The sequence below is a fragment of the Nonomuraea sp. NPDC047897 genome, from assembly GCF_043204415.1.
Classification (GTDB): Bacteria; Actinomycetota; Actinomycetes; order Streptosporangiales; family Streptosporangiaceae; genus Nonomuraea.
In genome coordinates this window covers 1-112,858 of the sequence record NZ_JBIDCC010000007.1, presented here as the reverse complement: position 1 = coordinate 112,858, position 112,858 = coordinate 1, and the positions used below count along the sequence as shown (strand labels likewise).

Annotated in this window: 105 protein-coding genes and 2 tRNA genes; 55 read left to right on the top strand and 52 right to left on the bottom strand. The window is 72.7% G+C overall.

What is annotated here, in order from left to right; all coding sequences use genetic code 11:
- Positions 1 to 41 precede the first annotated feature (41 nt).
- Both ACGF0J_RS17405 and ACGF0J_RS17400 read left to right on the top strand, forming a co-directional pair.
- Positions 42 to 455 carry a hypothetical protein gene (locus ACGF0J_RS17405; RefSeq protein ID WP_393146800.1) on the top strand — a complete coding sequence of 138 codons (414 nt, stop codon included), beginning with the start codon at positions 42 to 44 and terminating at the stop codon, positions 453 to 455.
- 47 nt (positions 456 to 502) lie between these two features.
- Complete coding sequence (locus ACGF0J_RS17400) at positions 503 to 1,555, top strand: MBL fold metallo-hydrolase (protein WP_393146798.1); 1,053 nt, start codon at positions 503 to 505, stop codon at positions 1,553 to 1,555.
- Here ACGF0J_RS17400 and ACGF0J_RS17395 read toward each other — a convergent pair.
- From ACGF0J_RS17395 to ACGF0J_RS17360, 8 genes are all read right to left on the bottom strand, one after another.
- The gene (locus ACGF0J_RS17395; RefSeq protein ID WP_393147323.1) at positions 1,447 to 4,065 is read right to left on the bottom strand and encodes a penicillin acylase family protein; all 2,619 of its coding nucleotides are present in this window, start codon (positions 4,063 to 4,065) and stop codon (positions 1,447 to 1,449) included. The two genes, ACGF0J_RS17400 and ACGF0J_RS17395, sit on opposite strands and share 109 nt — an antisense overlap.
- 156 nt (positions 4,066 to 4,221) lie before the next feature.
- Complete coding sequence (locus ACGF0J_RS17390) at positions 4,222 to 5,298, bottom strand: cysteine--tRNA ligase (protein ID WP_393146796.1); 1,077 nt, start codon at positions 5,296 to 5,298, stop codon at positions 4,222 to 4,224.
- 36 nt (positions 5,299 to 5,334) lie between these two features.
- Entirely contained in the window at positions 5,335 to 7,179 is a 1,845-nt protein-coding gene (locus tag ACGF0J_RS17385; RefSeq protein WP_393146794.1) for a sigma factor-like helix-turn-helix DNA-binding protein, read from the bottom strand.
- Between the two features lie 49 nt (positions 7,180 to 7,228).
- A complete protein-coding gene (locus tag ACGF0J_RS17380; protein WP_393146792.1) occupies positions 7,229 to 9,049 on the bottom strand; it encodes a UvrD-helicase domain-containing protein in 1,821 nt (606 codons plus the stop codon).
- Between the two features lie 3 nt (positions 9,050 to 9,052).
- Positions 9,053 to 11,179, bottom strand: coding sequence for a hypothetical protein (locus tag ACGF0J_RS17375; RefSeq protein WP_393146790.1), 2,127 nt, complete (start codon positions 11,177 to 11,179; stop codon positions 9,053 to 9,055).
- 143 nt (positions 11,180 to 11,322) lie between these two features.
- Complete coding sequence (locus ACGF0J_RS17370) at positions 11,323 to 12,099, bottom strand: class I SAM-dependent methyltransferase (RefSeq protein WP_393146788.1); 777 nt, start codon at positions 12,097 to 12,099, stop codon at positions 11,323 to 11,325.
- A gap of 104 nt (positions 12,100 to 12,203) precedes the next feature.
- On the bottom strand, positions 12,204 to 13,256 hold the full coding sequence (locus ACGF0J_RS17365; RefSeq protein ID WP_393146786.1) for an ABC transporter substrate-binding protein: 1,053 nt from the start codon (positions 13,254 to 13,256) through the stop codon (positions 12,204 to 12,206).
- A gap of 17 nt (positions 13,257 to 13,273) precedes the next feature.
- The gene (locus ACGF0J_RS17360; protein ID WP_393146785.1) at positions 13,274 to 13,504 is read right to left on the bottom strand and encodes a hypothetical protein; all 231 of its coding nucleotides are present in this window, start codon (positions 13,502 to 13,504) and stop codon (positions 13,274 to 13,276) included.
- Positions 13,505 to 13,608: 104 nt separating this feature from the next.
- Here ACGF0J_RS17360 and fdxA point away from each other — a divergent pair, with 104 nt between their 5' ends.
- The 3 genes from fdxA (at position 13,609) to ACGF0J_RS17345 (ending at position 15,863) form a co-directional block, all read left to right on the top strand.
- Positions 13,609 to 13,935, top strand: a complete 327-nt coding sequence (gene fdxA, locus ACGF0J_RS17355) for a ferredoxin (RefSeq protein WP_310713081.1) — start codon at positions 13,609 to 13,611, stop codon at positions 13,933 to 13,935.
- Between the two features lie 91 nt (positions 13,936 to 14,026).
- On the top strand, positions 14,027 to 15,097 hold the full coding sequence (gene dapC / locus ACGF0J_RS17350) for a succinyldiaminopimelate transaminase (protein ID WP_393146783.1): 1,071 nt from the start codon (positions 14,027 to 14,029) through the stop codon (positions 15,095 to 15,097).
- A gap of 97 nt (positions 15,098 to 15,194) precedes the next feature.
- Positions 15,195 to 15,863: a DUF4178 domain-containing protein gene (locus ACGF0J_RS17345; protein ID WP_393146781.1), complete on the top strand. Its 669-nt coding sequence runs from the start codon at positions 15,195 to 15,197 to the stop codon at positions 15,861 to 15,863.
- 22 nt (positions 15,864 to 15,885) lie between these two features.
- On the opposite strand, the gene ACGF0J_RS17340 is transcribed toward ACGF0J_RS17345, so the two are convergent.
- Positions 15,886 to 16,761, bottom strand: a complete 876-nt coding sequence (locus ACGF0J_RS17340; protein ID WP_393146779.1) for a hypothetical protein — start codon at positions 16,759 to 16,761, stop codon at positions 15,886 to 15,888.
- Here ACGF0J_RS17340 and ACGF0J_RS17335 point away from each other — a divergent pair.
- The 6 genes from ACGF0J_RS17335 to ACGF0J_RS17310 all read left to right on the top strand — a co-directional run bounded on the left by ACGF0J_RS17335 (position 16,760) and on the right by ACGF0J_RS17310 (position 21,651).
- A complete protein-coding gene (locus ACGF0J_RS17335; protein WP_393146777.1) occupies positions 16,760 to 17,593 on the top strand; it encodes a 2,3,4,5-tetrahydropyridine-2,6-dicarboxylate N-succinyltransferase in 834 nt (277 codons plus the stop codon). The two genes, ACGF0J_RS17340 and ACGF0J_RS17335, sit on opposite strands and share 2 nt — an antisense overlap.
- The gene (gene dapE / locus ACGF0J_RS17330) at positions 17,593 to 18,648 is read left to right on the top strand and encodes a succinyl-diaminopimelate desuccinylase (RefSeq protein ID WP_393146775.1); all 1,056 of its coding nucleotides are present in this window, start codon (positions 17,593 to 17,595) and stop codon (positions 18,646 to 18,648) included. The genes ACGF0J_RS17335 and dapE overlap by 1 nt, the downstream gene beginning before the upstream one ends.
- 271 nt (positions 18,649 to 18,919) lie before the next feature.
- The gene (locus tag ACGF0J_RS17325; protein WP_393146773.1) at positions 18,920 to 19,717 is read left to right on the top strand and encodes a TIGR00730 family Rossman fold protein; all 798 of its coding nucleotides are present in this window, start codon (positions 18,920 to 18,922) and stop codon (positions 19,715 to 19,717) included.
- Positions 19,718 to 19,728: 11 nt separating this feature from the next.
- On the top strand, positions 19,729 to 20,313 hold the full coding sequence (locus ACGF0J_RS17320; protein ID WP_393146771.1) for a TIGR00730 family Rossman fold protein: 585 nt from the start codon (positions 19,729 to 19,731) through the stop codon (positions 20,311 to 20,313).
- Positions 20,314 to 20,395: 82 nt separating this feature from the next.
- Complete coding sequence (locus tag ACGF0J_RS17315) at positions 20,396 to 21,097, top strand: hypothetical protein (protein WP_393146769.1); 702 nt, start codon at positions 20,396 to 20,398, stop codon at positions 21,095 to 21,097.
- On the top strand, positions 21,094 to 21,651 hold the full coding sequence (locus ACGF0J_RS17310) for a DNA-3-methyladenine glycosylase I (protein WP_393146767.1): 558 nt from the start codon (positions 21,094 to 21,096) through the stop codon (positions 21,649 to 21,651). Before ACGF0J_RS17315 ends, ACGF0J_RS17310 begins: the two co-directional genes overlap by 4 nt.
- Before the next feature lie 55 nt (positions 21,652 to 21,706).
- Here the strand turns inward: ACGF0J_RS17310 and ACGF0J_RS17305 are convergent, their stop codons facing one another.
- A complete protein-coding gene (locus ACGF0J_RS17305; RefSeq protein WP_393146765.1) occupies positions 21,707 to 22,483 on the bottom strand; it encodes an enoyl-CoA hydratase-related protein in 777 nt (258 codons plus the stop codon).
- 490 nt (positions 22,484 to 22,973) lie between these two features.
- Between ACGF0J_RS17305 and ACGF0J_RS17300 the strand changes: the two genes are divergently transcribed.
- Together ACGF0J_RS17300 and ACGF0J_RS17295 are read left to right on the top strand one after the other, a co-directional pair.
- On the top strand, positions 22,974 to 23,141 hold the full coding sequence (locus ACGF0J_RS17300; protein WP_020545024.1) for a DUF3117 domain-containing protein: 168 nt from the start codon (positions 22,974 to 22,976) through the stop codon (positions 23,139 to 23,141).
- Between the two features lie 77 nt (positions 23,142 to 23,218).
- A complete protein-coding gene (locus tag ACGF0J_RS17295) occupies positions 23,219 to 24,628 on the top strand; it encodes a leucyl aminopeptidase (protein ID WP_393146763.1) in 1,410 nt (469 codons plus the stop codon).
- 91 nt (positions 24,629 to 24,719) lie between these two features.
- On the opposite strand, the gene ACGF0J_RS17290 is transcribed toward ACGF0J_RS17295, so the two are convergent.
- On the bottom strand, positions 24,720 to 25,358 hold the full coding sequence (locus ACGF0J_RS17290; RefSeq protein WP_393146761.1) for an O-methyltransferase: 639 nt from the start codon (positions 25,356 to 25,358) through the stop codon (positions 24,720 to 24,722).
- Between the two features lie 161 nt (positions 25,359 to 25,519).
- Here ACGF0J_RS17290 and sigE point away from each other — a divergent pair, with 161 nt between their 5' ends.
- The 4 genes from sigE to ACGF0J_RS17270 all read left to right on the top strand — a co-directional run bounded on the left by sigE (position 25,520) and on the right by ACGF0J_RS17270 (position 29,210).
- Positions 25,520 to 26,161: an RNA polymerase sigma factor SigE gene (gene sigE, locus ACGF0J_RS17285; RefSeq protein ID WP_101788280.1), complete on the top strand. Its 642-nt coding sequence runs from the start codon at positions 25,520 to 25,522 to the stop codon at positions 26,159 to 26,161.
- Between the two features lie 22 nt (positions 26,162 to 26,183).
- Positions 26,184 to 26,678 (top strand): anti-sigma factor family protein, encoded by a 495-nt coding sequence (locus ACGF0J_RS17280; RefSeq protein ID WP_393146759.1) that lies wholly within the window; start codon positions 26,184 to 26,186, stop codon positions 26,676 to 26,678.
- Between the two features lie 514 nt (positions 26,679 to 27,192).
- The gene (locus tag ACGF0J_RS17275) at positions 27,193 to 28,668 is read left to right on the top strand and encodes a S1C family serine protease (protein WP_393146757.1); all 1,476 of its coding nucleotides are present in this window, start codon (positions 27,193 to 27,195) and stop codon (positions 28,666 to 28,668) included.
- A gap of 182 nt (positions 28,669 to 28,850) precedes the next feature.
- The gene (locus ACGF0J_RS17270) at positions 28,851 to 29,210 is read left to right on the top strand and encodes a sec-independent translocase (protein ID WP_393146755.1); all 360 of its coding nucleotides are present in this window, start codon (positions 28,851 to 28,853) and stop codon (positions 29,208 to 29,210) included.
- Positions 29,211 to 29,398: 188 nt separating this feature from the next.
- Here the strand turns inward: ACGF0J_RS17270 and ACGF0J_RS17265 are convergent, their stop codons facing one another.
- The 3 genes from ACGF0J_RS17265 to ACGF0J_RS17255 all read right to left on the bottom strand — a co-directional run bounded on the left by ACGF0J_RS17265 (position 29,399) and on the right by ACGF0J_RS17255 (position 32,457).
- Entirely contained in the window at positions 29,399 to 30,538 is a 1,140-nt protein-coding gene (locus ACGF0J_RS17265; RefSeq protein WP_393146753.1) for an Mrp/NBP35 family ATP-binding protein, read from the bottom strand.
- 249 nt (positions 30,539 to 30,787) lie between these two features.
- Positions 30,788 to 31,255: a DUF1003 domain-containing protein gene (locus tag ACGF0J_RS17260; RefSeq protein ID WP_393146751.1), complete on the bottom strand. Its 468-nt coding sequence runs from the start codon at positions 31,253 to 31,255 to the stop codon at positions 30,788 to 30,790.
- Positions 31,252 to 32,457 (bottom strand): magnesium transporter MgtE N-terminal domain-containing protein, encoded by a 1,206-nt coding sequence (locus ACGF0J_RS17255; protein ID WP_393146749.1) that lies wholly within the window; start codon positions 32,455 to 32,457, stop codon positions 31,252 to 31,254. The genes ACGF0J_RS17260 and ACGF0J_RS17255 overlap by 4 nt, the downstream gene beginning before the upstream one ends.
- Positions 32,458 to 32,549: 92 nt before the next feature.
- On the opposite strand from ACGF0J_RS17255, the gene ACGF0J_RS17250 reads away from it, so the two are divergent.
- Positions 32,550 to 33,497, top strand: a complete 948-nt coding sequence (locus ACGF0J_RS17250; protein WP_393146747.1) for a DMT family transporter — start codon at positions 32,550 to 32,552, stop codon at positions 33,495 to 33,497.
- 23 nt (positions 33,498 to 33,520) lie between these two features.
- On the opposite strand, the gene ACGF0J_RS17245 is transcribed toward ACGF0J_RS17250, so the two are convergent.
- Both ACGF0J_RS17245 and ACGF0J_RS17240 read right to left on the bottom strand, forming a co-directional pair.
- The gene (locus ACGF0J_RS17245) at positions 33,521 to 33,892 is read right to left on the bottom strand and encodes a hypothetical protein (RefSeq protein ID WP_393146745.1); all 372 of its coding nucleotides are present in this window, start codon (positions 33,890 to 33,892) and stop codon (positions 33,521 to 33,523) included.
- 24 nt (positions 33,893 to 33,916) lie between these two features.
- Entirely contained in the window at positions 33,917 to 35,101 is a 1,185-nt protein-coding gene (locus ACGF0J_RS17240) for a cytochrome P450 (RefSeq protein ID WP_393146743.1), read from the bottom strand.
- Between the two features lie 129 nt (positions 35,102 to 35,230).
- Between ACGF0J_RS17240 and ACGF0J_RS17235 the strand changes: the two genes are divergently transcribed.
- The gene (locus ACGF0J_RS17235; RefSeq protein WP_393146741.1) at positions 35,231 to 36,169 is read left to right on the top strand and encodes an HpcH/HpaI aldolase/citrate lyase family protein; all 939 of its coding nucleotides are present in this window, start codon (positions 35,231 to 35,233) and stop codon (positions 36,167 to 36,169) included.
- On the opposite strand, the gene ACGF0J_RS17230 is transcribed toward ACGF0J_RS17235, so the two are convergent.
- Positions 36,166 to 36,714 (bottom strand): DUF6529 family protein, encoded by a 549-nt coding sequence (locus tag ACGF0J_RS17230; RefSeq protein ID WP_393146739.1) that lies wholly within the window; start codon positions 36,712 to 36,714, stop codon positions 36,166 to 36,168. The two genes, ACGF0J_RS17235 and ACGF0J_RS17230, sit on opposite strands and share 4 nt — an antisense overlap.
- Positions 36,711 to 37,469 (bottom strand): hypothetical protein, encoded by a 759-nt coding sequence (locus tag ACGF0J_RS17225; protein WP_393146737.1) that lies wholly within the window; start codon positions 37,467 to 37,469, stop codon positions 36,711 to 36,713. Before ACGF0J_RS17225 ends, ACGF0J_RS17230 begins: the two co-directional genes overlap by 4 nt.
- Positions 37,470 to 37,571: 102 nt before the next feature.
- Here ACGF0J_RS17225 and ACGF0J_RS17220 point away from each other — a divergent pair, with 102 nt between their 5' ends.
- Positions 37,572 to 38,567 carry a CPBP family intramembrane glutamic endopeptidase gene (locus ACGF0J_RS17220; RefSeq protein WP_393146735.1) on the top strand — a complete coding sequence of 332 codons (996 nt, stop codon included), beginning with the start codon at positions 37,572 to 37,574 and terminating at the stop codon, positions 38,565 to 38,567.
- A gap of 367 nt (positions 38,568 to 38,934) precedes the next feature.
- Entirely contained in the window at positions 38,935 to 41,790 is a 2,856-nt protein-coding gene (locus ACGF0J_RS17215; RefSeq protein ID WP_393146732.1) for a hypothetical protein, read from the top strand.
- A 4-nt stretch (positions 41,791 to 41,794) separates the two neighbouring features.
- Here ACGF0J_RS17215 and ACGF0J_RS17210 read toward each other — a convergent pair whose 3' ends face one another.
- The gene (locus tag ACGF0J_RS17210; RefSeq protein WP_393146730.1) at positions 41,795 to 42,187 is read right to left on the bottom strand and encodes an NUDIX hydrolase; all 393 of its coding nucleotides are present in this window, start codon (positions 42,185 to 42,187) and stop codon (positions 41,795 to 41,797) included.
- A 74-nt stretch (positions 42,188 to 42,261) separates the two neighbouring features.
- Here ACGF0J_RS17210 and ACGF0J_RS17205 point away from each other — a divergent pair, with 74 nt between their 5' ends.
- The 3 genes from ACGF0J_RS17205 (at position 42,262) to ACGF0J_RS17195 (ending at position 44,598) form a co-directional block, all read left to right on the top strand.
- Positions 42,262 to 42,888: a DUF6758 family protein gene (locus ACGF0J_RS17205; RefSeq protein ID WP_393146728.1), complete on the top strand. Its 627-nt coding sequence runs from the start codon at positions 42,262 to 42,264 to the stop codon at positions 42,886 to 42,888.
- 129 nt (positions 42,889 to 43,017) lie between these two features.
- Positions 43,018 to 43,740: an MBL fold metallo-hydrolase gene (locus ACGF0J_RS17200; protein WP_393146726.1), complete on the top strand. Its 723-nt coding sequence runs from the start codon at positions 43,018 to 43,020 to the stop codon at positions 43,738 to 43,740.
- A 27-nt stretch (positions 43,741 to 43,767) separates the two neighbouring features.
- Positions 43,768 to 44,598, top strand: a complete 831-nt coding sequence (locus ACGF0J_RS17195) for a RecB family exonuclease (RefSeq protein WP_393147321.1) — start codon at positions 43,768 to 43,770, stop codon at positions 44,596 to 44,598.
- 51 nt (positions 44,599 to 44,649) lie between these two features.
- Here ACGF0J_RS17195 and ACGF0J_RS17190 read toward each other — a convergent pair whose 3' ends face one another.
- The 3 genes from ACGF0J_RS17190 to ACGF0J_RS17180 all read right to left on the bottom strand — a co-directional run bounded on the left by ACGF0J_RS17190 (position 44,650) and on the right by ACGF0J_RS17180 (position 46,870).
- A complete protein-coding gene (locus tag ACGF0J_RS17190) occupies positions 44,650 to 45,003 on the bottom strand; it encodes a winged helix-turn-helix transcriptional regulator (RefSeq protein ID WP_393147319.1) in 354 nt (117 codons plus the stop codon).
- A 48-nt stretch (positions 45,004 to 45,051) separates the two neighbouring features.
- Positions 45,052 to 45,882 carry an NAD(P)-dependent oxidoreductase gene (locus ACGF0J_RS17185; RefSeq protein ID WP_393146724.1) on the bottom strand — a complete coding sequence of 277 codons (831 nt, stop codon included), beginning with the start codon at positions 45,880 to 45,882 and terminating at the stop codon, positions 45,052 to 45,054.
- Between the two features lie 97 nt (positions 45,883 to 45,979).
- Positions 45,980 to 46,870: an alpha/beta fold hydrolase gene (locus ACGF0J_RS17180; protein ID WP_393146722.1), complete on the bottom strand. Its 891-nt coding sequence runs from the start codon at positions 46,868 to 46,870 to the stop codon at positions 45,980 to 45,982.
- 81 nt (positions 46,871 to 46,951) lie between these two features.
- On the opposite strand from ACGF0J_RS17180, the gene ACGF0J_RS17175 reads away from it, so the two are divergent.
- The gene (locus tag ACGF0J_RS17175; RefSeq protein ID WP_393146720.1) at positions 46,952 to 47,524 is read left to right on the top strand and encodes a GNAT family N-acetyltransferase; all 573 of its coding nucleotides are present in this window, start codon (positions 46,952 to 46,954) and stop codon (positions 47,522 to 47,524) included.
- 68 nt (positions 47,525 to 47,592) lie between these two features.
- On the opposite strand, the gene ACGF0J_RS17170 is transcribed toward ACGF0J_RS17175, so the two are convergent.
- Entirely contained in the window at positions 47,593 to 49,383 is a 1,791-nt protein-coding gene (locus tag ACGF0J_RS17170; RefSeq protein ID WP_393146718.1) for a DEAD/DEAH box helicase, read from the bottom strand.
- Positions 49,384 to 49,736: 353 nt separating this feature from the next.
- Between ACGF0J_RS17170 and ACGF0J_RS17165 the strand changes: the two genes are divergently transcribed.
- Positions 49,737 to 50,381: a ferritin-like fold-containing protein gene (locus tag ACGF0J_RS17165; RefSeq protein WP_393146716.1), complete on the top strand. Its 645-nt coding sequence runs from the start codon at positions 49,737 to 49,739 to the stop codon at positions 50,379 to 50,381.
- 69 nt (positions 50,382 to 50,450) lie between these two features.
- Here the strand turns inward: ACGF0J_RS17165 and ACGF0J_RS17160 are convergent, their stop codons facing one another.
- The 5 genes from ACGF0J_RS17160 to ACGF0J_RS17140 all read right to left on the bottom strand — a co-directional run bounded on the left by ACGF0J_RS17160 (position 50,451) and on the right by ACGF0J_RS17140 (position 52,903).
- On the bottom strand, positions 50,451 to 50,681 hold the full coding sequence (locus ACGF0J_RS17160) for a DUF3107 domain-containing protein (protein ID WP_393146714.1): 231 nt from the start codon (positions 50,679 to 50,681) through the stop codon (positions 50,451 to 50,453).
- 121 nt (positions 50,682 to 50,802) lie between these two features.
- Positions 50,803 to 51,423 carry a TetR/AcrR family transcriptional regulator gene (locus ACGF0J_RS17155; protein WP_393146712.1) on the bottom strand — a complete coding sequence of 207 codons (621 nt, stop codon included), beginning with the start codon at positions 51,421 to 51,423 and terminating at the stop codon, positions 50,803 to 50,805.
- Positions 51,424 to 51,486: 63 nt separating this feature from the next.
- Positions 51,487 to 51,699, bottom strand: coding sequence for a hypothetical protein (locus ACGF0J_RS17150; protein ID WP_393146710.1), 213 nt, complete (start codon positions 51,697 to 51,699; stop codon positions 51,487 to 51,489).
- Positions 51,700 to 51,749: 50 nt separating this feature from the next.
- The gene (gene ligD / locus ACGF0J_RS17145; protein ID WP_393146708.1) at positions 51,750 to 52,637 is read right to left on the bottom strand and encodes a non-homologous end-joining DNA ligase; all 888 of its coding nucleotides are present in this window, start codon (positions 52,635 to 52,637) and stop codon (positions 51,750 to 51,752) included.
- The gene (locus tag ACGF0J_RS17140; RefSeq protein ID WP_393147317.1) at positions 52,634 to 52,903 is read right to left on the bottom strand and encodes a hypothetical protein; all 270 of its coding nucleotides are present in this window, start codon (positions 52,901 to 52,903) and stop codon (positions 52,634 to 52,636) included. The genes ligD and ACGF0J_RS17140 overlap by 4 nt, the downstream gene beginning before the upstream one ends.
- Between ACGF0J_RS17140 and ACGF0J_RS17135 the strand changes: the two genes are divergently transcribed.
- Complete coding sequence (locus tag ACGF0J_RS17135) at positions 52,902 to 53,798, top strand: Ku protein (RefSeq protein WP_393146706.1); 897 nt, start codon at positions 52,902 to 52,904, stop codon at positions 53,796 to 53,798. The genes ACGF0J_RS17140 and ACGF0J_RS17135 overlap by 2 nt on opposite strands.
- Before the next feature lie 200 nt (positions 53,799 to 53,998).
- On the opposite strand, the gene ACGF0J_RS17130 is transcribed toward ACGF0J_RS17135, so the two are convergent.
- The 3 genes from ACGF0J_RS17130 to ACGF0J_RS17120 all read right to left on the bottom strand — a co-directional run bounded on the left by ACGF0J_RS17130 (position 53,999) and on the right by ACGF0J_RS17120 (position 55,539).
- Positions 53,999 to 54,340 (bottom strand): hypothetical protein, encoded by a 342-nt coding sequence (locus ACGF0J_RS17130; protein WP_393146704.1) that lies wholly within the window; start codon positions 54,338 to 54,340, stop codon positions 53,999 to 54,001.
- A 209-nt stretch (positions 54,341 to 54,549) separates the two neighbouring features.
- Positions 54,550 to 54,882 carry a hypothetical protein gene (locus ACGF0J_RS17125; protein ID WP_393146702.1) on the bottom strand — a complete coding sequence of 111 codons (333 nt, stop codon included), beginning with the start codon at positions 54,880 to 54,882 and terminating at the stop codon, positions 54,550 to 54,552.
- 321 nt (positions 54,883 to 55,203) lie between these two features.
- Positions 55,204 to 55,539 (bottom strand): hypothetical protein, encoded by a 336-nt coding sequence (locus tag ACGF0J_RS17120; RefSeq protein ID WP_393146700.1) that lies wholly within the window; start codon positions 55,537 to 55,539, stop codon positions 55,204 to 55,206.
- A 349-nt stretch (positions 55,540 to 55,888) separates the two neighbouring features.
- Between ACGF0J_RS17120 and ACGF0J_RS17115 the strand changes: the two genes are divergently transcribed.
- From ACGF0J_RS17115 to ACGF0J_RS17075, 9 genes are all read left to right on the top strand, one after another.
- Complete coding sequence (locus ACGF0J_RS17115) at positions 55,889 to 56,788, top strand: alpha/beta fold hydrolase (protein ID WP_393146698.1); 900 nt, start codon at positions 55,889 to 55,891, stop codon at positions 56,786 to 56,788.
- 43 nt (positions 56,789 to 56,831) lie between these two features.
- Positions 56,832 to 58,013, top strand: coding sequence for an adenylyltransferase/sulfurtransferase MoeZ (gene moeZ, locus ACGF0J_RS17110; protein ID WP_393146696.1), 1,182 nt, complete (start codon positions 56,832 to 56,834; stop codon positions 58,011 to 58,013).
- A gap of 66 nt (positions 58,014 to 58,079) precedes the next feature.
- Entirely contained in the window at positions 58,080 to 58,802 is a 723-nt protein-coding gene (locus ACGF0J_RS17105; RefSeq protein WP_393146694.1) for a hypothetical protein, read from the top strand.
- Positions 58,796 to 60,052, top strand: coding sequence for a S8 family serine peptidase (locus tag ACGF0J_RS17100; RefSeq protein ID WP_393146692.1), 1,257 nt, complete (start codon positions 58,796 to 58,798; stop codon positions 60,050 to 60,052). Before ACGF0J_RS17105 ends, ACGF0J_RS17100 begins: the two co-directional genes overlap by 7 nt.
- Positions 60,053 to 60,108: 56 nt before the next feature.
- Positions 60,109 to 61,008 carry a hypothetical protein gene (locus ACGF0J_RS17095; RefSeq protein ID WP_393146690.1) on the top strand — a complete coding sequence of 300 codons (900 nt, stop codon included), beginning with the start codon at positions 60,109 to 60,111 and terminating at the stop codon, positions 61,006 to 61,008.
- Complete coding sequence (locus tag ACGF0J_RS17090) at positions 61,002 to 62,168, top strand: S8 family serine peptidase (protein ID WP_393146688.1); 1,167 nt, start codon at positions 61,002 to 61,004, stop codon at positions 62,166 to 62,168. The genes ACGF0J_RS17095 and ACGF0J_RS17090 overlap by 7 nt, the downstream gene beginning before the upstream one ends.
- A gap of 23 nt (positions 62,169 to 62,191) precedes the next feature.
- Entirely contained in the window at positions 62,192 to 62,551 is a 360-nt protein-coding gene (locus tag ACGF0J_RS17085) for a hypothetical protein (RefSeq protein WP_393146686.1), read from the top strand.
- Complete coding sequence (locus ACGF0J_RS17080) at positions 62,539 to 62,874, top strand: MGMT family protein (protein ID WP_393146684.1); 336 nt, start codon at positions 62,539 to 62,541, stop codon at positions 62,872 to 62,874. The genes ACGF0J_RS17085 and ACGF0J_RS17080 overlap by 13 nt, the downstream gene beginning before the upstream one ends.
- Before the next feature lie 91 nt (positions 62,875 to 62,965).
- Positions 62,966 to 65,818 (top strand): CDP-glycerol glycerophosphotransferase family protein, encoded by a 2,853-nt coding sequence (locus tag ACGF0J_RS17075; protein WP_393146682.1) that lies wholly within the window; start codon positions 62,966 to 62,968, stop codon positions 65,816 to 65,818.
- A gap of 45 nt (positions 65,819 to 65,863) precedes the next feature.
- Here the strand turns inward: ACGF0J_RS17075 and ACGF0J_RS17070 are convergent, their stop codons facing one another.
- Positions 65,864 to 66,490, bottom strand: coding sequence for a Uma2 family endonuclease (locus ACGF0J_RS17070; RefSeq protein ID WP_393146680.1), 627 nt, complete (start codon positions 66,488 to 66,490; stop codon positions 65,864 to 65,866).
- A 238-nt stretch (positions 66,491 to 66,728) separates the two neighbouring features.
- Here ACGF0J_RS17070 and ACGF0J_RS17065 point away from each other — a divergent pair, with 238 nt between their 5' ends.
- The 3 genes from ACGF0J_RS17065 (at position 66,729) to ACGF0J_RS17055 (ending at position 78,356) form a co-directional block, all read left to right on the top strand.
- Complete coding sequence (locus ACGF0J_RS17065) at positions 66,729 to 71,321, top strand: HAD-IC family P-type ATPase (RefSeq protein ID WP_393146678.1); 4,593 nt, start codon at positions 66,729 to 66,731, stop codon at positions 71,319 to 71,321.
- A 385-nt stretch (positions 71,322 to 71,706) separates the two neighbouring features.
- Positions 71,707 to 74,952, top strand: a complete 3,246-nt coding sequence (locus ACGF0J_RS17060) for an ATP-dependent helicase (RefSeq protein WP_393147315.1) — start codon at positions 71,707 to 71,709, stop codon at positions 74,950 to 74,952.
- Positions 74,946 to 78,356 (top strand): ATP-dependent helicase, encoded by a 3,411-nt coding sequence (locus ACGF0J_RS17055; RefSeq protein ID WP_393146676.1) that lies wholly within the window; start codon positions 74,946 to 74,948, stop codon positions 78,354 to 78,356. The genes ACGF0J_RS17060 and ACGF0J_RS17055 overlap by 7 nt, the downstream gene beginning before the upstream one ends.
- Here the strand turns inward: ACGF0J_RS17055 and ACGF0J_RS17050 are convergent.
- From ACGF0J_RS17050 to ACGF0J_RS17035, 4 genes are read right to left on the bottom strand one after another with little or no spacing between them, the layout of a single operon-like run.
- Complete coding sequence (locus tag ACGF0J_RS17050; protein ID WP_393146674.1) at positions 78,316 to 79,389, bottom strand: type III PLP-dependent enzyme; 1,074 nt, start codon at positions 79,387 to 79,389, stop codon at positions 78,316 to 78,318. The genes ACGF0J_RS17055 and ACGF0J_RS17050 overlap by 41 nt on opposite strands.
- Positions 79,386 to 80,942: an IucA/IucC family protein gene (locus ACGF0J_RS17045; protein WP_393146672.1), complete on the bottom strand. Its 1,557-nt coding sequence runs from the start codon at positions 80,940 to 80,942 to the stop codon at positions 79,386 to 79,388. Before ACGF0J_RS17045 ends, ACGF0J_RS17050 begins: the two co-directional genes overlap by 4 nt.
- Positions 80,943 to 82,454 (bottom strand): IucA/IucC family protein, encoded by a 1,512-nt coding sequence (locus ACGF0J_RS17040; protein ID WP_393146670.1) that lies wholly within the window; start codon positions 82,452 to 82,454, stop codon positions 80,943 to 80,945.
- Positions 82,451 to 83,587, bottom strand: coding sequence for a siderophore biosynthesis protein (locus ACGF0J_RS17035; RefSeq protein WP_393146668.1), 1,137 nt, complete (start codon positions 83,585 to 83,587; stop codon positions 82,451 to 82,453). Before ACGF0J_RS17035 ends, ACGF0J_RS17040 begins: the two co-directional genes overlap by 4 nt.
- A gap of 159 nt (positions 83,588 to 83,746) precedes the next feature.
- On the opposite strand from ACGF0J_RS17035, the gene nudC reads away from it, so the two are divergent.
- Together nudC and ACGF0J_RS17025 are read left to right on the top strand one after the other, a co-directional pair.
- Positions 83,747 to 84,721: an NAD(+) diphosphatase gene (nudC, locus tag ACGF0J_RS17030; RefSeq protein ID WP_393146666.1), complete on the top strand. Its 975-nt coding sequence runs from the start codon at positions 83,747 to 83,749 to the stop codon at positions 84,719 to 84,721.
- Between the two features lie 62 nt (positions 84,722 to 84,783).
- Positions 84,784 to 85,182 (top strand): hypothetical protein, encoded by a 399-nt coding sequence (locus tag ACGF0J_RS17025; protein ID WP_393146664.1) that lies wholly within the window; start codon positions 84,784 to 84,786, stop codon positions 85,180 to 85,182.
- Positions 85,183 to 85,256: 74 nt separating this feature from the next.
- Here ACGF0J_RS17025 and ACGF0J_RS17020 read toward each other — a convergent pair whose 3' ends face one another.
- Positions 85,257 to 85,505, bottom strand: coding sequence for a mycoredoxin (locus ACGF0J_RS17020; protein ID WP_393146662.1), 249 nt, complete (start codon positions 85,503 to 85,505; stop codon positions 85,257 to 85,259).
- A 62-nt stretch (positions 85,506 to 85,567) separates the two neighbouring features.
- Positions 85,568 to 86,473 (bottom strand): alpha/beta hydrolase, encoded by a 906-nt coding sequence (locus ACGF0J_RS17015; RefSeq protein ID WP_393146660.1) that lies wholly within the window; start codon positions 86,471 to 86,473, stop codon positions 85,568 to 85,570.
- A gap of 154 nt (positions 86,474 to 86,627) precedes the next feature.
- Here ACGF0J_RS17015 and ACGF0J_RS17010 point away from each other — a divergent pair, with 154 nt between their 5' ends.
- The 7 genes from ACGF0J_RS17010 (at position 86,628) to ACGF0J_RS16980 (ending at position 92,070) form a co-directional block, all read left to right on the top strand.
- A complete protein-coding gene (locus ACGF0J_RS17010) occupies positions 86,628 to 88,682 on the top strand; it encodes an ATP-dependent DNA helicase UvrD2 (protein ID WP_393147313.1) in 2,055 nt (684 codons plus the stop codon).
- Positions 88,683 to 88,793: 111 nt separating this feature from the next.
- Positions 88,794 to 89,666 (top strand): acyl-CoA thioesterase, encoded by an 873-nt coding sequence (locus ACGF0J_RS17005; RefSeq protein WP_393146658.1) that lies wholly within the window; start codon positions 88,794 to 88,796, stop codon positions 89,664 to 89,666.
- Positions 89,667 to 89,774: 108 nt separating this feature from the next.
- A complete protein-coding gene (locus ACGF0J_RS17000) occupies positions 89,775 to 90,038 on the top strand; it encodes a hypothetical protein (RefSeq protein WP_393146656.1) in 264 nt (87 codons plus the stop codon).
- A 127-nt stretch (positions 90,039 to 90,165) separates the two neighbouring features.
- The gene (locus ACGF0J_RS16995; RefSeq protein WP_393146654.1) at positions 90,166 to 90,435 is read left to right on the top strand and encodes a WhiB family transcriptional regulator; all 270 of its coding nucleotides are present in this window, start codon (positions 90,166 to 90,168) and stop codon (positions 90,433 to 90,435) included.
- An 89-nt stretch (positions 90,436 to 90,524) separates the two neighbouring features.
- Entirely contained in the window at positions 90,525 to 90,680 is a 156-nt protein-coding gene (locus ACGF0J_RS16990; protein ID WP_393146652.1) for a hypothetical protein, read from the top strand.
- Between the two features lie 155 nt (positions 90,681 to 90,835).
- Positions 90,836 to 91,534 carry a DUF6461 domain-containing protein gene (locus ACGF0J_RS16985; protein WP_393146650.1) on the top strand — a complete coding sequence of 233 codons (699 nt, stop codon included), beginning with the start codon at positions 90,836 to 90,838 and terminating at the stop codon, positions 91,532 to 91,534.
- Positions 91,535 to 91,569: 35 nt separating this feature from the next.
- On the top strand, positions 91,570 to 92,070 hold the full coding sequence (locus ACGF0J_RS16980; protein WP_393146648.1) for a GNAT family N-acetyltransferase: 501 nt from the start codon (positions 91,570 to 91,572) through the stop codon (positions 92,068 to 92,070).
- An 18-nt stretch (positions 92,071 to 92,088) separates the two neighbouring features.
- On the opposite strand, the gene ACGF0J_RS16975 is transcribed toward ACGF0J_RS16980, so the two are convergent.
- The 11 genes from ACGF0J_RS16975 to ACGF0J_RS16925 form a co-directional block, all read right to left on the bottom strand.
- A complete protein-coding gene (locus ACGF0J_RS16975; protein WP_393146646.1) occupies positions 92,089 to 93,345 on the bottom strand; it encodes a serine hydrolase domain-containing protein in 1,257 nt (418 codons plus the stop codon).
- Positions 93,346 to 93,395: 50 nt separating this feature from the next.
- On the bottom strand, positions 93,396 to 94,031 hold the full coding sequence (locus tag ACGF0J_RS16970) for a PH domain-containing protein (RefSeq protein ID WP_393146644.1): 636 nt from the start codon (positions 94,029 to 94,031) through the stop codon (positions 93,396 to 93,398).
- Positions 94,032 to 94,048: 17 nt separating this feature from the next.
- On the bottom strand, positions 94,049 to 94,915 hold the full coding sequence (locus ACGF0J_RS16965; RefSeq protein WP_393146643.1) for a PH domain-containing protein: 867 nt from the start codon (positions 94,913 to 94,915) through the stop codon (positions 94,049 to 94,051).
- Positions 94,912 to 95,400 carry a PH domain-containing protein gene (locus ACGF0J_RS16960; protein ID WP_393146642.1) on the bottom strand — a complete coding sequence of 163 codons (489 nt, stop codon included), beginning with the start codon at positions 95,398 to 95,400 and terminating at the stop codon, positions 94,912 to 94,914. The genes ACGF0J_RS16965 and ACGF0J_RS16960 overlap by 4 nt, the downstream gene beginning before the upstream one ends.
- Positions 95,400 to 96,023, bottom strand: a complete 624-nt coding sequence (locus ACGF0J_RS16955; protein ID WP_393146641.1) for a TetR/AcrR family transcriptional regulator — start codon at positions 96,021 to 96,023, stop codon at positions 95,400 to 95,402. The genes ACGF0J_RS16960 and ACGF0J_RS16955 overlap by 1 nt, the downstream gene beginning before the upstream one ends.
- Before the next feature lie 179 nt (positions 96,024 to 96,202).
- Positions 96,203 to 96,279 (bottom strand) — tRNA-Met (locus tag ACGF0J_RS16950).
- A 123-nt stretch (positions 96,280 to 96,402) separates the two neighbouring features.
- A tRNA-Met gene (locus ACGF0J_RS16945) sits at positions 96,403 to 96,479 on the bottom strand.
- Positions 96,480 to 96,533: 54 nt separating this feature from the next.
- Positions 96,534 to 99,491 carry a UPF0182 family protein gene (locus ACGF0J_RS16940; protein ID WP_393146640.1) on the bottom strand — a complete coding sequence of 986 codons (2,958 nt, stop codon included), beginning with the start codon at positions 99,489 to 99,491 and terminating at the stop codon, positions 96,534 to 96,536.
- Between the two features lie 141 nt (positions 99,492 to 99,632).
- Positions 99,633 to 100,676 carry a PDZ domain-containing protein gene (locus tag ACGF0J_RS16935; RefSeq protein ID WP_393146639.1) on the bottom strand — a complete coding sequence of 348 codons (1,044 nt, stop codon included), beginning with the start codon at positions 100,674 to 100,676 and terminating at the stop codon, positions 99,633 to 99,635.
- Positions 100,677 to 100,686: 10 nt separating this feature from the next.
- The gene (locus ACGF0J_RS16930; RefSeq protein WP_393146637.1) at positions 100,687 to 101,112 is read right to left on the bottom strand and encodes a molybdenum cofactor biosynthesis protein MoaE; all 426 of its coding nucleotides are present in this window, start codon (positions 101,110 to 101,112) and stop codon (positions 100,687 to 100,689) included.
- Between the two features lie 23 nt (positions 101,113 to 101,135).
- Positions 101,136 to 102,209: an NAD-dependent epimerase/dehydratase family protein gene (locus tag ACGF0J_RS16925; protein ID WP_393147311.1), complete on the bottom strand. Its 1,074-nt coding sequence runs from the start codon at positions 102,207 to 102,209 to the stop codon at positions 101,136 to 101,138.
- A gap of 130 nt (positions 102,210 to 102,339) precedes the next feature.
- Here ACGF0J_RS16925 and ACGF0J_RS16920 point away from each other — a divergent pair, with 130 nt between their 5' ends.
- Genes ACGF0J_RS16920 through ACGF0J_RS16910 form a run of 3 tightly spaced genes read left to right on the top strand, consistent with a single transcriptional unit; the run spans position 102,340 to position 105,143 of the window.
- Complete coding sequence (locus ACGF0J_RS16920) at positions 102,340 to 103,560, top strand: zinc-dependent metalloprotease (RefSeq protein WP_393147309.1); 1,221 nt, start codon at positions 102,340 to 102,342, stop codon at positions 103,558 to 103,560.
- Positions 103,557 to 104,117: an NUDIX hydrolase gene (locus tag ACGF0J_RS16915; RefSeq protein WP_393146635.1), complete on the top strand. Its 561-nt coding sequence runs from the start codon at positions 103,557 to 103,559 to the stop codon at positions 104,115 to 104,117. The genes ACGF0J_RS16920 and ACGF0J_RS16915 overlap by 4 nt, the downstream gene beginning before the upstream one ends.
- 30 nt (positions 104,118 to 104,147) lie before the next feature.
- Positions 104,148 to 105,143 (top strand): endonuclease/exonuclease/phosphatase family protein, encoded by a 996-nt coding sequence (locus ACGF0J_RS16910; RefSeq protein WP_393146633.1) that lies wholly within the window; start codon positions 104,148 to 104,150, stop codon positions 105,141 to 105,143.
- A gap of 96 nt (positions 105,144 to 105,239) precedes the next feature.
- On the opposite strand, the gene ACGF0J_RS16905 is transcribed toward ACGF0J_RS16910, so the two are convergent.
- Positions 105,240 to 105,818: a hypothetical protein gene (locus ACGF0J_RS16905; RefSeq protein ID WP_393146631.1), complete on the bottom strand. Its 579-nt coding sequence runs from the start codon at positions 105,816 to 105,818 to the stop codon at positions 105,240 to 105,242.
- Entirely contained in the window at positions 105,815 to 106,330 is a 516-nt protein-coding gene (locus ACGF0J_RS16900) for a M48 family metallopeptidase (RefSeq protein ID WP_393146629.1), read from the bottom strand. Before ACGF0J_RS16900 ends, ACGF0J_RS16905 begins: the two co-directional genes overlap by 4 nt.
- Positions 106,331 to 106,929: 599 nt before the next feature.
- Here ACGF0J_RS16900 and ACGF0J_RS16895 point away from each other — a divergent pair.
- The 4 genes from ACGF0J_RS16895 (at position 106,930) to ACGF0J_RS16880 (ending at position 111,469) form a co-directional block, all read left to right on the top strand.
- Positions 106,930 to 108,291, top strand: a complete 1,362-nt coding sequence (locus ACGF0J_RS16895; RefSeq protein ID WP_393146627.1) for a thiamine biosynthesis protein ThiF — start codon at positions 106,930 to 106,932, stop codon at positions 108,289 to 108,291.
- A gap of 56 nt (positions 108,292 to 108,347) precedes the next feature.
- Complete coding sequence (locus tag ACGF0J_RS16890; RefSeq protein ID WP_393146625.1) at positions 108,348 to 109,682, top strand: ABC1 kinase family protein; 1,335 nt, start codon at positions 108,348 to 108,350, stop codon at positions 109,680 to 109,682.
- Between the two features lie 454 nt (positions 109,683 to 110,136).
- Positions 110,137 to 110,628, top strand: coding sequence for a hypothetical protein (locus ACGF0J_RS16885; protein WP_393146623.1), 492 nt, complete (start codon positions 110,137 to 110,139; stop codon positions 110,626 to 110,628).
- Positions 110,600 to 111,469 carry an alpha/beta fold hydrolase gene (locus tag ACGF0J_RS16880; protein ID WP_393146621.1) on the top strand — a complete coding sequence of 290 codons (870 nt, stop codon included), beginning with the start codon at positions 110,600 to 110,602 and terminating at the stop codon, positions 111,467 to 111,469. The genes ACGF0J_RS16885 and ACGF0J_RS16880 overlap by 29 nt, the downstream gene beginning before the upstream one ends.
- A gap of 442 nt (positions 111,470 to 111,911) precedes the next feature.
- On the opposite strand, the gene ACGF0J_RS16875 is transcribed toward ACGF0J_RS16880, so the two are convergent.
- Positions 111,912 to 112,313 (bottom strand): hypothetical protein, encoded by a 402-nt coding sequence (locus ACGF0J_RS16875; protein WP_393146619.1) that lies wholly within the window; start codon positions 112,311 to 112,313, stop codon positions 111,912 to 111,914.
- Between the last annotated feature and the right edge of the window lie 545 nt (positions 112,314 to 112,858).

Below are 112,858 nucleotides of genomic sequence, written 5' to 3'. Positions count from 1 at the left end.
TCATTATTCCGAGTTGTCAAGATTGGTCAAGGCTGAGACGCATGGACGGTAGGTACCGGTTCCGGAAGGTGGCGAACTACCTCAACCTCGCCACGCCCCTGGGACTGCTGATCTCCGTGGTCGGCGGCGCCACCCGGCGACCGGGGCCCGACGGCCTCGTGCTCGCCTACGGCTACCGCTACCGCTTCCCCGTGGCGGGCGCCTTCACCGTCGGCAACGTCGTCCTCACCAGGGCCGACGCCCTCGATGAGCGGCTCATCCGGCACGAGGCCAGGCACGCCACCCAGTGGGCGTGGTGCGCCGGCCTGCCCATGCTGCCGCTCTACCTGCTGTCCATGCTCGTTTCGGTGCTGCTGTGCGGGCATCAGGCGTCGTACAACGTCTTCGAACGCCTGGCGGGGCTCGACGACGGCGGCTACCCCCGCGCCCCGCTGCGGTGGCGTCGGCGCAGGTAGCCGGGCACGTGCGTGACTGATCCGTCACGCAGGGCAGAGAAGCGTTCATGACGCACGAGACTCTCCCCCAGCCTCGCCGGCCCCGTGACTTCAAGGACCGGCTCACCGCGCCCCTGCCGGAGTTCCGCGAGCTGTTCCACGTCACCTGGTACGGAGGTCTGCGCTCCGGCGTCGGGGACGCCGACCAGATCCCGGTGCGGCGCGGCGGTGGGCTGCCGCGCCCGCCCACCGGCGAGACCATGGTGACCTGGGTCGGCCACTCCACGTTCGTGCTGCGGGTGAACGGCTTGACCATCCTGACGGACCCCGTCTGGTCGCGGCGCATTCCCGGCGTGCGGCCCCGCCTGACGCCGCCCGGCGTGGCCTGGAGCGATCTGCCCCGGATCGACGCCGTCGTCATCAGCCACAACCACTACGACCACCTGGACGCCCCCACCATCCGCAGGCTGCCCAGGGACACCCCGATCCTCGTGCCCGCACGGCTGAGGCGATGGTTCACCCGGCGCGGCTTCACCGAGGTCACCGAACTGGACTGGTGGGAGACGGCCTCGGTCGGCGGCGTAACGTTCGACTTCGTGCCGGCGCACCACTGGAGCAAGCGGACCCCCTGGGACACCTGCAAGACCCTCTGGGGCGGCTGGGTGATCGGCCGCTCGGTCTACTTCGCCGGCGACACCGGGTACGGCCCGCGGCTGGCCGAGATCGGCGAACGCTTCCCCGGTCTCGACCTTTCGCTCATGCCGGTCGGCGGGTACGAGCCGCACTGGGCCACCAAGGCGGCGCACGTCAACCCGGCCGAAGCCGTCCGGGGCCACCTGGACGTGGGCGCCCGGCGGATGGCCACCATGCACTGGGGGACCTTCGTGCTGTCCGGCGAGCCGCTGCTCACACCCGTACGGCAGGCACGGGAGGAGTGGGCGGCCCGGGGGCTGCCCCGCGAGGACCTGTGGGACCTGGCGGTCGGCGAGTCGAGGTCGTTCGCGCCGGCCGGTCAGGGGCGCAGGCGCAAGGTGTGCACGGCGGCCGCCTTGACCGATTCGGGCCTGGAACGCATCGGCAGCAGCTCGCCCCTGGCCCACGGCTCCGCCTGGTCCCAGTAATTGGCGTGGAACGCGTGCCCGGACGCCCCGGTCAGGTTGATCCAGCCGGACTTGTCCAGGTCGCCCAGGTCCACGACCATCCGCATCGACGGCACGGCCGTCACCTCGTACCCGGCCTGCACGTTCCAGCCGGTCGCGTTGACCGCGTCCTTCCCGCCGGGCACGGACAGCGGCCCGCGGTTGAACAGCGCCTCGATCGGCCCGATGCCCGACGTGCCGAGCGTGGCATGGGTGAGCGTGAGCCGGTGCAGGTCGCCCCAGCGCCAGGCCCCGACCTCGTCGCCGAGCAGCGCCGACAGCTCCTGGTAGGCGTCGGCCATCGCCTGGCGGAGGATGTCGTCGCGCCTCTCCGTCACGTTCCCGGTCCTGGTGTCGTCCCAGAACGGGTCGTCGGGCCGGTCGAGCAGCCGCCTGACCACCTCGTACCATCGGTCGCCGCCGCTCGCCCTCGCCCCCTCGGGCAGGTCGTCGTCGAAGGTCGCCTTGAGCAGGTGCCGCCACACCGCGTTGAAGTAGGCCGCCGGGGCGGAGCCGGTGTCCTGCGCGCCGTCCCAGCCCTTGAGCAGGTCCCTGGCCCGCACGCTCGGGCCCGCCAGCGTCACCTTCATCAGCGCGGGCACCAGGGTGTCGGCCAGGCCGTTGCGCGTGTCCTGCTGGAGGCGGCCCATCACCGCCGCGTCCACCTTGTCCTTGTCGATCTCCTGCCGCAGCCGATCGACGATGCGCTGCGAGCGGTACCCGTACGACCAGTCCTTCGTCAGCAGCGGCGGGTAGCGCCTGGGGTCGATCACGGCGTTGTTGGCCGTGACGATGAAGCCGTCGGGCGGGTTCCGCACGGAGGGGAGCTGGTCGTAGGGGATGGGGGCGGTGTTCCACTCGTACTCGCCCGTCCAGCCGGGCACCGGCCAGGCGCCGTCGCCCTTCTCGCGGATGGGGATGCGGCCGGGCGCCTGGTAGCCGATGTTGCCCTCGGTGTCGGCGTAGACGAGGTTCTGCGCGGGCACCTCGAACAGCGCGGCCGCGGCCCGGAACTCGTGCCAGTCCCTCGCCCCGTTCATCGCGAAGATCGCGTCGGCGGTCCTGCCGGGCGTCAGCGCGGTCCACTGCAGCGCCACGGCGTTCGCGCCGCCGCTGGGCCGGACGCCGCCCAGCACCTCGTTGATCAGCGGGCCGTGCCGGGTGCTCCTGACCTTGAGCGTGACGGTGCCGCCGCCCGCCACCTTGATCTTCTCCTCCCGGGTCTCCAGCTTGAGCCGGTCGCCCTTGTACAGGTACGTCTCGCCCTCGACCCGCTCCAGGAAGAGGTCGGCCACGTCGGGCCCGAGGTTGGTGAACCCCCAGGCGATCTTGTCGGTGTGCCCGATGACGACGCCGGGGACCCCGGCGAAGGTGAACCCCGTCACGTCGTAGGAGCACTGCTCGGTCAGCTTGCGGCAGTGCAGCCCCGCCTGGTACCAGACGGCCGGCATCGAGGCCGACAGGTGGGGGTCGTTGGCCAGCAGCGGCTTGCCGCTCCTGGTGTGCTCGCCGGAGACGACCCACGAGTTCGAGCCGACGCCGGCGCGGTCGGCGGTGCTCATCGTGCCGGGCAGCGCGTCGAGCGTCCTGGCCGCCTGGGCCAGCGCGTCGGTGCCCCCGCGCACCACCCGGGCCGGCCCGTTCCCGCCGGCGCCCTGCCGGGGCCTGGCCGTGTCGAGCCGGCCACGGTTCTGGTCCTGTGCCTGGTCCTGTGTCCGGTCCTGGGGGGCCGTCTCCGGTCGCGCCTCCTGCCGCCTGGGGGCGGCCCGCTGGTCGAACCGGTCCCGCGCGATCGTGCCCTGGGTGACGATCGGGGCGTGCTCGTCGTACGGGTAGCCGGGGTAGAGCTGCTCGACCCGCTCGCGGGGCAGTTCGGCGGCGATCAGCGCGCGGTCGATCTCGTCCTCGACGTTGGAACGCAGGTCCCACGCCATGGCCTTGAGCCAGGCGACGGAGTCGAGCGCGGTCCACGGTTCGGGCGTGTAGCCGCCGTTCTGGACCTTGAGCACGGAGTATTCGAGGCTCCGGTCCGAGGCGTTGGGGTTGGCCCGGAGCCAGGCGTTCACGCCCTTGGCGTACGAGTCGAGGTGGCGGCGGGTGCGGTCGGCCAGCTCGGGCAGCTCCTGCTCGGCCACCCGGCGCCAGCCCATGGTCCTGATGGCCTTGTCGTTGTCGAGCGTCGCCTTGCCGAACAGCTCGGACAGCCGGCCGGCGGTGACGTGCCGCCGGAAGTCCATCTCCCAGAACCGGTCCTGGGCGTGCACGAACCCCTGGGCCACGAACAGGTCCTCGGCCGTGTCCGCGTAGATATGCGGGATTCCTGATCTATCCCGATAAATCTCCACATTGCCGGTTAAGCCGGGCAGCCGGATCGCCCCGTCCACCTGCGGGAACGACTTGCGCACCGTGTAGGCGACCACGCCGCCGAGGACCAACGCGAGAGCGAGGAGCACGGTCAACACCCGAGCCGGCCAACGCAACAGCGACGGCATCCACGCGTACGGCCTCAACCTCACGAATACCTCCCATCTCGCGCGCCGGACCATAAGTCTGACAGCCCGTGATCACTGCTCCGGCCCTCCGCTCACGGTCCTCCTGTCACGGCACGGAGCACCATCTGGCGGCCGGAGGGAGGCTGGGAAGGGAGGTCAGGGAACGGGGACGGGGGTGCGGCCTATCTCCGTGGACAGGTCGAGGGCGAGCACCTGGTCCAGGTGCAGGAACGACTCGAACTTCGCCCCCGCCGGCACCGAGTCGTCGCCTTCGAGGTCGCGCAGCGCCCCGAGGGCCGCCGGCGTGTCGAGGTCGCCGTCCAGGGCCGCCTCGACGCACCGCACGTGTCCGGACGCCAGGGGCGCGCTGGGCGACTCCGCCCACCCGGCCACCCGCGCCCGCCAGTGCCGCACGGTGCGGTCGGCGTCCCGCAGCAGGTCCCAGGTGAGGCGGACCGGCTCCCGGTAGTGGTGCTCCAGGTAGGCCAGCCGCACGGCGAGCGGATCGAGCCCCGCCTCGGTCACCTGCCGCAGCGACAACGCGGCACCGTCGAACCGGACCGGCCCGCACCCCACCACGTGTCCGGCGGCGAGCAGCGGCTCGCCGCGCTGTGGCGGGGTGTCGGCGCCCGCCACGAGCACGTCCACCCGAGGGCCGAGCGACCGTCTGGCCGCGGCCTGACAGCGCACGCCGGGGGCGGGCACGCCGCGTCCCCAGGGCGAGTCCCACGCCGGCTCCTCGCCGGACGCCGCCGCCCACAACACCCGCCCGTCGTCAGCGGCGGAAGACGCCGCGAAGGTCGCCGCGCCGGCGCCGGAGGCCGCCGGGGAGGCCGCCGGCGCCGGGGCGGCGCCGAGCAGGACCGAGCCGTCGGCCACCGCGTGCGCCCGGCCCCGCTCGACCAGCCCGGCGATCAGCTCGACCGCCGTCTCGGCCGTCTCGTCCGCGGGGGGCTCGTGCTCCGGCGGACGCAGGTTCAGCGCCCCCGCCACCTCCCGGAAGGCCTCCGAGACGGCGGGGTCACCGCCCGGAAGCGGACCCCGGCAGGCCACCACCCGCACCCGCCGGCTCTCCAGCAGCCTGCGGATCACGTCGGACAGCACGTGGGGACGCAGGTCGCCGAGATGTCCCGGGAGCTCGGCGGAGACGGGGGCGCAGGTGTGCAGCCGCACGGCCCTGCCGGGCGCGAGCTCCCCGGTGCGGCCGGTCAGCGCGTCGTGGATCCGCAACATCCTCCGAGCCTAACCAGCCCGGCGCCGCTCAACCGCTCAGCCGCCCAGGAAGCCCAGGATGTCCCGGTCGCCCCGCTCGCGCAGCCTGGCCAGCACCTCGTCGCGCGTGGCGGTGTCGGGCAGCCCGATGCGGGCCCCGATCAGCCGCAGCCCCTCCAGCTCGGAGTTCACCGGAGCGGTGTAGCCGATCAGGTAGAGGGCCCGGTTCAGCGGCGGCAGGCTGACGGGCGCGGCCGGCAGGTAGCGCGTCAGCAGTTCGCCGCCGTCGGACACGGTGAGGAACACGTGGTCGCCCTCGCTCGCCTTGAAGTCGGCCAGCACGTTGCGGATCGACCCCATGGTGGGCTGGTTGTGCCAGCTGATCACCACGTCGCCCGAGGGCGTGGACGCGGTGAGCTGACCACCCGGCGCCATCCCCAGGTAGGCGGCGAACCCGGTGGGCAGCGGCGACCCCGATCCCCGCAGGTGCTCGGCGTTGACGTCCACCCGGTGCCACCACCGGCCGTCCCGGCTGCGGAAGCTGCGCCGCGTCTCCGACACGTCCCTGCGCGGCTGGTACGGCTCCGCCTCGCCGCCGGGGGAGGTGCCCGCCACCCGGATCCACCCCCGCTGGGTCCGTTCGAACCCGGGCCCCCCGGCGTACGCGCGCACCGAGCTCTCGCTGACGTCGTAGCGGGAGGTGAGGTTCGTCACGATCGTGCTGACCGACGCCTCCCCGCCGGCCCGCTCGATCTCCCTGGCGATCATCTCCCTGATGCCCAGGTACTCGTCGCCGCCCCACCGGGTCAGCCCGTACTTGTTGCGGTCCACCCGGCGGAACCGGTCGTCGGCGGTGAGCTGGTTGCGGATGCCGACAAGGCTGTAGTCCTCGCCGATGCGGTCCTGGATCTCCTCCGGCGACAGCGGCTGCCCGGACACCAGCAGCACCGCCTCGGTCTTCTCGTTGATGCTGCGCGGCCACGGCACCACGTGCTCGTCGAGCACCCGGATCTGGGGGACCGAGGCGATCCACCGCTCGGCCACGTCCTCGCGGACGCCGAGCTGGCTGACCATGGCGACGGCCTCGGCGAGCGGCCGGGGGCCGTCGGCGAAGAGCTGGCGCGTCTTCTCCCGCAGTTCGTCGGCCCCGCCGGCGATCAGCCAGCCGTCGGCCTGCTCGTAGCCGGTCAGCAGCGTGCGGACGAACCGCCAGATGGGGATGCCCAGCGTGCGCAGCTCCACGCGGTGCCAGGGCACGGCCGCGGCCAGGTCGTCGGCGGGCACGGCCGAGCCGAGCCGGCCGCGCAGCCAGGCGACGTGCGCGACGAGCGGGACCGCCTCCGGCCCGCCCAGCCAGTTGTCCACGTGTTCGCGCAGGTCGCGCTCGATCTGCCGGATGCGCTCCCGGGTGACCGAGAACCGCTGCGCCAGCTCGTCCAGCGTGGCGCGCCGCCCCGCGTACAGACGGTCGCGGGCGATGGCCCGCTGCCGGTCGTCCATCGCCGCGAACAGGGCGTCGATCAGCTCGGGCAGCGGCCGGTCCGGGCGCGCGGGCGCCGCCGGCATGTCCGCCGCGGGCTCCAGCAGCCGCTCGAACACCCCGCTGAACAGTTTCTGCACCACGTCCTTGCCCAGCGACTCCGGCGTCCGCTCGGCCTCGGCGGGGTCGGAGAAACGCAGCAGCGGCAGGATGTCGCCGAGCAGCAGGTGACCCCAGCAGGCCACCGCGAGGTCGGCGAGGTGTCCCGCCACGGTCTGCGTGCCGACGATGGCACACGCGCGGTCGAGCGGGATCGCCTGCCACCAGGCATCCGGCAACTCGGGCTCTTCCACGAGGGGCACGACCTGACCCGGTGGGGTCCAGCGCATCGGTGGCGCCAGGTCGCTCAGGCTGAGGTTCATTGGAGTCCAACCGGCAATGGGATAGATATCCGCAGTTCAGACTATGTGATCAGAACGACAGAAAGGGGCTTCCTCTTCCTGAATGGGATAGATAAAGCATCGAACGGGCCCGGGTGCAGGCCACGTACAGCATGCCGCGTTCGCGTTGCAGCGCTCGCGCACGGGCGCCGGGATCATCGGGCGTCGGCTCGGGCACGACGCCCTCCGACACCCCGATGAGCGCCACGCGCTCGAATTCGAGCCCCTTCAGGTTCGCGAACGTCGACACCCGCACCTCCGATTCGCCCAGCGCCTGACGCGCGGCCCGCACCAGCCGCGGCGTGCGGGCGCCCACGGCGATCTCGGCGGCGGGCACGCCCTCCGCCAGCCACGCCCGGACCGTGGCGGCCAGGCCGGCCAGCTCCGACTCCGGAGAGTCGTAACCCCGCACCACCGGCCGCTCGCCGTGCCGCACGGCCCGCAGCCCGTGCAGCTCGGAAGCGCCCCTGACCAGCCCGTCCACCGGGCCGCCGCCGCGCAGCCGGACGGCGAAGGAGAGCACCTCGGCCGGCAGCCGGTGCGACACCCGCAGCGTGTGCTGCGCGACGGGGATGCCGAGCGCGCCGAGCGCCACCCGCGTGTCGGTGACCCGCTGGTGCGGGTCGCCGACCACGAACAGGTCGTCGTGCGCGTGCGGCGCCGCCGCCCGCAGCAGCCGCCACTGCGCCGGGCTGACGTCCTGCGCCTCGTCCACCACGATGTGCCGGTACGGCTTGCGCCGCGGATCGACGTCGTCCAGCAGGTCGCCCGTCGCCCTCGACAGCAGCCGCAGCGCCTCGTCGGTCAGCTCGGCCAGGGTGCGCGCCCCCGGCCCGACCAGGGTGGGGCGGCGGCCCTCCTGGTGGGCCACGATGCGCAGCGCGAGCCGTTCGCAGTTGTCCACCTCGACCCGCTTGCGGGTCGCCTCGTCCGGGATGAGCGTGTCGAGCCGGGCCGACAGGTCCTCGCCCAGGCTCTGCGAGAACGTCACGAGCAGCACCGGCCCCCTGCCGTGCGCGGCCAGGTGGGCGGCCCGGTGCAGGGCGACCAGCGTCTTGCCGGTGCCCGCGCCGCCGACCACCAGCACCGGGTGGTCGTAGCGGGCGGCCCTGGCCAGCCGGTGCTGCGTGGGGGACAGGAACGTGCACCAGCGCGGCATGCCCAGCACCCGGTCCAGCTCGACCTTGTCGGCGACGAACGCCGCCCGGTCCGGGCTGCGCAGCAGCGCCGCGTGCAGGTCGTCGGTGTCGACCGGGCCCGGGTCCTCGTCGGTGGCGCGGCAGCTCTCCAGCTCGCGCCACGCGTCGTGCAGGGAGCCGCCGCGGGCCAGCACCGCGAGCGGGGTGTGCTGGGTGGGCGGCAGGAGCGGGGCGAGAGCCGCCACGTCGGCCTCGGTGGTGATGAGCCGGACCAGCCGCAGCGCCCGCACGTCGATGCCCAGCGCCAGCAGATCACCGTCACAGACGGGGTCGAACAGCCGCGAGGCGCCCGCCGACCGGCGCAGCGCGGGCTCGACCCGTTCGAGGGCCTCGGCGTCCCACTCCTCGACCACGCCGATCACGGGATTGACGCCGTAGCGATGCCGGCGGGCGTGCGCCCAGGCCTGCGCGTCGGGCAGCACCGTGCGCAGCCAGTAGACGTCGCGCTGGCGCACCACGACGCCGCGATGGCCGGCGGCCAGCCGTAAGGTCGCGACCCGCGCGTCCCTGGCGCCCCGCACCCGTTCGGGATGGGGGGCGCCCGCCACGTGCAGCAGGAAACGGCGCAGCGCGACAACGGCGTCCCTGCGCACCGGCTGGTCCAGTGCGCGGAGCCCCTCGGGGAGCTCGGGGCCGATCGCGAGCCGCGGCACGGCTCAGTCCAACAGGTCGAGCAGGTCGCGGTCGCCGCGCTCGCGGAGCCTGGCCAGCAGGTCGGGCAGGCCGACCGGGCCCGCCATGCCGATCCGGGTGGCGATCACCCGGGCGGCCTGCTCACGCGTGCCGCCCGGGGCGGTGTAGCCGACCAGCCGCAACGCCTTGGTGATCTTCTCGGCGCCCTGGGCGGCGACCGGCAGGTGCCTGGCCCGCAGCACGCCCTCGTCCGACAGCGTCAGGAACAGGTGACCGCCCTCCCGCGCGCCGACATCCACGAGCAGCCGCTCGACGGACTCCAGCACGGGCCTGCCGTGCCAGCTCATCGTCAGCTCACCGGCGGCGCTGCGCACGGTCCGCGTCTCACCGGGCGACAGCCCCAGATACGCGGCGAACCCCGTCGGCAGCGCGCACTCGCCGCCCGCCAGTTGCTCGCCCGTGACGTCCACCCGCAGCCACCACCGCCCGTCGGGCTGCCGGAAGCAGCGCCGCGTCTGCGAGACGTCCTTGAGCGGCTGGTACGGCTTGCCGTGGCCCTCCTCCGACGCCGCCCCGTTCGACTCGCTCTCGTTCACCGGGGCCGGCGTGGCGGGCGCGAACGGGTGGAACCGCGACCCGGGCGCGGGCCCGTCGGCCTGCGGCGCCGGGAACGGCGCGGCAACGGCCGGTGGGACCACCGGCGGCGCGACGGGCGGGGCAGGCGGCGGGGCAGGCGGCGGGATGGGCGGCGGGGGCGGGAGAGGGGAGAAGGCCGACGGCGGAGGGGCGCCGTCGCGGGCGCCCCCGCCCGGCCGGTCGGGCAGCGTGGCCAGCACGAACTGCCAGGCCGGCACCTCCAGTGCCCTGATCTCCTTGCGGTGCCAGTCGGCCGCCTTGATCAGCGACTCCTTGGGCACGGCCGGTCCGATGGCGCGGCGCAGCTCGTCCAGGTGCGCCCGGTAGGGGGCCGCCTCGTCGCTGGCCAGCCACCGGTCCAGCCGCTCGCGCAGCCGGGCCTCGGTCTCGGCGATCTCGGTCGGCGGCACGGCGAACAGCTTGGCGAGCTGGTCAACCGCGGACGGCTGGTCGGTGAAGACGCGGTTCTGCGCCACGGCCCAGCTCTTGTCGTCGAGCCCGGCGAACGCGGCCTCGATGAGCGCGGACAGATCCGGCGATCGGCCCGACGCATCCTCGGCCCCGGCATCCTGCTCGGCGCGCGCGACGGGCGCGGGCTCGCTGTCGGCCCCGGCCTCGTCGCCTGCCCCGGCATCCGAGACCGGGGCAGGCCCGGACTCGGCCTCGCTCTCGACGCTGCTCTCGACGTCGGTCTCGGGCACCGCTACGGCCGCGACCTCCCGCTCGTCGTCCTGCGTCGAGTCGGCCTCGTCGTCCGTCGTGGAGTGGGTCTCGTCGTCCTGCGTGGAGTGGGCCCCGTCGTCCGTGGAGTGGGCCTCGTCGTGCGCCGAGTCGGCCGGGTCGGGCTCACCGGCGCCGGCGGCCGCCGGCTCCGGAACGGATTCTTCGGGACCCGCCTCAGGCGTGGCGGCGGGTGTGGCCTCCGCCTCATCGGCGGTCCGGGCCTCGTCGGCGGGCGGCTCCTCGCCCCGAGCCTCCCCGGCCGGTGGCTGGACGGCCCGAAGCTCCTCGACCGGCTCCGGAACGGCCTCGGCCGCCGCGCGCGGCCCGGCGTCGTCCTGGACGCCACCTGCGGCGGGGACGGCGGCGGGGACGGAGTTGGGGACGGCGGTGGGCGCCAGCCGCACCAGGACGGCGGAGAACAGCGTCGCGAGCACCGCGCGCGCCTGGATGAACGGCTGGTCGACCAGCTCACGGCCGGTCAGCGCCAGCAGTCCGGCCCACGAGCCGACCCGGTCGAGCGCGATGGCGACGTGCGGCTCGTCGGCCTCGTCGGGGTCCAGCACGTGGAGGGCGGGCAGGACGTCGCCCACGGCGGCGGCGGGCCACTGCGCCAGCGCGATCTCCGTGAGCAGGTCGCCCAGCGCCTCCGGGCCGATGACCGCCAGCACGCGCGGCAGGGGCAGGCTGCGCCACCAGGCGTCCGGAAGGTCGGGTTGCCCGGTGAGCAGCGTGATCGTGGACGCGTCGCTCCACCGCAACGGTGGTACGAGGTCGCTCAGGCAGAAGTTCATCCCGTTCCGTTCACCAGCCCCTCACGCCCCCGTGTCGTCGTAAGGCTTCACTCAACGTGCGTACAGCGGTGCAGCCATGGTCTCGCCGCCCACGGAACAGACCATAGTCTGGCAAAACTGCCCTACGCATCATGGACTACGTATCAACGCCGGACGGCGGCGAACCGGAGGCGCACGTAATCGGCCATCCAGCCGGTCTCCCTGCGCAGCGCGGGCGCGGCCAGCTCGTTGACCCGCTGGAGCAGCGGCAGGACGATCTCCGGTGGCAGGCCGGCCAGCACGGAGGAGGCGAACATCCGCACCCAGTCGGCCGCGCCGCCGGGGCATTCGTCGAGCGGGGTCGGCCGGTCCGAGTATTCGAGCAGCCGGATCACGAAACCCTCGCGTTCGAGCCGGTGGGCGTACTCGGCCGGGGTGGGGAAGTACCAGGGCAGGTCGGGCTCGCGCAGGCCGTACTCGCGCCAGGCCGTCAGCATGGCGGCCGTCAGCTCGGCGCAGTTGCCCGCGCCGCCCATCTCGGCGACGAACCGCCCGCCGGGCCGCAGCGCCTCGCGGACGTTGGCGATGACGGTGCCGGGGTCGCGGCTCATCCAGTGCAGCGCCGCGTTGGAGAAGACGGCGTCGTAGGCGTGGGCCACGGTGAAGTCGTGGCCGTCGCCGACGATGAAGTCGATGCCGGGGTGCTGGGCCAGCGCCTTCTCGATCATGGCGGGGGAGCCGTCGATGCCGAGCACCTCGGCTCCCCGTGCGGCGATCTGGGCGGTCAGGACCCCGGTGCCGCAGCCGAGGTCCAGCACCCGCTCGCCCGGTCGCGGGTCGAGCAGGTCGACGAGGGGAGCGCCCTGGGGGGTCACGTAGCCGAAACTGCCGTCGTAGGCGCGACTGCTCCACCGCTCCACGCTCGGTGCGTCATAGCGCAAGACGATCAGCTCACATTCGTCGGACCGCGGGCCCCCGTGGCCGTGCTGTCCGTTCACTTTAGAGGCTGAGCGTCCCTACGACATACAAAGTCACATTCGGCCCATCAGCCGCTCTTCGCCCATTCCTTCTTCAGGTAGGACTTGCCCGCGTCGAGCTGGGGGATCGTCAGCAGGACGGGCGGGCCGGGCGCGGCGGGCAGCTTCGCGGTCTGCTCGGTGTCCAACGTGCCGCGCATGAGCATGGCCTCGGCGCGGGCCGGGCGGGCGTAGCCCTTCTGCAGGAGGTTCTGGCCCTCGTCGGAGAAGAGGAACTCCTGCCACAGCCGGGCCGCCGCCGGGTGCGGCGCGTCCTTGTTGATCGCCTGGAAGCGGTACTCGCCGAGCGGTGCGTCCTTCGGGATCGTGACCTTCCAGGAGCCGGGCTGCCGCGCGCCGCGGGCCGCGTTGAGGTGGTCCCAGCCGACGACGGTGTTGGCCTTGGCCGGTTCGGTGAGCCGCCCGGTCCTGCGCAGCTTGGCGAAGATCTGCACCCCGCGCCGCGGGTCGGGCGCGCCGTTGTGCAGGGAGGCGGCCATCACGCCGTCGAAGGCCGCGGCCGAACGCAGCGGGTCGCCGTCGAGCGCGACGGTGTAGCCGGGTTTGAGCAGGTCGGCGAACGAGGCCGGCGCGGGGACGGCGCGCGGGTCGTACCCGATCGACATGTAGCCGCCGTAGGCGCCGTACCAGGCGCCGGAGGGATCCTTGACGTTGTCGGGCAGGTCGGGCCACCCCTGCACCTTGTACGGGGCGAACCTGGCGGCGTTGGCCACGGCCACGTCCAGTGTGAGGTCGAACACGTCCGGCTTCAGCCGGCCGGCGGCCTCGATCTGGCGCTGGCTGCTGGCGCCGGGCTCCAGTTCGTCGACCTTGATGTCGTACTTCTCGGCGAAGGTGTCGATGATCTCGCCGTAGTTCGCCCAGTCGCGGGGGAGCGCGATCACCGTGAGCGCGCCCTCGCTCCGGGCGGCCTCGGCGAGTCGTTCGAGGTCGCCGAAGCCCTCCTTCATGGACATCGCCTTGACGTTGACGGGCGCGAGCGGTCTGGCCTGCGTGGTGGACGCGCCGCATCCGGCGCTGACGAGGATGGCTGCCGCAGCGGCACAAATACGTACGGTCACACGGTGAATACTTACCGTCACATCCGCTGAGGTCGAGGAGGCGCGGCCGGGACGACCTTGGCTGCTACCAGCTCCTCTGCAACGATCTCCACGACGGTGCCGTCCCGTTTACGGACGCGCAACACGCCGCGATCCCAGGACTCCAGGATTCCGACGGCGTCACGGAACCCGCCGGGAACCCGTCTGCGCGTGGTGATCCGGGCACCGACATCGGCTTCGGTGACGGCGACGGTGAGGCGAGCGGCCACGAGTTGGCCACCTCCGTTTCGGCCTGAAGGCAAGCACGGCAATACTAGGAGCTAGCAAACCGCGGTCAGAGTCATGCCATGGTGGCGAAGAGAAGGAGCTCGAGGTGACCTACGTCATCGCGCAGCCTTGCGTGGACGTCCTGGACAAGGCGTGCATCGAGGAATGCCCCGTCGATTGCATCTACGAGGGCGAGCGCATGCTTTACATTCACCCCGACGAGTGCGTGGACTGCGGCGCGTGTGAGCCTGTGTGCCCCGTCGAGGCGATCTTCTACGAGGACGACCTTCCCGAGCAGTGGAAGGACTTCTACAAGGCGAACGTGGACTTCTTCGAGGATCTGGGGTCGCCCGGCGGCGCCTCCAAGGTCGGCAAGATCGAGAAGGACCACCCCGTCGTGGCGGCGCTGCCTCCGCAGGGCGAGGGCGACTAGCCGCCGCGCCTGCGGGGGGCGCCGCGGCCGTCCACGACCGGCGGTCCGGGGCGGCTCGCCGACGTCCGCACGCACGAAGATCTGGAGATCCGTGAACACCCTGCCCGACTTCCCCTGGGACCGGCTGGAGCCGTACAAGGAGCGCGCCCGCGCGCACGCCGACGGCATCGTCGACCTGTCGGTCGGCACCCCGGTCGACCCGGTGCCACGGATCGTCCAGGCCGCCCTGGCCGGGGCGGCCGACAGTCCCGGCTATCCGATGACCCACGGCACCCGGGAGCTGCGGGAGGCCGCCGTGGGCTGGCTGAGCCGCAGGCTCGGCGTCGGCGTCGACCAGCGCGACGTGCTGCCCGTCATCGGCACCAAGGAGCTCGTCGCCTGGCTGCCGACCTACCTGGGAGCCGGGCGGGTCGTTCATCCCGAGCTGGCCTACCCGACCTACGACGTGGGGGCTCGGCTGGCCGGGGCCTCCGCGCTGGCTTCCGACGGTCTGCTCGCGCTCGGGCCCGAGCGCGCCGACCTCGTCTGGGTCAACTCCCCGAGCAACCCCACGGGCCGGGTGCTGCCGGCCGAGCACCTGCGCAAGGTGGTGGCGTGGGCGCGCGAGCGGGGCGCGGTCGTCGCCTCCGACGAGTGCTACATCGAGCTGGGATGGGAGGAGCGACCCGTCTCCATCCTGCATCCCGACGTCTGCGGCGGCTCTCATGAGGGGCTGCTCGCCGTCCATTCGCTGTCCAAACGGTCCAACCTGGCCGGCTACCGGGCCGGGTTCGTCACCGGCGATCCGGCGCTCGTCAAGCGTCTGCTGGAGACCCGCAAGCACGCCGGCATGATGATGCCGGCGCCGGTGCAGGCCGCGATGGCGGCCGCGCTCGGCGACGACGCGCACGCCGAGGAGCAGCGCGAGCGCTACGCGGGCCGCCGGGACCGGCTGCGCCCGGCGCTGGAGCGTGCCGGTTGGCGCATCGACCATTCGACAGCCGGCCTCTACTTCTGGGCGACCAACGGAGAAAAGTCCTGGGATCAGGTAGGCAAGCTCGCTGAAATCGGTATTTTGGTCGCGCCGGGTGATTTCTACGGATCAGCGGGCGACAGGCACATCCGCATCGCCGTGACGGCCACGGACGAACGCGTCGATGCGGCGGTGCGGCGCCTCCAGTAGGATCCCCCGTCAAACCGGCCCGCCCGCGCGGGCCCGCACGAGCATAAGTGGATAAGGGCGTTTGCCGAGGCAGACCGCGAGTGGAGCGAGCTGATCGATGAGCATGACCGCCATGGTCGTACTCGGGCTGAGCATCGCCACCGTCCTGCTGTTGCTGGGGGCCTTCCTCGCCACCCTGCGACAGGACAGGAAGGGCCGCGCGACCGCGACGCCGGTTGAGGCCGCTCCCGTGGAGCCCCCGCTGCCGGCGCCGGTGGGGGCGGTCGGCTATGCGGGGCACGACTACGCCGACCCCCGCACGATCAAGGTCGGTGACCGGATCCGGGTCCACGGCCAGCCCGCCAGCGTGCTCGGCGCCGTGTACATCTCGTGGCAGGGCCAGGAGTGGACCGAACACCTGCTGCGCGACGCCGCCCGCCGCTTCCAGTGGCTGTCGGTCGAGGTGCGCCAGGGGCTGGCCGACGGCGATCCGCCCCACCTGGAGGTGCTCCTGTGGACCGAGGTGCCCACCCAGGGCATGGTCCCCGCCAAGAGCATGCTGATCATGGAGGGCGTCGAGTTCTTCCCCGTCGATCGCGGCACGGCGGCGTTCAGGTGCGAGGGCGAGACCGGCATCCCCGAGCGTGGGCTGCTCGACTTCGCCGACTACCGCGCCTCCGACGGACGGCTGCTGTCCTTCGAGCGCATCCAGGGCCGCGGCTGGACGGCCAGCTACGCCCAGCCGCTGCCTCCCGGCTCCATCGACTTCGTCAGCCGCGCCCCGTGACAGCCCTGACCGTCTGACCGTCCTACGACAGCTCGACGCGGGCCGTGCCGGACGAGCCGCCGCCTCGCCAGCCCTCGGCCCGCATGTCGTTGACCCAGGTGGCGCCGCCGTAGCCGACCCGGCTCACGCCGTACTTCTGCGCGTGGGCCACGGACCAGGCGGCGATCAGCCAGCCGCGCCGCCGGTTGGTGACCGCGGTGTCGCCGATCGCCCGCGCCAACTGGCGGCGCGCCTCAGCGGTCCTCGCCTGCGGCGGCGCGCTCCGCCCCTTGGCCCCCTTCGCCGGGGCGGGCGGGTGCCAGCAGTGCACGGCCCGCGGAACGCGGCCGGTGAACGCCGCCGCGAGGATCCTGGCCCGCGGCTCGTGCGGCCCGTAGGCGTAGCCGGCCGCCGAGCGCTGCACCGCCTGCGCGGCCTCGGCCAGCGGCAGCTTGCGGTAGTTCTTCACCTTGACCAGCGCCGCGAAGAACTTGTTCGTCGCGTAGACCGGATCGGTGAGCTGCTTGACCGTGCCCCAGCCCTGCGACGGTCGCTGCTGGAACACCCCGACGGAGTCGCGGTCGCCCCAGGCGAGGTTCTGCAGCTTCGACTCCTGCAACGCCGTCGCGTAGGCGATCACCACGGCCCGTTCGGGCAGCCGCCGCCGCGCGGCGACGGCGGCGATGGTGGCGGAGATCTGCGCCTGCTCGATGTCCAGCTCGTCGGCGCCCTCCGGGGTGCGCACACTGCAGTAGGCCTCCGGAACGGCCAGCGGCGTCGCCCTCTTGAGCAGGTGGTAGAGGCCCACGGAGATCCCCACCGCGAGCACCACGACGATGGCCGCGATGGTGATGACACCGCGGGAGAAACGCAGCCGCACGCTGAAGAACCTACCCGGCCGGATAAGCTCACGGGTCATGAGTGAGCAGAGCACGGCGTCGCCGCTGCCTCGGGCGATCGACCGCCTGTGGGAGCGTCGCGCGGAGCTGTCGCCGGACGACGCCGAGGCGCGTGCCGTGGTGGTGTCCGCGATCGACCTGCTCGACCTGGGCAAGGCGCGGGTCGCCGAGGTGGCCGGCGACGACGTCGTGGTGGACGAGCGGGCCAAGCGGGCGATCCTGCTGTCGTTCACGGTGCTCGGCATGATCCGTTCGCAGGTGGGTGACTTCCAGCACCACGACCGGCACCCGCTCAAGACCACCTTCGAGGGTGTGCGGGTGGTGCCGGGCGCCATCGCGCGCTGGGGCTCCTACGCCGCCCCCGGTGTGGTGCTGATGCCGTCGTTCGTCAATATCGGCGCGTACGTCGGCGCCGGCACGATGGTCGACACGTGGGCCACGGTCGGCTCCTGCGCCCAGATTGGCCGCGACGTGCACCTGTCGGGCGGCGTGGGCATCGGCGGCGTGCTGGAGCCGCCCGGTGCCGTGCCCGTGGTGGTCGAGGACGAAGCGCTGATCGGCAGCCGGGCGATGATCGTCGAGGGGGCCCGGGTGGGCCGCGGCGCCGTCGTGGGCGCGGGCACCATCCTGTCCGCGACGATCCCGGTCGTGGACGTGCAGACGGGCGAGGAACTGGGCCGCGGCCGGATCCCCGACTGGTGCGTGGCCGTCGGCGGCACCAGGCCCAAGGAGTTCCCCGGCGGCACGTTCGGCATGCCGTGCGTCCTGGTGATCAAGCGGCTGGAGCCGGGCCGGCGGCACGACAAGGCGGCGCTCAACGAGGTGCTGCGCGAACATGGGGTGAACACCTGATGCTGGACCTGACGCAGGACGTGCGGACGCTGACCGCCGCCATCGTGGACGTCGAGTCGGTGAGCGGCGCCGAACGCGTGCTCGCCGACGAGGTGGAGCGGGCCCTCGGCGCGCTGCCCCACCTCACGGTCGACCGGTCGGGGGAGACGGTCGTCGCCCGCACCGCGCTCGGCCGCGCCGAACGCGTGCTGATCGCCGGCCACCTCGACACCGTGCCCGTGCACGCCAACCTGCCCAGCCGCGTCGAGGGGGATCTGCTGTACGGCTGCGGCACCTCCGACATGAAGGCGGGCGTCGCGGTCGCGCTGAAGCTGGCGGCCATGGTGCCCGAGCCCAACCGTGACGTCACGTTCGTCTTCTACGACTGCGAGGAGATCGAGGCGGAGCGCAACGGGCTGACCCGGGTGGCCCGCGACCACGCCGGCTGGCTGGCCGCCGACTTCGCGGTGCTCATGGAGCCGACCGACGGGGTCATCGAGGGCGGCTGCCAGGGCACCCTGCGCGCCGATGTGCTGGTGACCGGCAAGCGCGCGCACAGCGCCCGGTCGTGGTTCGGCGTCAACGCCATCCACGGCATCGAGCCCGTCCTGGCCAGGCTGAACGCCTACCAGGCGCGGCAGCCGGTGGTCGACGGGCTGCGCTACCACGAGGGGCTCAACGCCGTGGGCGTCCGCGGCGGCGTCGCCGGCAACGTGATCCCCGACTCCTGCGTGGTCACGGTCAACTACCGCTTCGCGCCCGACCTCGGCCTGACGGAGGCGCGGGAGCACGTGCGCGAGGTGTTCGACGGCTTCGAGGTGAGCTTCACGGACGGGGCCCCGGCCGCCCGGCCGGGCCTGACGCACCCGGTGGCGGCGGCCTTCACCGCGGCCGTGGGCGGCGAGCCGCGGGCCAAGCTGGGATGGACCGACGTGGCCAGGTTCGCGGCGCTGGGGGTGCCGGCGGTCAACTACGGGCCGGGCGATCCGAACCTGGCGCACCAGCAGGGGGAGTACGTGTCGCTTTCCAAGATCGTGGAGAGCGAGCGGGCCATGCTGGACTGGCTGACAAAATGAAAGTGGCTTTCCTCGCCGGCCATTTGGCGGGGAAAGCCACTTTCAGTCCCGAGCAGCACCCTCGGCAGTTAGACGCAGGGGAGTCGAAATCCGGTTCCCTGCTTTTTTCAAGATTTTTTGCAGAGCCTGTAACAGGCCGTCCACCAGGTGCGACGCCCCCCGCGGATGGGCTCGAAGCCGCCCCGGGAGGTCGGGACGCCTTCCCTCGCGGCCGGCGACCCGGCCCGCACCGGGGAGGCGGGGACCCGCGAAGGGGACTAGCGTGCTCGGCATGGATAGGACACGTCGCGAACGCCGTCAGGGACAGGCCGTGGTGCGCGGCAGACTCGTGCCGGAGTCCACGCACGACCAGCGGCTGCTCGACCGGCAGGGGCCCGCCGACTGGCTGCACATGGACCCGTGGCGGGTGATGCGCATCCAGGCGGAGTTCGTGGAGGGCTTCGGTCAGCTCGCCGAGCTGCCCAGGGCCGTCACCATCTTCGGCTCGGCCCGCACACCCGGCGACTCCGCCGAGTACGCCATGGGCCTGGCCCTCGGCCGGGCCGTCGCCGAAGCCGGCTACGCCGTCATCACCGGCGGCGGACCGGGGGTGATGGAGGCGGCCAACAGGGGCGCCCGCGAGGTCGACAGCGCGTGGTCGGTGGGGCTCGGCATCGAGCTGCCCTTCGAGCAGCGCATGAACGACTACGTGGACCTCGGCATCGAGTTCCGCTACTTCTTCGTGCGCAAGACCATGTTCGTCAAGTACTCGTGCGGCTTCATCGCGCTGCCCGGCGGCTTCGGCACGCTGGACGAGCTGTTCGAGGCGCTGACGCTGGTGCAGACGCAGAAGGTGACCTCGTTCCCCGTCGTGCTGATGGGCTCGGAGTTCTGGGGCGGCATGCTCGACTGGATCAAACGGTCGCTCCTCGGCACGGGCAAGATCTCCGAGCGTGACCTCGATCTGATCACCGTCACCGACGACGTCGACGAGGCCGTGCGCGTCATCGTCGACTCCGACCGGGCCCGGTCACGGCATCTGCGGGAGGAGCAGGAGGCGGTCGCGAGCCACGACGCCGAGCCGCAATAGGCTGACGTGCCGTGAACGTCTGTGTCTTTTGCTCCTCCAGTCAGAAGATCGACCCCAAGTATCTCGACCTGGCGACGCGGGTGGGCGCCGAGCTGGCCGAGCGCGGCCACACGTTGGTCAGCGGCGGCGCCACCGTCTCCTGCATGGGCGCCGTCACAGCGGCCGCCCGCGCGGCGGGCGGCCGGACGATCGGCGTGATCCCGCAGGTGCTCGTGGACGTCGAGATCGCCGACCACGACTCCGACGACCTGGTCGTCACCGCCGACATGCGCGAACGCAAGGGCGTCATGGACGCGCGCTCCGACGCCTTCCTCGTCCTGCCCGGCGGCATCGGCACGCTGGAGGAACTGTTCGAGATCTGGACGGCGCGGGTCCTCGGCATCCACGACAAGCCCCTGGTCATCCTCGACCCGTGGGGTCTGTACGCCCCGCTGCGCGCCCTCGTGGAGTCCATGTACGACCAGGGCTTCACCCGGGCGAACGTCTTCGACGCCATCTCCTGGACCACGTCGGTGGAGGAGGCGCTCGACCACCTGGAGGGACGGGCCCAGCACATGAGGCCCAGCGTGGAGGAGTTGGGCGAGGCCACTCCCTGACCCGGCGCCGGGCATGCCCGAAGGCGCACCGACCGCGCAAAGTGCGGGACTCATGCCTCGAAGGTATGAGTACGATGCCAATGTGCTGGTCATACTCGCCATCGCCGCCCTCGCCATCCTGGCCTGCGTGGTCCTGGTCTCGCTGGGCAGGGGCGGTGAGCTGACCGAGTTCCCGCCGGACGTGCCCCCGCTAGAGCTGCCCGAGGCGCAGCAGCTCACGGCCGTCGACTTCATGGCGCTGCGGCTGCCGGTCAATCTCGTCGGCTACCACACGCAGAGCGTCGACGAGACCCTGCGCCGGGCCGCCGGCGCCATCAGCGCCCGTGACACCCGGATCGCCGTCCTGGAGCAGCGGGTCGCGGAGCTGCTGGCGAGCCGGCTGCACGCGCGCCAGGAGGCCTACGCGGCGCCCGGCGCGGGCCCGCGCACCGACCACGAGCCGGAGGCGCCCGCCGTGCCGCTGGAGCTCCCCGAGCCCGGCCACCCCCAGCCGGCCGCCACTGTCCAGGCCCTCCCCGAGCCCACGGCCGCGCCCACCCCTGCGGCCGAGCCGTCCGCCTCCGACGCGCCCGCCTCCGACGCGCCCACCTCGGACGTGTCCACCTCCGACGTGCCTCAGGCTGAGACCGCGGCGTCCGGTGGGACCGGCCCCTCCGCGCCGAGCGGCGGCGGCGCGGAGACCCGTGGCACGGCGGCGCAGCAGCCGGAGGAGCCACGGGAGACGGGGGAGACGGGGGAGCCCGTGCGCGCGGCGGCCGGCAAGGACGGGGACGAGCGCCGGTGACCGACCTCATCCGCTGCACCTGGACGGGCATGGCCGACCCGCTCTACATCGCCTACCACGACGACGAGTGGGGCCGCCCGGTCCGCGGCGACGACCAGGTCTACGAACGCGTCACCCTGGAGGCGTTCCAGTCGGGCCTGTCGTGGCTGACGATCCTGCGCAAGCGCGAGAACTTCCGCGCCGCGTTCGACGGCTTCTCCATCGCGAAGGTGGCCGCGTACACCGAGCACGACGTGGAGCGGCTGCTCGCCGACCCCGGCATCGTGCGCAACCGCGCCAAGGTGGAGGCGGCCATCGGCAACGCAAGGGCGGCGCAGGACCTGCCCGTGGGGCTGTCGGAGCTGGTGTGGCGCTACGCCGACCCCGACGCTCCGGTGCCGAAGGCCATGGCCGACGTGCCCGCCACCACACCCGGCTCCGTGGCGCTGGCCAAGGAGCTGAAGCGGCACGGGTTCAGGTTCGTCGGCCCGACCACCGCCTACGCGCTCATGCAGGCCATCGGCCTGGTCAACGACCACATCGAGGGCTGCGTGGCCCGGGTCCGTCCGGCCTGACGCGCACGCCGGGTCCGGTCTGACGCGCACGCCGGGTCCGGCCGGGCCTGAGCGTTCACCGGCCGCCGAAGACCGGCCGTTCCTTGGACAGGAAGGCCCGGGTCGCCGCCAGGTGGTCGGCCGTCGCCGCGCACTCGTCCTGCAGCTCCGCCTCCAGGGCGAGGGCGTCGGGCAGCGCGTGCGTCGCGGCGTAGGCCAGCGCCCGCTTGGTGGCCGCGTACGCCAGGGTCGGGCCCTGCGCGAGCCGTACCGCGAGCTCGCGGGCGGTCTTCAGCACGTCGTCGGCGGGCACCACCCGGGTGACGACCCCCAGTTCCAGCGCGCGGGCCGCGTCGAGCGGCTCGCCGAGGAGGAGCAGCTCGGCCGCCCGTCCGGGGCCGACGAGGCGTTGCAGGGTCCAGGAGGCGCCCGAGTCGGGCGCCAGCCCGATGCCGGCGAAGGCCAGCGCGAACTTGGCCTTCTCGGAGGCGATCCGCAGGTCGCAGGCGAAGGCCAGCGATGCGCCCGCGCCCGCGGCGACCCCGTTGACGGCGGCCACCACCGGTTTGGGCATGGTGGTGACGAGTTCGACGATCGGGTTGTAGTGCAGCCGGACGGTGTCGGCGAGGCCGCGGCCCGCCTCCAGGTTGGCGGCGTGCTCGCGCAGGTCCTGACCGGCGCAGAAGGCGCGGCCCGACCCGGTCAGCAGCACCGACCTGACCTGCGGATCGCCGGCCGCCCGGCGCAGCGCGTCCAGCAGGGCCGCCTTGAGCTCGGTCGTCAGCGAGTTCATCGCGTCGGGCCGGTCGAGCGTGATGGCGGCGACGGCGTCGGTCACGTCATAACGGATCACGGCAACTCCCTGTCGGCGTACCCGGCGGTGTGCGGGAGGCGGGCCGCCTCCAGCGCTCGGTAAATTCTCCGTGCGGCCTCGTCCGGCCTTCGCAGGCGCGCCGGAGCGAACCCGCTGCCGGCGCCCCGAGGCGGCCTCACCGGTCGCGACGACCCCTCCGGCACCAGGCGGGAAACCGCTGCGCGCACGGCCGGAACGGCGATCTCCGAGGGCTTCGCGTGCCGCGCGGGAACCGCGGCCGGACCCCGTCCGCGACGGGAGGACAGGGTGTCGCCGGCGAGGTCGAGCCGGGCGGCGTGTGCGTGCACGCAGTCCAGTTTGGTGCTCTTCGGCACCCTCGACAACGCATTCTGGGAGGAGATCGTTACCCATGAGCGCTCTCGATGCGGGAGAATAGGACATCACAGATGACATGAATGCGCCGCCCTCCCTGACGGGCGGTCTGAAAAATCGCGGGCCGCGGGAGCCCAAGGCAGGAAGGGATGCACGCATGGCGGCGATGAAGCCGCGGACCGGCGATGGTCCGCTCGAGGTCACCAAGGAAGGGCGCGGCATTGTCATGCGGGTCCCCCTGGAGGGTGGCGGCCGGCTTGTCGTGGAGATTTCCGCCGACGAGGCGAAGGCGCTCGGCGAGGCGTTGAAGAACGTCGTCGGCTGAGAGCTCCCGATCCGATCTGATCCACGACCCTGGCGTCCTTCCGCGCCAGGGTCGATGTTTGTCGAAGGAGAGATTCCGTGCCCATAGAGACCACTGCATCGGTGGTCACCGACGTCCCCGCAGACGCCGAGCTGCTGGCCGTCCCCTACGCCTCCGACCTGACGCCGGCGCTCACGCTCGACCTCGCGGTGCCGGTGCCCGACCTGCTGGCCCACCACGAGGCCAAGGGGGAGGCGGGGGAGATCGTCGAGGTCCCCGTGGCACGGGAGGGCGGTGTCGGCCGTGTCCTGCTCTACGGCGTCGGCGACGGTTCGCCGGGCTCGCTGCGCAAGGCGGCGGCGCTGCTGACGCGCCGCGCGAAGGGCCGGGCCGAGCTGACCGTGGTGACCCCCGAGGGTGACGTCGCCGCGTTCGCGGAGGCCGCGCTGCTGGCCGCCTACTCCTTCAGGATCGGCGCGCCGGGCAGGCAGCCCGTGCGCGCGCTGCGGTTCGCCGGCGCCGACGAGCAGTCCGTACGGCGGGGCGAGCGCGTCGCCCAGGCCGTGGCCCTGGCCCGCGACCTGGCCAACACCCCGGCCTCGGTCAAGAACCCCGCCTGGCTGGCCGAGCGGGCCGCCGAGCAGGGCGTCCCGGTGCGGGTCTGGGACGAGGAGCAGTTGCAGGCCGACGGGTTCGGCGGCATCCTCGCCGTTGGCCGGGGCTCGGTCAGCCCGCCCCGGCTCATCCAGCTCTCCTACACCCCCGAGGGGCCCGCCACTCGGCACGTCGTGCTGGTGGGCAAGGGGATCACGTTCGACTCGGGCGGCCTGTCGCTCAAGCCGACCGAGAACATGAAGACGCAGAAGACGGACATGGCGGGCGGCGCCGTCGTGATCGCCGTGCTGGGCGCGCTCGCCGCGCTGGGCGCCCCCGTGCGGGTCACCGGCCTGGTCGCGGCGGCCGAGAACATGCCCTCGGGCACGGCCCAGCGGCCCAGCGACGTCATCACCCACTACGGCGGCCGCACGGTCGAGGTGCTCAACACCGACGCCGAAGGCCGGCTGGTGCTGGCCGACGCGCTGGCCTACGCCGACGCCGAGCTCGACCCCGACGCGGTGGTCGACGTGGCCACGCTCACCGGGGCCATCACCGTCGCGCTCGGCCGCAGCGTGGGCGCCGTCTACGCCAACGACGACGAGTTGGCGGCGGAGCTGCTGGACGCCGGTCAGGCCGCCGACGACCGGCTGTGGCGGATGCCGCTGATCGAGGACTACGCGCCGGCGCTGGAGTCGTCGATCGCCGACCTGGCCAACGTCGAACAGGGCTCCACCTACGGCGCCGGGTCGATCACGGCGGCGCTGTTCCTGCGGGAGTTCGCGGGCAAGCGGCCGTGGGCCCACCTCGACATCGCGGGTGTCGGGCGCAGCACCGTCGACGAGGGCGTGCTCACCAAGGGGGCGACGGGGTTCGGGGTGCGGATGCTGCTGGAGTGGCTGACCAGGGGGTGACGCCGCGAGCTCCGGCCGGCGGTGGCCCGGTCCGGCCGGGGCCCGCGCGGCCTCGGCCTGGTCCGGCCGGGACCAGCCCGGCGGTGGGCCGCTAGGCGGCGACCTTGACGGCGGCGAGCAGGCCGTCGCCGAGGGGGATCAGCAGCGCGCGGAGGCGGTCGTCGGCCTGCACGAGCTTGCCCAGCTCGCGCAGCGCGACCGTGTCGGGGTCGCGCTGGGCGGGGTCGGCGACCCGGTGGTGCCACAGCGCGTTGTCGAAGGCCACGATGCCGCCCACCCGCAGCAGCCGGACCGCTTCGGCCAGGTAGTCGGCGTACTCCTGCTTGGCCCCGTCGGCGAAGACCATGTCGTAGCCCCCGTCGGAGAGCCGGGGCAGCACGTCGAGCGCGCGGCCGGTGATGAGCCGCACCCGCCCGCCGGCGAAACCGGCCTCCGCGAACGCCTGCCGGGCCAGCCGCTGGTGCTCGGGCTCCACGTCCACGCTGGTCAGCGTGCCGTCCTGGCGCATGCCGCGGAGCAGCCAGAGCCCGGAGACGCCGCACCCGGTGCCGATCTCGACGACCGACTTGGCGTTCAGCGCCGAGGTGAGGAAGCAGAGTGCGGCCCCGCCTCCCGGAAGGATGGGCGGCGCGCCCATCTCCAGGCCGCGCCGGCGCGCCGCGTGCAGGATCTCATCCTCGTGATGGAACTGCTCCGCATAGGCCAGAGTGGCCTCTACCGGACTGGTCATCGGCCCCCTCCCCCCACTTTCGTGCGATTGGTCACCGATCGCAGCCTAGGGGAGACACGCCAGGACGGGAACTCAGGAGCACCTTGCGGCGTTGCAGGTTTAAACGGGCTTTGCCGGTCCGGAAGGCAGGCAGTGCGCATGAAGGGACGAAACCAGGCACTATGGCGGTAGCGGTGGTCCCAGAGAGAGGAGTTCTGGTGGACGAGAGCGACCACCAGGCCGATGCTCCCGTGTCCGACTGGACGCCTCCCACCTGGGAGGAAGTGGTGCGGACACACTCCGCCCGCGTTTATCGGCTGGCGTATCGCCTGACCGGCAACGTTCATGACGCCGAAGACCTCACACAGGAGGTCTTCGTACGGGTCTTCAGGTCGCTGTCCAGCTACACGCCTGGCACGTTCGAGGGCTGGCTGCACCGGATCACGACGAACCTGTTCCTCGACATGGCCCGGCGCAAGCAGCGCATCCGCTTCGAGGGGCTCGCCGACGACGCCGCCGAGCGGCTGCGCGGTCGCGAGCCGTCGCCGGCACAGGCGTTCGACGACGCCCATCTCGAGCCCGACATCCAGGCGGCGCTCGACGCGCTCGCGCCGGAGTTCCGGGCGGCGATCGTGCTGTGCGACATCGAGGGCCTGTCCTACGAGGAGATCGCGGCCACGCTCGGCGTCAAGCTGGGCACGGTCCGCAGCCGTATTCACCGTGGCCGGGCGCAGTTGCGCGAGGCGCTCGATCACCGGGCTCCCCGCAACTCACAACTCCCCCCGCCAGCATTCCCGTCCGGGACCCGTGGGGAGGAAGTCTGATATGTCGCATCTTGGAGAACGTGTGTCCGCCCTGGTGGACGGCGAGCTCAATCACACCGAACGTGATCGTGCTCTCGCCCACCTGGCTTTCTGTGCCGACTGCAGGCACGAGGTCGAGTCGATGCGGGCGCTGAAGTCGCGCCTGCGCTCGCTCGACGAGCTGGCCATGCCGGCGGACCTGACCATGTCGTTGCTGCGGATGGCGGAGCCGGGCGGCCCGCTGCCGCCTCGGGAGCGGCCTTTCCCTACCCGGACGTTCGGCGGGGTGCCCCTTCCTGGGCCGCACAGCATCGCCCCGCCGGACAACCGGCCGCGCAACGCGAATGGTGGCGGTTCGGGCCCTGGCCGCGGCGCTAGGCGGCGTGGCTCCTACGTGGCGGTCGGCGTGGTGTCCGCGGCCGTCGCCCTCGGCACCTTCTTCGCGGTCTCCGGTTCGGGCCAGAGCACCTCGCCCCCGCCGGTCGAGATGATCAAGCAGAACTCGCCCGTGAGCACTCCTCCCACCGCCACGCCCTGACCAGCGGTCAGAGCCTGGAATACTCGGTTGGCGTAGTCGACAGCGTCAGGGGCATACGATCTGGGATCGGTATTTTGTCGGAGTCCGCGCTCATAACGGCGATTCCTGACACATGCTTTACGACTCTCGTATGCCTATCGCGCCAGGATTGCGGTGTCGAGCAAGGAGTGGTGAGACCTAGATGACCGACGAGACGCGCCCCGACGACGGACGCAGGCCGTCGGACTTCCCAGACGCGCAGGGGCGCCCGGAGTTCCGGCCGGCAGGGGAGCCGGCGGAGCGGTCCGGCGAGCCGGCCGGGTCCGGTGGCTGGGGAGACCCGTCGGGGCGTCCCGGTGACGCGTCGGTCCACGGCGACCATGCTCACCATGCTGATCATGCTGATCATGCCGACCGGGCCCAGCACGCCGGCCCGGCACCGTACGCTCAGCGCGGCGACCGGTCAGGGCCCGGCGACGCCCCGGACCAGCCCGGTCATGACGGGGGGCCTCCACAGCAGTTCGGCCGCGGTGGCGTGCAGGACCAGCCCGGGCAGGGGGGCGGCGACACGTCCGGGCCGCAGGGCGCCGAGCAGCCCGCCGGCCCGTTCTTCGCCAGCCCCGACAGCACCCCGTACGGCGTGCCGCCGAGCGGTGACGCGCCGGCCGGCGGCGACACCCGCGCCTACGACAGCCCGTTCTTCGGCAGCTCGCCCGGCGCGCCGCCCTACGGCGGCGACATCCCGCCATCGCCCTACGGAGGCGACATCCCGTCATCGTCCTACGGGGGCGACATCCCGCCACCGCGCAACGCGTTCGGGATGGGCCCCGGGTGGGCCCCGCCGCCGGCCGGTCCGCCCGCCGGCCAGGCGGTCGCGGCGCGGCGCGGCCCCGGCACCGGCCTGCTGATCGTGCTGGCCGTCGTCATCGCGCTCGCCGCCTCCCTGTTCGGCAGCGTCGGCACCTACCTGCTCACCAGGTCGTCCGACGGCACCAACCCGTCCTACAGTCTCGGGCCGCCGCCCAACGGCACCAGCAACCGGGCGCCCGACTCGGTGGCGGGCGTCGCCGCCCGCGTGCTGCCGAGCGTGGTGTCCCTGGAGGTCGGCAACGGCACGAGCGCCGACGGCGCGACCGGCTCCGGCTTCCTGATCAAGGACGGCTACGTGGTCACCAACAACCACGTGGTCGCGATGGCCGCCAGGGGCGGCGAGATCCGCATCCAGTTCCACAACCGCAAGACCACCACGGGCCGGATCGTCGGCCGCGACCCGGGCTCCGACCTGGCCGTGGTCAAGCCGGAGGAGACGTTCGGCACTCCGGAGATCACCCTCGGCAACTCCGACCAGGTCGTCGTCGGCGACCCCGTCATCGCGGTCGGCTCGCCGCTGGGCCTGTCCGGCACGGTCACGACGGGCATCGTCAGCTCGCTCAACCGCCCGGTCATCGCCGGCGACGAGGGCGGCACGTCCGAGGAGCCCGCCTACATCAGCGCCATCCAGACCGACGCCGCCATCAACCCGGGCAACTCCGGCGGCCCGCTGGTCAACGGCAAGGGCGAGGTCGTCGGGGTCAACTCCGCCATCGCCACGCTGAGCCGGTCGCTCAACAGCCAGAGCGGCAGCATCGGCCTCGGCTTCGCCATCCCGGTCAACCAGGCGCGACGTGTCGCGCAGGAGCTCGTCACCGACGGCAAGGCCAAGCGCCCCAAGATCGGCATCGTGCTCGACCGCAACTACAAGGGTCAGGGCGTCCGCATCGCCTCCGAGCCCGCCGAGGGCCGCCAGCCGATCGACGCCAACGGCCCCGCCGCCAAGGCCGGCCTGAAGCCGGGCGACGTCATCCTGGAGATCGACGGGCTGCGGCTGCAGGACGGCAACGAGCTCATCGCGCTGATCCGCAGCAAGGCGCCGGGCGCCAAGATCAACCTCAGGTACGAGCGGGCCGGTCAGGAGCGCTCGGCGACCCTGACCGTGATGGCCGACGACACCCCGGCGCCGACCCCGTCCTGATCCCGAACGGCCGTGCCGCCCGCCCCTGCGGCGGGCGGGTCACGCCTGATGCGCTCGGGCCGCGGAGGCGGGTGGTTGGTACGTTGTTGTCCGACGTGGACGACCGACCAGCCCCCTGGAGCCTTTAGTCTGGGATACGCCGGGGTTGTCCTCGGAGCAATGGACTGCGGTAGGAGCTCACGGTGTTCGGACTGGGCTGGCTGGAGATCGGGGCGCTGATCGTCATCGCGCTGCTCGTCTTCGGGCCGGAGAAGCTGCCCGAGGCGGCCGCGCAGGCGGGCAGGACGTTGCGCAACCTGCGCCGGATGGCCAACAACGCGCGTGACGACCTGCGTGCCGGGCTGCCCCCGGAGCTGTCCAACTTCGACCCCGCCGACCTCAACCCGCGCCACTTCGTCCGCAAGCACCTCCTGGACGACCTCGAGGACGACTGGAACGGCAAGCCGCGCGAGCTCGACCCCGTCACCGCGCCGCCCGTCCAGGAGCTCGTGGACGAGCTGGGCTACGGCGAGCTCCCGCCGTACGACGCCGAGGCCACCTGAGACCGGCCCGCCCCGACGCCGAGGCCACCTGAGACCGGCCCGCCCGAACATGAGAAGCGGGGGGGGGGGGGGGGGGGGGGGGGGGGGGGGGGGGGGGGGGGGGGGGGGGGGGGGGGGGGGGGGGGGGGGGGGGGGGGGGGGGCGGGCGGCGGCCCCCCCCCCCCCCCCCCCCCGCTTCTCGTCGTCGGCTACCGGCGGTTGGGGGCCAGCCCGAGCTGCATGCCCTTCAGGCTGGACGCCCGCTTGCCGAGGGTGGCCGCGATCGAGCGCAGCTCGGCCGCCGCGGGGGAGTCGGGGTCGGTCAGGACGAGCGGCTTGCCCTCGTCGCCGCCCTCGCGCAGCCGCAGGTCGAGCGGCACCTGACCGAGCAGCGGCACGCGCGAGCCGAGGGTGCGGGTGAGCGCGTCGGCCACGGTCTGGCCGCCGCCCTCGCCGAACACCGCGATGCGCTCGTCGCAGTGCGGGCAGGGGAGCCAGGCCATGTTCTCGATGACGCCCGCGATCTGCTGGTGCGTCTGCGCCGCGATCGAACCGGCCCGCTCGGCCACCTCGGCGGCGGCCATCTGCGGCGTGGTGACGACGAGGAGCTCGGCCGACGGCAGGCGCTGGGCCACGGAGATGGCGATGTCGCCGGTGCCGGGCGGCAGGTCGAGCAGCAAGACGTCGAGGTCGCCCCAGTAGACGTCGGCGAGGAACTGGTGCAGCGCGCGGTCGAGCATGGGCCCGCGCCAGACCACGGCCGTGTTGCCCTCGGGCTTGAACATGCCGACCGAGATGACCTTGATGTCATGCGCCACCGGCGGCATGATCATGTCCTCGACCTTGGTGGGGCGTTCGGCGGCGCCGAGCATCCGAGGAACGCTGTGGCCGTAGATGTCGGCGTCGACGATGCCGACCTTGAGACCGTTCGCGGCCATGGCGGCGGCCAGGTTGACCGTGACCGACGACTTGCCGACTCCGCCCTTGCCGCTGGCCACCGCGAAGACGCGGGTCAGCGACCCGGGCTGGTTGAACGGGATCTCCTTCTCCGGGCCCCGGTCGCCGCGGAGCTTGGTCTGCAGCTCCTTACGCTGCTCGGTGCTCATGACGTCGAGCTCCAGCTCGACGCTCGTGACACCGTCGAGCTTGGAGACCGCGGCGACGACGTCGCGGCGGATGGTGTCCTTCATCGGACAACCGGCCACCGTCAGGTAGACGCCTACGCGCACCAGGCCGTCCGGCGCGATGTCGACGCTCTTGACCATGCCGAGATCGGTGATCGGGCGGCGGATCTCGGGATCGATGACGGTGGCGAGGGCGGCCGTCACCTGCTGCTGGGTTGGTGCCATCGAAGTATCGGCACGAAGGGAGTGCCGTCCCTCCTTAGTCGTCTGTGGGTGACCGGCGCGACACGTCGGCGAGGATGCCCCTCCATGGTATGAACCAGGGAAGCGACGGGGTTAATCCGTGCTTTCAGGTGTCCGCGCAACGTTCTCAGGTTACTCCGTGTCTCTTCCGGGCGACGAGGGCCTCAGCGTCGAGGAGGCTCGATCCCGGCGAGCTGGGCCGGATCGGCGACCTGCTCGCCAGGCTCGACGTCAGGGCCGCTCCCTGAGCTCGTCCAGCAGCCGCTGGAGCTCGGTGCGCAGGTAGTCGCGGGTGGCCACCTCGCTGAGCGCCATCCGCAGCCCGGCGATCTCGCGGGTCAGATACTCGATCTCGGCCTGGTCGCGCTCGGCGCGCTCGCGGTCCTGCTCGTACTGGACGCGGTCGCGGTCGGCCTGCCTGTTCTGCGCGAGCAGGATGAGCGGCGCCGCGTACGAGGCCTGCAGCGACAGCATGAGGGTGAGGAAGATGAACGGGTACGGGTCGAACGCCAGCGAGCCTGGGGCCGCGACGTTCCAGGTCACCCAGACCGCCACGAACACCGTCATGTAGACGATGAACCTGGCGGTGCCGAGGAAGCGCGCGATGCGCTCCGACAGGCGGCCGAACGCCTCGCGGTCGTAGTGCGGGCGCAGGGTCCGGCGCAGGTCGCGCGGTTGGTCGAGGCGCTCGGTGGTCACGGGTGCGCCCTTTCGCGCCAGTCCGCCGGCAGCATGTGGTCGAGCACGTCGTCCACGGTGACGGCGCCGACGAGGCGGCCCAGCTCGTCGATGACGGGCGCCGCCACCAGGTTGTAGCTGGCCAGGTAGAAGGCGACGTCGGGCAGCGTGAAGTCGGGTCTGATCGGGTCGATGGACGGGTCGAGCACCGCCCCGAGCAGCGTCGAGGGCGGGTCGCGCAGCAGGCGCTGGAAGTGGGTCACGCCGAGGTACGGCCCGGTCGGCGTCTCGTTGGGCGGCCGGGTGACGTACACCTGCGCGGCGACGGCCGGCGTGAGGTCCTTGTGCCGGATGTGCGCGAGCGCCTCGGCCACCGTGGCGCTCGGCGGGAGGATCACCGGCTCGGTGGTCATCATGCCGCCGGCCGTGTCGGTCGGGTAGGAGAGCAGTCGCCGCACGGGCGCGGCCTCCTGGGGCTCCATCAGGGCCAGCAGTTGGCTGGCCTGTTCCTCGGGGAGGTCGTGCAGCAGGTCGGCGGCGTCGTCGGGGCCCATCTCCTCCAGCACGTCGGCGGCCCGTTCGGGTTCGAGGGTGCCGAGGATGCCGATCTGGTCGCGCGGCGGCAGCTCCTCCAGCACGTCGGCGAGCCGGTCGTCGTCGAGGGCGCGGGCGATCTCGACGCGGCGCTTGCCGGGCAGTTCGTGCAGGGCGCTGGCCATGTCGGCGGGCCGCATCGACTCGAACGCCGCGATCAGCCCGGCCGCGCCCTGGTCCTTCTGCAGCACGTCGAACCCCGACACCTCGTCCCAGGCGGCGATTCTCGGCTCGCGCCGCCGCCTGCCCCGGTAGGCGGCGACCTTGGTGATCTCCCAGACCGACGGCTTGGTCTCCTCCATCGCCACGTCGTAGACGGTCATTGGCTCGCCGTCGACGGTCACGGTGAGGTCCAGCATCTCGCCGATGACGAGCGTCTCGCTGGCGCGCTTGACGAACCGGCGCACGTTGAGCTTTCCGGTGAACACCACCGCGCCCGCCTCGATGCCGCGTACGCGGGTCATGGGCAGGAACACCCGGCGGCGCGGCTGGACCTCGACGACCATGCCGTGCACGCTGGGCGGCCGGGTGCCGCGCAGGCCGGCCACGACGTCCCGGATGCGGCCGATCGGGTCGCCCGCGGGATCGAAGACCGAGGTCCCGGCCAGGCGGGCCACGAAGATCTTCATCTTTGCAGGCTAACAGCCATGCGGCATTGCGCCTGGTACGCCCCTCATGTCAGTATCAAATATCTCTGACGGTAATTACGGGTGGTGTTGTGATGCGATATACGGGCCTGGCGATCGCCTTCGTCTCCGCGTGGTGTTTCGCGTTCTCCGGGCCCATGGCCAAGTACCTCATCGCCGCCGGGCTCGCCCCTATCGAGGCGGTGTGGGCGCGGATGGCGGGCGCGGGGCTGCTGCTCCTGGCCGTCCTGCTCGTGGCCAGGCCGAAGGCGCTGCGCATCCCGCGCTCGCGGCTGCCGTTCTTCGGGATGTACGCGGTCGTCGCGGTGGCCGGGGTGCAGGCCCTCTACTTCGTGGCGATCACGCGGCTGCCGGTGGGCATCGCGCTGCTGCTGGAGTTCATGGCCCCGGTGATGGTGGTCGTCTGGGTGCGGTTCGTGCGCAAGGTGCGGCTGGCGCGGGCGGCCTTCGTCGGCGCGGTGGTGGCGGTCGTGGGGCTCGGCATCGTCGTGGAAGCCTGGCAGGGGCTGCGGCTGGATGCCGTCGGGCTGCTGCTCGGGCTGGCCGCCGGGGCGTGCTGCGCCGGATATTTCCTGATGAGCGATAGTTTCGGGGACGACGTGGACCCCCTGGGCCTCATCGCCTGGGGCATGCTCGGGGCCGCCGTGGTGCTCGCCCCGTTCGCCAGGCCGTGGAACATCCCCTGGGAGGCGTTCGCCGTCTCCGCCACGCCGCAGGGCGGGGTCACGCTGCCGGTCGCGGGGGCGTACCTGTGGATGGTGCTGATCGCGACCGTGACGGCGTACATCCTGGGCGTCAACGCGGTGCGGCGCCTGTCGGCGGCGGTCGGCGCGACGGTGGCGTCGCTGGAGGTCATCGGCGGTGCGGTGGTCGCGTGGGCGCTCCTGGGGGAGACGCTCGGCGGGTTCCAGATCCTCGGCGGCCTGCTGGTGCTGTCGGGCGCGCTGCTCGCGCAGACCGCCGCGGCACGCCCCCGGGCCGCCGCGGCGACCGAGCCGGAGCCGGTGGCCGTGTCCTCCTGACGGTCTCGCCCCGGTGCGTGCCGTCAGGGTGTCAGCGGCGTCAGCCGGATCACGGTGCACTCGCGGGCCCAGCGCTCGGCCAGGTGCTCGCTGTCGCGGGCATTGAGCCGCTCCTTGGCCAGCACCGCGACCACCTCCGGCTCGGCGGCCTGGTCCACGACGCCGACGCGCGCCTCGAACTCCACCAGCCGGGCGCCGTTGTCCTTGCTGCGCAGGGTGACGCGCACCGTGTCGAGCGCGGCGAGGCCGGGCAGGTCCTGCTCCTCGCCACCGGTCACCAGGTGGACGGCTCCGTCGTGCCAGGCGTGCCACGCCAGGCGAGGGCGGTCGAGGGTGACCCAGAGGACGCCGGACTTCTTGGCGCCCTCCTCGACGGCCGCGCGTGTGTCGCTCACGGCTCGACTGTAACCGCCGCGACCTCAGAGGGCGACGGGCAGCGAGAGCAGCCGCCAGGTGCCGGGGTCGGGGGCGCGCGCCGCGCCCGGGACGGCGGGCGCGAGACCCGGGAACCGGCGCAGCAGGGCCGCGAGCGCGACCTCCGTCTGGACGCGGGCCAGCGACGCGCCCAGGCAGAAGTGCGGGCCGTGGGCGAACCCCAGATGGCCCACCGGCGCCGGCTCCCGCGTGATGTCGAACCTGTCGGGGTCGGCGAAGGCGCGGGGGTCGCGGTTGACGGCCGCGAGCGACACCGTGACCGTCTCCCCCTTGCGCACCGGGTGCCCGTACAGGTCGACGTCCTCGCGCGCGTAACGGGGGATCGTCAGCAGGTTGGGGCCGCACCAGCGGATCAGTTCCTCCACCGCTCCCGGCATGAGCGCCGGGTCCGCGTGCAACGCGGCGAGCGCGTCCGGATGGGCAAGCAGGACGTCCACGGCGTTGGCGACGAGGTTGGCGGGCGTCTGGCCCGCGAGGACGAGATGCCAGACCAGCGTGACCAGCTCGGTGTCGCCGAGCCGGTCGCCGTCCTCGTCGCGGACCCGGATGAGGTCGGACAACAGGTCGTCGGCCGGTTCGCGGCGGCGGCGCGCGACCGCCTCCTTGGCTCCCTCGATGATGTCGGGGATGGCCGCGCCGAAGGCCGGGCCGGCGCCGGCCACGATCAGGGCGCCGTACTCACGCCAGCGTGGCCTGTCGGGCTCGGGCACGCCGACCAACTCGCAGACGACCTCCATCGGCAGCGGCTTGGCCACGTGCTCCAGCAGGTCCACCACGCCGTCCTCGGCATGGCCGGGCAACGCGTCGAGGAGCCGCCCGACGATCGGCTCGACCACCTTTCGGAACGCGCCGGCGCGGCGAGCGGCGAACGCGGGCGCCACCAGCCGGCGCAGCCGCAGGTGCTCGGGCCCGTCCATCTCCGACATGGTGCGCAGGTACGGCAGGCAGTCCGCGGGCACGTCGGGGCGCATGAAGCTGTCGGAGGTGATCACGAACCTGGGGTCGCCCAGCATGGCCCGCGCGTCCTCGTGCCGCGTCAGCGCCCACATCGGGCTCATCCCCGGCACGACGACCCGCGCCAGCGGCGAAAGCTCGCGGGCGCGCCCGTAGGCGGTGAACGGGTCGCGGATCACGTCCAGGTCGGTGAGGCGGATCTCGGGGAGCGTCATGATTCGGATGATAGAACAATCTGGATGATGACATCATCCAGATGCCGGTTCGTGTACGACACGAGGTCGCCGAGAACGGCCGGAATCCCTTGGATGGGCGCTGGGGAGGCCATGGTCTAGCGTGTGCGCATGCGTTCACGTCGTTCGGTCCTCGCGGTGCCCGGCAGCAACCCCCGATTCCTGGCGAAGGCCCAGACCCTGCCGGTCGACGAGGTCTTCCTCGACCTGGAGGACTCCGTCGCGCCGCTGGCCAAGCAGGAAGCCCGGGCCAACGTGGTGGCCGCGCTGCGCGAGGGCGACTGGACCGGCAAGACGCGCGTGGTCCGGGTCAACGACCTGACGACGCAGTGGACGTACCGCGACGTGATCGAGGTCGTGGAGCAGGCGGGCGACCGGCTCGACTGCCTCATGCTGCCCAAGGTGCAGGACAGCACCGAGATCGTCTGGCTCGACACCCTGCTCACCCAGATCGAGAAGACGATGGGCTTCGAGGTCGGCCGCATCGGGATCGAGGCGCAGATCGAGAACGCCCGCGGACTGGTCAACGTCGACACCATCGCCGGCTCGTCACCACGGCTGGAGACGCTCGTGTTCGGGCCCGCCGACTTCATGGCCTCGGTCAACATGCGCACGATGGTCGTGGGGGAGCAACCGCCCGGCTACACCGAGGGCGACGCCTACCACTACATCCTCATGCGGCTGCTCATGGCCGCCCGGATGCACGACCTACAGGTGATCGACGGGCCCTACCTCCAGATCAAGGACGTCGAGGGGTTCACCCGGGTGGCCAGGCGGGCCGCCGCGCTCGGCTTCGACGGCAAGTGGGTGCTCCACCCGGCGCAGGTCGAGGCGGCCAACGAGGTGTTCTCGCCCAGCCAGGAGGACTACGACCACGCCGAGCTCATCCTGGACGCCTACGCGTACTCCACGACGGTGGAACGGCGCGGCGCGGTCATGCTGGGCGACGAGATGATCGACGAGGCGTCGCGGAAGATGGCGCTCGTCGTGGCAGCCAAGGGCCGCGCCGCGGGGCTGAGGCGCATGTCGACGTTCAGCCCGGAAGGCTAGAACTTCACCCCGATCGTGGTGAAGAACCAGAACGACGAGGTCAGCCAGAGCCCGACCAGGGCGGTGAACGCCAGGCCGCCGAGCACCGGCAGCGTCCAGCCCGGCGCGTCCCGCTTGGGCAGGGCCAGCATCTTCGCCGTGAACACCCCGTAGAAGAAGCAGCCGAGCAGCGAGTGGGCGAGCACCCGAGGCACGTCGTACTGCAGACCCAGGGCGTACAGGCAGTGGAACGCCACGGGAATGGTGAGCACGAAGGCGAGCCGGCCCGACCAGCGGTGCACCCAGGGCGGGACAGAGACGCTGAGCCGGCCCCACATCGACAGGGCGGAGGCCACCTGGACGAACGCGAGCACGAACGCGCCCGTCGTCAGCCACGACTTCATCGGCAGGGCGGCGGAGAAGCCCGCCGGGCCGACCGCGAAACCCGTGGGCGTGTGCGCCCGCCCGTACACGCCGAGCGCGACCATCACCAGGCCGCCGGCGAGCAGCGGGACGAGCAACGCGGCGAACCGGGTGCGGGAGGGTTCGTGCATGAGGGCGGTCATCGCATCTCCTGGATGAAACCGTCGACGTCCTTGGGATAGAGGGTGGCGCCGTCCACGGCCACGGGGGCGGTGGGCCGGTCGCCGTCCAGTTCGGGCACCCGTACCTGCGTCTCGTCCAGGACGGCCGCGCCGACCTGGGTGAAGCCGCCCTCGGGCCGCCTCAGCACGATCCAGCCGGCGCGCAGCCGGGCGCCCCTGATCTGCGCGGTCGCCCGGTACAGGCCGGACGGCTTCTTGACGGTGGCCGCCGTGAAGTTCCACTTCCTGCCGCCGAGCTTCAGCCAGCCCGTGGCCTTGCCGCCGCCCAGCGTCGCGCCGGCCGCGGCGTCGCCGAAGCCCTCCAGGCCGACCTCGCCGCCCGTGGCGTCGCCCTTCAACCACGCCTCGGTCCTGCCGTCGCAGAAGTAGCCGATGGCCTTGCCGCCACGGACGGAGATCGCGATGAGGCCGCCGTTGCCCGGCACGCGGCCGGCGTAGTCGAGCCTGGTGTCGGCGGCTGCCGGCGTGCCGGACTCGGCGGTCGGGGACGGCGTGGCCGCGGGCACGGTGGCCTCGGGCGCGGTGGCCTCGGCGCCGTCGCCGCCCGTGGCGTCGGGCTCGGTGGTGTCGGTGGTGTCGTCGGTCTCGTTCGCGGCGGCGGTCTCCGCGGCCGCGGTCGGGTTCGCCGCCGGCGCCGAGGTGACGCTGGCGACACCCAGCCCGGCGGCGAGCACAGCGCCGGCCGTCAGAGTGACGATAGGTCCCAGCCTTGACATTGGATCCGCTCCCAGGGGTCGACGGGCTGACCCCCTGAGCATCCGCCTGAATCGGCCTGCCGTCTGTGAACTATTGCGCATCGGACGGCCCAGAATGGAGAGATGCAGGAGAACCAAGGACCGGGCTTCGGCCCCCACCAGCCCGCACCGCCGGCGTACCCGTACCCCTACCTGCCGCCGCAGCCGCCGTCCTGGTTCCTGCCCACACCGTCCGGCGCCCGCTACGACCAGCTCGCCAGAACCTCCGGGGCCCGCCTGTGGCGCCAGGTCGTCGGCACGCTGATCGTGGCCGCCGGATTCCTGACGGTGGGCGTCGTCGTGGTCGTCGTGGGCGCGGTCATCGCCGGACTGGCCGGCATCCCGATGCAGCCCGGCGCCTCCGCCCAGATCTTCGGCGACCCGGTGTTCGCGATGGTGGTGCTGCTGCTGTCGATCGCGCTGGTGCTGCCTCTGGTGTTCGGCACTGCGGCGCTGGTCCAGCAGCGCAGACCGGGCACCCTGTCGTCGGTCGCCGGCCGGCTGCGCTGGTCGTGGCTGGCGCAGTGCGCCGGGGTGGCGGTGCTCGCGCTGGCCCTCGGGCAGGGCGCGCAGATCGCGATGCTGGCGGTGACCGGCGGAGACGTCTCCGAGCTGTTCGGCTGGGCCGGGTGGGAGGCGCTGCTGCCCGCCCTCGCGGTGATCGTGCTCCTGGTGCCGTTCCAGGCGGCCGCCGAGGAGTACGTCTTCCGAGGGTGGCTGCTGCAGGCGTTCGGCGCGCACCTGCGCAACCCGGTGTGGGGGATTCTGATCGGGTCCGCGGTGTTCGCCTCGCTGCACGGCTACACGTGGGTGGGGCTGATCGACGTGTTCAGCTTCGGGGCGCTCATGGGCTGGCTGGCCATCCGCACCGGAGGGCTGGAGGCGCCGATCGCGCTGCACGTGGTCAACAACGCGGTGGCGTTCGGGCTCAGCGCGGCGGCCGGGAAGCTGGAGGAGGCCCTGGAGCAGGGGGACGTGCCCTGGCAGTCGCTAGCGGGCACGGTGGTACAGCTTTCGGTCTTCGCGGTGGGCGTACTGTATCTCGCCAGAAAACGGTCGATCGCCACCGTCTCTGCATGAACCAGGCGCGAGGTTCCGGAAATCTCGCTAGAGAGGTCTCGCCATTCCGGCTCGGGCATGCTGGTCTGGTTGCTGTGGGGGAGGCGAGGGACCGGTGGAGGTGATCTACTCACTCGACAGGCTCGACATGCTCGCAAGCTCGTACTAGGAGGTGCGCCGCGTGGCCTCCGGCCCCAGCGACCTACCACGGCGACCGCCGGGTGATGAAGATCCGCGTCGGGACGACGCGAACGCCTCAACGCACGACACACCAGAACACAGCAGGACAGACCGGTACGGCTCCGACGGCGAGCCGCGGATCAGGCACACCCCTCCAGGCCCCAGCGACGACCGGGCCAGAGGCCTGCCGCTGGCCTCCCCCTGGGGCATGCCGCCGTTCTCCGCGCCCGTCCCCGAGGACGAGCTGCCCGCGCCGCCCGAGCCGCCCAAGGGACGCAGACCGTACACCTCGTCCGCCGATCCCGCTCCGGCCGACCAGCCGCGCCGACCCCGGCGGCCGGTGAACCCGGACAAACTTGTCGCGAGCGGGCCGCCCCGCCCTCAGCCGCCCCGCCCCCACCAGCCGGGCCCCCACCAGCCGGGCCCCCACCAGCCGGGCCCCCAGCCGGCCGGTGACGCGGCCGGGCCGCCCGAGCGCGACAGGCCCACGACCCCGTACCGCATGCCGCTGCCCGTGCCGGTGGCGGCGGAGCCCGAGGCGCCCGACCACCTTCCCGCCGACCACCCGAACCACGCCGACCACCCGGACCACGGCGACCACGGCGATCATGACGACCACCCGGACCACGGCGGCGATGGCGGCGGGATCGGGGGCGAGGCGGGTGTGCGGCGCGTCGGACGGCCGCCCGGCGGGCGGCCCACCCGGCCCGACCTGCTCGTAGCCACCGGGCCCGCCAGGCCCGCCGGAACGGCCGGCCGACACCACCGGGGCCCCGCACCGGCGGCGCTGCGCCGGGTCAGCCCCGTGCGAGGGCGGCGCAACCCGGCCGCGCCCGTCGCCATCGTGCTCACCCTCGCCCTCGTCGTGGCCGCCGGCGTGCTCGTCTGGCGATGGACCGACCCGGGCGTCGCGGGTTTGCGCCTGGCGGCGGGCACCGGCCGTTCGGGCGACGACCTGTTCACGGTCCCGTCGGCCGGCGCCGGCTCCGACCAGAAGCTCAACGACATGGCCTCGGCCGGCCGCGTCGTGGTGGCCGTGGGCAGCGACACGACGATCCCCACGCCCCGCCCGCTGTTCCTGTTCTCGCCCGACAGCGGCAGGACCTGGCAGCTCGGCCAGGTCACCGGCGCCACCACGTCCACCGTGCGGCGCGTCGTCGGCGGCGACGGGCTCTGGCTGGCCAGCGGCGGCGACGAGCTGGGCGGCGAGCGCGGCCTGTGGACCAGCGGCGACGGCTTCAGCTGGACGGCCGTGGGCCAGGACGGGCTCGCGGCGTTCCGGCCCGGCGACGTGATCGCCGACATCGCGAGGACGCGGTCGGGTTTCGCGGCCGTGGGTCAGGCCAGGCTGCAGGACGGCAGCGCCGGCCCGGTGGCCTGGCACTCGGCCGACGGCCGCTCCTGGCAGCGGGTCGACACGCGCGGGCTGGCGGCGCGTGAGCTGAAAGCCGTCGTGGCGCGGGGCGACACGGTCGTCGCCGTCGCCCGGCCCGCGCACGGTGACGGCTCGCACGTCGTCCGGTCCGCCGACGGCGGCCGCACCTGGCAGCCGACCGGGTTCCAGCTCCCCGAGGCGATGCCGCGCGCCGGGTCACTGGCCGCCGCGGGCGACCAGTTCGTGCTGGTGCCATTCCGCAAGCGCACGCCCGAGGGCGACGTCCGCGTCTACTGCTCGCCGGACGGCGCCCAGTGGTCGCACTGCGGCTCCCTCCGCGGCCTGCCCGGCCAGAGCCCCGGCGTCGAATCGGTGATCACCCACGCCGGCGGCGTCGCCGCGGTCAGCCAGGCCGACATCGGCACATACACCGTCCTGACCAGCCCCGACGGCCGCACCTGGACGAAACGGGCCGACCTCGGCGACCTGTCCGGCGCCACGCTGCGCGGATTCGCCATCACCGAGTCCGGCACCCTGTTCGCGGGCGGCGACCGGGCGGCGGCGGACGTCGACAACCAGCTCGTCCTCATGGCCGCGCCACCGCGCGGCGACCCCTCCTTCGTACGGCTGGCCGACGTCGAGGGCCTGTCGCGGATCGCCAGGCAGACGACCGGCCTGGCCGGCCACGACGGCAGGTACGTGGCCGTCGGCACCGCCTCCGGCGACGCCGGCATCTGGACCAGCCTCAACTGGCAGAACTGGACGTCGATGAGTCTCGGCGGCCCCCACCAGCAGATCCTGGAGGACGTCGCCCACGGCAGGCGCGGCTGGCTGGCGGTCGGCGGCACCCAGACGGCCGTCGGCGTCACCGAGCCGCTCCTGGTCACCTCCGAGGACGGCCGCACCTGGACGCCCGTCGCCGCCTCCGGCGACCTGTCCCGCCGCCAGGACCACCCGCACCTCGACGCCCGGCTCGTCGCCGCCGGGCCGAAGGGCTACGTGCTGGCCGGCGACGAACGGGACCCGTCGGGCACGGCCCGCGCGGCCCTGTGGTTCACCCCCGACCTGCGCAGATTCACCCGCTCCAGGAAGCTGCCGCAGAGCGCTTCCGGCGTCCGCGTGCACGACCTGGCCGCCACGCCCGGCGGCTACGTGGCCGTGGGCGGAGCGAGCACCGGGGACGAGGCGGGCGGCGCGGTCTGGGTGTCGCAGGACGGCCTCAACTGGCGGGCGCGCAAGCGCGTCAGCCCGCCCGACTCCTCCGAGGCGGTGCTCCGGCAGGTCGTCGCCCACCGGAACCGGCTCGTCGCCGTCGGCACGGCCCGGTCCGAGGGCTCCCGGCGGGTGTTCGCGGCCGTGTCCGCGGACGAGGGCGTCACCTGGCGAACCACCTGGCTCCCGGCCGACCGGGCGGCGGCCGTGTACGACCTGGCGGCGGCCGCCCAGGGCCTGGTGGCGGTCGGCTGGCACGGCACGCCCGGCGACGGCGACAGCGCCGCCTGGCTCTCCCGCGACGGCATGACCTGGGACCGTACGGACCTGACCGAGGACCGTCTGGGCGGGCCGGGCATGCAGTGGCTGGCGGCGGTCACCGTGGCCGGCTCGGAGGTGGTGGCGCTCGGCCGCAGCACCACCTACAGCGCCGACCACCTCATCCTGTGGACCTCGACGCTCAGCGCGGACCGGTGACCGCTCACGGCCACACCTCCCACTCCGCCAGGACCTCGGCCAGCCCGGCCACCAGGCGGAGCCCGGCGAGGTCGTGCCGGGAGCACCAGCGCACCTCGGCCGCGTCGTCCCCCGCGACCATCTCGCCGCCCGTCACGGAGGCGAGATAGTCGCGGATCACGTACGTCACCCCGCCCGGCCCCGGCCGCTCGACCGTGCCCGCGAGCGCGCCCGGCGCGACGCGCAGGCCCGTCTCCTCCAGCACCTCGCGTTCCAGCGCTGCGGCGTCCGTCTCGCCGGCCTCCACCCGTCCACCGGGCACCGACCACAGGCCCGCGTCGGGAGCGTGCCCGCGCCGGACGAGCAGCAGCCGGCCCGCCCCGTCCGTGATCACCGCGCCCACACAATTTACGCGCACCTGACCAACATAACGAGGAGCTGACGGAATGCGGCCTTGACGGCACGCCGCCGGAAGACGCACCGTGGGTAGCTGTGAAGGCGCCTCCAACCTGCCCGCGATGCTTCGCCTCCCTCCACGGGCCCAACGCTTGGTCGAGCGCGTGGCGGTGCGACGCGCACGGCGACGTCCTGCCGTTCCAGCCGCCCCGCCCGCCCTCCCTCGCGGCCGTCGAGACGCTCCGCAAGAACTCGGTGGTCCCCGTCTGGCTGCCCTGGCCGCTGCCGGCGGGCTGGCTGGTGACGGGCTTCGGCGAGGTGGGCGACGAGCGCACCGGAGACCGGGCCAGCGTCGTCGCGCTCTGCGGGCCCTCCATCAGCCACGGGCCGGCCGACGTGCTCATCGTCGCCGAGGAGCCCGGGGTGGGGCTCGGGGCGGCGCTCGCCGGGCTGAGCGGGCCGGACCCGGGTGAGGGGTTCGACGCGGGCCCGCCGAACGCCAAGATCGAGGTGCTGGGCCACCCGACGCCGCTGTGGTGCGTCGGCGGACCGGACGACCGGGCCGTTTACGCGGGTGAGGCACTCGGCAACTGGCTGTGGACGATCGTCTGGCCGGCCGAGGCGGGCTGCCTCGTCGCGCTGAGCGAGCTGGCCCTGCTCGACCTGCGTGACCACGACCTCGACCTGCCGTTCGGCGCCTTCTCGCCGCGTCTCGGCGGCTAGTGTTCCGCTCGCCCACGGGCGCGGACCCGGCGACCGGTGCCGGAGGGCGGGCGAATCCCGGCGGGATCGGCGCGCGACTCGGGCGTGACGGATTCGCACTGCGAGCCGAACGGACTAGAGTTCGGAAGCGTGACAGCGCGTATCGAGCGAGTGGTGACCGAGGGCGTCGTCGACATCGACGGCACCGAGCACAAGGCCGAGAACAACACCTGGATCGTGGGCGACGACGACGAAGTGATCGTCATCGACCCGGCGCGCGACGCCGACAAGATCCTTGAGCAGGTGGGCGAGCGTGAGGTGCTCGCCGTCATCTGCACGCACGGCCTGCCCGACCACGTCGGCGCGGCCATCGAGGTGGCCGCCAGGGACGAGTCGGTGATCGCCCTGCACCCCAAGGACAAGCCCCTGTGGCGCGAGACCTGGGCGGAGACCTGGCCCGACATCGAGATGGAGGACGACGGCATCTTCGGCGTCGCCGACGTCCAGCTCGACGTCCTGGAGACGCCCGGCATCTCGCCCGGCGGCGTCTCGCTCTACTGCGAGGCGCTCGGGGCGGTGTTCACCGGCAAGTCCCTGCAGGCCGACGGGCCGGGCAAGCTCGGCGGCGACTACCCCGCCCTGCCCGACCAGCTCACCTCGATCGGCGGGCGGCTGTTCACGCTGCCCGGCGAGACGCGGGTGCTGCCCGCCCACGGTGACGAGGTCACGATCGGCGACCTGGAGCCGCACTTCGACGACTGGGTCTCCGGCTCGCTGACCCGCAAGCCGGGCGAGGGTGACGCGCAGGCCGGCGGTCCGCTCACCGACGGCACCAGCGCCGCGGGGATCAGGATCACGCCGGGCGACGTCTAGGTGTACGACCAGCTCCCCCTGGACGGGATGCCGCGGCGGCTCTACTCGTGCACGCCGTCGCGGTTGAACTCCTGGCTCGACTGCCGGCGCCGCTACCGGTTCACCTACCTCGACCGGCCCCAGCCCGCCAAGGGGCCGGCCTGGGCGCACAACAGCGTGGGCGCGAGCGTGCACAACGCGCTGGCGGCGTGGTGGCGCGAGCCGTACGAGCGTCGCACCCCGCTCACGGCGGCCGTCCTGCTCACCAACGGCTGGATCACCGAGGGGTTCCGGGACGCCGAGCAGTCGGCGCAGTGGCTCGCCCGGGCCCGCGACTACGTGACCGGCTACACCGGCACGCTCGACCCGTCCGACGACCCGGTGGGCGTGGAGCGCACGGTCGCCACCCGCACCAAGGTCATCGCGGTCTCGGGCCGCATCGACCGGCTCGACCGGCGGGGCGACGAGCTGGTGGTGGTCGACTACAAGACCGGCCGCCGGCCGCTCACCCAGGACGACGCGCGCTCGTCACTCGCGCTGGCCGTCTACGCGATCGCCGCGTCCCGGATGATGCGCACCCCGTGCCACGCGGTGGAGCTGCACCACCTGCCCACCGGTGAGATCGTCGAGTGGCGGCACACCGACGAGTCGCTGGGGCGCCACCTGCGGCGGGCCGAGGAGGTGGCGACGGAGGCGGCCGCGGCCGACGAGCGCTACCGCGACCTCATGGCCCCGCCCGCCGCCCCGCCACCGGAGCTCGACGAGATCTTCGCCCCCAACCCGGGTCCCGTCTGCTCGTGGTGCGACTTCCGCCGCCACTGCCCCGAGGGCCGCACCGCCGCCCCCGAACGCCGCCCCTGGGACGCTCTGGCCGAGTGACCCCTACCCCGGCCACGCGCCGGGGTAGGGGACGCCTGCCACCCGGCCGGTTCATCCCTCGCCGTGGGTGGGGACGATACCGAGCTGGTGCATGCGGCGGGCGCTCCATTCCCCCAGGGCGCCGAGCGCGGCGTATAGCGCGACGCCTTCGTCGGTCAGCTCGTACTCGACCCGGGGCGGCGTCTCCTCGAACACGGTCCGCCGGACGACCCCGTCGGCCTCCAGCTCGCGGAGCTGCTGGGCGAGCACCTTCTCGCTGATGCCGGGCAGGCTGCGGCGCAACTCGCCGAACCGATGGAGCCGCTGGTCCAGGGCCCAGAGGATCAGCGCTTTCCACTTGCCGCCGATGACGTCCATGGCGGCGTCGAGGGCACAGACGTAGGGCGGGTTACGCACCCGCGTCATCATAGTCGGGCGCGCCCCGCCCCTCCCTTGAGACGCCCGGCGCGGGGCTCAGCCGGCGGCGAGGACGGCGCGCCGCATCCCCCACAGCGAGGTGCGCAGGTGTCCGGCCAGCTCCGCGGGCACGCCCGCCTCCCCGGAGGCGGACAGGATGTTCTCCAGGCCGGTCGCCTGCATCGCGGGGTTGTACTCCTCGGGGACGGTTTCGCTCACGTCGGCGCCGGCCACCATGAACGGGAGCATCCGCTCCATCCACGGCCCCAGCACCTCGTGCCTGAACGCCTCCATGTCGCCGCCTTCCGCGTGCACCAGGGCCACGGCATGGGCCGCTCCGGCGCTCATGCCGTACATGCCGCTCAGCGCGGCCATGTCGTACAGCGCCGCGAAGCCCGGGTCCTCGCCCACCCACTGCGGGCGGCCGAGCGGGCCCAGCGCGGGGGCGACCTGGTCGAACACGTCACGCGGACCGCTGTAGAGGATGAAGGCCCCCTCCGTCCCCACTGTCGAAGGGACGGCCATGATCCCGCCGGAGAGGAAACGGACCCCGTACCCCTCGAACCATCCGGCGAGCTCGCGCGCCTGCCGTACGGAGCCGCTGGTGAGGTTGACGAGCGTCCCGCCGGCCAGTTTCGGCACGACCGGAGCGAGCGTCTCGCGGACGCTGGCGTCGTCCAGCAGGCACACGACCGTCAGGTCGCCCGCCTCGATCGCCTCCATCACGCTCGACGCCTCCCGCGCACCGCGCGCCACGAGGTCGCCCGCTCGTCCAGGGGTCCGGTTCCAGACCGTCACCTCGTGACCGGCTTCGAGGAGCGCGCCGGCGAGCGCGCGCCCCATGGCTCCCAGACCGAGGATGCTGATTCGTCCATGCTGTGTCGTCATGCGGAACACTGTTCACCCGGGGCGGCAGGTGCCACAAGAACGCACTTCGAAGTGGGTGGTTACCCGGAGGTTAGCCGTCCGGCCTGGTGGGAGGCGTTCACAGGCCGGCGGGCCTGCTGTCCAGGAGACGGCTCTCGGCCGCGTTCCAGAACGTCACGAGGGCGGCCGCGGTCGTCTCCGGCGCCTCCACGGCGGGCGAGTGGGCGGCTCCGGGCACGACGACGCTGTCCGCGCCCAGCGCCGCGGCCATCGCCGACTGCGTCTCGGGCGGCCACCCGTCGTCGTGCTCGCCGTACAGGACGAGGGTCGGCACCTCGATCTGGCGCAGCTCGTCGGTGCGGTCGTGCATGGTGACGACCTGCTCGGCCATGGAGGCCAGCGCCGCGGGGGAGTTGGCGAGCAGCCGCTTGCGCAGGAACGCCAGGATGTCGTCGGGCACCCCCGCGTTGAGCGCATCGGGCTCGAACCTGGAGTGCCAGACCTCTTCCAGCCCCAGCTCGGGCACCTCCTTCATGAGAGTGCGGCTGTGCTGCGCCCGCGTGCCGACGATCGCGGCGGGGCCCGACCCCATCAGCGTGAACGACGCGAACCTCGTGCGCCCGTCGACGACCGCCTCGCGGGCGACCAGCCCGCCGAAGGAATGGCCGACCAGGTGGACGGGATCGTCACCGCCCATCAGGTGGGCCAGCAGGTCGATGTCGGCGCCCAGCGCCGCGCAGGTGTAGGCGCCGGGGTCGTCGGGGCCGGGCGTCTCGTACTGGCCGCGCAGGTCGACCGCGAGCACCCGGCGGCCGGACTGGGCCAGGGTCTGCAGGATGGCGATGAAGTCTTCTTTGCTGCCGGTCAGGCCCGGCACCAGCAGCGCGGGCCAGCGCTCCACCACGCCGCTCCCCGGGAGCGCCTCCAGGGCCGCGAAGGTGCCCTGGGGCGTCTCGATCTTCTGAGGTGCGACGCCAGGTGGCAGGGTCAGGAATCGCGGCGTGCTCACGTGGGGCAACAATACCCCGAGGTCAGCGGCTCGACACCGGCGAACTCGGTACGCCGGTGCGATTCAGGGGAGTTGTGACATATGCGCGAACTGACGATTCGGCCCGCCACCTCGTGGGATGACGTGACCGCCGTGTTCGGCCCCAACGGTGCCTGCTCCGGTTGCTGGTGCCTGTGGTTCCGGGTGCCCGGCCCGGAGTTCGAGGCGCTCCCCGCGGGCGACCGCCGGGACCGGCTCCGTTCGCTCGTCGAGGCTCCCGGGCCCGCGCCCGGCCTGCTCGCGTACGCCGGCGGGACGCCCCTGGGCTGGTGCGCCGTGGCGCCGCGCGAGGAGTATCCGCGGGTGCTGCGCTCGCCCGTCACCAGGCCGGCGGACCGCACCGAGACCGGAGTATGGGCGGTGACCTGCTTCTACGTGACCCGTGAAGGCCGCGGCCGGGGCGTGGCCGCCGCCCTGCTGGAGGAGGCGGTCGGGTACGCGGCGGGGCACGGCGCGACGGCCGTCGAGGGCTATCCCGCGGACACCGGGCGCCGCCTGCCCGCGGACGAGCTGTACCACGGATGGCGGTCGCTGTTCGAGGAGGCGGGGTTCACGGAGATCTCCCGCCGCACCCCGACCCGTCCCGTGATGCGCCGTGCTCTGTCCCGGTCCTGAGCGTCCCGGAAATCCGGAAGGGGGGCCCCCCCCCGGGGGGGGCCCCCCTTCCGCAAGATCGCCGGGCGTCAGCCGGCGCGACGGCGGTTGCCGCCGGCGCCGCGCGCCTGGCGGCGCTGCTGCTTGCGCTCGGTGGCGGCGGACGGGGCGATGTCGTCGTCGTCCGTCGCCAGGTCGGGTGACTGGAAGATCACCGCGAACGGGCTCGGCGGGATGATCCGCTCCGGCTCCCTGCGGGCCGGCGGCGGCGGAGTGGACAGGAAGCTCGGCTCCGGAACGCCGCCCGCCGCGGGCCGCTCGGCGACCTGCTCCGTCGCGGGCTGAGCGGACTGGGCGGGCTGGGCGGGCTGGGCGGGCTGGGCGGCCGGCTCGGTGACCAGCTCGGCCCTCTGCGCGGCCACGGGCGTGTCCTGGGCGACGGGCGTGTCCTGGACGGCGGACCGCCGGGTGCGGCGGCGGGGCTCGGTGGTGGCCTTGGCCACCTCGTCGGTGCTGATGATCGCGGGTGTCTCCTCGTTCGGGCGCGAATGGCTGTCCACGGGCTCGACCTCCGGCGTCTCCACGGGCGCGGCGCCCTCCTGCGTGAGCTTGCCGCCACGGGTGCGGCGGCGCTGGCGCGGCGTGCGCGCGGGACGCTCCTCCCGCTCCGCCCGCTCCTCCCGCTCGTCACGCCGACGGCCCCGCACGCGTGACCTGCCGGTCTCGCCCAGGTCCTCGATGCGCTCCGCCGACAGCCCCGCCCGCGACCGGGCGGCGTGCGGCAGGACGCCCTTGGTGCCTTCGGGGATGTTCAGCTCGGTGTAGACGTGCGGCGAGGTGGAGTAGGTCTCCTCCGGCTCGGCGAAGTCGAGGCCCAGCATCTGGTTGATCATCTTCCAGCGGGTCAGCTCCTCCCACTCGACGAACGTGACCGAGATGCCCGTGCGCCCGGCCCGGCCGGTGCGGCCGATGCGGTGCACGTAGGTCTTGTCGTCGGTGGGGCAGTCGTAGTTGACCACGTGGGTGACGTCGTCGATGTCGATGCCCCGGGCCGCCACGTCGGTGGCGACCAGCACGTCGATCTTGCCGTTGCGGAAGGCGCGCAGCGCCTGCTCGCGCTGGCCCTGGCCCAGGTCGCCGTGGACCGCCGCGACGGCGAAGCCGCGGGTGTCGAGCTGCTCGGCCACCATGTCGCAGGCGCGCTTGGTCTCGCAGAAGACCATGGTCAGCCCGCGGCCTTCGGCCTGCAGCAGCCGGGCCACGATCTCGATCTTGTCCATCCGGTGGGCCCGCCAGACGATCTGGCGCACCTGCGGAGTGGTCTCTCCTTCGCCGCTGTCGTGCTCGGCCCGCACGTGCGTGGGACGGTTGAGGTACTTGCGCGACAGCCCCACGATCTCGCCCGGCATGGTGGCCGAGAAGAGCATGGTCTGACGCTGCTCGGGGATCAGCTTGAAGATCCGCTCGATGTCGGGCAGGAAGCCCAGGTCGAGCATCCGGTCGGCTTCGTCGAGCACCAGCGAGACGACCTGGCTCAGGTCGAGGTGCTTCTGCTTGACCAGGTCGAGCAGGCGGCCGGGGGTGCCGACGATCACGTCGACCCCGGCCTTGAGCGCCTCGATCTGCGGCTCGTACGCCCGCCCGCCGTAGACGGTCAGCACCCGCGAGCCGAGCTTGCCGGCGGCGGTCACCAGGTCCTCGCTGACCTGTGTGGCCAACTCGCGGGTGGGCACGACGACGAGGCCGCGCGGCTTCTTGCGGTTCTTGCGCGGCTTGCCGATGCTCTGGAGCATCGCGATGCCGAACGCGTAGGTCTTACCGGTGCCCGTGCGGGCCTGCCCGATCAGGTCCTGGCCGCTCAGCGCGAGCGGCAGGGCCATCTCCTGGATCGGGAACGGTGTGGTGATGCCCTCGGTCTCGAGGGCATCGGCGATCTCTGGTATGACTCCGAGGTCTCGGAAAGTCGTCAGCGTGGCCTGCCTCAGTCTCAAATGAAGGCGGGCCTGCCGGGACCGGACGGGCGGAAAACCATCCCCGTGTCAGGGTCCTCGCGGTAGAGCCAGCCCTCTCGTGTCATCAGCGACCGCAGACCCGGGGAAGCGGGGGGTTATCGGGGAAAACCCCCGGAATAACACAGGGCGGTCGCACTTTCACAGAGCAGTGTACTCGATACCACAACGCTGGCCGAGCTTCTGGATGTTCCCGTAGATTTCCGCGAAGTACGCTGCCTTCCATGAAGGACTCTCCTGGCGTGCTCGACCTGCTCGGCGTGCTGGCCTACGCCGAGCTCAGCGCCTTCGCCCGGCTGACGGACGACGCCGCGGCGCTGGCCCCCTCACTTGCCGACCGGGCCGCGCTCAGCGAGCTGGCGGTGGCCGAGTACGGGCACTTCCGCCTGCTGCGCGACCAGCTCGCCGAGCTGGGTGCCGACCCGGAGCGGGCCATGGCGCCGTTCGTGGAGCCGCTGGACGCCTGGCACGCCCAGACCGCGCCGTCCGACTGGCTGGAGGCCCTGGTCAAGGCATACGTGGGGGAGGGCATCGCGTTCGACTTCTACCGGGAGGCGGCCCGGCGGCTCGACCCGCCGATGGCGGAGCTGGTGGACGTCGTGTCGGCCGACGAGGGCCGCTCTCAGTTCGCGGTGGAACGGGTGCGGGCCGCGGTCAAGGCGGACCCGGCGGCTTCGGGGCGGCTGGCGCTGTGGGCGCGGCGGCTCGTCGGCGAGGCGCTGAGCCAGGGGCAGCGGGTCGCCGCGGCCCGGCCGGAGCTGGCCCGGCTGCTCGTGCAGGCGGGAGCGGACGACCAGGCGGAGGTCTCGCGGATGTTCGCCCGGCTGACGGAGGAGCACAACAAGCGGATGGTGGCTCTCGGCCTCTGACCGGCGCCCACCACCCCGAGAGGGCGGCGGGAGGGGGCGGCGGTCGCCGCGCCCCTCACGCCGCGAACGTCAGAGGGTGCCGCCGAAGCCGACCGGCCGCGCCTCGTCCTCACCGATCTCCACGAACCCGAGCGAGGCGACCGGCACGAGCACGCGCCTGCCCTTCACGTCGGTGATGGAGAACACGCCCCGATCGGCGGCCAGGGCGTTGCGGATCTCCTCTTCCACCTGCTCGGACGACATCTCGGTCTCGACGACGAGCTCGCGGTGAACGGACCGAACACCGATCTTGACTTCCATCGTGCTCCCTTTCGTGCCTGTGACGCGGCCATGACGAGCCGTCGCTCGATGGGGGCTGGCTCTGTCCCATCGTCGCCCCCGGACGGTGGGAAAGGGCAACTGATCGCGAGCAGCGAACGGGTTACGCCGTACGCGGAAAACCGCTGATGCCGCGCCAGGCGAGCCGGGCCATGAGTTGCTCGGCGGCGTCCTTGGGGATCGAGCCGTGGGTGGTCACCCAGTAGCGGGCGCTCACCTCGGCCATGCCGACCAGGCCGACCCCGAGCAGGTGGGCCTCGTCGCTGGTGCAGCCGGTGTCCTCCTGGATCACCGCGCTGACCATCTCGGCGCACTCCTGCAGGGACCGCTCCACCCGCTGCCGCACGGGCGCGACGTTGCGCAGGTCGGACTCGAAGACGAGGCGGAACGCCTCGCCCTGGGTCGAGACGAAGTCGAAGAACGCGCTGAACGTCGCCTGCACGCGCAGCTTGTTCTCGCTGGTGGACGCGAGGGCCTCGCGGCAACGGTTGACCATGTCGTCGACATGGAGGTCGAGCAGCGCGAGGTAGAGCTCCAGCTTGCCGGGGAAGTGCTGGTAGAGCACCGGTTTGCTGACGCCCGCCCGGTCGGCGATCTCGTCCATGGCCGCCGCGTGGTAGCCGTTCTCGACGAACACTTCCTGGGCCGCGCTCAGCAACTGCCTGCGGCGGGCGAGTCGGGGCAGCCGGGTGCCCCGGGGCTTGGCGTCCGGGGTTGTGGTCACGCGGTCTCCCATGGGTCTCTCAGTGCGCCTGGTGCGCACATCTTACGGGCAGGTCAGCGCACCTCACCGGTAGTCGTCGTCATCCAGGTCGACCACGCGGTCCTGGTCGGCGGCGTCGGCGGGATCGGCCTCCAGGGGGAGGGAGGTCCGCGAGCGCCGCTGGTCGTCCTCGCGGGTCTGCCGCTGCTGCTCGGCGGCGTCACCCTCGGGGACCTCGATCGGCAGCTCCCCCTCCTCGTAGGTGAGGTCGTCGCCACGTGGGTCGATCTCCGACATGTGCGGTCTCCTTGCAGACGCGGACGGGAAGGACGCGGACGGGAACCAGACTACGCCCGGCGGAAAAGATCGCCGTGTTCTCCGATCCGGGCGAGCACGTCCGGTGCGGTGAAGACGAGGTCCGCCGGCCGCTCGCAGCCCTCGACCTCCTCCCACAGCAGCGGTGTCGAGACCGTGGGGCGCGGGCCGGCGCGCAGGGAGTAGGGGGCGACGGTGGTCTTGGCCGGGTTGTTCTGGCTCCAGTCGATGAACACCTTGCCGGGCCTCGCCTTCCTGGCCATGACGCTGACGACCTCGTCGGGGTGCCGGCTCTCCAGGGCCCGGGCGAGCCGCCTGGCGTAGGCGGAGGGCTCCTCGCGGCAGTCCCACCCGGCGTACAGCTGCATGCCCTTGTTGCCGCTGGTCTTGGGCAGCGCGGTGAGGCCCTCGGCGTCGAGCACCTCACGCAGCGTGAGCGCCACCCGGCAGCACTCGACGATGGTCGCGGGCGGCCCGGGGTCGAGGTCGAAGACCAGGGTGTCGGGCGGCAGCGCCTCGCCGTCGGCGGAGACCCGCCACTGCGGCACGTGGAGCTCCAACGCGGCCAGGTTGGCGTAGTAGACGAGCGTCGGCAGGTCGTCGACGACGGCGAAGTCGATGGTCTCGCGGTTCTTGGTGCTGCCGGGGGCGGGGAGCCGGACCGTCCTGACCCAGTCGGGGGTGTGCCGGGGGGCGTTCTTCTCGAAGAAGAACATCCCACCGACGCCGTCGGGGTAGCGCTTGACGGTCAGCGGCCGGCCGCGCAGGTGCGGCAGCAGGACGGGCGCGACGCGGCTGTAGTAGTCGATCACCTCGGCCTTGGCGAAACCCGCCTCCGGGTACAGCACCTTGCCCAGGTTGGTCAGGACGAGGTCGCGGCCCTCGACCCGCACCGGGACCTTCTTGCTCGCCTGCTTCAACGGGTGACCTCCGAGGGGATCTCGTCGGGGCGCCGCCCCCGCCACACGGAGTGGCGCAGCCGCGGCTCGTCCGTCCGTCCGGTGTAGGCCACCTCCCCGACGAGATCGGATCTAACCCAGCCACGGCGCCCGGCCGGCGAAGGGACTGTACGAAGTCTCCAGGGACGCGGCGCCGCTGGAGGTGGTCGAGCGTGGGCTTCCCCTGCCCCATGACGGGTATGTGCCCATTGGCGAGCCGCCCGCCACCGCTGATGAGGAGTGCACATGCGCAGCATCTGGAAGGGTGCGATCTCCTTCGGTCTGGTCACGATCCCGGTCAAGCTGTTCTCGGCCACCGAGCAGAAGGACGTCACCTTCCACCAGGTCCACCGCGAGGACGGCGGCCGGATCCGCTACAAGCGCGTGTGCACCGTGGACGGCGAAGAGGTGCCCTACTCCGACATCGCCAAGGGCTACGAGCTGGCCACCGGCGAGATCGTCGTGCTCACCGACGAGGACTTCGAGGATCTGCCGCTGTCCTCCTCGCGCCGGATCGACGTCCTCCAGTTCGCCCCGGCCGACCAGATCGACCCCATCTACTTCGCCAAGTCCTACTACCTCGAACCCGACGCACAGGGCGCCAAGCCGTACGTGCTGCTGCGCGACGCGCTGCAGAGCTCGGGACAGGTGGCGGTGGTCAAGGTGGCGCTGCGCCAGCGCGAGTCGCTGGCGACGCTGCGGGTGCGCGACGGGGTGTTCGTGCTGGAGACCATGCTCTGGCCGGACGAGATCCGCACGCCCGACTTCGAGTTCCTGGAGGAGGACATCGAGGTACGGCCGCAGGAGCTCAAGATGGCCGAGTCGCTCATCACCACGATGGAGGCGGACTTCGACCCGACGGCGTACCACGACGCCTACCGCGAGGCCCTGCAGCAGGTGATCGAGGCGAAGGTGGCGGGCAAGGAGGTCGTCGCGCCGCCGGAGACCGAGGAGGAGGGCGGCCCGGCGGTGGACCTCATGGCGGCGCTGCGGGCCAGCGTGGAGGCGGCCAAGCGGGAGCGCGAGGGCGGCCCCGCCAAGGGCAGGAAGCCGGCGCGGACGTCGAAGGCGGCCAAGGACGCCGCGGCAGCGGACAAGGAGGAGAAGGCCGCGCCCAAGCGCAAGGCACGCAAGTCCGCCTGAGAAGGGTTGTCCGGACTCGTCTGGGTCCGCACGGCGAGGCCGCCGGCGCGACCGGTTGCCCGGGGGCCAGCCGTCAGGCCATGCCATGGACGGCAGGCAGGAGGGGACGACCTACCGGACGGCCCCGGAGACCCCGGAAAGCGCATGACGCGGCCGCCCGGTCGTCGACCGGGCGGCCGTTCGTACGGACTCGCCTGCGATTACTGGGGGATGGGCGCGACGGTCACGTTGGGCAGCGGGCGCGACACGGCGATGGCGTCGGCGTCTGCGTCGTTGTCGTTGTCGTTCTCGTTGTTGTTGTGGATGTTGATGTGCAGCTTCACCCGCTGACGGCCGCTGCGGCCGTGGTGACGCCAGCCGCCCCAGCCGCCGCAGCGGCGCCAGCCCCAGCCGCCACCGCAGCCGCCGAAGGTGTGGTCGGCCGAGGCGGTGGTGGTCGTGGTGGCGGACGCTGCCGTGGTGGCCGCGCCGAGCGCGACGACTCCACCGGTCATGGCGGTGGCGGCCGCGAGACCCGCGATCGCGTGCTTGTAACTGAACATTCGAGTGCTCCCCTTGAGACGTGCTGACTGAATTGCGCCGCCCGGTCCTGGACCGGGTCCTTCGTGGTCATGCGAATGCCTGTGGCCGCGCGGGCGCCGCTCGGCTCGATGAGCGGCGCCCGCTCTGCGGTCACAGGCATCCGGTGGTTGAGCTCACTCCGGCACGGTCACGGCCGGCCGGTGGGCGCCCTTGCCGAGCGCCTCAGGGCTCAGTTGGCGAGGGGGCCGTCACGGCCCGGCAGGTTCACCGCGATGGCGTCGGCGTCCGCGTCGTTGTCGTTGTCGTTCTCGTTGTTGTTGTGGATGTTGACGTGCACCTTCACCCGCTGGCGGCCGCTGCGGCCGTGGTGACGCCAGCCGCCCCAGCCGCCGCAGCGGCGCCAGCCCCAGCCGCCGCCGCAGCCGCCGAAGGTGTGGTCGGCCGAGGCGGTGGTGGTCGTGGTGGCGGACGCTGCCGTGGTGGCCGCGCCGAGCGCGACGACTCCACCGGTCATGGCGGTGGCGGCGGCGAGGCCGGCGATGGCGTGCTTGAACAGACCCATGGGAAATCCCCCAAAAGAATGGTGTCCGGATGCGCCACCCGCGCGCTTGGTCCCCGTCGCGGAATGGCGCTATGGAAAGCGCTCCGGCTACATGCCGCCGGAGGCGCCGATTTCTCTGGAAAAAGCTCCGGTCCAGAACCGGTCGTGCCTTTCATCGAACTGGACGCCCGGGGTCGTGCGGGGGGTCGTCGCTCGTCTCGGAAACGACGACCCCGGCGAACACAGGCATCCGTGCGTGAGCCCGTGGCTCACCCCGACCGGCCGGCGTGCCTACGGCTCGCCACCCGGCCGACCCGGCGCTCCAGGGGAGCGCCTTCCACCTCAGCGACCGAGGTCGTTGCCCAGGCCGCGGAGACCGTTCAGCGCAACGGCGTCGGCGTCGGCGTCGTTGTCGTTGTCGTTGTGGTTGTTGTTGTGGATGTGGATGTGCACCTTGACCCGCTGGCGGCCGCTGCGGCCGTGGTGACGCCAGCCGCCCCAGCCGCCGCAGCGGCGCCAGCCCCAGCCGCCGCAGCGGCCGCCGAAGGTGTGGTCGGCCGAGGCGGTGGTGGTCGTGGCGGCGGAGGCCGCCGTGGTGGTCGCGCTGAGGGCGACGACCCCGCCGGTCATGGCGGTGGCCAGAGAGAGACCTGCGATTGCGCTCTTGAACGTGGGCATTGAGTTCCCCCCTAAAGGATCGATTGCCCTGGTTCTTCGGCATTTCCTGATACGAATAGGAAATGTCGTGGATGGCGATCAAATGCGTCATCCGTGGCTTTTCATTTCCGGCGAGGGGGCGGCGCAAACGAGAATCGTGGCGTTTTGCTAGAGAGTAACGCTCTCATTGCTCTCATTAAGCATTTATGAAATGAATTGCCAGGATATGTCCGATTTGCCCACATGTCTGGGGATCCAGACAGTCCGGATAAGTTCCGCCGAGTCCCAATAAAGGGGGTAAGTCGTATATGTCCATGAATGGTATGGTCTGGCCGGGTGGTTATCGTGGAGTGAGTGAGGAGGAAGGCGCATGACCGCAGAGCCGATCCCGCACTGGCCGGGACGCATGGTGGGTTCGGTGCACGTCAGATCCACCCCCGAGGGGGCGCTGGAGCAGGCGGTCTTCGTGCACGGGCTGGCCGGGGCCGCCACCAACTGGACCGACCTGATGGACCACCTCAAGGACGACGTCACCGGCCACGCCATCGACCTGCCGGGAGCGGGATTCTCGCCCGCGCCCGCCGACGGCGACTACACCGTGGCCGGCCACGCCCGCGCCGTCATCGGCCTGATGGAGCGGACCGGGCCGGCCCATCTGTTCGGCAACTCGCTCGGCGGCGCCGTGGCCGTCCGGGTCGCCGCGCGGCGGCCCGACCTGGTGCGCTCGCTCACCCTCGTCTCGCCCGCGCTGCCCGACCTGCTGCCCCGGTACGGGCCCGCCCGCGTCGCGGCCGCCGCCATGCCGCGCCTGGGCGAGTGGGTGGCCGACCGGCTCCGGCTCGTCCCCGCCGAGCAGCGCATCACCGCCTCGTTCGCGATGGTGTGGGCGGACGTGAACGTGGTCCACCCCGTACGGCTGCGCGACGCCGTCGAGGAACTGCGCCGGCGCGACGACCTGCCCCACGCGACCGCCGCCATGATCGGGTCCGCCCGGGGCATCGTCGCGGAGTACTTCCGGCGCGGCGAGGACAACCTGTGGCGCCAGGCCGCCCAGGTCCGGGCTCCGACGCTGATCGTCCACGGCCGGCACGACCGGCTGGTCCGCCCCGCCATGGCCGCCAAGGCGGCCCGTACGTTCCCCAGGGTGCGGCTGGTGCTGCTGCCGCGCGCCGGGCACGTCGCGATGATGGAGATGCCCGGCGTGGTGGCCGCGGAGGCCCGCCGTCTCATAGGTGAGACGCGATTGGGGAATGCCCCACTCGGCAGCTAGGTTTCTACAGGAGATAGGTCCCCCTGCAATGGGAGCGTAGACAGTGTCCTTGCCACCGCTGGTCGAGCCGGCCGCCGAGCTGACCGTTGACGAAGTGCGCCGCTACTCGCGCCACCTGATCATCCCCGATGTCGGGATGGCCGGGCAGAAGCGGCTGAAGAACGCCAAGGTGCTCTGTGTGGGCGCCGGCGGCCTGGGCTCGCCCGCGCTGCTGTACCTCGCGGCGGCCGGCGTCGGGACGCTCGGCATCATCGACTTCGACGTCGTCGACGAGTCCAACCTGCAGCGCCAGGTCATCCACGGCCAGTCCGACGTGGGCCGGCCCAAGGCCGAGAGCGCCGCCGCGACCGTCAGCGAGATCAACCCGCTGGTCGACGTAGTCGTCCACAACACGACGCTGACCACCGAGAACGTGATGGAGATCTTCTCGGGCTACGACCTCATCGTCGACGGCACCGACAACTTCGCCACCCGCTACATGGTCAACGACGCGGCCGTGCTGCTCGGCAAGCCGTACGTGTGGGGCTCGATCTACCGCTTCGACGGCCAGGCGAGCGTCTTCTGGGCCGAGCACGGGCCCTGCTACCGCTGCCTCTACCCCGAGCCGCCGCCTCCCGGCATGGTGCCCTCCTGCGCCGAGGGCGGCGTGCTGGGCGTGCTGTGCGCCTCCGTCGGCTCCATTCAGGTCAACGAGGCCATCAAGCTCCTCACGGGCATCGGCGACCCGCTGGTCGGGCGGCTGATGATCTACGACGCCCTGGAGATGAAGTACCGCGACGTCAAGGTGCGCAAGGACCCCGAGTGCGTCCTGTGCGGCAAGAACCCCACGGTCACCGAGCTGCTGGAGGACTACGAGGCGTTCTGCGGCGCCATCTCCGACGAGGCCGCCCAGGCCGCGTCGGGCTCCACGATCACCGCGCTGGAGCTCAAGGCCATGCAGGACAACGGCGAGGACATCTTCCTCGTCGACGTCCGCGAGCCCAACGAGTACGAGATCGTCTCCATCCCGGGCGCCACGCTGATCCCCAAGGGCGAGTTCCTCAACGGCTCGGCCCTGGAGAAGCTGCCGCAGGACAAGCGCATCGTGCTCCACTGCAAGTCGGGCGCGCGCTCCGCCGAGGCGCTGGCCGTCGTCAAGAACGCCGGCTTCGCCGACGCCGTCCACGTCGGCGGCGGCGTGCTGAGCTGGGTCAAGAGCGTCGACCCCAGCCTGCCGTCCTACTGAGTCCGGTCTCGTCGGGCGTTCCGGTTTCCCGGGATGACCCCGGACGCCCGCACTAAGGTCGATGCCGTGGACCTCGCCCGCCCCTGCTGGCCCGCCCTGGTGGTGGCCTCCGCGCTGACGCTCGTCTGCGCGGTGGCCGCCTGGGCCGCGGCCGGCGCGGCGGGCGCGGAGCTGACCAGGGGGCCCACCCGGGCCGAGCTGCACAGCGCCGCCAAGCGCGAGGTGGCCGAGCGCTGGCGTGCCTGGCCGGCCGGGAGCGTCTTCCCCGCGAGGCTGCCCTACTCCGCCGAGCAGGGCGGCAAGGAGCACGCCACCCGGATCGGCATCTCGCGGCGCACCGACTGCGCCGCCTCCGTCGACGCCGGAGCGGCCGGCGCGCTGCACGCGGCCGGCTGCCGGGCCGTGCTGCGCGCCACCTACATCGACGAGCTGCGCGGCGTCCTGGTCACGGTCGGCGTCGTGGCGCTGCCGGACGAGCCGGCCGCCGCGCGGGCCAAGGCGGTCTTCCCCGCCGGCGGCGCTCCGGTGCCCGGCCTGCGCCCGCTGGCCTTCCCCGGCACCGTGTCCCATCGCTTCACCCCGCCCGTACGGCAGGCGGCCTCCGTACGGCAGGCCGGGCCGTACGTCGTGCTGACCACCGCCGGGCAGGTGGACGGGCGGCCCGCGCGGGCCGTCGCCGACCAGCGGCCGGCCATCTTCGCCTTCGCCGCCGAGATCTCCGAGCGGATCCTGGTGTCGCTGACCACGCCGCGGGTGCCCGACTGCGCCTCGAAGGAGTGGCGGTGCTGAGCCGGGCGAGCCTGGCCGTGGCCGCCGTGACCGGCGCCGGGGTGGTGCTGGCGGCAGGCGCGCAGCCCGCTCGGGCCGACGACGTGCGTGGCGTGCAGCAGCCGGTCATCGACACACTGGAGCTGCCCAAGGCGTGGCGGACGAGCAAGGGGGCCGGCGTGACCGTGGCCGTGCTCGACTCGGGCGTCGATCCGGAGCACCGCGACCTGGCCGGCTCGGTCACCGTGGGCCGCGACTTCACCGCCGGGGCCAACCCGCCCGGAGTGCCGCCGCGCCGCCTGCACGGCACGTACATGGCCTCGCTGATCGCCGGGCACGGGCACGGGCCCGGCGGCGGGCGGGGCGTCATCGGCGTGGCGCCCGAGGCGGAGGTGCTGTCGGTGCGGGTGATCCTGGAGGACGAGGAGCCGGGCTTCGTGCGGTTCAACACCGCCCGGCGCTTCGAGAACGTGGTGGCCAGGGGCATCCGCTACGCGGTCGACCGGGGCGCCCACGTGATCAACATGTCGATCTCCAAGGAGCTGGCCACCCGGGAGGAGCGGGCCGCGGTCCGCTACGCCATCTCGCGGGGCGTCGTCCTGGTCGCGGCGGCGGGCAACGAGGGGGCCGGCGACGAGAGGGCGGGCGACGAGAGGGCGGGCCGGGCGCGCCGCGCAGGGCTCGACCCCTACTCCTATCCGGCGGCCTTCCCCGGCGTGGTGTCGGTGGGGGCGACGGACCGGCGGCTGCGGCGGGCCACGTTCTCCAACGGCAACGCCTCGGTCCTGCTGGCGGCCCCCGGCGTCGACATCATGGGGGCGGGGCCCGGCGACGCCTACTGGGTGGGCCAGGGCACCTCGCAGGCCACCGCGCTGGTGTCCGGCGTAGCCGCCCTCATAAAGGCAAAATATCCAGACATGTCGCCGCCGCTGGTGGGGCAGGCCCTCGCCGCCGGCGCGACCGACCGGCCACCGGGCGGCTACGACACCGGCACCGGCTTCGGCGTGGTGAACGCCGCCCGCGCCCTGGCCGAGGCCCGCCGCCTGGCCCGGCACACCGAGACCGCGACCGGCGAACCGGCCCAGGACCCCGCCGCGCCCGTCGGCGCGGGCTCCCGGGGGCCGATCGCCGTCGTCGCCCGCGACCACACCGCGGTCACGGTCTACGGCACGGTCGCCGCCGCGGCCACCGCCGGTGCGCTGACCTCGCTGGCGTCCATGTACGTCCTGGTCAGACGGGTACGGAGGGCACACGGATCCCATGAGGCATGATCCGCGTACCGAGGGGGACGAAAGAGACACGAAGACGAGCCGGGAACGAGGCGGTGGTGAAGGCACGTAGGACGACCTCAGGGCTGCCACGCGCCGGAAGGGCCACGCCGGGCCGGAGAAACCCGCTCGGCGCCCCCGCCGGCCGTCGCACGCGCGTGCCCACCTGGCCGGCGGCCTCGCCCCGCCGCGCCACCGAGGCCCGACGGCTGGCCGACGAGGTGGAGCTGCGGCAGGGCGTGCGCTACCGCCGCTGGTTCGTGGCGCTCGTCGGCGGCGTGCTGGCCATGTCGGCCGTCATCGTGCTGCTCGGCACCATGGCCCTGGTCGCCGAGACCCGCTCCCGCCCGCTCACCCCCGGCGAGCAGCACCGCTACCAGCAGGAGGAGATCGCCCGGCGCTGGCAGGCGTGGCCGGCGTCCGGCGTGTTCCCCGAAGAGGTGAAGTACCTCGGGCTCGACCGCGCCCAGCAGTACGCCCGGCGCGTCGGCATCGCCCCGGCGGCCGACTGCCGCGACGCAGTGGACCCCTCCGTGGCCGGCGTCCTCGACGAGCACGGCTGCGTCACCATGCTGCGCGCCACCTACGTCGACCAGACGGCCACGTTCGTCTTCACGGTCGGGGTGGCCGTGCTGGAGGACGAGGAGGCCCGGGTGGCCGCGTCCGAGGCGCTCACCCAGGACGACCGGGTCGGCGTGCTGCCCGTCGCCTTCCCCGGCACGCCGACCGAGCGGTTCGGCACCCAGCAGCGCCAGCGCACCGGATGGGTGGGCGCCGGACCCTACCTCGTCTTCTCCACGGGCGGCTACGCCGACGGCCGGACCCGGGTGGCCGTCGCGCCGGAGGAGATCCTGCACAGCGAGCTGTGGCCGGCCGCCAGGTCGATCGGCAACCAGATCGCCTACTTCCTCGCGGACCCGCCCAAGGTGCCGCCCTGCACCCAGGGGAACGTGTGCTGACCCTCGTACGCGCGCTGACCGCCGCCGCGCTCGCGCTCCAGGCGCCCGCCGCCGCGGCGCCCGCTCCCGTCCGGGAACAGCAGCAGTGGGTGCTCGACGCGCTGAACGTCGAGCAGGCGTGGACCGTCACCAAGGGCAAGGGCGTCACCGTCGCCGTGATCGACAGCCTGGTGGACGTCCGCGTCAAGGAGCTGCGCGGCCGGGTCACCACCGCGCCCGACATGAGCGCGCCCGGCGTGCAGCGCGAGGCCCGGCCGGGCCGCCACGGCACCGCCATGGCGGCGCTCATCGCCGGGTCCGGCGCCGGCGAGGGGCTGGTCGGCGTCGCCCCCGAGGCGCGGGTGCTGTCCATCCCGCTGGCCGTGGCCGAGGACCCCGACCTCGGCACGATCGACCCGGAGCCGGAGCAACCCCCCGGGCGGGAGAGCCCGCTGGCGCGCGCCCTGCGCTACGCCGTCAACCACGGGGCCAAGGTCGTCAGCATGTCGATCGGCAGCTACGGGCCGCACCGGTCGGAGCGGGAAGCCGTCTCGTACGCGCTGGGCAAGGGCGTCGTCCTCGTCGCCGCCGTCGGCAACGACGGACAGAGCGGCTACACCAAGGCGAACGGCACCTCCTACTGGAGCTTCCCCGCCGGCTATCCGGGGGTCATCGGCGTGGCCGCCGTGGACAGGCAGGGCAGGCAGGCCCCGTTCAGCAGCGACAACCTGTCCGTGCTGGTCGCCGCGCCCGGCGTCGAGGTGCCCGTCGTCAGGCGGACGGGCGGCTACGAGCTGTCGCGCGGCACCAGCTCGGCCGGCGCGCTCGTCGCCGGCGTGGCCGCCCTGGTGAAGGCGCGCCATCCGAGCCTGCGCCCCGAACAGGTCGCCCAGGCCCTGGCGGCCGGCGCCAGGGGCCGGCCGGCGGCGGGATACGACGACAAGACCGGGTTCGGCGTGGTCGACGCGGGCGCCGCGCTCAACGCGGCCCGGCGGTTCGCGGCCGTCAAGCCGGCCGGCGGGGTGCCCGGCGACACGCACTTCGGAGCGGGCGAGGACTCCCCGGTGCCGTCGCAGCCGGGCGCCGAGCTGTGGCGGCTGCTGCTGTACGGCGGCGGCGTGCTGGCCGCGCTGGCGACCTTCAGCGGAGCCGTCGTCGTGCTCAATCAACGCAAGAGCTGAAAGATCCGCTATCGTCCGGCGTCATGGGATACGAGCTGCGCGTGGTCAGGCAGGCGCCGATCGCCTTCGCCGACCTCGCGAAGGCGATCGTGCCGGCCGGGTTCGAGCTGGACGAGTCGTACGGGATCGTCGCCAGGCACGGCGGCGCGGCGCACGTCGTGGGGCGGTGGCGCGAGCAGGTGGTGGGGGAGCCCGGCTCCGACTGGCAGCTGGCTCAGCTCGTCCGGCTGGCCGCGGTGCTCGGCGCCCGGCTGGTCGGCGAGGACGGCGAGAGCTACGCCGTGCGTGACGGCGTCGTCGAGGTGTGGACCGGCGGCAGCGCGATGGAGATCGGCAAGTTCGACGAGATCATCGAGGCGGGTCCCGCCGCGTGGACGGCCTGAACCCCTTCGCCGAGCGCGTCCTCGACGTGGTGGAACGCATCCCGCCGGGCCGGGTGCTCGCCTACGGCGACATCGCCGAATACCTCGCTGAGGGCGGCCCACGCCAGGTGGGACGGGTGATGGCGCTCTGGGGCGGCGCGGTGCCGTGGTGGCGGGTGGTGCACGCCGACGGGTCCGGCGCGAGCCCCGAGCACCGTGAGGAGTGCCTGGCCCGCTGGCGCGAGGAGGGCACCCCGCTGCGCGGCGACCGGGCCGACATGCGGCGGGCACGCTGGGACGGCCGGGAAGACGGGCGTTCAGCGGATTCACAGGAACGCCGTTGACGTGCCGATTCCCCCTTTGCGGGGATCCGTGCCACCCGACTCCCCTTAGCATGGGCACAAGAGAATGACGGCGGAAAGGCGGTGCCCCCCGATGGCCACCGGCGTCACAGCCCAGAGCCCGGGCGGCGAACCCGCCGCCGACCGTCTGAAGACGGTCCAGGATCTGTGTGACCGCGGCGAGCCGCTCGAGGCGGTCATGCGCGCGGTCGGTCCAGGCGGTCGCGACCCCGCGTTCGACGCCGAGGTGCTCAGCGGGCCGCTCGGCTCGCGGATGGACCTCGCCGTCAAACGCGGCCCCGCCCGCAGGCGCGAGCTCCTCGCGCTCATCCGCCCCTACCTCGCGGCCGTCGACCCGGCCGTCAAACGGGAGCTGCCCGTCGCCCGGCGGGTCATCTGCCACCTCATCGAGACGCGGTCCGACGACGAGCTGGCCGACGGCGACACCCTGGCCAAGGTCGTCGCCGCCGCGGCCGAGCCGTCCAAGCGCATCCGCAAGGGCCTGCGCTGGTACGCCGACCTGCCGTTCCAGGACGAGCTGTCGCCGTCCCTGTTCCGGCTGCGCCGGGCCGACATGGTGCCCGTCACCCACATCGACGACATCCAGTGGGTCGACGGCAGGCTGCGCATCACCGGCTTCGCCTACCTCGCCGGGCTCTCGGTCCGCAGCCGCCGGTTCAACTGGGCGACCGTGGTGCTGCGCGGTCCGCGCTGGCTGCCGCCCGTACGGCTGCGCACCCGGCGCGTGCTCGCGCCCGAGGCCACCCACGGCGCCCGCGAACCGGGCTGCAACTACGACTGGTCCGGCTTCACCGCCGACCTGAGCCCGCGGGCGCTGCGCTGGCGCGGCGCGGTGCGCGGAGTCGTCTCGGCCGTCCGGAGGCGGATGCGGCACCGGCCCGCCGTGCACGACACGACCACGTGGCGTGCCGAGATCGTCTTCTGGAGCCGCGGCGCCCGGGCCACCGGCCTGCTGCGCGGCTCGTCCATCGGCCGGCCCGAGCGGCCCGCCGGGCTCAGGCTGCGGCCCGGCTGGTGGGTCCGCCCGGTGTGGACGTCCGACCGGGCCCTGCAGGTGGTTCTCCAGCCCAACCGGGCCGAGCTGCGCTCGGTCACGGTCGACGACGAACGCCTCCAACTGCGGATCTTCCTGTCCGGCCGGACCGTGACCAAGGGGCACGCCCGGCTCGGCGGGCACCGCATGGCGGCCGAGTTCACGCCCGTCGCCGGTGGCACCGAGATCGTGGTCGGCCTCGCCGTGCCCGCCCTGCTGCAGGAGAAGGACGGGCGGCGGCTGTGGGTGGAGCCCAAGGGCGACCCCGCCGCGTCCGTCATGCTGGGCGACTCGGGCGAGACCAGGGCCGTCTCCGGCGACCGCGAGATCACCGTGTTCGGCGACCGCCGCGACCGGGTCATCGTCTCCGCTCACCGCATCCGCCCGGCGATCACCTCCGCCGCCTGGGAGGGCTCGACCCTGGTCCTGCGCGGCAGCTACCCCGACGCGGACGGTCCGCGCGTGGTCTCGCTGCGGCACCGCTCGGGTCTGATGTACGGCGTCCCGATGGAACGTGACGGCGAGACGTTCACCGTCCGGCTCACCCCGTCGGCGATGGACCGCTTCGGCGAGAGCATCCCCCTCGCCTCCGGCACCTGGAACCTGTCCCTGCGCCACCCCTCCGGCGAGATCGTGCCGCTGCGCATGGACCACGCCGCGCTGCCGGGCCTCGACGAGGACCCGCGCTCGTTCGGCGGGCGCGCCTTCCGGATCGTGTCCACCCGCTTCGACGTGCCCGTGGTCACCGTCGAGGAGGAGCGGCCCGCCGACGAGAAGGGCGTGGCCGGCACCCACGTGCTGCGCCGGGTCTTCTACCCGGCCCAGCGCACCGAGCCGCTGACCGACGCCACCGTCTACGTCGTCAATGACGGCCGCCTCTACGCCGACAGCGTCCGCGCGATCTACGAGGAGCGGCTGCGGCGCGGCGACGACCGCGAGCACATCTGGATCGTCAAGGACGGCGCGTTCGTCCCGCCGCCCGGCGCGACCGTGGTGCGGGCGGGCAGCCGCGAGCACCACGCCGCCCTGGCCAGGTCCCGTTACATCGTGACCAACTCCTTCCTGCCCGTCTGGTTCCGCTCGCGCGAGGACCAGGTGGTGCTCCAGACGTGGAACGGCACCCCGGCCAAGCACATCGGCAACGACCAGGCCCACATGCAGCGCGATCCCCGGCCGCCGGTCTGGCACCGGCAGGCCACCGAGGTGCGCGGCTGGGACGTGCTGCTGTCGCAGTCGCCGTGGGCCACGCCGGTGCTGCGCAAGGCGTTCGGCTACCAGGGCGAGGTGCTGGAGAGCGGGCTGCCGCGCAACGACGTGCTCACCTCGCCCGACCGCGACCGGCTGGCCGCGGCGGTGCGCGAGCGGCTGGGGCTGGTCGAGGGCAAGCGGGTCGTGCTGTACGCGCCGACGTGGCGCGACTACGACCGCAAGAACGCCATGGTGAAGCTCGACCTGGCCAAGGCGCGGGTGGAGCTGGGGGCCGACCACGAGCTGCTGGTGCGGGGACACCCGATGCAGGCCATGCCCGCCGTCCCCGACATCGCCCACGACGTCACGACTTATCCGGACATGGCCGAGTTGCTGCTGGTGGCCGACGTGCTCGTCACCGACTACTCCTCCGTCATGTTCGACTTCGCGGCCACCGGGCGGCCCATGGTCTTCTACGCCTACGACCTGCCGAAATACTCGACCAAGCGCGGCCTGTACGTCGACCTGCCGGACATCGCCCCAGGTCCGGTGCTGTCCACGTCGGCTGACGTCATCGAGGCCCTGCGTTCGATCGACGAGGTGGCCCAGGCCCACGCCGACCGCTACGACGCCTTCCGCGCCACCTTCGCCCCCCGTGACGACGGCAAGGCCACCGCCCGCGTCGTCGACCACATCTGGAAGTGACGCCCCGCCGCCGGCGGAGCCCCGAGAGAGGGCTCCGCCCGCGCCTCAGAACTCCAGCTCGGCCCAGTCGATCACGACAGGGATGGGGTTGCTGACCAGAGGGGTTTCCCCGATCTCGTCCTTCATGAAGGTGCCCGTGTGCTTGTACAGCATCGTGGCCCGGTCCAGGCGGTAGCGCTCGATGACGGACACGCCGGTCAGGTCGAGCCGGATGATCCAGTAGTAGGGGATGCCGGCCTTGGCGTACTCGCCGAGTTTGTCGGTCGTGTCCTGGGTCTCGGAGCCGGGCGAGACGATCTCGGCCACGAGCAGGGCGTGTTCGGCCCTGAGCCGCTCGCCCCGTGCCCGGTCCAGGCACCGGTACACCGCCACGTCAGGCCGCCGGTTGAGCAGCGGCAGATCCCTCAGGCGCAGGTCCACGTCCGTGTTCACCGTCAGGCACTCGTGTCCCTCACGCATGGCCGCGGCGGCGTAGCGCTCCAGGAGGTTGGCCAGCCGCCGGTTGGCCGTCTGCTGGTCCGGCGTGGGGGCCGCGCAGTGGACCACGTAGCCGTCGACGATCTCGATGGCTCGGGCGATCTCTTCCGGCAGCGCCTCGTAGTCCTCCGCCGTGACCGGCGACGGTTGGGGGCGAAGGCTGAGCAGCCAGACTTCGCCTGGCAGAGCTGGCATCCGGCTTCTCCAGGTGAACGTCCACTCGGCAGGCCCAGCGTACGCGGCAGGGGCCCTGCCCGGGCTCACTTGTGACAGGCGGGGGGCAGGTGCGGCTTGAGACGGTAGTGAAAGCGTCAAAAGGTCGACAGCAGGCATGAAACGCGCTCAAGTGCGGGGATAAGGAGACGAAGAGCCGCCCGGCCTCGCCCGAGAACTCCCCCGAGATCGGCACCGTCACCGTCCGAGGGGAGCGCACATGCGGTTGCCCGGCCTCAGCCGCACCACGGGCACGCTGCTGGCCATGCTTCCCGACCCGGTACGCGGCCTGCTTCCCCGTCCCCGCCTGGTGCGGCACTGCGCGGGAGGCGTCCGCATCGAGCTGCGTGACATCGGCGAGCCGGGCACCGAGCGGGGCGCCCGCGCCCTGGAGCAGCGGCTGCGGGCCGCCGGGGCGGACCGGGCGGAGGTGAACGGCGCACTCGGCTGCGTCTTCGTCGGCCGGGACGGCGGAAGCGCGGGCTGGGCCGACGAGGAGGAGGTGGCCGCCTTCGTGGCGGTCGTGGAGGAGCTCGACCGACCCCACGACGGTGGGAAGGGGGAGAGCGACGCGGGGAGGCTGTTCGACGGGGCGGAGCAGCAGGCGCGGGCCGCCGTCAGCCTGGGCCTGCACCTGGTCGGCGCCGGGGTGGCGCTGGCCGGGCAGCTCGCCCGCGTCCCGAGACTGCCGCCCGTCGTGCCCGCCGTCACCAGCCTGGTCGAACACACTCCGCGGGTGCGGCGGGAGATCGAGGAGCGCCTGGGCCGGCGGACCGCCGAGGCGGTGCTGGCCTCCACCCGCCTCGTCTCCCATGCGCTCGCCCTGCGCCCCGTCACGCTGCTCATCGACTCGGCCGCCGCGGCCGGCCGGTACCTGGACGCCCGCGCCGGCCGCCGAGCCTGGGAGACGCGGGAGGCGGAGCTGGCCGCCGCGAAGGGCGCGTACCGGCACATCCGCACGGCGGCGGCGCCGCGCCCGGTCAGGCTGCCGCGCGGCCCCGTCGAGCGGTACGCGGACGCGGCCGGCCCCGCGGCCCTGGCCGCGCAGGGCCTCACGGCGGCCGTCAGCGGCGACCACCGGCGAGGCCTGTCGGTGCTGGTGGCGGCCACGCCCCGGGCGGCACGGCTCGGCAGGGAGGCGTTCACCGGCGCAGTCGTCCGCGCTCTCGCCGGGCGCGACGCCATCGTGCTGGATCGTGACGCGCTGCACCGGATGGACCGCGTCGACACGGTGGTGCTCGACGCCGGCGTGCTGACGACGGGTCGGTGGACGGTCCACGCGGTCGTGCCCGTGGACCCGGACGCGGACCGGGACGAGCTGCACGCCCGGCTGTACTCCCTCCTCGACCTGGCGGACCCCGACGCGCACCGCGAGCGCGACGGCTGGACGGTCGCGCCGGCCACCCCGGACCGGTGGACCGGCGAGGCTGACCGAGGGGAGCGGGTCGACCTGGCGGGGTGGCGGCGGCAGGGGGTGCGGCCGGTCGTGGTGGCCAGGCACGGCGTGGCGGTGGCGCTCGTCGGGCTGGCGCCCGAACCGGCACCTCTCGCCGAGGCGGTGGCCGCAGCTGCCGGGAGCGGCTGCGCGGTGGTGCTGGCCGGGGGAGACGCCGGCCTGGCGGCCCGGCTGGGCGTGGACCGGACCGTGCCGGGAGGTGCGCGGCTGGCGGCGTCGGTACGGGCCCTGCAGGCCGGGGGGCACGGCGTGGCGGTGGTCTCGGGACGTTCACGGCGCGCTCTGGTCCAGGCCGACCTGGCCATCGGCGTGCTGGACGGGGGCGGGCGGGTGCCGTGGGACGCCGACGTGATCGGCGGGCTCGACGGGGCGCACCTGCTGCTGAGCTGCCTCCCTCACGCCCGCAGGGCCGGCAGGCGCGGTGTCCGGGTGGCCGCGGCCGGGGCGGTCGTGGGGGCGGGGCTGGCGGCCGTCGGGCCGGCGTGCGGCGCGTTGCGGCGGGCCCAACTCGCCGCCGACTGCACGGCGGTGGCCGCGCTGGTCGCGGGGGAGTGGACGGGCCGCCGCGCCGGCCGTCAGCCGCCGCCGATCCCGGCCGACCACACGCCCTGGCACGCCATGCCGGTCCAGGACGTCCTGGACCGGCTGCGCACCTCGCCGGGCGGCCTGACCGAGGCGGAGGCCCACCACCGCAGGACGACAGGCACGCCCGGCCGGTTCGGTGAGCCGGCCCGTCCGGCCGGGGGCGTGGCGGACCACCCGGACTCCCCTCGGGCGGCCGGCCACACGGAGGGAACGCCCGGAGGCAGGGCGGGGCGGACCGGGTACGGGTCTGGATCGCCCCGGGGCGGGGTGGGGCTGTCCGGGGCGCCCGGACGTGCGGCGGGGCGGGCCGGGTACGGGCCCGGGTCCCTGGCTCGTGCGTGCGCGGGTGAGCTGGCCAACCCGCTCACCCCCGTCCTCGCCGCCGGCGCGGGCGTGTCGGCCGCCGTCGGCTCGGTGCTGGACGCCGCGCTGATCGCCGGCGTGATGGCCGCCGGCGCCCTGCTCGGCGGAGCCCAGCGGTGGGGCGCCGGCCGGGCCTTGCACCGCCTGACGCGCGTGACGGCCGTGCCGGTACGGCTGCGCAGGCCCGGGGGTGTGGTGACCGTCGTGGCCGACGACCTGGTGCCGGGAGACGTGGTGGAGCTGCGTGCGGGCGACGCCGTACCGGCCGACTGCAGGCTCGTCGAGGCGGCGGGCCTGGAGGTGGACGAGTCGGCGCTCACCGGGGAGTCGCAGCTCGTCGTCAAGACGGCGGCGCCCACGGCGGCGGCGGCCGTCGCCGACCGCGCCTCGATGGTCTACCAGGGGACGACGGTCGCGGCGGGGCACGGGCTCGCCGTGGTGGTGGGCGCCGGCGAGGCGACGGAGTCGGGCCGGACCGCGCGGCTGGCGGCGGCGGGGCCGCCGCGGAGCGGGGTGGAGCTGCGGTTGCGGGCCCTGAGCCGCCGGATCCTGCCGGCGTCCATCGGTTCGGGCGTGCTGCTCCTGGTGGTGGAGCTGATGCGCGGCACTCCGGTCGCGGCGGCCGTGGCGCCGGCGGTGAGCCTGGCGGTGGCGGCGGTGCCGGAGGGGCTGCCGTTCGTGGCGACCGTGGCGGAGCTGGCGTCCGCCAAACGGCTGTCGGCCCGTGACGCGCTGGTGCGCAACCCGTCCACGATCGAGGCGCTCGGCCGGGTGGACGTGCTCTGCTTCGACAAGACCGGCACCCTCACCGAGGGCCGCATCACGCTCGCCCGGGTGTCGGACGGGCGGGTGGAGAAGGCGGTGGCGGAACTCACGCCGGAGCTGGAGGCGGTCGTCGCCGCCGCGCTGCGGGCCTGTCCCCGCCACGAGGACGGGCGCGCCATCCCGCACCCCACGGACCGCGCCGTGGTGGACGGCGCGCGAAGCCTGCGCGTGGCACCGGAGGGCTGGCGGCGGGTCGACGAGCTGCCCTTCGAGCCGGCGCGCGGCTACCACGCCGTCCTCGGCATGGTGGGAGACGGGGTGGCCGGGCGCGGGCACCTGTTGAGCGTCAAGGGCGCCCCGGAGGCGGTGCTCACCCGCTGTTCCGGCCTGGCGCGCGGCCCGGAGACGGTCCCGCTGGACGAGGAGGTCAGGCGGGAACTGGCCGAGGAGGTGGAACGCCTGGCCCTGCAGGGCTACCGGGTGCTCGCGGTGGCCGAACGGGCCGCCTCCGGCCGCGCGGACCTGGACGAGTCACGGATCGACCGGCTGCGCCTGCTCGGCTTCCTCGGGCTGGCCGACCCGGTGCGCCCCACCGCCGCGCGCAGCGTCGAGGGCCTGATGCGGGCGGGCGTCCGCGTCGTCATGATCACCGGTGACCATCCGAGCACGGCCGAGGCCATCGCCGCCGAGATCAACGCGCTGAACGGCCGGCGCGTGATGACGGGCCCCGAGCTGGACCGGCTGGACGACGACGCGCTGGCCGGGGTGCTGCCCGAAGTGGCGGTCTTCGCCCGTGTCACCCCCGAGCACAAGGCGCGGATCGTCGCGGGGCTGCGCCGGGCGGGCAGGGTGGTGGCCGTCACGGGCGACGGGGCCAACGACGTCCCGGCGATCCGCCTCGCCGATGTGGGGGTGGCCCTCGGGCCGCAGGCGACCCCCGCCGCGCGGGCCGCGGCGGACATCGTGGTGACCGACGACCGGATCGAGACGATCATCGACGCGATCGTGGAGGGGCGGGCCATGTGGGGGTCGGTCCGCGACGCGCTCGGGATGCTGCTGGGCGGCAACCTCGGGGAGATCGCGTTCGCGCTCGGCTCCAGCCTGCTGACCGGCCGCAGCGCGCTGAACGCCCGCCAGCTCCTGCTCGTCAACCTGCTCACCGACATGCTGCCCGCGATGGCGGTGGCCGTGCGGGCGCCGGGCGCGGCCAACCCGGAGAGGCTGCTCGCCGAGGGGCCCGAGGCGTCGCTGGGCGCCGCCCTGACCCGCGACATCCACCTGCGGGCGGTCACCGGAGCGGCGACGGCCGGCGCCGCGTGGCTGCTGGCCCGGGTCACGGGCACCCGTGCCAGGGCCGACACGGTGGGACTGGTCGGCCTGGTGGGGGCGCAGCTCCTGCAGACGCTCGCGGTCGGCGGCCGGGACCGGCTGGTGCTCCTGGCCGCGCTGTCGTCGCTGGCCGTGCTGGCCGTCGTCGTGTCCGTGCCGGGACTCAGCGGTCTGTTCGGCTGCCGGCCGATCGGCCCGGCGGGCTGGGTGATCGGGCTCGGCTGCGCCGCCGTCGCGGTCCTGGCCGCGGGGCTGGTGGAACGGACGGTGTCAGGTCGTGTTCTCCGCCCGGCCACGCGACCAGTACCGATGTAGACACTTTTATGGTGAAATCTGCCACTAAAGCCCTTCTCTCCCCCTAGAGGTGCGAAATGTCTGGATTCATGGCTTCCGTGCTCGCGAAGGCGGCGTTCCTGCTCCTGGAGGCGCTCGTGATGCGCCTGCTGCACGCCCTTTTCGCGACCGCCCTCCGGCGCGCCGCCTGAACCATCCGGGTACGCTCCGGTACGCCCATACCTGCACTGGCCTGCGGCGCGTCGGCGGGAAATCGGCTTCCCGCGCCGCTAGGGTGGGCGGATCTCGCGGGGAGACCGGTCAACCCGGCACGATCTACCCCTGTGGTCTGGTGGAATCTAGTGCTGTGAGTGGTCAGACCTGGCGGCTGGTGCGGCGCGGGGGCACGGGACGCGCCGAGGCTCCTGTGCTCGATGAGCATCAGCGTGCCGTGGTCGCGCATCCCGGCGGCCCGCTGCTCGTGCTCGCCGGGCCGGGCACCGGCAAGACCACGACCATCGTCGAGTCGGTCGTCGAACGCATCGAGCGCCGCCGCGCCGATCCCGAGCGGATGCTCATCCTCACCTACAGCCGCAAGGCCGCCGGTGAGCTACGCGAACGCGTGACCGCCCGGCTGCGCCGCACCACCAGGACCCCGCTGGCGCTGACCTTCCACAGCTACGCGTACGCGCTGCTGCGCCGCGAGGCGGTGCTCGCCGGCGAGGCGCCGCCGCGGCTGCTCACCGGCCCCGAGCAGCTCCTGGAGATCCGGCGGCTGCTGCACGGCGAGCTGGAGGACGGGGCCCGCGAGTGGCCCGACTCGCTGCGCGAGGCGCTCAAGACGCGCGGTTTCGCCGAGGAACTGCGCGACTTCCTGTCCCGTGCCGCCGAACGCGGCCTCGACGGGGAGCGGCTCGAAGAGCTCGGCAGACGCCACGGCCGGGCCGACTGGGTGGCGGCGGGCCGCTTCTCCACGCGCTACCAGCGGCGCTTCGACCTCGACCCCGAGCCGGCGCTCGACTACGCCGAGCTGATCAGGGCCGCGGCCGGGCTGCTGGCCGACCCCGACGTGCGCCGCAGGGAACGGGCCGCGCACGACGTCGTCTTCGTCGACGAGTACCAGGACACCGACCCCGCCCAGGAGTTCCTGCTCCAGCAGCTCGCAGGCGACGGACGCGACCTGGTCGCGGTGGGCGACCCGGACCAGTCGATCTACGGCTTCCGGGGGGCCGACGTGCGCGGCATCCTGAAGTTCCCCGAACGGTTCCGCACGCTCGACGGCCGCGACGCCCCCGTCCTCGCCCTGCGCGTCTGCCGCCGGAGCGGCGCCGACCTCCTCGCGGCCTCACGCCGCGTCGCCGCCCGCCTCCCCGCCGCACCCCTGCCCGACCCCGCGCCCCCGCCCCGTACGGAAGGCCGCCCGCCTGCCCTGCCCGGCCTCACCCCCGAGCCCCCGCCGGGCCCCGGGACCGAGCCGCAGCCGCAGCCGCAGCCGGAGCCCGCGCCCGTGCGTGCGCCGGTGCGGCGCACGCACGGGCACCGCGAGCTGCTGACCCTGCCCGACACCGACCCTGGCGAGGTGCGGGTGCTGCTCGCCGACAGCACGAGCCAGGAGGCGGCGGTCGTGGCCGACGCGCTGCGCCGCGCCCACCTCATCGACGGGGTGCCGTGGCACCGGATGGCCGTGCTCGTGCGCTCGGCGTCGAGACAGGTGCCACTGCTGCGGCGGGCCCTGGTCAGCGCGGGCGTGCCCACCATGGTGGCCGGCGACGAGGTGCCGATCGCCCAGGAGCCCGGCGTCCGCCCCCTGCTGACGATGCTCCGGGTCGCCCTCGACCCCGCGGCGCTCGACGAGGGCGTGGCCGAGGAACTGCTCACCGGCCCGCTCGGCGGCACCGACATGATCGGCGTGCGCCGCCTGCGCCGCGCACTCAAGATCGCCGAGAACGAGGCCGTGCCGGACGAGCACGAGGCCCGGCGCACGTCCGGCGAGCTGATGGTCGCCGCGCTGCGCGACGCCCGCGAGCTGACCCGGATCGAGCCGCACATCGCGCTGCCCGCCGAGCGGGTCGCCAAGCTGCTCGCCACCGCCGGCGAGGCCGTACGGGCCCAGGGCAGCGCCGAGGACATCCTGTGGGCCGTCTGGCAGGCGAGCGGCCTGGCCGAGCGGTGGACCGAGCTGAGCCTGTCCGGCGGCGCCAGGGGGGCGCAGGCCGACCGCGACCTCGACGCCGTGGTGGCGCTGTTCGACCAGGCGGCCAGGTTCGTGGACCGCATGCCCAAGGCCGGACCCGAGGTGTTCCTCGACGACCTGGCGTCCCAGGAGATCCCGGGCGACACGCTCGCCGAGCGGGCCCCCGACGGCGACGCGGTGCGCGTGCTCACCGCCCACCGCTCCAAGGGCCTGGAGTGGGACGTGGTCGTGGTGGCGGGCGTCCAGGAGGGCGGCTGGCCCGACCTGCGGCTGCGCGGCTCGATGCTGGGCGTCGAGGACCTGGTGGAGCTGGTCGAGGGGGCCAGCCCCAACGCGGCCTCCCTGACGTCCAAGCTGCTCGCCGAGGAACGCAGGCTGTTCTACGTGGCCGCCACGCGCGCCCGGCGGCGGCTCGTCGTCACGGCCGTCGGGGGCGAGGACACCGACGAGCGGCCGTCGAGGTTCCTGACCGAGCTGCTGCCGGGCGCGGTCGAGACGGCCACGGTGGACGACCGGGCCCGCTGGCTCACCATGTCGGCGCTGGTCGCCGACCTCAGGAGCGCCGTCACCGACCCCACCAGGCCGGCGCGGGTGCGGCGCGCGGCGGCCCGGCACCTCGCCCGGCTCGCCGCCGCGGGCGTCCAGGGCGCCCACCCCAACGAGTGGTACGCCCTCACCACGATGACCGACGACCGCCCGCTGAGCTGGCCGGACGACACGGTCAGCATCTCGCCGTCGGCCGTGGAGAGCTTCACCAAGTGCGGCCTGCGCTGGCTGCTGGAGACGGCCGTCGGCGCCGGCGGCACCAGCTCGGCCCAGGGCCTCGGCACGATCATCCACGCGCTCGCCGTGCTCGCCGCCACCGACCTGCCGAGCGAGGACCTGCTCGGCAGGCGCCTGGACGAGATCTGGAACGAGCTCGACTTCGGCGGCGTCTGGTTCAACCGCAAGCAGCGCCAGGTCGCCGAGCAGATGATCACCAAGTTCCTGCGCTGGCACAAGGAGAACCCGCGCGAGCTGGTCGCCCTGGAGGAGGGCTTCACGGCCACGGTGGGCGACGGCGTGCAGATCAAGGGCCGGGTCGACCGGGTCGAACGCGACTCCGAGGGCCGGGCCGTGATCATCGACCTCAAGACCGGCGGCTCCAAACCCAGGGCGGGCGAGCTGGACCGCCACCCCCAGCTCGGCGTCTACCAGCTGGCGGCGCTGCTCGGCGCGTTCGCCCGGCACGGCATGACCGAGCCGGGCGGCGCCGCCCTCGTCCAGCTCGGCAAGGCGGCCGGCCGCAACGACGCGCTGGAGCAGCGGCAGGGCGCCCTCGCCGACGACCCCGACCCCGGCTGGGCGCGCGACCTCGTCGACACCGTCGCGATCGGCATGTCGGGCCCCTTCTTCCAGGCCAAGGCCAACGACGGCTGCCGCACCTGCGCCGCCAAGGCGAGCTGCCCGGTCAACGACAGCGGAGGCCAGGTGTGCTGACCCCCGCCGAACTGGCCGGCAAGCTCGGCATCCTGCCGCCCACCCCGGAGCAGGCCGACGTCATCCAGGCCCCCCTCGAACCCATGGTCGTCATGGCCGGCGCCGGTTCCGGCAAGAGCGAGACCATGGCCGGCCGGGTCGTCTGGCTGGTGGCGCGCGGCCTGGTCCGGCCCGCGAACGTGCTCGGCCTGACGTTCACCCGCAAGGCCGCGGCCGAGCTGGCCCACCGCGTCCGCGAGCGGCTCGCCGGCCTCGCCGAGGCCGGCCTGGTCGAGCCGGAGCTGCTCGACGACGAGCCGACCGTCTCCACCTACCACGCCTACGCCGCCCGCCTGGTCACCGACCACGCGCTGCGCGAGGCGCTGGAGCCGACCATGCGCCTGGTCACCCCCGCGGTGTCGTGGCAGCTCGCCTCCCGGGTGGTGGCCGGGTACGACGGGCCGATGGACCGCGTCGAGCTGGGCCCGCCGTCGGTCACCGCCGCCGTGCTGGAGCTCGCCGGCGAGCTGTCGGAGCACCTGCGCACCGCCGCCGACGTGCGCCGGGTGGGGGAGTGGCTGGACGGCCTGCACGGCCGGCTGACCGGCCGCACCACGCTCGCCCAGCGCCGCCCGCTCACCGTCCAGGCGGCCAGGGAGCAGCTCCTGCCGCTGGTGGAGGCGTACGAACGGCTCAAGCGCGCCCGCGAGGTCATCGACTACGGCGACCAGATGGCGCTCGCCGCTCGGATCGCCGCCGGCCACAAGGAGGTCGGTGAGATCGAGCGGTCCCGCTTCTCCGTGGTGCTGCTCGACGAGTACCAGGACACCAGCCACGCCCAGCTCGTGCTGCTCAAGAGCCTGTACGGCAACGGCCACCCCGTCACCGCCGTGGGCGACCCCTGCCAGTCGATCTACGGCTGGCGCGGCGCCTCCGCCGGCAACCTGCGCCGCTTCCCCACCGACTTCCGGACCGGGGCGGGCGACCCGGCGCCCGTGCGGCAGCTCAGCGTCAGCTTCCGCAACGGCGACCGGGTCCTCGACGTGGCCGCCCGCGTGCAGCTCCCGCTGCGCATGGAGGCCCGCGAGGTGCCCGTGCTGGTCCCCGGGCCCAACCGGGTGGACCGGGGCCGCGTCACCTGCGCCTTCCACGGGACGGCCGAGGACGAGGCGCGCTGGATCGCCGACGGCCTGGCCAGGATCCTCGGCCGGGAGGAGGCGCCCGACGGCCTGCCCTGGGGCGAGGGCGAACGCAAGAAGACACCCGCCCTGCAACCCCAGGACGTGGCGATCCTGGCGCGCAAGCGGTCGCAGTTCCCGGCCCTGCGCAGGGCGCTCGAAGAGCGGGACATCCCGGTCGAGGTGGTGGGCCTGGGCGGCCTGCTCACCGTGCCCGAGGTGAGCGACATCGTGGCCACCCTGCGCGTCCTCTACGACCCCACGGCCGGCGACGCCCTGGCCCGGCTGCTGGCCGGCCCGCGCTGGCGGATCGGCCCCGCCGACCTGCGGGTGCTCGGCGAGTACGCCAGGGAGCTGACCCGCGAGGCCCGCGAGAGCCGCCGCGAGCGCGACCCGCTCGACCAGGTGGTCGCCGACCTGGCCGAGGAGCGCGGCAGCCTGGTGGACGCGCTGGACGAGCTGCCCGACCGGCCGGAGTGGCTGGAGGCGTTCTCGCCGCTGGCCCGGACTCGGCTGGTCAGCCTGGCGTACGAGCTGCGCCGGCTCCGCGCGCACACCGCCCAGCCGCTCCCCGACCTGATCACCGAGGTGGAGCGGCGGCAGGGCCTCGACATCGAGGTGGCGGCGCGGGGCGGCACGGTCAGCGCGTTCGCGGCCCGCGCCGACCTCGACGCGTTCCTCGACGCGGCCTCCCGCTTCGCGGGCGATTCCGAGGACCCGACGCTCGGGGCGTTCCTCGCCTACCTGCAGGCGGCCGAGAGCGAGGAGTTCGGGCTGGAGGCCGGCCGGGTCGGCGAGAGCAACAGCGTCAAGCTGATGACCGTCCACGCCTCCAAGGGCCTGGAGTGGCCCGTCGTGGTCGTGCCGGGCCTGTCGCAGCTCGTCAGCTCCAAGGGCACGATCGCCACCGGCAGCATGTTCCCGGCCACGCCGGTCACCAACAGCCGCTGGACCGACAACCCGCGCAAGCTGCCCTACCCGCTGCGCGGCGACGTCGCCGACCTGCCCCGGCTGACGGGTCTGACCAAGGAGGAGCTGGCGGCGTTCGACGAGAGCTGCCGCGAGCGCGACCTGATGGAGGAACGGCGGCTGGCGTACGTGGCGGTCACGCGGGCCCACTACCACCTCATCGCCTCCGGCTACCGCTGGGGCAGCGCGTCCAAGCCGCTGGAGCCGTCCGACTTCCTGCTGGAGATCCGCGACAGCGCAGACAAGGTGGCCTTCTGGGCGCCCGAGCTGCGGGAGGGCGAGACCAACCCGCTGCTGGCCGAGCCCGCCGAAGCAGTCTGGCCGGTCACGCCCGAGGGGCTGCGCTACGAGTCGGTCCTCGACGGCGCCCGCCTGGTCGAGGACGCGCTGGCGGGCGCCCTGGCCGCCGCCGACGACGACGAGCCGGTGCGCCCGTTCGAGGAGGAGCGCATCCGCGCCTGGGAGCGCGACACCGACCTGCTGCTGCGCGAACGCGAGCTGCACCGGCGGCGCGCCGGCACGATCGTCGAGCTGCCGGCCAAGCTGACCGTGTCGTCACTGGTCACGCTGGCCGCCGACGCCCGCGAACTGGCCCGCAGGATCCGCCGCCCGGTCCCGGTCAAGCCGGCGCCGCTGGCGCGCCGCGGCACCTCCTTCCACAAGTGGCTGGAGACGCGCTGGGACCAGCAGCGGCTGCTCGACGACTTCGACCTCGACCTCGTCGACGAGATCGAGGAGGCCGACGTGCGGCTGGCGGAGCTGCAGGAACGCTTCGAGGAGAGCGAGTGGGCCGAACGCCGGCCGCTCGACCTGGAGGTCCCGTTCGAGACCATGATCGCCGACCGGCTGGTGCGCGGCCGGATGGACGCGGTCTTCGAGCTGCCCGGTGACCGCTACGAGGTGGTCGACTGGAAGACCGGCGAGCCGCCCAGGGGCAAGGCGGCGCGGGCCGCCTCGGTGCAGCTCGCCGCCTACCGGCTGGCCTGGTCGCACCTGGCGGGCGTGCCGCTCGACCACGTCGGCGCGGCCTTCCACTACGTGCGGGCCAACCGGACCGTCCGCCCCGTGGACCTGCTCGACGCGGACGGCCTGGTGGCACTCATCGAATCGGTGCCGGTCGACCAGGTGCCGGTCGACCAGGTGCCGGTCGACCAGGTGCCGGTCGACCAGGTGCCGGTCGACCAGGTGCCGGTCGACCAGGTGTCGGTCGACCAGGTGTCGGTCGACGAGGTGCCGGTCAACCCCGGAGGTGGTGGAAGGCCGGGTGCGGGTGCATGAGGAAGTCGTGGTGGGAGATGTTCCAGGCGTAGGCCCCGGCCATCCCGAACACCACCGTGTCCCCCACCCGCAGCGAGGTGACGACGTCGCGGGCGAAGACGTCCTTGGGGGTGCAGAGCTGTCCGACGAGCGTGACCGGTTCGCCGGCCACGCCCGGCCCGTCGCCCGTCGGCAGCACCACGAACGGCTGGTCGTGCCCCTTGGTGACCGGCGTGCGCAGGTGGTGCGTGCCGCCCAGCACGATCGCGAACGCCTCGCCGCGCACCCGCTTCACGTCCACGACCCGGGTCACGTACGAGCCGCAGTACGCCGTCAGCGCCCGGCCCGGCTCGATCCGCACGCGCTGCCCGGCGCGGCGCAGCCCGGCCAGGCCGCGGCCGTACCCGGCCCAGTCGAAGACGTCGTCCGGCGCCGTGTACGACACGGCCATGCCGCCGCCCAGGTTGACCTCGTCGTACGGGGTGTCCAGCAGCCGCTCGGCGAGCCGGAGCAGTTGGGCCGCGTCCAGGCCGCTGGCCAGGTGCGCGTGCAGCCCGTGCAGCCGCACCCGGTCGGTGAACAGTGGCAGGCATTCGGCCACCCCCGCCTCGTCCATGCCGAACGGGCCGCTCATGGTCAGGGCCGCCCCCTCGACCGGCAGGTCCGGGTTGATCCGCAGCAGCACGTCCGCCTGCCGGCCGGTGGCCAGCAGGCGACGCAGCTCGTTCGGCGACTCGACGTGGACGCGGTGGTGCGGCAGGCGCAGCTCCGCGTCGGTCTTGCCGGGCCCCGCCAGCGCCAGCGGCCGGCCGGGGAACAGCGCCGCCACGTGGGCGTGCTCGCCGGCCGACGACACCTCGAACCCGTCCACGTACGGCTCCAGCACCCGCAGCAGCTCCGGGTCCGGGTTGGCCTTGACCGCGTAGTACAGCTCGACGTCCGGCAGCGCCCGCCGCACCGAGGCGGCGTGGGCGTCCAGCGCGGGCAGGTCGTACAGGTAGGCGGGCACGTCACCGAGGCGCAGGGCGGCGTCCCGCACCGTGGGCGTGATCATGCGAGGGGGTTCGCGATCGGCACGTAGCCGGCCGCCCGGTCGGCGGCCCGGGCCCAGCGCACCCCGAGGTTGGCCTTGGCGGGCAGCGGCGCCCCGGCGAGCAGCTCCGACAGCGGCTCCGGCCGGCCGAGTTCGCCGGCCTGCCGGGCCAGGATGCCGCGGGCGGCCCGCCACAGCTCGCGCAGTAGCTCGTCGCCGCCGGGCGCCGCCACCGTGGCCGCGATCTCCGTCAGATGGTTGACCAGCAGGCAGTAGACCACCCGGGCCCAGCCCCGTGCGGCGTCGTACGTCATCGCCCGCGCCACCGGCTCCGGCACCCCGGCGAGGTCGTGCCGGCCGGCGACCAGCTTGGTGCCCTCCAGGTCGCGGAAGACCGCCTCGCGCGGCATGCCTTCGTCGTCCAGGCCGACGAGGACGTTCTGCAGGTGGGGCTCCAGGATCACGCCGTGCGCGAAGAACAGCTCCAGCACGGGCGGAGCCACCGCCGACACGTACGCGCTCCACCAGCCGAGCGGGTCACGCCGGACCGCGCTGGTCGAGGCGCCGCCGGCGGCCAGCGCGCCCGCCAGGACCGGCACGACGCCGGGGGAGCACACCGACCACGGGCTCTCCCTGACGATCACCCCCAGCCCCTCCAGCAGCCGCGTGCCCAGGCGCGCCGAGCGGTATCCCGGCTCGGCCAGCCAGCGCGTGCCGGGAAACCTGCTCGCCACCTCCTTGAACACCGGCCCGAGCCGCGCGGTCAGCTCCACCGCCCCGGCCAGCTCGTACCAGGCGTTCTTGCGCACGCAGTTGGTGATCCGCACGTCGAGGCTGAACTTCAGGCACGTCGCCGCCGCCGGCGCGTACACCGTCCGCACCGACGACGTCGGCACGACCGGCGGCCCGTCGCCCAGGTCGACCAGCTCGGCGCCGAGGGCGGGACGCAGCAGGTCGAGCTGCCACGGGTGGACGGGCAGCAGCCGGTAGCCGGGCGGCGCCTCCCCCATCAGGTCCAGGGCGGCCGTGTCGCCCTCCTCGGCCAGCACGTCGGCGCGGACCCCCAGCAGCCGCACGGGAAACTCGGCGTGCGCCTCCGGCGCGTAGCGCAGCCAGCGGTCACCGCCGCGCGCCTTGGGGCTGGGATGGAACGGGTGCCCGAACACCAGGGCCTGCTCGGAGGCCAGCCACGGATCGACCGGCGGCACGGCGCCGGCCCGCGCCTGGAGGATCGCCGCCACCGCCTGCCTGCTGGCGGCCACCTGCCCGGCGAACTCCTCGTTGCCGCCGGCCGCCGACAGCTCCCGCTCCACCAGCCGGACCAGTTCGTCCGACGTGAGCGGGCACCACGCGCCGGCCGCCAGCCGCTCCGGCGGCCCGTCGAAGCGCAGCGCCGCGCCGCCGCGGGCGCGCGCCCGCAGCAGCACGCCGCCCACCCGCAGCAGCACGTACGGCGGCGCCGGCCACACCAGCCCGCGCGGCCCGGCAACCTCCCGCACGCAGCAGCGGAGCAGGGCCGCCAGCGTCGCCTCCTCGGCCGGCGACCCGGGCGCGTCGAGGACCAGACCGTGCATTCAAGCTCTCCTCAGGTAGTTGGGCCCGCTGGTGCCGTAGAACTTGTTGACGTCCCGCGCGCCCGTCCGCTCCTTGGCCACGATCGTCCCGGCGGTGATCATGGACTTGCCGGTGAGCCGGGCGGCCTCCAGCGTCCTCGCCCGCAGCAGCCTGGCCATGGGGTCGTCGCCGTACGCGTCGAGCGCCTCGGCCAGCGTGTCGCGCACCAGGGCGGCGGCCTCCCGGTGCGGCAGCGCGCCGAACGCCACCGCCGCGGCGGCCAGGTGCAGCGTGATGGTCACGAACACGTCGGCCAGCGCGTGCGGGTCGTCGGTCAGCATCCGCTCGTCGGCGAAGGCCGGCACCTCGATCCCCGCCGCCGCGAGCCTCGCGGGGGAGGCGAGCAGCCCGTCGTTGTCCTTGACCAGCAGCCTCATGGTCCCGTCGTGGAAGACCAGCGCCAGGTTCTGCTGGTGGGCCTCCAGCGCCACGCCGTACCGGACGAACAGCCGCACGTTCCAGCGCATCAGCACGCGCAGGTAGCCGGACAGCACGCCGCCCGGCCCGTCGCCCAGCACGTCGTCCAGCCGGGGCAGCACGCCGGGCACGGCCAGCGCCGCGACCGGGACGATCACGCCCGCCGGCAGCCGCCGCACCATCCACGCCAGGTACTCGTGCCCGGCGTGCGCGTGGGTCTGCTCGTCGGCCACCAGCACGTCGGGATCGGCCAGCCGGCGCAGCAGCAGTTCGGCGCGGGCGCCGTCCTCCAGCGTGCCCGGCCTGATCGACCGGCGGTTGCGCGCGCCCAGCGTGCTCGTCGGCAGCGGCAGCTTCAGGTGGGTGCGCGGGGCCACCTCCACGGTCCGCATCGACAGCGTCGGCCGGACGGTCAGGCCCGCGCCGTCCAGCAGCCGCACGCCGTCGATCCGGGCCACCTCCCCCGCGGCCAGCGGGTGCACCGGGAACAGCACCTCGTCCGCGCCCGCCGTCAGCCCCGGCGGCGCCACGTCGGCCGGCAGCTCCGCCGAGCCCGCGAGCGGCATCCCGCGCGGCACCGCGGCCCACCGCAGCTCGAACGACGGCGCGAACTCCGGCGCGTAGGCGAGCAGCTCACCCTCCGTCAGGCCGAGCCGGGCCCGGGCCGTCGGGTACACCGGATGGTCGGCGAACGCGGCCAGCGTCTCGTACGACGGCCCGGCGGCCAGCACCGCCGCCGCCCGGTCGTCGTGCAACTCCCAGGCACGCAACGCCTGCGCGCACTCGTCGCCGAACGCGGCCACCCCTTCCGCGTCGGCGGGGTCGGCCACCTCGGCGAGGGTGGCGAGCACCTCGCGCAACGCGGGCCGCTCGCCCGTGGCGACCACGAAGTCCTGGAACAGCCCGCCCGGCGCCAGCCGCACCACCCGGCCGCCGGCCAGCACCAGCCCGACGCCGTCGCGGCTGCGGCTCACCCGGTCCGACAGCCGCCCGTAGTCCTCGCGCAGCAGCGCGTCCAGCACCCGCGCGGCGAGGTACGCCTCCCGCGGGCTCATCCGATGACCCAGGGGTTGGCCGCCCGGTAGCCCGCGATGGCCGCCTCCACCCGGTCGCGGTCCGGCCCCACCGCGCGGATCACCCCCAGGTAGTCGCGGTTGGTGTGGGTGCGCTCCACCACGTCGCCCACCGCGCGCAGCGGCCGGTGCCACAGCCGCACGCCGTCCCGCGTCACGGCCTCCGCCGCCGGCGCCGCGCTGATCGTGCCGGACCGGCCGGCGACCAGGCTCACCGCGCTCCCGTGCCCCGAGGAGCCGGGCACCTCGGGGACCGGCTCGCCGAGATGCGCCAGCAGGATCCACTCGAACAGCGGCACGCCCAGCAGGTCGGCCAGCAGGAAGTCGCAGTGGTCACCGATCAACCGGTAGTTGACCTCGACGATCCGCGGCCCGGCCGGGGTCACGACGTACTCGGTGTGGCATGCCCCGAACCCCACGCCGAGCGCCGCGAGCGCGGCCGGCACGTGGCCGTGCGGCCCGTCCGGCGACCAGTCGAGCCGCTCCTCCACGAAGTGCGGCGGCGGCCCCAGCGTGGTCGCGAACCCGCCCAGCACCCGGGTCGCCGCCGCGTCGCCCAGCGTCTCCAGCGTGCGCAGCGGCCCCTCCAGGTACTCCTCGACGACCAGGGCCTCGCCGGGCCGCCGTCGCCGGATCTCGGCCACCGCCCGGGGCAGGCCGTCCTCGACGAGGATGACGTCCTCGCTGGCCACCCCTTCGCGCGGCTTGACCACCACCGGGTACGGGACGCCGTCCGGCACCGGGTCGCCGGGCGCCAGCCGTATCGACCGGACCCGCTCGACCCCCGCCTCGGCCAGGGCACGGCGCGTCAGGAACTTGTTCTTGGCCGCCAGGCAGGCACGCCAGTCCTTGCCCGGCAGCCCGAAGTAGTCCGCGGCCAGCGCGGTCTCCACCTGGAGGTGGTCGGAGTTGGAGAAGATCGCGTCTGGCCGGCCGAGGCCGGCGATGGTGTCGATGAGCGCCCGCGGGTCGCGCACGTCGCAGCCGACGGCGCCGGGATGCCGCTCCGGCCGGTCGGTGAGGATGGTGACCTCGCAGCCCAGGGCGCGGGCAGCGGGGAGGAACCCGTCGGTCACCGAGTCGGTCGGTTTGAGCGCGGTCAGGTACAGCCGCAACGCGTGGCACCCCCGAAAGATGATCAGGTAAGGCTTACCTAACCATGGAATCCTAGCCCGTTCGCGATCATCCCGCGGCCAGGACGCGGCAATCCGCCCCTGGTCCCGGGCGAACTCCGGGGCCATAGGATGACATGGGATTCGGGAAGGGTGGGGCCCGTGCACACGAGGGCGGAAGAGCAACTCATCGGACCGCTGCTCCTGGCGCGCGGCACGATCGACCGGTCGGCGGCGCTGCGCGCCGACGCCGCCTGGCTGGAGGACGCCTGGGCCGCGCCCACGACCCGCGTCCTCGTCATCCATGACGGCCAGACGCTCGTCAGGCGGGTCGGGGACGAGGTGCGCGCCGAGTTGTCCACCCCCGCCGAAGCGCCCCCCGGCGAGCGCTACCTGCTCGGCGTGGAGGGCGACGTCGCCTACTTCGCCGTGGCCGCCCCGCTGTCCGAGCCCGCGGCCCCCGGCGTGGGCGGGCGCGTCACGGTCCCCATGAGCCTGCGCGACGCCCCCGACGGGGCCCCGGTCACCGCGGGGCTGCGCCAGGTCGGCGGCCTGCTCGGCGACCGCGACGCGGGCCTGCTCGTCTACGCGGTGGCGCTGGAGGCCTGGCACGCCACCCACGAGTTCTGCCCGCGCTGCGGCGCCCGCACCGAGGTCCGGGCCGGCGGTCACATCCGGGTCTGCCCGGTCGACGCCAGCCAGCACTTCCCGCGCGTCGACCCGGCCGTCATCATGCTGGTCCGCGACGAAAACGACCGCTGCCTGCTCGCCCGCGGCCCCCAGTGGCCGCAGGGGCGCATGTCGATCCTGGCCGGCTTCGTCGAGCCCGGCGAGTCGCTGGAGCACGCGGTGGTCAGGGAGGTGGCCGAGGAGGTCGGCATCGCCGTCGTCGGCCCGCGCTACCTCGGCAGCCAGCCCTGGCCCTTCCCGCGCAGCCTCATGCTCGGCTTCTTCGCCGACGCCGTCACGACCACGATCACCCCCGACGCCGACGAGATCGCCGAGGCCCGCTGGTTCTCCCGCGACGACCTCGCGGCCGCCCTCGCCTGCGGCGACGTGCGCCTCCCGCCCCCCGTCTCCATCGCCCGCCGCCTCATCGAGACCTGGTACGGCGGCCCCCTCACGGGCGACTGGTAAGAGGCGGTGACTTAGCGTAGATTCGAAGACACCTTCGGTAGCGGGAGGCTAAAGTCATGGTCATGAACGAGACGCACATCGTCGAGATCCTCGATCTCGAACGTCAGAAACTCGCCATCCAGCATGCCGCCACCGAGGTGGTCATGGACGACAAGATCAGGGCCTCGGACAAGCGGGTCATCACCGCCGTGAGCGGCGCCATCACCAACGCGGTAATGGAGCTCAAGAGGGAGATGATAGACATCCGCGCCGAGCTCGCCTCGGTCCGCACGGAGCTGAAGGGTGACATCGCCTCGGTCCGCACGGAGCTGAGGGATGACATCGCCTCGGTCCGCGACGAGCTGAAGAGTGACATCGCGGAGGTCCGGACGGAGCTGAAGGGTGACATCGCGGAGGTCCGGACGGAGCTGAAGAGCGACATCGCGCGCCTGGAGCAGAAGTTCGACTGTCACGCCCACTGACGAGGCCGGGTGTGCGGCAGCACCCGGTCCTCGCGACACCCTCACAGCCGCCCGCCCCCTGGGCGGCGACCCGATCAGGAGGCGCCGAGCAGCGCCTTGACCTCCAGGGCCGACGGGTTCGTCCGGACCACGCGCCCACCGGCCGTCTCGACCACCACGGTCGGCACCACCTGGTTGCCGTTGTTGACGCTCATCACGAACTCCGCCGCGGCCGGGTCACGCTCGATGTCGATCTCCCGGAAGCTGATGCCCTCGCGGGTGAGCTGCGACTTCAGCCGCTTGCAGGGGCCGCACCACGTGGTGCTGTAGACCGTGAGCGCCATGACGGCACATCCTTCCAGACCGGACAGACAGGCGCTCGGTTCAACACCGGACCAGCCTCAGGTCATTCCTGTGCCACGCGGTCGGCGATCCACTGCTGCACGGCCTCCAGGACGGCAGGGTCGCGGTAAAGCGGCGCGCTGTGCGCGGTGCCCGCCACGGTGAGGACCGTCACCGGCACGCCCACCTGGCCGAGCAGCTGCTTGAGCGGCTGGCTCTGCACCGGCGGCACGAACTCGTCCTGCGAATGGACGGTCAGCATCGGCGCGTCCTTGGGGCTGGCGTGCCAGGCGACCTCCATGCTCGCCCACACGCGCGAGCACTTGCCCTTGGGGGCGCAGCCGCCGGCCAGCTTGACGGCCGACGCGCGCAGCTTGCGCTTGTAGGGGTCCTTGGTGGCCAGCCCGTCGGAGTAGGCGCGCAGCGGCGAGATGATCGGGGAGAGCCCGACGACGCCCCTCAGCCCGGCGATGCCGTTGCCGTAGGTGCCGACCGAGGCGGCGAGGTGCCCGCCCGCGGAGAAGCCCACCACGACGAAGTTCGTCGGGTCGAAGGACCAGCGCGCCGCGTGCTTCTTGGCCAGCGCGACGGCGGCCAGCACGTCGGTGCGCTGCGCGGGCCAGGCGGCGTGGCCGGACAGCCGGTAGTTGAGGTTGAAGACCGTGTAGCCCTGCTCGGCGTAGCCGCGGGCGATCGACGTCATGTACCTCTTGTCGCCGCTGGACCACCAGCCGCCGTGGACGAGGAACACGCCGGGCCGATCGGTGCCGTCAGGAGTCCAGGAGACGTCCATCTCCTGGCGCCGGTGGGAGCCGTAGGCGATCGTCTCGGCCGACAGATTGGTGTTGTACGGGTCGGTGGTGTCCGTCACGGCCGGAGGCGGAGTGGGGTCCTTGACCGCGTAGGCAGCCGATGGTGTGAGCGCGATGGCAGCGAGCGCGAGCGCGCCGACGAAAACCGCAGTTCGCACGGCCTCCCTTTCCCCCATGCACATGGTCGGGCCCCATTGTGGGGGAAGAGACCAGTTCTTTGCATCTCGATGACGATGAACGGACGACGGGCGGCATGTTGCCAGAATGGAGGCCTCTACCGCCACCGGCTGGGAGGATTGACAGGTGAGCAGCGTGGACGACGTCCTGTCCGGCCTCGATCCGGAGCAGCGCGAGGTGGCCGAGGCCGTGCGCGGTCCGGTGTGCGTTCTCGCTGGTGCGGGCACCGGCAAGACGCGGGCGATCACGCATCGCATCGCGTACGCGGTGCGCAGCGGAGTGGTCGACGCGCCGAGCGTGCTGGCCGTGACATTCACCACACGGGCGGCGGGGGAGTTGCGGCAGCGGCTGCGGGCGCTGGGCGCGCCGGGGGTGCAGGCGCGCACGTTCCACGCGGCGGCGCTGCGCCAGCTCACCTACTTCTGGCCCCGGGTGATCGGCGGCGAGGCGCCGTCGGTGATCGAGTCGAAGCTGCCGGTCCTCGCGGAGGCCTGCCGCCGACTCCGCAGGAGCTCCGAGAGGTCCGAGCTGCGCGACATCGCCGCCGAGGTCGAGTGGGCCAAGGTCACCCAGATCGGGCCGGAGGACTATGTCGCCGCCGCGGCCAAGCACCACCGTGCCCCTCCCGCGTCCGCCGACGAGGTGGCCCGGGTCTACGAGGCGTACGAGCAGATCAGGCGCGAGCGTCACCTCGTCGACTTCGAGACCATCCTGGAGCTGACGGCCGCGGTGATGACCGAGCACCAGGAGGTCGCGGCGCAGATCCGCCAGCAGTATCGCTACTTCGTCGTCGACGAGTACCAAGACGTCAACCCGCTGCAGAAGCTGCTGCTCGACACCTGGCTCGGCGGGCGCGACGACGTGTGCGTGGTCGGCGACCCCAACCAGACGATCTACTCCTTCACCGGCGCCACGCCGCGCTACCTGACGGGTTTCGCCGTCGAGCACCCCGACGCCAAGGTGATCAAGCTGGTGCGCGACTACCGTTCCACCCCGCAGGTGGTCGACCTGGCCAACCTCGTCATCGCCAAGGGCCGCTCGCCGCACCGCCTGGAGCTCGTGGCCCAGCGCCCCGACGGCCCCAGGCCGCTCTTCCACGAGTACGACGACGAGCCGGCCGAGGCCGCGGGGGTGGCCCGCGCGATCAGGAAGCTGCTCGACCAGCAGGTGCCCTCCCGCGAGATCGCCGTGCTGTTCCGCACCAACGCCCAGTCCGAGGCGTACGAGGAGGCCCTGTCGAAGGCGGACATCCCCTACGTGCTGCGCGGGGCGGAGCGCTTCTTCGACCGGCCGGAGGTGCGCCAGGCGGTGGTGCTGCTGCGCGGCGCGGCCCGCTCGGCCTCCGGCGAGCCGCTCGCCTCGGAGGTGCACCACATCCTCGCCGGGATCGGCCTGACCCCGGTGCCGCCCGGCGGTGGCCGGGCGCGCGAGAAGTGGGAGTCGCTGAAGGCCCTGGCCGACCTGGCCGAGGACATGGCGGCCGAGGGCGCCGACCTGCCGGTGTTCGTGACCGAGCTCGAACGCCGGGCCGCCGAGCAGCACGCCCCGCCCGTCGAGGGCGTCACGCTGGCCTCCCTGCACGCCGCGAAGGGCCTGGAGTGGGACGCCGTCTTCCTCGTGGGCCTGACCGACGGCATGATCCCGATCATCTTCGCCGAGACCCCGGAGCAGATCGAGGAGGAGCGCCGCCTCCTCTACGTCGGCATCACCCGCGCCCGCCACCACCTGTCGCTGTCGTGGGCCCTGTCCCGCGCTCCCGGCGGGCGCCGCAGCCGCCGCCCGTCCCGCTTCCTCGACGGGCTCACCGGCCGTGTCCCTCCGGCGGCCCGCACGGCCGGCGGCGCCGCCGCGCGGCCGCGCGAGCGCCGCGAGGTGGCGGCGCCGGTGAGCTGCCGGATCTGCGCCAGGACGCTGGTGACGGGGGCCGAGCAGAAGCTCGGCCGGTGCGCCTCCTGCCCGGCCGACTACGACGAGGCGCTGCTGGAGGGTCTGAAGGCGTGGCGCACGGCCACCGCCAAGGAGGCCAAGATCCCGCCGTACGTCGTCTTCACGGACGTGACGTTGCAGGCCATCGCCGAGCGCGTGCCGACGAGTGAGCAGGAGCTGTTGTCGATCGCCGGGATCGGCCGGGTCAAGCTCGACCGGTACGGCGAGGCCGTGCTGGCGCTGTGCCGCTCCGCCGGCTCCTGACACCCACCTGGCACCCATCCTGGCGGCGTACACCAGAATCCCATTTGGTAGGAGATAGGCGGCAAGTCCAGACTTGTCGCACGACGCCAGGGCATCGCAGGAGGGGACCCCGTGAACGAGGCGCTGAAGGAGCTGCTCGATCTGCTCGACCTCGAGCAGATCGAGCTCGACATCTTCCGGGGACGCAGCCCGGAGGAACGCATCCAGCGCGTCTTCGGGGGCCAGGTGGCCGCGCAGGCGCTCGTCGCGGCCGGCCGTACCGTGCCGGACGACCGGAGCGTGCACTCGCTGCACGCCTACTTCATCAGGCCGGGCGACCCGTCCATCCCCATCGTCTACAACGTGGAGCGGGTGCGCGACGGCCGGTCGTTCACCACGCGCAGGGTGGTCGCGATCCAGCACGGCAAGGCCATCTTCACGATGTCGGCGTCGTTCCACCTCTTCGAGGAGGGGGTGGAGCACCAGGCGTCGGTGATGCCGGCCGTGCCGGGCCCGGAGACGCTGGCGACGTTCCAGGAGCGGACACGGGGGCTGGTGGGCGCCGCGCCCGAGCTCAGGGACTGGCTGGCCAAGCCGCGGCCGGTGGACGCCCGCTACGCCTCGCCGCTGACCTGGGAGGCGCACCGCGACCCCGAGCTGCGCAGCGCCCGGACCAACGTGTGGTTCCGCTACCACGCCGAGCTGCCGGACGACCCGCTGCTGCACGTGGTGCTGGCCGCCTACGCCTCCGACTTCACGCTCGTCGACACCGTCCTGCTCGCGCACGGCATGGCCTGGGGCGCCTCCAACATCGTCGGCGCCTCGCTCGACCACGCCATGTGGTTCCACCGGCCGTTCAGGACAGACGACTGGCTCCTGTACGCACAGGAATCTCCCTGGGCGGGGGGTGCACGGGGGCTCGCCCGCGGTGAGATGTTCACCGCGTCGGGCGACCTCGTCGTCTCGGTCGTGCAGGAGGCCATGATTCGTGTCACGAAGCCGTGAAATCGCAGGTGGAAAATAGGTTGCTCGTTCGCGCGTTCCCGGTTTAGGGTCATGGTCAAGCGAGTCGGACGGTCCTGTTCGACGATCCCGAAGTGGAGGTGAGCCCCAGTGATCAGCACCAAGATGTCGGCCACTCAGTGGCTCGCTTCCGCATGCCGTGACGTGGTGAGGCTCGTTGATGCGCTCGCCAAGCTGCGGCAGGAGAAGTCTGCCCGTGTCCAGGCCGCCGCCGCTCCCGTCTACGCCCACTTCGGTGCCGGCGTCGTGAGCGCGCCGGCTCCGAGCACGGGCGCAGCAGCGCCGACCCAGCAGATCACCAAGGGTGGAATGCGCGGTCCGCAACCCTGGAGGGATGCTCCGGTCATAACCTGACCGGCACAAGAGCAGCCCCCAGGCCGCGGATCCGCACACAGGATCCGCGGCCTTCTTGTTTGTCCGTGATCCCCGACCACCTCCGAGGTGCACAACCAAGATCAAAACCGATCAGAAGGAGAAACAGATGGGGGCCAAGACGATCATGGACCTGATCGACGAAGCCAGAATCCCCTGTCGTACCGACCCTGACCTGTGGTTCGCCGAGTCCCCGGACGACGTCGAGTTCGCCAAGGCGCTCTGCGGTGACTGCCCGATCCGGAAGGCCTGCCTGGCCCGCGCGCTGGAGCGCGAGGAGCCGTGGGGCGTCTGGGGCGGGGAGCTGATTCTGCGGGGCGCCGTCGTCCCCCGCAAGAGGCCCCGCGGCCGTCCCCGCAAGCACCCGGTCGCCGCCTGACCCGAAGTGCGCCACGCACCACGCACCGACACCAGAAAGCAGACAGCCAGATGAGCACCATCTCCACGAGGAGCTTTGAAATGCCGCATATGTACCACGACTTGGTCAACGACCGAATACAAACGCTCCACCGCGAGGCCGAGGAGCAGCGCCTGATCTCCCGCATCCGACGTGTGCAGCGGGCACGGCGCAAGGCCCAGCAGGCGAACGACCGCCTCAGCCGGGTCCTCCGCGAGGAGTTCTGACGGGGGAGGTCCTGCCGCCGGCGCAGGATCTCCCCCCGAATTCCACCGACAGACGGCCACGGGCCGGGCGCGACCTCCGCGCCCGGCCCGTGGCCGTCTCCGTCGGTGCGGGCCGCGGCATGACTTCTGTCGGTGCGGGCTGCCAGCATGACGGCATGATCGACGACCCGCTCGCGCCGTTCCGCTGGCTCTGCCGCGACGACCACTGGTGGAGCGAGATCTTCTGCGTGTCGTTCCTGCGCGGAGTGGAGCCCGCCGAGGTCGTCCGCCGTTTCGGCGGCACGGCCACGGGCCGCCACGCGGAGTTCGACGAGTTCGAGGATCTCGTGTCCCACTTCCTCCACACGACCGACGGAGGCGAAGGATCAGGCCATGTCGGCGCAGTCGAGGTGGGCGAGTGGTGCGTCGCGATCGAGCCGAGCGGCTGGAGCGCCGTGTCGTGGGAGGTCGCGTCCCGCCTGTCCCGCGACGGCGCGGAGCTGGTGGCGATCTCCCGCCACGACTACGCCGAGGACACCTTCCTGCACGCGCGCGACGGCGTCGTGCTGACCACGTTCAACCCGGACACGCCCGGCCTGCGCCACGGCGACGCCCCCCACGCGCTCGCCGACCTGATGCGCGCGGTCGGGCTGGCTCCCGACCAGGACCTCGACCAGGGCCTCGACGAAGGCGAAGGCGAAGGCAACGGGGACGGGGACGGGGACGGGGACGGGTGGGACGCGCTTGCGCCGGTCGCCGTGCTCCGCTCGTTCGCCCTCGCCGCGAAGATCACGGGCGTCGTCCTGGAGCCGGCCCACCTGGACGGCCCCCTGTACGTGGGAGCCGTCAGCGACCTGGTCCGACGTCCCGTCTAAGCTGTGGACTTCCTGTTTCCAGCGAGAGGCCGCCCGTGACCCCATATCCGACGCAACGCCTCGCCTTCCGTGAGATGACCGTCGACGACCTCGACGACATGGCAGCCCTGCTGGGCGACCCCGTGGTCATGCGCCACTATCCCCGCACCATGACCCGGGACGAGGCGCTGCGCTGGATCGAGGCCGCCCGGCGGTCCTACCGCGAGCACGGCTACGGGCTGTGGCTGATCGTCAGCCGCGACACGGGGGAGTTCGTCGGCACCTGCGGGCTGACCAGGCAGACCGTGGAGGGCGAGGTCTTCACCGAGATCGGCTATCTCGTCCGGGCGGAGCTGCAGGGCCGCGGCTACGCGACCGAGGCGTCCCTGGCGTGCCGCGACCACGCCAGGGAGACGCTCGGCGTCGAGCACCTCATCGCGATCATCAACCCGGACAACGTGCCGTCCCAGCGGGTCGCGGCCAAGCTCGGCCTGACGCTGGAGCGCATGGCTGAGTACAACGGCCTCCAGCAGCGGATCTACGCCACCCGCCGCTGACTCGTTCCCGGCCGCCGGTCAGAAGTACCTGGGCGTGAGGTCGGTCGTCGGCCACGTCTTCACGGTGCCGATCGCCCGGCCGAGGATGGGATCGATCGCGTCGAAGTCGGGCGTCCCCTCCTCCTCCCGCCGGTTGAAGATCGCGCAGTAGCTCACGCCGTTCTGCACCCGCGCGAGGAAGCTGAACGTGCCCGGCATCGAACCGTTGTGCCAGGTGTTCAGCCCGCCGACGTTGTTGTTGCGGACGTTCCAGCCGAGGCCGTACCAGGAGCCGCCGGCGGTCACCCCCGTCTCCGGCTTGGCGAACACCCGGCCGATCGACGTGGCGTTGAGCACCGGTCCGGCCTTGTCGAAGACGAACCCCCACTTGACCATGTCGACGGCCGAGGCGAGCCAGCCGCCGTTCGCGTCCTGGTTGGGCATGTTGAAGCCGCCGTAGGGGTAGGGCACGACGGCGCCCGACGCGTCCACGACGCTCTTGTTGGTGTACTTCGAGGTGTACGACACCTCGGTGGAGAACGCCGCGGAACGCAGGCTGCGGCCGAGCCGCATCCGGGTGATGCCGGCCGGGGCGAGGAGCTTCTGCCTGACGTACGACTCGTAACTCATGCCCGAGACCTTCTCGATGATCCGGCCGAGCAGCATGTAGCCGTAGTTGCTGTAGACGAACTTGGAGCCGGGGTCGAAGTCGAGCTTCCTGGCGGTCACGTACTTCATGATGTCGGCGTGGTCGATCGGCAGCGGCACGCCGAGCGACGCCGCGATCGTGTGGTCGTTCCAGAGCGGGTCCTTGGACACGTTCCGGTCCCAGCCCGCGGTGTGCTGGAGCAGCCGCCACACGGTGACGTGGGCCAGCCGGGGGTCCGCCGTCGCCGGCAGTCCCAGCAGGGTGGTGACCTTGGCGCCGAGGCTCAGCTTGCCGTCCTGGGCCAGGCGGGCGATGGCGGCTCCGGTGATGTTCTTGCTGAGGCTCGCGATCCGGAACAGCGACGTCGGCTGCACCCGTGTGACGAGGCCGGCCCTGGAATAGACGCCGTAGCCGCGGGCCAGCAGGATCTTGCCGTTCTTGGCGACCGCGAGCTGGGCGCAGGAGATGTCGCGTTCGGTGATGAACGTCTTCATCGCCTGGTCGAACCCGGCCATGGAGCTGGGCACCACGCCCGTCGTCAGCGGCGCGGCGGTGCCGGCGCGCGCGGGCCGGGCGCCCAGCGCCAGCGCCGGCACGGCCGCCGCGCTCACCTGGAGCAACCGGCGCCTGCTCACCCTCGTCGTCACATTGCCCCCAAGAGTCACAAACGTATCTGTAGTGGTCCTTACTACCACAGTCAGTACATGTGTGATCGCTCGTTCCCGGAGGTCGCGCCGGGCGCGAAGCCGGCCGGCCCCCGAGCACCGGAGGTTCCCGGCGCCACGAACGGCGCCAGCAGACCGGGCACCGCCTCCTCGGCGAACGCAAGCCCCTGCCCGACGTGGACGTCCTTGACCCGATGGGTGCCCGCAGACGTGGCCGCGGAGAGGGTCATCAGTCCCCGGCGGCGCTGCGCCGGGGACCTGCTGACCGTCCAGCCGATGACCGCGTCCCTGCGCAGCGCCGTCGTCCTGCGCCTGAGCGCGCCATGGCGGACGAGCAGGTAGCGGCCGGCCGTACCGTGACCGAGGCCGCGGTAGGCGTCGGCCGCCAGCAGCAGCGTGACGGGGAGACAGGCGGGCGCGAGCAGCCACAGCCCGTCCGGGACCCAGCTCAGCCACAGCCCGAGCCCGGCCAGCGGCACGGCCGGCAACGCCACCGCCCAGACGGCGCGCGCCAGCCGCAGGCGCAGCGCCGCGCGCGGATGCCGGCGCAGCGGGGTCGCCAGCACCGGAGCGCCGAGCACCCGCGCGGCCACCCGCAGCGCCGTGCGCCGGGGCGCCGGTGGCAGCAGCGCGGCGGAGGTCCGCTCCTCGTCGTCGTCGGGGTTCACGCCGGCCACGAGCGCGCTCAGGCGGGCGCCGCCTCCCAGCGCAGCGGCAGCGGCTCGGCCAACTGGGCGCCGCGCAGCCGGCTCTCCTGCAGCGACAGCGACCGCGTGCCGAGCAGACCCCGCCGGATCCGGTAGGCGCCGTCGGCCTCGCGCGTCAGCCGGAACCGCCACCACACCTCCACATGGAGCAGCAGCGCCCCCGTGCAGCCGACGGCCAGCACGACCGCGAGGGCCAGCGCGGCCACGACCGGCCAGGAGAGCCGGGACAGCCCGTGCCACGCCTCCCGCAGGAAACCGACCTCCGCGGGCTCCACGCCGAAGATGTCCAGCACGCGGAAGAACGCGCCGAACGGCGCCAGGCCGATGAGCGGCGTCCAACTGCTCAGCAGCGCGTATCCGGTCCAGGCGGGACGCGGCGTCACCAGGTCCGTGTCGCGGGTCCCGCTCTCCCGGCCGAGCACCAGGCGCAGCCGCTCGGCCTGCGCCCGGGAGACCGCGTCCAGGCGCAGATCCGCCTCCCGCTCGCCGGTGCCGATGCGCACCACGCTCACGCCGAGCAGGCGGTGCACCGGCCCGGCCGTCAGGTCGACGGCGCGCACCCGGTCGCGGGGCACCGAGCGGTCCCGGCGGAACAGCAGCCCGGACCGGAGCTCGACCCGCTCACCGGTGACCCGGTAGCGCAGGGTGGCGTACCGCAGCACGCCGAGCGCCGCGATGCCGGCGCAGGCGATCAGCAGGCTGAGGATCGGGATGAGCGTACGCGGGCCGGGTCCCAGGGCGACGAGGGCGAGGGCGGCGGGGATCGCGGGGCCGGCCAGCCAGCTGAGGCCGACGGCGACCGTCCGCGTGTCGAGCCGTTCCCAGGCCTCCTCGCGGTGGTTCACGTCGCGTCCCCGGGTACGGCCTGCGCCCTGGCGGTCAGGTGCTCGACGAGCGTGGCGGCCACGTGACGGTCCAGCCCGTGAATCCGGATCGAACCCGCGGCCGAGGCCGTGGTGACCTGCACTCCGGACAGGCTGAAGAGCTGCTGCAACGGTCCGCGCACGGTGTCGACGGTCTGGATCCGCGACATCGGCGCCACCCGCCATTTCCGCCATAACCATCCGGAGGCGGTATAGACGGCCTCGTCGGTGACTTCCCAGCGGTGGATCCGGTACCGCCGGGCCGGCACGACCAGCGCGTACGCCAGCCCGGGCACGCCGATGACCGGCACCCATGGCAGCAGCCACGGCCGGGCAGGCGCGATCAGCGCGGCCAGCAGCCCCAGGACGAGCACCGGCGGCAGCACCCAGACCAACGCCTGGACCGCCCACCAGCGGATCGCGCGGCGGTCGACGGGGTGCCGAGGAGGCCGCAGGTCGGCTTGCATCAGTTCTCCTTACGCGTTGCGCGGTCGAACAGGGCGGCCAGCTCGCGGGCGTAGGTGTCGAAGTCGAGGTCGCCGTACGACGCCATGAGGATGAGCACCCCGTCGACCGCCTGCTTGACGGACACGGCCATCACCCGGGTGGAGAACTCGCCGAACTCGCCGGTGGCCTGGCCGAACCGCAGGATCTCCTCGACATCGGTCATCTCGGCCTCGTTGTCCCGCACGCCCAGCCGCTGCCGGCCGTCCCCGGTGCGGAAGTTGGTCCAGATGTCCAGCAGGGCCAGCATGTGCTGCCGGTGGGTGCGGTAGAACTCCACGCTCGCCTCGATGTAGGCGCGCAGCATGCCGGCCGCCGTGGACTGCGCCTCGATCCGGGGTCGGACGAAGGCGTCTCCGGTGGTGAAGGCGTCCTGGACGATCTGCTGGACGAGTTCGTCCTTGCTGTCGAAGTGGTAGGAGATGACGCCCTTGCTGATCCCGGCACGCTCGGCGATCCGGGCGAGGGACGCTTGGGCGTAGCCGGTCTCGGCGATCACGTCGATCGCGCACTGGACGATCTGGGCCCGGCGTGCCGTCTCGATGAACGATCGCTCCTGGCCGTCCGCCTTGTTTTTTGGCCGCATGGCCAAAAGCTAGCACATGCGGTCAGAAGTGCTGAGAGGGAGCGACGGCGCCGGAAGAGGCGGGCAGGCCGGCCGACGATAGGTCACGTCGCGGATCAGACTGCGAGGGGCGACGGACGGGTGGCAGGCCCCCGGACATGAGAAACGCCCTCCAGGCCAAGCCTGAAGGGCGTTTCTCTTGGTAGCGGGGACAGGATTTGAACCTGCGACCTCTGGGTTATGAGCCCAGCGAGCTACCGAACTGCTCCACCCCGCGTCGGTGTGTGTCACCAGACTACCAAGGACTTAGAGTGCTCAGAACGCATCCCGCGAAAGGCAGGGGAACCAGCGAAAGGCGGGGAAACCAAAAGGCCCGGAGGAAATCCTCCGGGCCTTCATCTGGTAGCGGGGGCAGGATTTGAACCTGCGACCTCTGGGTTATGAGCCCAGCGAGCTACCGAACTGCTCCACCCCGCGTCGGTGTGTGCCCCAAGGTTATAGGGAACGCGGGGTGGTGGCAAATCATGCTGCCTACGTCCCCCCGCCCGACGTCGGCGTGGGTGACGGCGACGGCGTCCCGCCGGACGGGGCCGTCGTCGTGACCGACGGGGAGGGCGAGGGTGCCGGTGACGGGCTGGTGGTCGCCGTGGGCGCCGGCTGCGCGCCGAGGCCCTGCAGCGCCCGCAGAGCGTCGTCCAGGCGCTTCTGGGCCTTGCCGTACTCCTCCCAGTCGGGCGGGTTGGCCTTCAGGGCGTTCTGGGCGTCCTCGTAGGCCTTCTGGGCGTTGCCGATCGCCTGGCTCAGCGCGGTGGTCTGCTGATTGGGCTGCGCCTGCTGGTTGGGCTGGGTCTGCGTCTCGGTGGTCTGCTGCTGGTTCTCGAAGACCTGCGCCAGGGCGTCCTCGAGCTTGTCGCCCGAGCCCACCTTGTTGCCGAACGCCACCAGGACGCGCCTGAGGATCGGGTAGGGCTCCTGCCCGGTGCCGGCCCGGGTCTGCACGTAGACGGGCTCGATGTAGATGAGACCGCCCGCGTAGGGCAGCGTCAGCAGGTTTCCGTACCGGACGTTGGCCTGGCCGAGGCCCAGCGGGCCCAGCTCGCCGGAGAACTTGTTCTGGAAGTTGTTCTGCGCCTGGCCGGGGCCCGGGATCGCGGTGTTGGACGGCATGCGCAGGATGCGCAGCTTGCCGTAGTCGTCACCGAACGTCGAGCCGGCCGACATGAACGCCGCCAGGTTGGGGCCCTCACGCGGCACGAACGTCGTCGTCAGCGAGAACGACGGCTTGGCGTTGCCCACCGGCATCGTGGCGGTCAGGTAGTACGGCGGCTGCTTGACCTGCTGGTTGCCCTGCGACGGGTCGCTGGGGACGTTCCAGAAGTCCTGGCCGCTGTAGAAGGCCGCCGCGTTGGTGATGTGGTAGCGCGACAGCGTGTGGCGCTGCACCTTGAACAGGTCCTCGGGGTAGCGCACGTGAGCCTGCAGCTCGGGGCCCATCTCCGCGGCCGGTCGGATGGTGCCCGGGAAGGCGCGGCTCCAGGTCTTGAGCACCGGGTCGGTGTCGTCCCAGGCGAAGAGCGTCACCGTGCCGTCGTAGGCGTCGACCGTGGCCTTGACCGAGTTGCGGATGTAGTTGATCTTGTCGCGGGGCTGCTGGGCGACCACGCGACGGTCGGTGGCGAGGTCGCGGGTCATGTCGCCCAGGCTCTCGCTCTGCGCGTACGGGTACTCGTTGGACGTGGTGTAGCCGTCGACGATCCACGTGATGCGCCCGTTGACGATGGCCGGGTACGGGTTGCCGTCCAGGGTGAGGAACGGCGCCACCTTCTCGATCCGGTCGCGCGGGTTGCGCACGTACAGGATCTTGGAGTTGTCGTTGATGTCACTCGACAGCAGGATGTTCTTCTCACCGTACTTGGCCGCGTAGACCAGCCGGTTGACGAACGAGCCGACCTCGACGCCGCCCTTGCCGGTGTAGGTGGTGTTCTTCTGCCCGGTGCCGCCCGTCTCGGGATAGTCGAGCTCCTGCGGGTTGTTCGGGTTGCCGCCCGCGATGACGTACTCGTTGCCCGCCGGGCTCTCGCCGAAGTAGACGCGCGACTCCGTCAGCTTGGTCGAGGTGGCCAGCGGGCCGGTGACCGGCATGTCCTTGGCGTCGTAGTCGGGCAGGCCGCCCGAGTCGACCTTGTTGCCCGGCGCCGCCACGAAGCCGTAGCCGTGCGTGTAGACCAGGGCCCGGTTGATCCAGTTGTCCTGGCCCTGCGGTGGCCCGGTCAGCTCGCGCACGCCCACCACGTGGTCGACCAGCTTGCCGCTGCCGTCGTCGTAGCGGTCGACGTCGAGCTGCTCGGAGAAGCCGTAGAAACCGCGGATGCGCTGCGTCTGCTCGAACGTCGACGACACCAGCGCCGGGTCGAGCAGCCGCACACCGGTCACCGAGGCGTCGCCGTCGGTCTTGACCTTCGTCGGGTCGGCCTCGGCCTTGTACTCGACGATCTCCGTCTTGTCGACGGCGTACGCCTCACGCGTGGCTTTGATGTTGCGGTCGATGTAGGCGGCTTCCTTGAGCTGCTGGTTGGGCTTGACCTGGAACTGCTCGACCAGCGCCGGGTAGACGCCGCCGATCAGCACGGCCGACAGCACCAGCAGGCCGAACGACACGCCGGGCAGCATGCCGCCCGGCCGCACGACGCCCGCGAAGAACAGCGCGGCGCAGATCAGCGCGATGATCGCCAGGATGCTCTTGGCCGGCAGCACGGCGTTGACGTCGGTGTAGGACGCGCCGTTGACGAAGCCGCGGTCGGAGAACACCAGCCCGAAGCGGTCGACGTAGTAGGCGACCGCCTTCAGCAGCACGAACACGCCCAGCAGCACCGACAGGTGCGCCCGCGCGGCCCGCGAGGCGTGCACGCCCGGCGACTGCAGCCGGAACCCGCCGTACAGGTAGTGCGTGATCGTCGCCAGCAGGATGGAGATGATCACGGCGGTGAACAGGAAGTTCAGCACCATCCGGATGAACGGATAGTCGAACATGAAGAACGAGATGTCCATCCCGAACTCGGCGTCCGTCTTGCCGAACGGCTGGCCGTTGACGAACTGCAGCCAGGTCTTCCACTGCCCGGCGAACGACGAGCCCGCGAACAGCGCGAGCATGCCCATGCCGACAATGAAGACCAGCTTGCGGTGCGGGTCCAGCGCCATCCGGTAGCGGTCGGCGCCGCTGCCCCCGCCGAACATGGCGGGCCCGAACATCGGCCGCATGCGGAAGGCCAGCAGCATGTTGCCGCCCGCGATGCCGACCATCAACGCCGCCCCGACGAGGAACAGCACGATCTGGGTCAGCAGCATCGTCGAGAAGACCGAGGTGTAGTCGACCGCGTCGAACCACAGGTAGTCGGTGTAGATGCCGGCGAAAAGGAAGAACAACGCCACGATCGCGACAACCGCGATCGCGACAGGCAGAAGCAGTCTCGGCCGACGGGGCAAGCGCATCGCCCTGCCGGCTCCTGGGGTCCGGAAGCTCAAGGCCAACCCCTCGTCGTGATGAACAAACGGTCCGTGTCTGGCAACCTACACCGCTGTGCCAGCCCTAGGACTAACGTACGACGGCCGGGCGGGGTTCCGGACCGCGGATCAGCTCGTACAGGACGGCACGGCGCCCTTGCCGGTGCGCAGCGCGTCGAGCGCGGCCACGGTGTCGTGCAAGGTGTCGGCCTTGACGAGGCGCAGCCCCTCCGGCGCCGACTTCAGGGCCTCGGCGCAGTTGTCGGCCGGGGTCAGGAACACGGTGGCGCCGGCCTTGCGCGCGCCCACCATCTTCTGGGCGATGCCGCCGATCGGGCCGACCGCGCCGGACGGGTCGATGGTGCCGGTGCCCGCGATCTTCATGCCGCCGGTCAGCTCGCCGGGGGTGAGCTTGTCGAGGATGCCGAGCGAGAAGATCAGCCCGGCACTCGGCCCGCCGACGTCGCCGACGTTGATGTCGACCTCGAACGGGAACTTGTACGACGCCTGCATGGCCATGCCCACGACCGGCTTGCCGTCCTTGCCCGCCACCGTCGGCACGGCGATCTCCAACTGCTGCCTGCCCCGGGTCACGCTGAACGTGACGCTCGCGCCCGGCTTGACCGCCTTGACCGCCGCCGCCACGCCGTCGACGCCGCCGGCCGGCCTGCCGTCGACCGCGGTGACCTCGTCGCCCTTCTGCAGCTTGCCGTGAGCGGGCCGGCCCGCGTCGGTGGACACCACGGACACCACGGTCCGATAAGGGATCTTGAGCTCGGTCAGCGCGGCGGCGGTCGCGAAGTCCTGGGAGTTGGACATCTCGACCGTGTTCTCCTCCTCGACCTCCTTCTGCGACCGGGTGTCGGGGAAGATCGTCTCCTCGGGCACCACCGCGACATCGGGGTCGACCCAGCCGCGCAGCGCCGTCAGCAGATCGATCCGGCTGCTCGGCCCGCCCTGGTAGGCGACCGTCACCAGGCTCAGCGCGCCGCTCGTCGGGTAGGTCTGCCGGCCGGAGACGGAGATCACGGGCTTCTTGTCGACCATGCCGAGCGTGTTCTCCGTCGGGCCGGGGCTGAGCACCACGTACGGCACCTTCATGAGCGCGCCCACGATGCCGAGCGAGAGCACGAGAAAGCTCGCAACCAGCAGGGTCAGGGCGCGTCTCGACATGGGAACGAGCTTAAGCGCAGGCGCCGACCCACTCGGACGAGCCGTCCGCGAACATCTGGTGCTTCCAGATCGGCACCTCGGCCTTGAGATCGTCGATCAGCGTGCGGGAGGCCCTGAACGCCTCGTCGCGGTGCGGGCAGGCCACCGCGACGATCACCGCGATGTCGCCCAGCTTCAGATCGCCGACCCGGTGCACGGCCGCCAGCGCGGTCACCGGGAATCCGGCCGCCACCTTCTCGGCCACCCGGCGCAGCTCATCGGTCGCGGAGGGGTGCGCCGAGTAGGAGAGCCCGGTCACGGGCTTGCCGTGGTCCTGCTTGCGCACGGTGCCCACGAAGATCGCGGTGCCGCCCGCGCCGTGGTCGCCGACGGCGGACAGCACCTCGTCCACCGACAGCGGGGTGTCACGTATGCCGAGCAACCGGATGACGTCCACGACACGAGCCTACCGATTCGCGGTCACTGGCGGCGCTTGCGGCGTACCTGGCGCACGATCGCGGCCGTGCCGATGACGGCGACGGTCGCGCCCGCCGCGGTCAGCGTGGCCTCCTTGACCGGCAGCCGCCTGCCGACCACGGTCGTCGCCTTCTCCCGCAGCTCCAGGAGCTGCCCGAACGCCGCCTCGTTGGTCCAGGCGGGCTTCCATCCGGCCGCACGCAGGGTCGTGCAGTCGACCACCCACGGATAGACGACGTAGTGCAGGTCGGTCGCCGGGGCCGGCGTGATGCCCAGCCGGTGCAGCCGCTGCGCCGTGCCGAACGTCAGCCCGGCCGGCAGCTCGAAGCGCCGCAACCCGGACATCTCCTCGACCTGCTCCTGCTCCAGCCAGCCGTCGCAGCCCACCGCGACCACGCCCCCGATCACGCCCCGCGCGGCCAGCTCCAGCGCCGACAGCAGGTCGTCGACGTGACAGAACTGCCAGCGCGGCGAGCAGCCCTTGACCGTCAGCAGCCTCGGCGACTCGAAATGGCGGGTGATCACCGTGTCGACGCCCGGCCCCACGACCGCCGCCGGGCGCAGCACGGTCACCTCCAGCCCCGGATGGCTGCGCAGCGACCGGCGCGCCAGCGCCTCGATCTCCAGGTGGTCGCCCACCACGCCGGTGTCCGGCTCGGCCGCCACCGGGGCGTCCTCGGGCAGCGGCACATCGTTCTCCGCCGCGGCGCCGTACACCATCGCGCTCGTGACCAGCACCACCCGCCGCACCCGCGCCGCGGCGCTGGCCGTCAGGACGGTCTGCGCGGCCCTCAGGTTGTAGGCCCGGCGATCGCGCGGGTCGGAGTCGACCGCGTAGTCACCCGCCAGGTGAACCACCACGTCGATGTCGGAGATCCGGTTCGCCAAGAGCGGATCGCGGACGTCGATCACTCTCCAGGTGGCCTCCTGGACGTCTCCGCGTTCCTCGTCGATGGCCACCACCCTGCGGAAATCCGCGGAGCTCACGAGCCTCGCGAGCAACTCTCGGCCGAGGCCCGAGGCCGCGCCCGTGACGGCGACAACAGGTTGGCGCGGGCGTTTCGAGGTAGGCACCAGGTCCTCACTTTGCACTGATCCGCCGTGGGACGACTAACGTGGCGGATGTGGACTCCTCCATCCTGCACGAGGTAACGCGGTGACTGACCTGCCAGGTCGCGAAAACGACCCCAACGAAAACCCGTTCGCCATGTTCGGCAACCCCGAGCAGATGGCTCAGGCGATGCGCCAGTTCGCCGACATGCTGTCGGCTCCGCCGGGCTCCGGCCCCGTCAACTGGGACATGGCCAAGAACATCGCCCGGCACGCCGTCGTCGCCGAGGGTGATCCCAGCGTCATGGAGGGTGAGCGCCGGCAGATCGTCGAGGCGCTGCGCCTGGCCGACCTGTGGCTCGACCAGGCGACCGCGCTGCCCAGCGGCGTCGCCACGCCCCAGGCCTGGAGCCGGTCCGAGTGGATCGAGAACACGGTTCCCGTGTGGCGCACCCTGTGCGAGCCGATCGCCCAGCGCATGGTCGACACCATGGGCGGCGCGCTCGGCGGTTCCGGGCTGCCTCCCGAGGCGCAGCAGATGGCCGGGCCGCTCATGGGCATGCTCAAGCAGATGGGCGGCATGATGGTCGGCCAGCAGATCGGCCAGGCACTCAGCTCGCTCGCCCGCGAGGTGATCGGCACCACCGACATCGGCCTGCCCCTGTCCGACACGGCCGCGCTGCTGCCCGGCGGCATCGCCTCGTTCAGCCAGGGCCTGGAGCTGCCCGCCGACGAGATCCGGCTCTACCTGGCGCTGCGCGAGGCCGCCCACCACCGGCTGTTCCAGCACGTGCCGTGGCTGCGCTCCCACCTGCTCGGCGCCGTCGAGGAGTACGCCCGCGGCATCACGGTCGACACCTCCGCCCTGGAGGAGCAGATCCGCGGCCTCGACATCAGCAACCCCCAGGCCATCCAGGAGGCGCTCAGCGGCGGAGCCCTGCTCAAGCCGGAGGAGACCGAGCGGCAGAGGGCCGCGCTGGCCCGCCTGGAGACGACGCTCGCCCTCGTCGAGGGCTGGGTGGCCACCGTGGTCGGCCAGGCGGCCGAGGGCAAGCTGCCCTCCGCGGGCGCCCTCGCCGAGACCGTCCGCCGCCGCCGCGCGACGGGCGGCCCCGCCGAGCTGACGTTCGGCACGCTCGTCGGCCTGGAGCTGCGGCCCCGCAGGCTCCGCGAGGCGGCCAAGCTCTGGGAGAGCGTCAAGGACGCGCGCGGCATCGACGGGCGCGACGCGCTGTGGGGCCACCCCGACCTCATGCCGACCGCCGGCGACCTCGACGACCCCGACGCGTTCGTCCGCGGCGACTCGACGTGGGACATCTCACAGCTCGACGCCAAGCCCGACACCCCCGGCCCGGACGACGAAGGCGACAAGAGTTGACCCTGCACCGCGACGCGGTGGCCGCGCTGTCCGGCTGGGCCGCGCCCACCGAGCAGGAGGAGCTGCTGCGCGCAGAGTTCCTCGACCACCTGCGCGCCCACGACGACGCGATGCTTCGCGAGTGCGTCCCCGGCCACCTGACGGCGACCACGGCCGTGCTCTCGCACGACGGCGCCAGGGTGCTGCTCACGCTGCACCCCAAGGCCCGCATGTGGCTGCCGATGGGCGGCCACTGCGAGCCCTCCGACGCCTCCCTCGCCGCCGTCGCGCTGCGCGAGGCCACCGAGGAGTCGGGGATAGCCGGCCTGGAGCTGCTGCCCGGGCCGCTGGCGCTCGACCGGCACCGCGTCTGGTGCCACCCCCCGCACAGCTGGCACCTCGACGTCGAGTACGCCGCCGTGGCGCCCCCCGGCGCCGAGGCCGTGATCAGCGACGAGTCGCTCGACCTGCGCTGGTTCCCGGTGGACGAGATCCCCGAGCCCTCCGACGAGGCCACCCGCCGCCTGGCCGCGCGAGGCAGACAGGCGCTCATGTCCGGTTCACCCGCCCCTGGCTAGAGTTCCGTACCGTTCCACGAGGGAGGGCACGTGAACGTCTCGGCCGAGAGCCCCGTCGGCGGCACGATCGTGACCCCCGCACGCCGCCGCGGCAGGCGCGCCGGGGCGGCGCTCACCTGGATGGCCGTCACCCCGTTCGCGGCCTGGGCGGTGGCCCGGGCGGCTGGGCTCGAACGCGGATCGATCCCCACCCAGCTCATGACCGCCACACCGTACGCGGCCGCGGGCTCCCTCATCCCTCTGCTGATCGCCGCGCTCGGCCGCAGGCGCGCCGCGGCCGCGGTCGCGCTGCTCACCACCGCGGCGCTCGGCTTCAGCGTGCTGCCCCGGGCGTTCGGCTCGCCCGACACCGCCACCGGTCGCCCGCTCCGGGTGCTGACGGTCAATTTGCTGTTCGGCAAGGCCGACGCGTACCAGGTCATGGAGCTGGTACGCCGCCTCGACCCCGACGTGCTCAGCGCCCAGGAGCTCACGTTCGGCACCGTCGACGAGCTCGATGTGCTCGGGCTGAAGACCCTGATGCCGCACCGGGTGCTGGAGCCCGAGCTGAACGCCTCCGGCAGCGGCCTGTACTCCAAGCATCCGCTCAAGCCGCTGGCCGGGGTCATCCCGCAGGTCGGGCACAACATGCCGGCCGCGCGGGCGGCGTTGCCCGGTGGCGCTCCCGTCGAGATCGTGAACGTGCACCCGTACCCGCCGGTGGGGCCCGACGTCGTCGGCTGGCGGCAGGCGCTCGACGCCCTGCCGCCGGCCTCGCGCGACACCGTGCGCGTCCTGGCCGGCGACTTCAACGCCACGCTCGACCACACGCCGCTGCGCCGGGTGCTGTCACGCGGCTACAAGGACGCGGCCGCCCAGGTGGGCGCCGGGCTCATTCCGACCTGGCCCGCCAACAGGCGGGTGCCGCCCATCATCACGATCGACCACGTGCTGGTGGACAGGCGGGCAGGCGTCAAGGACGTGACCGTGCACACCGTGCCGGGCACCGACCACCGGGCGGTGTTCGCCGAACTGGCCGTCCCCTGACCGGGCCGAGCCCGTTGCCCTGAGGCGGCGCACCGCGCGACGCGCGGGACCCGCCCGTCGGGTCGCGCCGCGCTCGGCGCCGGCGCGCCCCGCGGCTCAGCGGAGCAGGGCGCGGGTGCTGTCCCACCCCTCCAACCCGGGGTCGAGCAGGCCGAGGTCGTCCCTGCCGCGCAGGCGGTGCCAGCCCGGCACCGTCGCCACCATCCGCCTGCCCGGCGCCTGGCCGCGCAGCTCGGTCACGGGATCCGGCGCGTCGAGGTCGGGCTGGGCCCAGCCGGGCATCGGCAGCCGGCAGGCCAGGGCCACGGCCCCGCCCCGCTGGTCGGGGCACACACTGATCTCGGCCCGGCCCAGCTCCCGGAACAGCTTGCCGACCAGCAACGGCGGCAGGTCGGGGGCGTCACCGCTCACCACGACGGCCTGCTCGCCCTTGAGCCGCCCGACGACGCTGCTCAGCGGCTCGTCCTCGTCGATGACCACGACTTCGGTGCCCGGCCAGACGATCTCGTCGAGACCCGTGACGCTGGTCACCAGGACGGGCGTGACCAGCTCCAGTCCGGCGACGACCTCGTAGGTGTCCTCGGCCACCGCCTCCAGCCACGTGCGCGGCTCGACGCCGTCGGGCGCCGCCGCCGCCATGCTCCGCCGTACGAGGACCGCGGCGACGCGCGTCAACACTCCTCCGGTGCGGTGTGGGCGGCCGCCGAGAAGCCCTCAAGGAATCCACGCGCCCGCTCGGCCTTCGGATACTGCTCCACGAGCGCCCAGAACTCGGGCCCGTGACTCGGCACCAGCAGGTGCGCCAGCTCGTGGATGATGACGTAGTTGATCACCCATTCGGGGAGGCCCTTGAGTCTGGTCGAGATCCGGATGGTGCCGTTGTCCGGAGTGCACGAACCCCAACGGTGCTGCTGGTTGTCGACCCATCGGACGCTCACCGGCATCGCCCTGCCGTCGAGGAACTTCGCCGACAGCTCCCGCGCGCGTTCGAGCAGGCCCTCGTCCGTCGGCCGCCGCCGGCTCTCCTTGGCGGCCAGCCGGTCGAGCATCCGGCTCACCCAGGCGTCCGCGTCCTCACCGCTGAGCCAGGCGGGCAGGAGCACGATGGTCTTGTCGCCGTCGCGGTAGGCGGAGACCGTACGCCGGCGACGAGAACTGCGACGGACCTCGACTGTCTCGGGGGGCACATATGCACGGTAGCCGACGCTCGCGGATTTCCACAGAGGTAAGAGGGTTGTTTCTGCTGGTCAGATGATTAAGACACGGTGAATTTGGGCACGCGCCTTTCCCGATGTGCGACCGGACCGTTGATCATGTGGCCCGACGTGCCGACGAGGGCCGCACGCGGCGTCCCCGGAGGCGACGCGGGTTCATGGACGTGAGACGGGGGACCGGCGAGCTTCTCCGGCCATATCGGCACCGACTCGACATTGGATCAATTGAGCTGTTGTCAGCGCCGATTTATTGACCAACCTTTTACCCCGGGGGCCGTTGCCTGCGGCGCTCCGTCCGTCGCATCGCCTCTTGCCGTCTGCGTGCTCCGTCGGATGCCTCGCCCCTTGCTGTCTACGGTGGTCCGTCCGCACGCTGTTCACCTGTGCCCGTCCGCGCGCCGCTTGCGCACTCCCGCTCGCACACGTTTGCCCACTTCCGCCGTGCAGGTCCTGCCCGCATACGTCCTCGCGCCCGGTTGAGCCATCCACAGGCGCGTCGCCAGGGGAACAGTTATCCACAGCCCGGTCAGAATCTCCGCCTGCACGCATCCGCGCGTGGAACCCTGGCGCGCATGAGGCCACGTGTCACCCCCGCACTGCGACGGATCCTCCGCGACGAGCGCACCCTTCAACTCGGCGTCCACCCCGCCAGGGCGGTCGTGCTGACCGGGCTCACCGGTTCCGTCCGGCGGTGGATCGGCGGGCTCGACGGCAGCAGGGATCTGGGCCAGGTGCTGCGCGAGGCGGCGGCCGCCGGCCTGGAGGAGTCCCGGGCCACAGCGCTGCTCGACACGCTCACCGCCAGGGGAGTGGTCCATGACGTCACCGCCACCCCGCCGACCCTGCCAGGGCTCTCTCTCGCCGAGCGCGACCGGCTCGAACCGGACGTGGACGCCCTCGACCTCGCCGCCCCCGGCCCCGTCGGCGGGCTCGCGGCCCTGCGGCGGAGGATGCAGGCGAAGGTCCGCGTCTACGGCGCCGCCCGAGTCGGAGCTCAGATCGTGACGCTCCTGGCGTCATGCGGTGTGGGAGAGATCCGCGTGATCGACCCTTCTCCGGTCCGCCCCCGCGACCTCACACCCGGCGGCCTGACCTGGCGACAGATCGGTCTGACCAGGCAAGAGGCCGCAGCGGCGGCAGCCGGCGGACTCACCTCCGGCGGTCTCACATCCGCCCCCACCGCTCGACCCGCCCACCCTGCCGGGCTCCGCCGCGGCCCCGAGGCCACCGCCTCCTCACCTCGGGAGGGCACCACTCCCCCCTCGCGTCGGGCCAGGGTGACAGGGCACGGACGCCCTCCCGAGGCGCGCGGCTCCCTGGCAGGCGCGGAAACAGCGACAAACGTGACCCCTCCCAGGCCGGCCTCCGTCCGCCGGGCGGGGCCGGTCGTGGCGCCCCCGCCCCCGCCGGGCACCCCGTCCGTAAGGGTGATCGCCGGTGCCCCCTACCTGGGAGACGGCTCGCAGCGCCCCGACCTCGTCATCCTCGCCCCTGCCGGCCCCCTGGACCTTGTGCTCGTCAATGAGCTGATGGAGCTCGGCATCCCCCACCTGCTCAGCTCGGCCTTCGAGGGGCACGGATCAGTCGGCCCTCTGGTTCTGCCCGGCCACACCGCCTGCCTCCACTGTCTCGACCTGACCAGGCGTGACGGTGATCCAGCCTGGCCTGTCGTCACCGCTCTCCTTGGGGGTTACCCTCCAGGCGAGATCGCCTGTGACACCACCCTGGCGACGTTGGTGGCAGCCACTGCGGTGGGTCATGCCTTGGCCTATCTGGACGGCCATGAGTCAGGTGTGACCAACGGCACATCCGACGTCACACCTGACTGGCGCTGGGAAAGGAGCGCCTGGCTGCCGCATCCCGAATGTCGTTGTATGCGAAACAATCGTCAATCGCTAAGAATGGTCGTGTCGCCCACCGGCGATCAGACCTGATCCGGTGCCGACCACGAAAGGGGGAGCGGCTTCTCGATGAGAAGCTGCGCATCAGTGTGAGCGATCTTCCACGTCGCGCCGTGACGCGCTCAGCGAAGCTGGCCACCCTTCCGCTCGGGTTCGCCGGCCGTGCCGCCCTGGGGCTGGGCAAGCGCATCGGCGGAAAGCCCGCGGAGACGGTCGCCCTGGAGATCCAGCAGCGCACGGCCGAGCAGATCTTCAAGGTGCTCGGCGAGCTCAAGGGCGGCGCCATGAAGCTCGGCCAGGCGCTGTCGATCTTCGAGGCCGCGCTGCCTCCGGAGATCGTCGGCCCCTATCGGGCGACGCTGACGAGGCTGCAGGACGCGGCGCCCCCGATGCCGGCCACCACGGTGCATCGGGTGCTGGCCGAGCAGTTGGGCGATGACTGGCGGGACAACTTCGTCTCCTTCGACGACCGTCCCACTGCGGCGGCCTCGATCGGACAGGTCCATCGGGCGGTGTGGCACGACGGCAGGGACGTCGCCGTCAAGATCCAGTATCCGGGAGCGGGCAAGGCGCTGCTGGGTGACTTCGCCCAGCTTGCCCGGCTCGGCAAGCTGTTCGGCGTGCTCCTGCCGGGTCTCGACATCAAAGCCGTCCTCGCCGAGCTGCGCGAGCGCGTCGCCGAGGAGCTCGACTACTTCCGTGAGGCGGAGGCCCAGCACGCCTTCGCCCGTGAGTTCATGGACGACCCCGACTTCCATGTCCCCGACGTGATCGCCGCGAACGAGATGGTGCTGGTCACCGAATGGATGGACGGCACGCCGCTGTCCCGGATCATCGCCGACGGCACCAAGGACCAACGCGACCGCATGGGCCTGCTGTTCGTCCGGTTCCTCTTCTGCTCGCCCGCGAGGGCCGGCATGCTGCACGCCGATCCTCATCCCGGCAACTTCAGAATGCTCGCCAACGGCAAGCTCGGCGTCCTCGACTTCGGCGCCGTCAACCGGCTCCCCGAGGGCTACCCCAAGGCGTTCGGCCAGCTCACTCGGATCTTCAACCAGGGCGACATGGACGCGGTGGTGGCCGGCCTGCGCCAGGAGGGCTTCATCCGGCCCGGCATCGAGATCGACCACGACGCCCTGCGCGCCTTCCTGGCCCCGTACGTCGAGCCCACAGCAGTGGAGGAGTTCACCTTCAGCCGCGAGTGGCTTCAGGCGCAGGTGTCCAGCGTCACCGACCTGCGCCCCACCAGCGTGGTGCGGCAGCTCAACCTTCCCTCCTCCTATGTGCTGATCCATCGCGTGCATGCCGCGGGTGTCGGCGTACTCTGCCAGCTCAACACCACCGCCCGCTTCCGCGACGAGGCGATCCGCTGGGTCCCCGGCTTCGCCGACGACCCCGACGACGAGCCCCTCCCCATCGGCTGACCGGTGCCGCGGTCGGCAGGCACCGCATGCCGAAGAGGCAACCGGCCGGTCAATGCCCCACTTGCCCTTCACATATCGGCAAGCGGGTGCACGCCCCGTCCGTGCGCCATGCGTCTGAGCGGGCACGCCGGGGAGGTCGCCGCGAACTGACCCGAGGCCCATCGGCGAGCAAGGCAGCCGCACTGCTGACCCGCATCGCCGTACGGCCGGCCCCGGCCGCCACCCCGCTCGCCGCACTGATGGAGAGGCGAGCCGGGCAGCGTCGTGACCCCGTTCGCGCGTGCTGGGATGACCGTCCCGTTGCTCATGCTTCCCGAGGGAATGACTGATCTCGGCGCCTCGCCCCGCCAGGACCGCCGCCGCCCAGTGGATCGTTCAGCCGGCGTGCACAGCTTGGATGACGTACAGGCTGCTACTTGACGACGAAGAGAAAGTACTTGCTATCGTACGTCAAGTGAGTGTCGCAGAACACGTGGAACTGGCACGGGAGCTGACGCGCCTGGTAGAGGTGCGGATCGTCGACCCGCTGGAGATCCTCCTGGACACCGGCGACGACGTCGGTGATGTGCGGGAGCGACTGCGGGTGCGAGCCGAGGTGTGGGCCGCGCAGTTGCTGGGGCCGGACGACCGCTCGGCGGTCATGACCTCCGCCCGGCTGATTGCAGCGCTCTTCCCCGGCGACGGGCCGTTCGATCCGCCGGACGAGTGGTGGCGCACCGCCTTCGGACGCGCAGTGGCGCGGCGGGCGGGTCATCCGGGAACAGAGGCGGTGAGCTTCACCACTGCGGCGGCGATGCTCGGCATCACCCGCCAAGGCGTCCACGACCTGGTCAAACGCTCGAAGCTCGACCGGCACCCCAGTGGCGGGGTGACGACCGCTTCCATCCGCGCCCGGCTCACCGTCCCCAAGGAGCAGCATGTCGCAGCACGACGTCACCATCACTGACCACACGATCCCGCTCGCCGTGCGTGACCACGGCGGCGACGGCCCGCCTGTCCTGCTCCTGCATGGTCTCGGCGGCACGCTGGACGCCTGGCAGGAGGTTGGGCCGCTGCTGGCGGACGCCTACCGTGTCGTCGCCATCGACCTGCGCGGCCACGGCCTGTCGGGTGACGCGCCATGGGAGTGGGACTGCGTCCTCAACGACATCGAGGCGGTGGTGGACCACCTGGAGCTCGGCGCACCCGCGATGGTCGGCCACTCGCTGGGCGGGATGCTCGCGACCTTGTGGGCGGCACGCCATCCGGAGTGCCCGGCCATCGTCAACCTCGACGGCCTGCGCTCGGCCGAGAACGACCCTGAGAACTATCCCGGCTTGGACCCGCTGCTGGTGGCCGAGGAACTGGACAAGCTGAAGGCGATGTTCGACGCCCAGGAGGCGGCGATGGCCCAGCCGCTGCTGCCCGAGCAGGTGGCCGCGCTGCCGCCGCGCGCCGTCTCCACCTCAGGTGGTGACAGCTACCTACGACCGGGTCCGCGACTCCTGGCCGCCGTCCGCTACGCGCCCCACTTCCGCGACACGATCCCGTCGCTGCCGGCGGTGCGATGTCCCGCCCTGGTGGTCCTGCCCACCCAGGACCCGCCGGGCATGCCCGGCGGCGGGCTCATGGCGGCGCTGCGTCGCGGGATACGCCGCGATCTGAGGCCGATCACCGAGGCACACCCCCACATCCGGATGGTGGAGTTGGCGGCCAGCCACAACATGGTCCAGGAGAAGCCCGGCGACGTGGCCCATCTCATCACCACGTTCTTCGAGCGGACGGGGTACGGCCAGCACCGTCGGTGACCGCTGACGAACGGTGCACGTTGCATCTGGGCAGAGACGTCTTCATCGAAGAGAGGTACGGGTCCCTGCCTGCCCTAGGGTGACATCGCGTCCTTGGCCTGACCGCATCCGACCACCCGTGGGCCGCTGACGCCAAGGGACGATCGACCATTACCGATCGCGCAGGTTACGCCCTGCCGATCATGACGGCCGTCTTACGTACGGCCCAGCCGGCCAGGAAGACGCCGAAGACCGTTTCCGCCACGCGCAGCCAGAGAGGGGTGGCTCCGCCCGCGTAGATCACCACGCCTAGCCACATCAGGCCGAATACGCCTACAAGGACGATTGCCGCCCAATTCAACCCGCGCTGCCACATACGCGCAGTCTCGCAGCCGGTACGCCAACGCCGGGTATGACTGGAGTTGTCATCCGGTCACCGTCCGTAATGTGGGAACGGGACGTCTCAGTGGGAGAGTCTGCGCCCCGTGCCGACGCAGCGGCGCAGGCGCAAGCCCCTGGCACGAGGGGCCGGCACGCCCTGCTCCAGGCGAGCCTGCAGTGCCGCCGCCGTACGCGCGTCGGCGAGAATACGGCTCACCGTCTCGCCGTCGCTGGGAAGCTGGCCGTGTTCGCCGAGTTCGTGCTTGACGAACGCCAGCGGGTCGGGAGCCCCGTCGGCCTCCGCCGCCACCGAGGCGCGGGCGGCGGTGAGCAGGCGCAGGTAGTACGTGCTCAGCATGGCCTCGCGCATGCGTGCGTGCTCCAGGTCGTCGATCAGGGTTCGGGCGACGCGCAGCAGGTCGGCGGGGTGGGTCGTCTCGTCGCTGAGGAAAGCGCGGATGTCGTCGAACTCCGAGCGGGGCATTGCGGACACCTCCGTGGTGCGCAGAGTGCTGCGTACCTAGTTCGTACCCGGGAGCGATTGCGGATGGCTTGCTGACGGCTTGCCGTCCACCCAGGTAGGAGTGCCAGGTTTGAGGAACACGTGAGAAGGGAAGAACCCCGTGATTACCTATGTGGCGCCAAGCAGGTCCACGAGACTGCTAGAGTTGCTGCTGCAGGACGGCGGGAGGCCCCAGGGGCCTCCGAGATGTCCGGCAGACCCTTTCTCTTCGGACTCACTCGAGCGATTCGCATTCACTCGAGAGGGTTGGTAAGTTAAACGGGTTGCCCTGGAGACGGGGCGGCGTTCGATTCTTGGTGGTCGATCCGGTTCGAGTCAATTTGACACGGACTTGGGAGACTGAAAAGATTAAGAACACGAAAACGGAATGAACGCCTCCGAGCGAGGCCCCGGAGAGGGTCGAGTGAGGATGTACGCGTCCGTTTCTTGAGAACTCAACAGTGTGTTAAAAGCCAGTGCATGATGCACAACCCCGTCATTTCGGTGACGGATTCCTTTTATAGCTA

Bases quoted from the DNA above. Each gene is read 5' to 3' on its own strand.
- ACGF0J_RS17405 (WP_393146800.1), top strand. From the start codon at position 42: ATGGACGGTAGGTACCGGTTCCGGAAGGTGGCGAACTACCTCAACCTC.
- ACGF0J_RS17400 (WP_393146798.1), top strand. From the start codon at position 503: ATGACGCACGAGACTCTCCCCCAGCCTCGCCGGCCCCGTGACTTCAAG.
- ACGF0J_RS17395 (WP_393147323.1), bottom strand. From the start codon at position 4,065: ATGCCGTCGCTGTTGCGTTGGCCGGCTCGGGTGTTGACCGTGCTCCTC.
- ACGF0J_RS17390 (WP_393146796.1), bottom strand. From the start codon at position 5,298: ATGTTGCGGATCCACGACGCGCTGACCGGCCGCACCGGGGAGCTCGCG.
- ACGF0J_RS17385 (WP_393146794.1), bottom strand. From the start codon at position 7,179: ATGAACCTCAGCCTGAGCGACCTGGCGCCACCGATGCGCTGGACCCCA.
- ACGF0J_RS17375 (WP_393146790.1), bottom strand. From the start codon at position 11,179: ATGAACTTCTGCCTGAGCGACCTCGTACCACCGTTGCGGTGGAGCGAC.
- ACGF0J_RS17345 (WP_393146781.1), top strand. From the start codon at position 15,195: ATGAGCATGACCGCCATGGTCGTACTCGGGCTGAGCATCGCCACCGTC.
- ACGF0J_RS17335 (WP_393146777.1), top strand. From the start codon at position 16,760: ATGAGTGAGCAGAGCACGGCGTCGCCGCTGCCTCGGGCGATCGACCGC.
- ACGF0J_RS17340 (WP_393146779.1), bottom strand. From the start codon at position 16,761: ATGACCCGTGAGCTTATCCGGCCGGGTAGGTTCTTCAGCGTGCGGCTG.
- dapE (WP_393146775.1), top strand. From the start codon at position 17,593: ATGCTGGACCTGACGCAGGACGTGCGGACGCTGACCGCCGCCATCGTG.
- ACGF0J_RS17325 (WP_393146773.1), top strand. From the start codon at position 18,920: ATGGATAGGACACGTCGCGAACGCCGTCAGGGACAGGCCGTGGTGCGC.
- ACGF0J_RS17300 (WP_020545024.1), top strand. From the start codon at position 22,974: ATGGCGGCGATGAAGCCGCGGACCGGCGATGGTCCGCTCGAGGTCACC.
- ACGF0J_RS17290 (WP_393146761.1), bottom strand. From the start codon at position 25,358: ATGACCAGTCCGGTAGAGGCCACTCTGGCCTATGCGGAGCAGTTCCAT.
- sigE (WP_101788280.1), top strand. From the start codon at position 25,520: ATGGCGGTAGCGGTGGTCCCAGAGAGAGGAGTTCTGGTGGACGAGAGC.
- ACGF0J_RS17265 (WP_393146753.1), bottom strand. From the start codon at position 30,538: ATGGCACCAACCCAGCAGCAGGTGACGGCCGCCCTCGCCACCGTCATC.
- ACGF0J_RS17255 (WP_393146749.1), bottom strand. From the start codon at position 32,457: ATGAAGATCTTCGTGGCCCGCCTGGCCGGGACCTCGGTCTTCGATCCC.
- ACGF0J_RS17250 (WP_393146747.1), top strand. From the start codon at position 32,550: ATGCGATATACGGGCCTGGCGATCGCCTTCGTCTCCGCGTGGTGTTTC.
- ACGF0J_RS17240 (WP_393146743.1), bottom strand. From the start codon at position 35,101: ATGACGCTCCCCGAGATCCGCCTCACCGACCTGGACGTGATCCGCGAC.
- ACGF0J_RS17235 (WP_393146741.1), top strand. From the start codon at position 35,231: ATGCGTTCACGTCGTTCGGTCCTCGCGGTGCCCGGCAGCAACCCCCGA.
- ACGF0J_RS17230 (WP_393146739.1), bottom strand. From the start codon at position 36,714: ATGACCGCCCTCATGCACGAACCCTCCCGCACCCGGTTCGCCGCGTTG.
- ACGF0J_RS17225 (WP_393146737.1), bottom strand. From the start codon at position 37,469: ATGTCAAGGCTGGGACCTATCGTCACTCTGACGGCCGGCGCTGTGCTC.
- ACGF0J_RS17220 (WP_393146735.1), top strand. From the start codon at position 37,572: ATGCAGGAGAACCAAGGACCGGGCTTCGGCCCCCACCAGCCCGCACCG.
- ACGF0J_RS17215 (WP_393146732.1), top strand. From the start codon at position 38,935: ATGCCGCCGTTCTCCGCGCCCGTCCCCGAGGACGAGCTGCCCGCGCCG.
- ACGF0J_RS17195 (WP_393147321.1), top strand. From the start codon at position 43,768: ATGCCGCGGCGGCTCTACTCGTGCACGCCGTCGCGGTTGAACTCCTGG.
- ACGF0J_RS17190 (WP_393147319.1), bottom strand. From the start codon at position 45,003: ATGACGCGGGTGCGTAACCCGCCCTACGTCTGTGCCCTCGACGCCGCC.
- ACGF0J_RS17185 (WP_393146724.1), bottom strand. From the start codon at position 45,882: ATGACGACACAGCATGGACGAATCAGCATCCTCGGTCTGGGAGCCATG.
- ACGF0J_RS17175 (WP_393146720.1), top strand. From the start codon at position 46,952: ATGCGCGAACTGACGATTCGGCCCGCCACCTCGTGGGATGACGTGACC.
- ACGF0J_RS17170 (WP_393146718.1), bottom strand. From the start codon at position 49,383: ATGGCCCTGCCGCTCGCGCTGAGCGGCCAGGACCTGATCGGGCAGGCC.
- ACGF0J_RS17165 (WP_393146716.1), top strand. From the start codon at position 49,737: ATGAAGGACTCTCCTGGCGTGCTCGACCTGCTCGGCGTGCTGGCCTAC.
- ACGF0J_RS17160 (WP_393146714.1), bottom strand. From the start codon at position 50,681: ATGGAAGTCAAGATCGGTGTTCGGTCCGTTCACCGCGAGCTCGTCGTC.
- ACGF0J_RS17150 (WP_393146710.1), bottom strand. From the start codon at position 51,699: ATGTCGGAGATCGACCCACGTGGCGACGACCTCACCTACGAGGAGGGG.
- ACGF0J_RS17135 (WP_393146706.1), top strand. From the start codon at position 52,902: ATGCGCAGCATCTGGAAGGGTGCGATCTCCTTCGGTCTGGTCACGATC.
- ACGF0J_RS17140 (WP_393147317.1), bottom strand. From the start codon at position 52,903: ATGTGCACTCCTCATCAGCGGTGGCGGGCGGCTCGCCAATGGGCACAT.
- ACGF0J_RS17130 (WP_393146704.1), bottom strand. From the start codon at position 54,340: ATGTTCAGTTACAAGCACGCGATCGCGGGTCTCGCGGCCGCCACCGCC.
- ACGF0J_RS17125 (WP_393146702.1), bottom strand. From the start codon at position 54,882: ATGGGTCTGTTCAAGCACGCCATCGCCGGCCTCGCCGCCGCCACCGCC.
- ACGF0J_RS17120 (WP_393146700.1), bottom strand. From the start codon at position 55,539: ATGCCCACGTTCAAGAGCGCAATCGCAGGTCTCTCTCTGGCCACCGCC.
- ACGF0J_RS17115 (WP_393146698.1), top strand. From the start codon at position 55,889: ATGACCGCAGAGCCGATCCCGCACTGGCCGGGACGCATGGTGGGTTCG.
- ACGF0J_RS17085 (WP_393146686.1), top strand. From the start codon at position 62,192: ATGGGATACGAGCTGCGCGTGGTCAGGCAGGCGCCGATCGCCTTCGCC.
- ACGF0J_RS17075 (WP_393146682.1), top strand. From the start codon at position 62,966: ATGGCCACCGGCGTCACAGCCCAGAGCCCGGGCGGCGAACCCGCCGCC.
- ACGF0J_RS17070 (WP_393146680.1), bottom strand. From the start codon at position 66,490: ATGCCAGCTCTGCCAGGCGAAGTCTGGCTGCTCAGCCTTCGCCCCCAA.
- ACGF0J_RS17065 (WP_393146678.1), top strand. From the start codon at position 66,729: ATGCGGTTGCCCGGCCTCAGCCGCACCACGGGCACGCTGCTGGCCATG.
- ACGF0J_RS17050 (WP_393146674.1), bottom strand. From the start codon at position 79,389: ATGATCACGCCCACGGTGCGGGACGCCGCCCTGCGCCTCGGTGACGTG.
- ACGF0J_RS17045 (WP_393146672.1), bottom strand. From the start codon at position 80,942: ATGCACGGTCTGGTCCTCGACGCGCCCGGGTCGCCGGCCGAGGAGGCG.
- ACGF0J_RS17040 (WP_393146670.1), bottom strand. From the start codon at position 82,454: ATGAGCCCGCGGGAGGCGTACCTCGCCGCGCGGGTGCTGGACGCGCTG.
- ACGF0J_RS17025 (WP_393146664.1), top strand. From the start codon at position 84,784: ATGAACGAGACGCACATCGTCGAGATCCTCGATCTCGAACGTCAGAAA.
- ACGF0J_RS17020 (WP_393146662.1), bottom strand. From the start codon at position 85,505: ATGGCGCTCACGGTCTACAGCACCACGTGGTGCGGCCCCTGCAAGCGG.
- ACGF0J_RS16995 (WP_393146654.1), top strand. From the start codon at position 90,166: ATGGGGGCCAAGACGATCATGGACCTGATCGACGAAGCCAGAATCCCC.
- ACGF0J_RS16990 (WP_393146652.1), top strand. From the start codon at position 90,525: ATGTACCACGACTTGGTCAACGACCGAATACAAACGCTCCACCGCGAG.
- ACGF0J_RS16985 (WP_393146650.1), top strand. From the start codon at position 90,836: ATGATCGACGACCCGCTCGCGCCGTTCCGCTGGCTCTGCCGCGACGAC.
- ACGF0J_RS16960 (WP_393146642.1), bottom strand. From the start codon at position 95,400: ATGCAAGCCGACCTGCGGCCTCCTCGGCACCCCGTCGACCGCCGCGCG.
- ACGF0J_RS16955 (WP_393146641.1), bottom strand. From the start codon at position 96,023: ATGCGGCCAAAAAACAAGGCGGACGGCCAGGAGCGATCGTTCATCGAG.
- ACGF0J_RS16940 (WP_393146640.1), bottom strand. From the start codon at position 99,491: ATGCGCTTGCCCCGTCGGCCGAGACTGCTTCTGCCTGTCGCGATCGCG.
- ACGF0J_RS16935 (WP_393146639.1), bottom strand. From the start codon at position 100,676: ATGTCGAGACGCGCCCTGACCCTGCTGGTTGCGAGCTTTCTCGTGCTC.
- ACGF0J_RS16920 (WP_393147309.1), top strand. From the start codon at position 102,340: ATGTTCGGCAACCCCGAGCAGATGGCTCAGGCGATGCGCCAGTTCGCC.
- ACGF0J_RS16895 (WP_393146627.1), top strand. From the start codon at position 106,930: ATGAGGCCACGTGTCACCCCCGCACTGCGACGGATCCTCCGCGACGAG.
- ACGF0J_RS16880 (WP_393146621.1), top strand. From the start codon at position 110,600: ATGTCGCAGCACGACGTCACCATCACTGACCACACGATCCCGCTCGCC.
- ACGF0J_RS16875 (WP_393146619.1), bottom strand. From the start codon at position 112,313: ATGCCCCGCTCGGAGTTCGACGACATCCGCGCTTTCCTCAGCGACGAG.